Origin of the sequence: Pseudomonas sp. WS 5059 (assembly GCF_012985525.1) — a bacterium.
Lineage (GTDB): Bacteria > Pseudomonadota > Gammaproteobacteria > Pseudomonadales > Pseudomonadaceae > Aquipseudomonas.
On sequence record NZ_JAAQWO010000002.1, the window covers coordinates 793251 to 885765 of the forward strand.

The following is a 92515-nucleotide window of genomic DNA, read 5'->3' on the forward strand; positions in this document are numbered from 1 at the left end:
TCAACACAAACAGCACCAGCGGCACGACCTTGGCGACCGTGGTCACCAGGTTGATGAATGCGGCTTCCTTGATCCCGCGCAGCACCAAAAAATGCACGGCCCACAACAACACCGACGCGCCAATCACCGCTGCCGGGGTGTTGCCTTCGCCGAAGATGGGGAAGAAGTAACCGAGGGTGCTGAACAACAGCACGAAGTAGCCGACGTTGCCCAGCCAGGCACTGATCCAGTAGCCCCAGGCTGAGGAGAAACCCATGTAGTCGCCAAAACCGGCCTTGGCGTAGGCGTACACGCCGCCGTCCAGGTCAGGTTTACGGTTGGCCAGGGTCTGGAATACAAAGGCCAGGGTCAACATGCCTACGGCAGTGATAACCCAACCAATCAATACCGCACCGACATCCGCGCTGGCGGCCATGTTTTGCGGCAACGAGAAGATCCCGCCGCCAATCATTGAGCCCACAACTAGAGCAACAAGGGCGCCTAATCGAAGTTTTCCGGGGGATTCAGACATTGCGTGACTCCAATGCAGGAGAAGAGAGACCACAGAATAAAACTGTGCGCTATTCAAACAGCTGACTCAGATCACTTCATTGGCACATTCCATTGTGAATTAAAGACTTATGAATAAATGTAGCGGGCGTATAATTGCTCGGATAAGCGCGTCCCAGAGCTTTTATCCGTTCGGGTTAATGCTATATGCCTAAGGCGTGGATGTTTGAAGCTAGCCCGTTTTCGCAAATGTGCAAACTTTTTCAAGAGGCTTTGTCAGATACCCCTCATGGATAAAAGACAAGTGGTATTTAAATTCTAAATTTGCCTAAACTCGACTAACTGAAATGTCATTAAGTTATGAGGCGAGCAGTTTTATTCGCTATAGCTAATAAACGTTGCATGTTTTCGATAAATTAGCCGAGTGCACAGTTGTTAGCTCGATGACGGTTTCATCTGCAGGAGTTTCTATGTCGCAACCGGCACAAAAGCTGCGCCTCAGCGCCCTGGTGGCGTTGGTAGTGGGCTCAATGATTGGCGGCGGGATCTTCTCGTTGCCGCAAAACATGGCCGCGCGGGCCGAGGTGGGAGCGATCCTGATCGGTTGGGGCATCACCGCCATTGGCATGCTGACCCTGGCCTTTGTGTTCCAGACCCTGGCCAACCGCAAGCCCAACCTGGATTCGGGTGTGTATGCCTACGCCAAGGCCGGTTTTGGCGACTACATGGGGTTCTCGTCGGCCTGGGGCTATTGGATCAGTGCCTGGATGGGCAACGTCGGTTACTTCGTGCTGCTGTTCAGCACCCTGGGCTATTTTTTCCCGGTGTTTGGCCAGGGCAATACGCCGGTGGCGATCGGCTGCGCGTCGCTGCTGCTGTGGGCCGTGCATTTTCTGGTGATGCGCGGGATCAAGGAGGCCGCGTTTATCAACCAGGTCACCACCGTGGCCAAGATCGTGCCGCTGCTGATGTTTATCGTGATCGCCGCCGTGGCGTTCAAGGCGGATATTTTCACCCGGGATATCTGGGGCCTGGGCAACCCGCAATTTGGTGGGGTGATGGACCAGGTGCGCAACATGATGCTGGTCACCGTGTTTGTGTTTATCGGCATCGAAGGCGCCAGCGTGTACTCGGCGCGCGCGGAAAAACGCTCGGACGTGGGCCGCGCCACGGTGATCGGGTTTGTCGGGGTCTTGGCCCTGCTGGTGCTGGTCAACGTGCTGTCTTTGGGGATCATGAGCCAACCGGAGTTGGCCAACTTGCAGAACCCGTCCTTGGCGGGCGTGCTGGAACATATCGTCGGGCCCTGGGGCGCGATGTTGATCAGTATCGGCCTGGCGGTGTCGCTGCTCGGCGCGTTGCTGTCATGGGCCTTGCTGTGCGCCGAGATTCTCTACGCCACTGCCCACGACAGGACCATGCCGGCCTTCCTGAAAAAGGAAAACGCCAACCGGGTGCCGGTCAATGCGTTGTGGCTGACCAATGTGATGATCCAGCTGTTCCTGGTGATCACGCTGTTTTCGGCCAGTACCTACACCACGCTGATCTACCTGGCGTCGTCGATGATCCTCGTGCCGTATTTATGGTCGGCGGCCTATGCCGTGCTGCTGTGCGGGCGCGGGGAAACCTACGAGGGAGCCCATGGCCAGCGGCTCAAGGACCTGCTGGTGGGGGTGATTGCGCTGGGGTATGCGGTGTGGCTGCTGTATGCCGGCGGCTTGAAATACCTGCTGCTGTCGGCGCTGTTGTATGCCCCAGGGGTGATCCTGTTCGCCCAGGCTAAGCGCGAGCAGGGCCAGCCGTTGTTTACGTTGCTGGAAAAAGGAATTTTCAGTTGCGTAATCGCCGGGGCGAGCCTGGCGGCGTATGGGTTGTACAGCGGGGTGCTGACCTTGTGAAATTGTTGTGCCTGGTGGGCCTCATCGCGGGCAAGCCCGCTCCTACATTTGACCGAGTTGTTTGATCTGCACACGATCAACTGTGGGAGCGGGCTTGTCGGGTCGCCGCATCGCCGCGATGACCCTTCCAAGGTCACCACTGTGCCCGATGCGCGCCCAATTCCCCAGCCGGCAAATCCCATTGCAGCGGAGTCCCGGTAAGACTGACCGGCGCCAGCAAACGATGGGCCGGCCCCCAGGCCGTCTGCTCTACCAGCAGCCCCTGATCACCCGGTTCTTCTTCACGCAACGCTGGCTGTTTGTCTTGTCCCGCCTCGATCAACAGCTTCGCCGTACGCGCCAGCGACAGCCGTGCCGAACCCCCATGCCCACTGCTCAAGCGCTCGGCCAAGGCCTGTATCGCACTGGCCGCCATCAGGTAGCCGGTGGCATGGTCCAGTGCCTGCACCGGCAGCGGCACCGGTTTATCTGCCTGTTTGTACAGCATGCCGGCGTGGGCGATGCCGCTGCTCATCTGCACCAGGCTGTCGAAGCCCCGGCGATTGCGCCACGGGCCGCTCCAGCCGTAGGCGTTGAGGCTGACGTCGATCAGGCCGGGGCTAATCTGCTGCAAGGCGCTCGCGTTGTAACCCAGTTGCTCCAGCGCATCTGCCCGATAACCGTGGAACAGAATGTCGGCATCCTTGAGTAAGCTTTCGAACAATTGCCGGTCGCCGGGGTGTTTAAGGTCAAGGCGCGCGCAGCGCTTGCCCAGGGTCATTTCCGGCACGACCCCGGGTTCGTTCCAGTCGGGGGCGTCGATGCGCAAGACATTGGCGCCAAGGCCGGCGAGAAAACGGCTGGCCACGGGGCCGGCCAACACGCGGGTCAGGTCCAGTACCTTGACCCCCGCCAGCGGGCGCGCCACGTTGCCGAGCCAGCGGGTTTTGCCGGCCGTGTCGAAGCGTTTTCGCACCAGCAACGGTTCCTGATTGACCGCCAACCCCTGGGGATGGGCTTGCCACTCCTGCCAGGTGCGCATCTGTGCGGCGCAGCCGGCCTCGTCGACAATCGCCTGCTCAAGCTCGGCAGCGCTCCATGGGGCGACCTTGAGCGTCATCGCCGCCCGGTCCGCGACCTGTCCCAACACACGCTCGGCAGCCGCGCGGTGGTGAGGGGCGTTGGTGTGCAGGCGAATCCAGCCGTCGGCGCAGGCGTAGTCGCCGGCAATCGGGTCCCACAACGGCGGCACGCTCCAGCCCTGTGGGCGCAGGGAACTGGAGAACCAGAATGAGGCCAGGCGCCGGTCCACGCTGACCAGGGGCAGGCGCCCGGTCTGTTGTTCCAGCAACCGGGCTAGGGCCTGGGCGGCGGCACCCATGCTGGCGCAAGCCAACTCGGTGACGGCGAAAGCTGAGGGCAAGGCGCCGGCCTCGGCGGTCGCCAGCGGTGTGGGCGGCAGATCGAGTGCACGCTGGATCGAGGTGAGCAGATCAGTCATCAAAGGCCCTCCATAAGAGAAGGGCCATCATAGAAGATCTTCAGGGGTGGGCTGCAATCCCCGGTTGCAAGGGCAAGTCCAGGGTGGCGATAAAACCGCCGTCGGGATGATTGGCCAGGGTCAGGCTGCCGCCATGACGCTCGGCGGCCCGGCGGGCGATGGCCAGGCCCAGGCCATGCCCCTGGGCGGTTTGCCCGGGGGCGCGGTAAAACGGCTCGCCCAGCTTTTGCAGGTGTTCGGCATCCACGCCCGGGCCATGGTCGCGCACGCTGATCACAATGCGTTCGCCTTCACGCTGGGCGCGCATTTCAATTGGCTGGCTGGGCGGGGTGAAGCGCAGGGCGTTGCGCAATAGGTTGTCCAGTGCCCGCTCGATCATATGTGGCCAGCCCTTGAGTGTCAGCGCCGGGTCGGCGTGAAGCTGTACTTCCTGGTCCGGGGCGCCGAGTTGGGCGTCCTTTTGCAGGGTCTTGAGCAGGGTATTGAGGTCGATGTCTTCGGCGCTGGCGTTGTCGGCATCCACCCGCGCCAGGACCAGGATTTCGCTGATCAAGGCTTCCAGGCGATCACATTCCAGGGTCAGGCGTGGCCAGAGTTTTTCCCGTGCCTCGGGGGTGGCCCGTTCGGCCAGGGCCAGGGCGATCCGCAGGCGGGCCAGTGGCGAGCGCAGTTCGTGGGACACATCGCGCAGCAATTGCCGCTGGCTGCCGATCAGGCTTTGCAGGCGTGCGCCCATGCGGTTGAAGTCGGTGGCCAGCACGCCAAACTCATCGCGCCGGTCGGCCAGGCGCGCCAGGCTGTTTTGCTGGTATGTGGCCTGGCCCAGATCATGTACCGCTCCGCGCAGGCGGCTGAGGGGGCGGGTGATCGACAGGGTCACCAGCAGGCTGAACAGGGTCAGCACCACCAATGCAATCGCCAGGGCACTCAAGGGCCAGAGCAGGCTGCTGCGGTGCCAGGCATCCAGCTCCGGCAGGGCGATGCGGTAGATCAGCAGGTAGGTGTCGCCGGTTTTTTCGCTGGTGTACTCGGCTGTCAGGCGGCGCCAGGGCAGCCGGCCCTCGTGGCTCTCATGCTGTCGCGCTTCGAAGGCGGCGGCACGGCGCGGGAAGGTGCCACGCACCACCGGGTCGCCGCTCTCGTTGAGCACTTGTACATCGACGTGGTACTGGCGCTTGCGCTGTTGCAACAAGTCCTGGGCGGCGTCCTCGCCTTGGGTTTCGTAACGCTGGGTCCATTCTTCGGCCAGGTTATTGAGGCCGGGATGGCGGCTGAGAATCCAGGCGTCCTGGTTGAGCATATGCCCAAGCAGGATCGACAGCCCGGCAACCAGGGCGATGGCCAGCCAGAAACTGGCAAGGATGCGCCAGAAGAGTGAACGCACAGGAAACCCTCAAACAGGAAAAGCCCAGCGGCACGGGCCACTGGGCTGGGAGGTTGCTAACGCATTATTGCGCTTTTTGCGGTTGTTGCGCTTTCCAGGCCTGGAACTGCTGCCACTCGGCTTGGCGTTCGGCGCGTTTCTTCGCCATTTCGTCGAACTTCTTCTGCTGGTCAGGCTTGAGCAGGGCGCGGATATCCGCCTGGGTTTTCTGCTTGGCGGCGGCCATTTCGTCGTTCATGGCTTTCTGCTCAGCAGCCGGGAGTTTGTCCAGGTACTTCTTGACCAGTTGCTGGCGGCCTTCGCGTTGTTCGCCCATCAGTTTGCCGATCTGCTGGCGCTGTTCGCGGGTCAGGTCGAGCTGGCTGAAAGGGCCGCCTTTGCCGCGCATGCCGTGTTCACCGCCGTGGCCCGGGCCACCCATCATGTGGCCTGCAGGGCCGCCCATCGGGCCTTGGCCTTCTGGCATGGCCATGGCGACGGTAGGCAGGGCTGCGGCGAACATCAGAGCGATAAGGGTCTTGCGCATGGTGTTTCTCCTTGTCTCGGTTCCGGTGATTCCGGATGTGAGTAGATTACGAAGATCAAGGTCAGCGGCGGTCAGGGGAGGGTAAAGCTTGGGTAAAGACAGATTGGGCGGGCACTTACAAAACAGGTAGGAGCCGGCTTGCCGGCGATGGCGTCCGTTGGATCAGCGTATGACTCAAGGGCCTCATCGCCGGCAAGCCGGTTCCTACAGGGGATTTCAGGGGGTGTAGTAGTAGCCACGGCTGCGCAGTGCGACGATCCGCGGGCGGCCGTCGGCATGCGGGCCGATTTTCTTGCGCAGGTTGCTCACGTGCATGTCCAGGCTGCGGTCATACAGGGTCAGCTTGCGGCCCAGGGCGATCTGCGCCAGTTCCTGCTTGTCCAGGGGCTCGCCCGGCTGGCGCAGCAAGGCTTCCAGCAGGCGGCTTTCGGACAGGGTGAGGGTCAGTTCCTGACTGTCGATGATCACCACGCCACGCACCGGGCTGAAGCACAGGTCGCCCAGTTCCAGTTGGGTCGACACCGCCGTCGGGTGGCTGCGGCGCAATACGGCCCGCAGGCGGGCGGTCAGTTCGCGGGGGTCGCAGGGTTTGGCCAGGTAGTCATCGGCGCCCAGTTCCAGGCCGAGGATCCGGTCCAGGGGCTCGCCCCGGGCCGAAAGCATCAGTACCGGCAATTCAGGGTGGTCGGCGCGCAATTGCTTTAGCAACTCCAGGCCGCTGCCATCGGGCAGCATCACGTCCAGCACCACGGCCGCCGGCGCGGCGTCGGCCAGGGCTTTGCGCGCACTCACGCCGTCATGGCAAGCACGCACCTGGAAACCTTCCTGGCTCAACCAACTGGTCAGCAGCTCACAGAGCTCCTGGTCATCATCTATCAGTAACAGCTCGCTCATGACTCACTCAATTTAGCCATTGTCGACGGCGCCGATGCCCGCCACTGGCGAAGATACCGCACAGCAGGGCAACCAGCGCAACTCCTGCGCCAATCACGAACCATTGCTGCTGGTCGGTGAGCCAACGTGGCAGGGCGCCACCTTGCGCGTCCTTGAGTTGCTGGGCCAGGCGCTGATTGTCCTGGCGCAGCCGGCTCAGTTGCGCACTTTCGCGGGCGGCATCGGCAGTTTGCAATTGTTTGCTCAGTTCTTCGCGCAGGCGTTCGCTTTCTTTCAAGCGTTGCTGCAACTCGGTGATCTGGCTGCCGGCACTCAAGGACAGGGGCGTGGAACTGCCGGTGTTCGAGGTTTCTTCAGCCTGGGCCGTAGCCCCGATCGTTAACACTGCCAACAGACACAACTGACGTAAGCGCATCGGAACTCCTGATTCCACACGAATATTCAGAACGTTGTCGGCAGGTTACCGAGAATAATGAGCGATTAGACGTTTGCCGAACCCAATAGGTTCGGCGTCACCTGAATCAAGGCAGGACTTGCTTGAAGGGTTTGATCACGACATCGGCATAGGCGCCGGCTGCAACATACGGGTCGGCCTTGGCCCAGGCCTGGGCATCGGCCAGGGAGGCGAACTCGGCGATGATCAGGCTGCCGGTGAAGCCGGCATCTCCCGGATCATTGCTGTCGACGGCCGGGTGTGGGCCGGCGAGCACCAAGCGCCCTTCGGCCTGTAGCGCCTTGAGGCGTTCCACGTGGGCCGGGCGCACGGACAGGCGTTTTTCCAGGGAGTTGGCGACGTCGGTGGCAATGATGGCGTAGAGCATGTCAGTCCTCGGTTTTTGGCGTGGTAGGGGCGGTGTCATGCAGGTGGCGCGACAGGTAGATACCCTGGCCGATCAGGAACAGGACGGTCATGCCCAGGCTGCCGAACACCTTGAAGTCGACCCAATAGTTCTGGAAGGTAAAGGCCACGAACAGGTTGGCGGCGCCGCAGAACAGGAAAAATACGATCCAGGCCACGTTCAAGCGTGTCCAGACCGGCTCCGGCAGGGTCAGCGCATGGCCCATGATTCGCTTGATCAGCAGGCGATCACCGATGAAGTGGCTGCCGATAAAGACCAGGGCGAACAGCCAGTTGACCACCGGGGCTTTCCATTTAAGGAAGGTTTCGCTGTGGAAGGCCAGGGTCAGGCCGCCAAATACCAGGCAGGCGATGAGGGTCAGCCATTGGCTTTTTTCGAGTTTGCGCTGGGAGATGAAGATGGCGCCGTAGACCACCACAGAGCTGACGATCAGGACGGCAGTGGCGCTGTAGATCCCCCCGAACGACAGCTCATGACCGGCGATATCGATGACCCTGGGGTCGAGTTTGGTAACGATGAAGAACAGCAACAGCGGGATGAAGTCGATGAATTGTTTCACAGTAAGAGCCAGAAGCTGGATGTGGCGGCATAATAACAAACATCCTTGGTAGCGTAAGCGCCAGCTGACTTGAGGTTACAGACTCCCGTGAATGTTGATTTGCACTGCCACAGCACGGCCTCCGACGGCGCCCTGGCGCCCGCGGTACTGGTTGCGCGTGCGTTTGAAAAAGGCGTGCGAGTCCTGTCGTTGACCGACCACGACACCCTTGAAGGCCTGGACGAGGCGCGTATTGCCGCCACGGCGCTGGGCATGCAACTGGTCAATGGCGTCGAGCTGTCCTGCACCTGGGGCGGCGCAACCATTCATGTGTTGGGCTACGGTTTTGATGTCACGGCCCCGCCGCTGGTGGAGGCTATCGCCCGGTTGCACGATGGCCGCTGGCTGCGGTCCGAAGAAATAAGCCGCAAACTGGCGCTCAAGGGTATGCCCAATGCCCTTGAGGGCGCCCGTGCCATCCAGCAGGCGCTGGGTGACAGCGGCAACGCGCCGGCCCGCCCGCATTTTGCCGACTGGATGGTGCGCGAGGGTTACGTCAAGGATCGCGCCGAAGCGTTCCGCAAATGGCTGGGCGCCGGCAAGCTGGGGGACGTCAAGCTGCATTGGCCGACCCTCGAAGACACTGTGGCGACCCTGCGCGCCTCCGGGGCCTGGGTCAGCCTGGCGCACCCCTGGCATTACGATTTTACCCGCAGCAAGCGTCGCAAGCTGATAGGCGACTATATTCAAGCGGGTGGCCACGCCATCGAAGTGGTCAATGGGCATCAACCCGCCGAACAGGTTGGCAGCCTGGCGATTCTTGCCCGTGAATTTGGTCTGCTGGTCAGTGCCGGCAGTGATTTCCATGGCCCAGGCGGCTGGTCGGAGATCGGCGAATACCGCCCGGTCCCGGAAGACTTGCCGCTCCTGTGGGGGCGATTCAAGCATGACCCCATTACCGCCACTGTCTGAACAGGTAGAGAACGTGAGTCAATTTTTCCAGATTCATCCGGAAAATCCGCAAGCGCGGCTGATCAAACAGGCCGTGGAGATCATTCGCGCCGGTGGCGTGGTGATCTACCCCACGGACTCCTCCTACGCCATTGGTTGCCAGATCGGCGACAAGAATGCGGTGGAGCGCGTAAGACGCCTGCGCGACCTGGATAAAAACCACAACTTCGCGCTGATCTGCAGCGACCTGTCGCAGCTGGGGCTGTTCGCCAAGGTCGATACCGGCACCTTCCGCCTGCTCAAGGCCCATACGCCAGGGCCCTATACCTTTATTCTCAATGCCACCCGCGAGGTGCCGCGCCTGCTGCTGCACCCGAAGAAACGCACCATCGGCCTGCGGGTGCCGGAGCACCCCATCGCCCTGGCGCTGCTGGCCGAGCTGGGTGAGCCGCTGATGAGCGTGTCGCTGATCATGCCCGGCGAGACTGAACCGTTGGAAGACCCCTACGAAATGCGACAACTCCTGGAAAAACAGGTGGACCTGATCATCGACGGCGGCTTCGGCGGTGGCAAGGCGTCCACCGTGATCAACCTGGCCGACGGCGAGCCAGAGGTGATCCGGGTAGGCTGTGGCGACCCGGCACCGTTCATGGTCGAGGCCTGAATGTCGGCCGTGGAAACCGTCGACAGCCAGGCCGGTGCCCAGCAGGAACTGCCATTTGCCATGGTCTACGGCCAGGCCGTCATGGAAATGCCCCTGGACCTGTACATCCCGCCGGATGCCCTGGAAGTCTTCCTTGAGGCCTTCGAAGGCCCGCTTGACTTGCTGCTGTACCTGATCCGCAAACAGAACATCAATATCCTCGACATCCCGGTGGCGGAAATCACCCGCCAGTACATGGGTTATGTCGAGTTGATGCAGTCGGTGCGCCTGGAGTTGGCCGCCGAGTACCTGGTGATGGCTGCGATGCTGGCAGAGATCAAGTCGCGCATGCTGCTGCCGCGCTCCGAGACGATCGAAGCGGAAGAGGACGACCCCCGCGCCGAACTGATCCGCCGCCTGCAGGAGTACGAGCGCTTCAAGGCTGCCGCCGAAGGCATCGACGGCTTGAGCCGCGTGGGCCGTGACGTGGTGGTGCCCAAGCTCGATGCGCCGGAGGCCCGGGCGCGTAAATTGTTGCCAGATGTGAGCCTGGAAGAACTGCTGATGTCCATGGCCGAGGTGCTGCGCCGTGGCGATATGTTTGAAAGCCACCAGGTCAGCCGCGAAGCCTTGTCCACCCGCGAGCGCATGAGCGATGTGCTGGAGCGCCTGAAGGGCGGCGGGTTTGTGCCGTTTGTCGAGCTGTTTACCGCCGAAGAAGGGCGCCTGGGCGTGGTCGTGACCTTTATGGCGGTCCTCGAACTGGTCAAGGAGTCCTTGGTCGAGCTGGTGCAAAATGAGCCTTTTGCGGCTATCCACGTGCGGGCGCGAGCCGAATAACGAGCTGAATTGATGAATCTGACTGAACCTCGCGAACTGGCACCGCTGTTGGAAGCCTTCCTCCTGGCCTCGGGCAAGCCGCAATCGCTGGAGCGCCTGTTTGAACTGTTTGAAGAAGCCGAGCGCCCGGAACCGCCGGTGTTCAAGAAGGCCCTGGAAATCTTGCGCAAGTCCTGTGACGGCCGCGCTTTTGAGCTGAGGGAAGTGGCCTCGGGCTATCGCTTGCAGATCCGTGAGAAATTTTCGCCGTGGGTCGGGCGCCTGTGGGAAGAGCGCCCGCAACGTTATTCCCGGGCGATGCTGGAGACCATGGCGCTGATTGCCTATCGCCAGCCCATCACTCGTGGCGAGATCGAGGATGTGCGCGGTGTGGCGGTCAACAGCCACATCGTCAAGACGCTGCTGGAGCGCGAGTGGATCCGCATCGTCGGCTACCGCGACGTACCCGGCAAACCGGCGATGTTTGCTACCACCAAGGTGTTTCTCGACCACTTCAACCTGAAAAACCTCGACGACCTGCCGCCACTGGCCGAGCTGCGCGAGATCGAAGCCGAACCGGTGCTCGACTTCGACGATGCCCCGGTGCCGCCCGGCTTGCAGGAACTGGCCGATGCCAGCGCCGAACCGGAGGAGCCGAAGGACGAGACCAGTTTCCATACCTTGCTGCTGGAGCTGGACGATATGGAGCAGGGGATCAAGACCGACTTTGATGACTTGCTGCGTGATGGGGCGGGCGAAACGCCGATGAACGTTGAAACGGCGCCTGCGGTCGAACCTGAGCCTGAGGAAGACATCCTGGGTGTGGCGGCCGCCCGCGAAAAACTGCTGGCTGCCGTTGCCGCCCTGGAACAACCCGAATTGAGCGAAGAAGAAGCCGAAGCCCGGGCACTGGCCGAAGCCATCGAAAACGAACGCCGCGAATTCGAAGACTGACCCGGTCTGCCCCCCCACATTGATGTGTTGTGTAGCCAAACTCGTGCTGCAAACGAGATCCCCTGTAGGAGCTGGCTTGCCTGCGATGGCGCTGGGTCAGCACCGGATAGGCTGGCTGACACACCGCCATCGCAGGCAAGCCAGCTCCTACAGAAAAGCCCTGTGCCGTGAGGTAGTGATGAGCTCCACCAAAGACCCCTGTATCAGCCTCTGCAAATTCAGCGACGACATCTGCGTCGGCTGCGGGCGCAGCAAGCGTGAGATCCGGGCCTGGAAGAAGCTCGACAAGGTCGACAAGCGCGCGGTGCTGGCCGAAGCCGAGCTACGGCTGATCGCCCTGGGCGCCACCGGTCGGCGGAAAAGCAAATGAGCCGGCCCATATCGACTAGTCTCTGATGCGCAATGCGCGCCATGAGCGTATGATTCGCGACCCTTTGGCGATGCGTTCGCCCAAGACCCCAGTTTCAATACCTTCAGGCCACGCCTGAATCGACACACCGGGAGGTGCTTAAGATGAAAGACCAAGACCAGAACGACAGCCAGGAAATCGGCCCAGCCGGCGAGAAACTGCAAAAAGTCCTCGCCCGTATCGGCGTTGGCTCGCGCCGCGACGTAGAAGCCTGGATCACCCAGAAGCGCATCAAGGTCAATGGCGTTGAAGCCACCCTGGGCCAGCGTGTCGACCTGCATGACGCAATCACCATTGATGGCAAGGTCATCAAGCGTGAAGAGGCCGCCGAATCGGTGCGCCGCGTGATCATGTACAACAAGCCCGACGGCGAGATCTGCACCCGTGACGACCCGGAAGGCCGTCCAACCGTGTTCGACAAGATGCCCAAGCCCAAAGAAGGCCGTTGGATCAACATCGGTCGCCTGGACATCAACACCACTGGCCTGCTGATGTTCACCACCGACGGTGAGTTGGCCAACCGCCTGATGCACCCGTCCTACGAGATGGACCGCGAATACGCGGTGCGTGTACGGGGTGAAGTCGATGACGAGATGATCGAACGCCTCAAGGCTGGCGTGGTGCTGGAAGACGGCCCGGCCAAGTTCACCGACATCAAGCAGGCGCCAGGTGGCGAAGGTTTCAACCACTGGTACCACTGCGTGGTGATGGAAGGGCGTAACCGTGAAGTACGACGCCTGTGGGAATCCCAGGGCCTGGTGGTCAGCCGCCTGAAGCGCGTGCGTTTCGGCCCGGTGTTCCTCAATTCGGACCTGCCGATGGGGCGCTGGCGCGAAATGAGCCAGTACGAAGTCGACATCCTCAGTGCTGAAGTCGGCCTGACCCCTGTGGCCATGCCGCAGATGAACGCCAAGAGCAAAGACAAGCTGGAGCGCATGCAGCGTAAATCGTCGCGCCCTGTGGCACGTACCGAGCGCGTTGCCCGTACTTTGCGCCCGGCGCTGGATGCACCGGCCACTGGCGGTCGTATTTCCCGTCAGCCGCAGATCGAGGGCGATCGTCGTCCGTCGGCTCCGGCCCGTCAGGATGGCGAGCGTGCACCGCGTACTCCGCGTCCGGCCGGTCGTGGCGAGGCGCCAACGGGCGGTCGCAGCAACCGTGGCGATACCGGCCGTGGTGCTCCGCAGACCGATCGTCCAGCCGAAGGTGCCAAGCGCCCAGCCAAGCCCGCGCCGAAAAAGCGCCCAGGGCTCAAACTGGTAGCTGATGAGCCGTCGGGCAAGCGCCGCGGTGCGCCGGCAGGCTCCGGCCAGCGCCCGGGTTTTGGGCGTAAGAAGCCCTAAGAGCAGCAGCAAGTTTTAAGCTTTAAGCTGTAAGAAAAAGCGCCAACCTGCGGGTTGGCGTTTTTTTTTGCACGCGGTGTGGCGAGCGGGCTTGCCCTAATGCCAGTCAGTTAAGCGCAGCCCCCCTGTAGGAGCGGGCTTGCCCGCGAAAGCAATGGGTCAGTCAACATCATTGTTTGCTGGGCCGACGTCTTCGCGAGCAAGCCCGCTCCCACACGTGATCTGTGGTGGTGCCAACATTCTCTGCCCCAGTGAGATCCCCTGTGGGAGCGGGCTTGCCCGCGAAAGCAGTGGGTCAGTCAACATCAGTGTTTGCTGGGCCGACGTCTTCGCGGCGATGCGGCGATCCGACAAGCCCGCTCCCACACGTGATCTGTGGTGGTGCCAACATTCTCTGCCCCAGTGAGATCCCCTGTGGGAGCGGGCTTGCTCGCGAAAGCAGTGGGTCAGTCAACATCAATGTTTGCTGGGCCGATGTCTTCGCGGCGATGCGGCGATCCGACAAGCCCGCTCGCCACGGGGGAATCGGTGGAGCGTCAGAAATAGCTTCCGGTATGTAACGATTGTTTTACGGGATGGATGGGCCTAGGCGGGGCGTGCCCTCGATGGGCTTTTTCTGTAAAGAAAATCTTACGGCTGGCCAACAATCTCCCCCACAACCCTCCCTAACGGATCGAGCGGTGTACAATGCGCCGCGTTTTACTGTGACCCCCCTTGCGTATCCACGCAAAAGGCCTTCAAGGCTAGCTGCCTTGTTAACTCCGCCTGGCCATAAGCCGGACGGGTTCGATTTCGTCACAGATAAAAACAAACAGGTGACGCATGACCGTTAGAAAGACGCTGAACTCCTGGTGCCTGCGCTGGGGTTTGATCGGCGCTGCTTGAGTCGGTTTCAAAGCAGCATCGTGTATTGAACATCATCAAACCTTGCGTGAGACCCTTTTCATGAGTGGACCCAACTCGCATTCAGGCGAACTGAAGCGCGGCCTGAAAAATCGTCATATTCAATTGATCGCCCTCGGTGGCGCGATCGGTACCGGCCTGTTCCTGGGCTCGGCGGGGGTGCTGAAGTCAGCCGGTCCGTCGATGATCCTTGGTTATGCCATCTGCGGTTTCATTGCCTTTATGATCATGCGCCAGCTGGGCGAAATGATCGTCGAAGAGCCAGTGGCCGGCTCCTTCAGCCATTTTGCCCACAAGTATTGGGGCGGTTTCGCAGGCTTTCTGTCGGGCTGGAACTGCTGGATCCTCTACATTCTGGTGGGCATGTCCGAGTTGACCGCCGTCGGCAAGTACGTGCACTACTGGTGGCCGGAGATTCCGACCTGGGTCTCGGCGGCGGCGTTTTTCGTGCTGATCAATGTGATCAACCTGGCCAACGTCAAGGTGTTTGGCGAGGCCGAGTTCTGGTTTGCGATTATCAAGGTAGTGGCGATTGTCGGCATGATCGCCCTGGGCAGCTACCTGCTGGTCAGCGGTACCGGCGGGCCCCAGGCGTCGGTGAGCAACCTGTGGGAGCACGGCGGATTCTTCCCCCATGGCGTTGGCGGCCTGGTGATGGCCATGGCGATCATCATGTTCTCGTTTGGCGGCCTGGAGATGCTCGGCTTTACCGCCGCGGAAGCGGACCAGCCACGCACCGTGATCCCCAAGGCGATCAATCAGGTGATCTACCGCATCCTGATCTTCTACATCGGCGCCCTGGTGGTGCTGTTGTCGCTGACGCCGTGGGACAGCCTGCTGGTGACCTTGAACGCTTCCGGCGATGCCTACAGCGGCAGCCCGTTCGTGCAGGTGTTCTCGATGCTGGGCAGCAATACTGCCGCGCATATCCTCAACTTTGTGGTACTGACGGCGGCGCTGTCGGTGTACAACAGCGGCACTTACTGCAACAGCCGCATGCTGCTGGGCATGGCCGAGCAGGGCGACGCCCCGGCGGCGCTGGCGAAGATCGACAAGCGCGGCGTGCCGGTGCGTTCGATCCTGGCCTCGGCGGCTGTCACCCTGGTGGCGGTGTTGATGAACTACTGGATCCCGCAGCACGCCCTGGAACTGCTGATGTCCCTGGTGGTGGCCACGTTGGTGATCAACTGGGCGATGATCAGCTTCTCGCACTTCAAGTTCCGCCAGCACATGGACCGCACCGCTCAGGTGCCTTTGTTCAAGGCGCTGTGGTACCCCTACGGTAACTATGTGTGCCTGGCGTTCGTGGTGTTTATCCTGGGAGTCATGCTGCTGATTCCGGGGATCCAGGTCTCGGTGTACGCGATTCCGGTCTGGGTGGCCTTTATGTGGGTGTGCTACGTGCTCAAGAACAAGCGCAAGGCGCTGGCCGACTTGAGTGCTGTATCCTCGCTGAACAACTAGCCCACCCTGTAGGAGCCGGCAAGCCGGCTCCTACAGGTGTCAACGGACCCGCTTTCCATGTTGGTGATCTCCAGTAACGTGCACCTGCCCGATGCCGAAATCGAGTTGACGGCCATCCGCGCCCAGGGCGCAGGCGGGCAGAACGTCAATAAGGTCTCCAGCGCCGTGCACTTGCGTTTTGATATCGGCGCGTCGTCGTTGCCGCCGTTCTACAAGGAACGCTTGCTGGCACTGCGTGACAGTCGGATTACCAGCGACGGCGTGCTGATCCTCAAGGCCCAGCAGTACCGGACCCAGGAACAGAACCGCGCCGACGCCCTGGAACGCCTGGTGGAGTTGATCCTCAGCGCGACCAAGGTCGAAAAAAAACGCCGCCCGACCAAGCCCACCCTGGGCTCGAAAAAACGGCGCCTGGAATCCAAGACCAAGCGCGGCAGCATCAAGGCCGGGCGCGGCAAGGTAGATTTCTAGCCGGCGTTACGTTCGTCGCGGTATTTGGGGGCCTGGCGATACAGGTACAGGCTCAGCAGCAGCCCGGCGCAGGCCGCCAGCGCGGCAAACAAGAAGATCGAGGCAAAGCCGAAACCCGCCGCAATTGCCCCGGCCAGCGGCCCGGTGATCCCCAGTGACAAATCGATAAACAACGAATAGGCACCCACCGCCGCGCCACGGCTGGAAGCGGGCACCAGGTTGACTGCTTCAACTCCCAGCGCCGGAAACACCAGGGAAAACCCGAAGCCGCTCAAGGCCGCGCCCGCCAGGGCCAGTTCGGCATTCGGCGCCAGCCACAACAGCAACAGGCCAAGGGTTTCCACCGACAGGCAGGCAATCGCCACGCGAAACCCGCCGATCCGGTTGATCAAGTTACCGAACAGCAAGCGCGCGCCGATAAAACTGGCGCCGAACAGGCTCAGGCACAGCACCGCGTTATCCCAGTTCTGGGTCGCGTAATACAGGGTGATAAACGTGGCGATGGTGCCAAAGCCGATGGAGCCCAGGGCCAGCCCGCAGCCGTGGGGCAGCACGCGGCCGAGCACATGCATGAACGGCAGGCGTTCGCCCACCACGATGGGCGCCGCGACTTTGGGCCAGGCCAGCAACAGGCCCAGTACTGCCAGGGCAATGATGCTTGCGCCCATGCTCCACAGCCCGAACTGGCGGACCAGCAGCACCCCCAAAGGTGCGCCAATCGCCAGGGCGCCGTAGCTGGCGATACCGTTCCAGGAGATGACCTTGGCGGTATTCGTCGCGCCAACCCGGCCGATGCCCCAGCCAATGGAGCCCGATCCCACCAGGCTTTCGGCACTGCCCAGCACCAGCCGGCCAATCAGCAGGCTGGCCAGGCTCAGGGCCGGCAGATGGGTCAGGGCGGCGGATGCCAGCATGAACACCCCACTCAAGCCGCAGCCGGCCAGGCCGTACATCACCGCGCGCTTGCTGCCGCGATTGTCGATGATACGCCCGGCGTAGGGCCGGCTCAGCAGGGTGGCCAGGTACTGCACGCTGATCACCAGGCCCGCGATCACGGCACCAAAGCCCAGGTCGCTATGGACATAGCCCGGTAATACGGCCAGGGGAATGCCGATGTTCAGGTAGCCGATAAAGGTGAACAGCACGATGGAAACGACTTGCAGCGTGACCGCCATGGGGCGCTGGGTATCTGGCATGGGAAGGGTCCACTGTCGCGGCAGGAAAAGATAGGCTGCTTATGATACCGATGCTTTGCGCTGCACAGGGCATAAAACCTTCGGCGGCTGCATGACTGCGATCGCCGGCAAGCGGCTCCTACAGGGGGGCGGGGTTGAGCATGCGCGTGGTGACCAGCGCGGCCAGGGCGTTTTCCTGGGTGCCGAAGCGCTTGAGCAGCAGCGCCTGTTTTTCCGGGCTGAGGCGGCTCCACACATCGACCATTTGCAGGGCGGCGCCGAGTATCGCTTCATCGGGGGAATGCTTGGGAGTGTCGGGCATGTGGCGTGTCTCTTGATTCAGGCGGTGTGGAAAGCGCGCAGTGTCACGCTTTCCACACGGTCTGGGTACTGCGGTCAGTCGTCGCTATCGCTGTCGACCGGTGTTGCCTGTGCCGGTACTGGCTTGTCGCTGCCGGCCTGTTGCGGGGTTGGCTGCTCGGTCTCGTGCAGGCTTGGGAAGGGGAGATTGGGAATCTCGTGCATCGTCGTCGCTCCTCGCAAGGTCTGTTGTGGAATTGCAGATGTGCCGCGCTTTTCACAAAGCCTGGGCAGGATACAGCACTGCAAATGACAAAAAGACTTTTATCTCGGCAAATCCACGAACCATTTGCGCCAACACGCAAGTGACAAGAGGTCACACGCTGGCCTGGCGCTCCATGGCGGCCTTGTAGATCGAAGTCTTGGGCTGGGCGAAGACCCGCGCCAGCATTGGTTCGAAAAAGCTCAGGGGCAGGGTGGCATAGGCCGGGTCGAACGCGGCCGCGTCATAGCGGGCACAGAACTCAATGGTTTGCTCGTACTGCGGGTGTTCGCCAAATTGCTCGCGCAGGTGGCGATCCATGCCCAGGTGATGAAAAAAGTAGTAGCCCTGGAAAATCCCGTGCTTTTCCACCATCCACAGGTTCTGTGGGCTGACGAACGGTTTGAGGATAGCGGCGGCAATGTCCGGGTGATTGTAGGAGCCCAGGGTATCGCCGATGTCGTGGAGCAGCGCGCAGACCACATATTCTTCGTCGCGGCCATCGACCCAGGCGCGGCTGGCGGTTTGCAGGGAATGGGTCAGGCGGTCCACCGGGAAGCCACCGAAGTCACCTTCCAGCAGCCGCAGGTGCGCGAGGATGCGCCCCGGCAATTGGCGGGCGTAGGCACTGAAGTCGGCGGCGATGATCGCCCAGTCTTCCTGGGTGCCGTCCTGCATATGGGTAAAGCGGGCCTGCTGGCTCATCGGCGGGTCTCTTATTGTTTGGGTAGGTTAGAACGGCACCTTGCCCAGGATCATGTCGCGATACATCACGAAATCTCCCAGCAGGCTGTAGAACGGATGCTGGAAAGTGGCCGGGCGGTTCTTTTCAAAGAAGAAGTGCCCGACCCAGGCAAAGCTGTAGCCGGCCACCGGCAGTACCCACAGCAGCCACCAGGCGCCTTTGCCGATGGCGAGCGCGAGAATAAAAATCACCAGGCTGGTACCGATAAAATGCAGGCGCCGGCAGGTGCTGTTGCCGTGTTCGCTCAGGTAATACGGATAGAACTCGGCGAAGCTATTGAATTGTCTGACATTTTCCACGTTGGCCGGCCCTCTGGTTTTTGTTGTGCCCGACGGATGTTCGGCGGGGAGTTTATTTGAGTCTAGAGTCATCACAGGCAAGGGCCAGTGACAATAGACGCCACTTTAGTATCCTTGGGTTCCTGGCTGCGGTTTCAGCCGTCCCTTCATAGAAAGCGCGCAAGAAAACGCCATGAACGAACGAACGACTTCTGCAAGTTGGGCGATGGGGATTGTCAAGGCGCTGGAGCTCGAGGGCCTGGATTGCCGCGCCCTGTTCAAACAGCTGGGCCTGGATTACCGCGCCCTGGACGACCCCGACGCGCGGTTCCCCCAGGACTCCATGACCCGGCTCTGGCAGCGGGCGGTGGAGGTGTCGGGCAATCCGGCCATCGGCCTGAACATGGGCAAGGTGGTGCGCCCGGCGTCGTTCCATGTGGCCGGTTACGCCTTGATGTCCAGCAGCACCCTGGCTGAAGGCTTTACCCGGCTGGTGCGCTACCAGCGGATCATTGCCGAAAGCGCCGACCTGAGTTTCCGTCTGTTGCCCGAAGGCTATGCCTTGATCCTCACGGTGCACGGCGACCACCTGCCGCCCACCCGGCAAAGCGCCGAGGCCTCGCTGGCCTGCGCGCTGGCGTTATGTGGCTGGCTGACCGGGCGCACGTTGCAGCCGCGCAAAGTGCTGGTGCAAGGCGCTCAGCCTGCCGACCTGGAACCCTATAGACAGGCCTTTCATGCACCGCTGGTGTTCAACGCACCGTATGACGCGCTGATCTTCGAGCGGGCGGACATGGAAGCGCCGCTGCCCACTGCCAATGAAGCGATGGCGCTGTTGCACGATCGGTTTGCCGGGGAATACCTGGCCAGGTTTTCCGAGAGCCGCGTGACCCACAAGGCCCGCCAGGTGCTATGCCGGCTGCTGCCCCAGGGCGAACCCAAGCGTGAGGTGGTGGCGCAGACCTTGCACCTGTCCCAGCGCACTTTGCAGCGGCGTTTGCAGGAGGAGGGCACCAGCTTCCAGACCCTGCTCGACGACACCCGCCGCGAGTTGGCCGAGCAGTACCTGGCGCAGCCGAGCATGACCCTGCTGGAAATCGCTTACCTGCTGGGGTTTGCCGACCCGAGTAACTTCTTCCGCGCGTTTCGCCGCTGGTTCGATGCCACGCCCGGCGAATACCGGGCGCGGCTACTGGAAACTTCAGCGAATGTCAGTGCCGCCAGAACGCTGGCATACACAGCACAAACACCGTAATGATTTCCAGCCGGCCGAGCAGCATGCCCAGGGACAGGATCCACTTGGCGGCGTCCGGCAGGGTCGCGAAGTTGCCGGCCGGGCCGATGGTCTCGCCCAGCCCCGGGCCCACGCCGGAGACGGTACTGGCGGCGCCGGTCAAGGCAGTCATCCAGTCCACGCCCAGCAGCGACAGGGCCAGGGCGATCATGCAGATGGTGATGGCAAAGAAGAACGAGAAGGTCAGGATCGACCGCACGATTTCTTCGTCCAGGCGGTGGCCGTTGTATTTCTGCTTGATCACCGCCCTTGGGTGAATCAGTTGGTTCAAGTTGGCCTTGAGCAGGATATAGGCGACCTGGAAGCGGAAAATCTTGATCCCGCCGGCGGTGGAGCCCGAGCAACCGCCGACAAAGCCCAGATAGAAGAACAGCATCAGTGAGAAATTGCCCCACAGGCTGTAGTCGCCGAGGGCAAAGCCGGTGGTGGTCACCACGGACGTGACGTTCAGCGCCACATGGCGCAGCGCATCCAGCCAGTGTAGGTCGGTGGTCCACCAGTACCAGGTGCCGAGCACGACCCAGGTCACCAGCAGCATCCCGAGCAGGCCCTGTACCTGCTGGTCCTTGATCAGCGCCTTGCGGTTGCCGCGCAAGGTGGCGACATACAAGGCAAACGGCAGGCTGCCCATGATCATCACGACGACCGCCACCCAATGCACGGCAGGTTGTTTCCAGTGCGCCAACGACTCGTCGGACGTCGAGAAACCGCCCGTGGAAATGGCTGACATCGCATGGTTGATCGCGTCGAACAGGCCCATGCCGGCCCACCAGAAGCCCAGGCTGCCGAGGATGGTGATACCGACATAGGCCGCCACGATCAGCCGCGCCACCATATGCGAGCGCGGCATGACCTTCTCGGAGCGGTCCGAGGATTCAGTCTGGAACAGGCGCATGCCACCGATGCGCAGCAGCGGCAGGATCGCCACCGCCATGCCGATAAAGCCGATGCCGCCAAGCCAGTGCAGCATCGAGCGCCACATCAGAATGCCCGGCGACATGGTGTCCAGGCCACTGAGTACGGTGGCGCCAGTGGCGGTGATGCCGGACATGCTTTCAAAGAACGAGTCGGTGTAGCTGATGTGCTGGGTCAGTAAAAACGGCAGTGCGGCAAAGATACACACCACCACCCAACTGCTGACGGTCAGCAGGTACATGTCCCGGGGGCGCAGTTGCACCTGTTCCGGGCGCCCGGGGATCACCAGCGCCAGGCCGGCGATAAAGGTGATCATGCTTGCCCAGAGAAAGGACGGCAGGTCGCTGGTGCGGTCGAAAAACACCAGGGTCGCCATGGGCACGACCATGGCGACCGCGAGGGTAATCAGGAAGATGCCGATGATGAAACCAATGATCCGCAGGGTCGGCATTGCCATGAATTGCGCTCGGGTGACGGTTGGAGGCGCCATTCTACCTGCGGTGCAGGGCTTGTAAACCGGGGGCTGCAAAGGGCGGCGGATCTGATGTAGGACTTGGCTTAACAGGGGCGCTGGCTTGTGTGGGAGCTGGCTTGCCTGCGATAGCGGTGGGTCAGCCACCGCCATCGCAGGCAAGCCAGCTCCTACAGGGGAGAGGGCGACTGCAAACGATGAATACAAAAAAGGCGACCCGAAGGCCGCCTCATTCAAACCGCGCGGATCAGAACTCGTGATCAGCGTTGTCCGGGTTCAGGTCGCCGATGCCCAGTTTGCCAGCAGCTTGCTCGATAGAGCCGGTCTGCTTGACCAGGGCCGCGATGGCGTCGCGCACGATCTGGTTGCCCGCGGTGTTGCCGGCGGCGATCAACTGGTCGTAGTGCTCACCCTTGTTGGCGTGGTCGACAATGACCTGGATCTTCGCTTCGGTAGCCGCCAGGTCAGCCTTGAGGGCTTCATCGGCAGCCGGGTCGACCTTGGCCACCAGGGACGACAGGCTGGCGCCGGTCAGCTTGGTGCCGTCGGTGCGGGTGTACTCGCCCAGGTAGACGTTGCGGATGCCCTTGGCGTCGTAGAAGTGCGAGTAGTGCGTGTTGTCGCTGAAGCAGTCGTGCTCGTCTTCCGGCGAGTTGGCTTCCAGGGACACTTTCATGCGCTCGCCCGCCAGTTCACCCAGGGACAGGCTGCCCATGCCGAACAGCATCTTGCGCAGGCCGTCGGTGCCAGGCTCTGCTTCCAGGGTGGCGCGGTAGTTGTCTTCGACGTTGGGTTTCCAGTTGCCGACCATTTCTTCAAGGTCGCTGACCAGCAGTTGAGTCACGGCGCGCAGGTAAGTGCGGCGACGCTCGTTATGCCCACCGGTGGCGCCGTCGCCTTGCAGGTAGTCCGACGCTGGACGGTTGCCGGCGCCAGGGCCGGTGCCGTTCAGGTCCTGGCCCCAGAGCAGGAATTCGATGGCGTGGTAGCCAGTGGCGACGTTGGCTTCGGAACCGCCCAGCTCATTGAGGCTGGCAAGTTTCTCCGCAGTGATTTCCTTGACGTCGATCTTGTCTTCGCCGACCTGGATCTCGGTGTTGGCGATGATGTTGGCGGTGGCGCCTGGGTTGCCGAGAGCGTGTTCGTAGGATTTGTCGACATAGTCGATCAGGCCTTCGTCCAGCGGCCAGGCGTTCACCTGGCCTTCCCAATCGTCAATGATGGTGTTGCCGAAGCGGAACACTTCGCTCTGCAGGTACGGTACGCGCGCGGCGATCCAGGCGGTACGGGCGGCCTTCAGGGTTTCGTCGTTGGGGTTGGCAAGGAAGGTGTCGATGGCGGTCTGCAGGGTTTTAGCAGTGGACTCGGAGTCGCTGTATACCGCGAATACGATGTCTGCGTAGTGCGCGACGACCGCCTTGGCGGCAGCCTCGTCAACCTGGCCGGCGGTAGCGGCAGCCGTTGGAGCGGGAGTGCTGGCAGCTGGCGTTGGCGCCTGGGGAGCGGCGGCCTTGTCTTTACCCTCGCCGCAGCCGGCGAGAGAAATGGCGATGGCCAGCAGACTGGCGGTGGCCAGGGGCATACGAATCATGGCGAACATCCTGCTTCGGTAGTTGATCGGGGCGCAGTGCGGCGCGCAAAACTGCGACATAATGCGAAAGATTTGCATTTTCTGTAAAGAGTTAACGCAGTAAAAATTTAACATTCCAGCGCCAGCCGCCCAAGGCCGTGCCTTGGGTGGCCATCATGGCTTTACAGGATGGCAGCGTTATTGCGCTCGGCCTGTTTGAGATAGGCCGCCAACTCACGGGCGGGCAGGGGCTTGCTGTAGTGATAGCCCTGACCTTCGTGGCAGCCTTCGCTGATGATGTAGGCTTCCTGCTCGGGCGTCTCCACGCCTTCGGCGATGACTTGCATGCCCAGGCTTTTGCCCAGTTGGATGATTGCCCGCACGATGGTGGCATCGTCGTCGTCATCCAGCAGGTCCTGGACAAAGCTCTTGTCGATTTTGATTTTGTCCAGCGGCAGGCTTTTCAGGTAGCTCAGTGACGAGTAGCCGGTGCCGAAGTCGTCGATGGCAATCAGCGCGCCGGAGCGGCGCAGGCTCAGCAAGTGCTGGGCGGCGGTGCTGATGTCTTCCATCAGGCCGGTCTCGGTCACTTCCAGCTCCAGGCTGCGCGGCGGCAGGCGGTAGATCTGCAACAGGTTGTTGACCACCCGTGGCAGTTCGGCGTGGTGCAGTTGCACCGTGGACAGGTTGACCGCCATGCGCAGCTCGCTGAAGCCCAGGTCATGCCACTCGCGCAATTGCCGGCAGGCCTGGTCCAGCACCCATTCGCCAATGGGGATGATGGTGCCGTTCTGTTCCGCCAGCGGGATAAACAGGTCCGGTGGCACCAGCCCGTGTTCCGGGTGTTGCCAACGAATCAGCGCCTCGACCCCGACCACACGATGGTCGACATAGCTGATCTGCGGTTGGTACACCAGGTGAAACTGGTCGCGGCCCAGGGCTTCACGCAGGTCTTTTTCCAGTTCGCGGCGGCGGCGCATCTCGCTGTCGACACTGGCGATATAGAACTGGTAGCGGTTGCGCGAGCGGCTCTTGGCCAGGGTCATGGTCTGCTCGGCTTTTTGCAGCAGCTTCTCGGTGCTGTCGCCGTCTTCGGGAAACAAGGTGATACCGATGGTGGCGCGCAGGCGGATCTGTTCGTGGTCGAGGGCGAACTCGGCTTCCAGGTCATCGAGAATGCTTTGTGCCAGCTCGGCGGCTTCGTAGGGTTGCTCGATATCGGCCTGGACCAGGGCGAACTGGTCGCCACCCAGGCGGGCGAGGGCGCCGAGGCGACCACTGTGGGCGCGCAGGCGGTCGGCCAGGGCCAGCAGCAATTGGTCGCCGGCCTGGTAGGTGTACTGCTCATTGACACTTTTGAAGTCATCCAGCCCCACGCACAATACCGCGACCCGGCGTTGCCGGCGTCCGGCGTCGATCAGGATCTTGTCCAGTTGCTCCTGCAGCTTCTGGCGGTTGGGCAAGCCCGTGAGGAAGTCGTACTGGGCCATGCGCAGCAGGCTGTTTTCTGCTTCGTGGCGCAGGTGGGTGTTGCGTTCGATGGACGCCAGCAACTGGTTGGCGGTATTGATCCACAGCCCCAGTTCGTTTTTTTCGTGGCCCTTGAGCTGGGGGATCTTGTGCTCGCTGGGGCGGTCGGGGTTGATCGAACTGAGGTGGCTGATGATCCGCGACAGGGGCTTGGTCAGCAGCCAGTGATAGACCAGATACAACACCAGGCCCATGGCCAGGGCGCGCAGCACCCCGGAGATAAAAATGATCACCGAATTGACGATGAAGCCCTGGCCATAGGTGGCCGTGTCGAGGGTGATGCTCAGGTCGCCGTAATATTCGCTATAGGGCCCGCGCCCCACCAATGGGGTGGTGAAGGTGCGCTCCTGGCCAAGAATCACATCCGTCAGCCAGCGGCTGGGGGAGTGCTGCAAATCCCGGCTCTTTTCGGCGAGCATGGGCTCGTTGGGATGGCCAATGGAGGCCATGCGCACTGCATCATCCTGAAACAGGCCTTCGATGACCTGCATGCCCATCTCACGATCTAGGCTGTAGACGGCCTGGGTCGAGGGGTCGCGAAACATGTCGAGGATGCGCTGGGCATCGCCGGCCACGGCCTGGCGCGTCTTGTAGGCATCAAAGACGATCTGCGCCACGCTCAGTGCTACGCCCACAATCAGTGCCGACAAGAGCACCACCCGGAGCAACTTCACCGACAAGCTGTTTTTGAGTTCCAGCTTCAAAGGGTCATTCCTTGTTCCATGCGGGTAGCCTCAATATGCCATGAGTATTGGCAATCCCGAGATGGCAGTCAAAGGGACAATGCGCTGGGTAGCGTCTGGAGCCTAGTCGATGAAGGGCAGGAAGGCGGCGGGCGGATCTTGTCCGCCGCCCTTTTGCACTGCTGGTGGGAGCGCAGGCGTGTGCTTTTTTACCTGCACCGAGAGCTGCTCGGTAGCTTTACCGTTTAGTAAGTAATGCTCACATTGGTTTTTACATGGACATCTTCGGCGACTTTTCCGGAATCCTTCTCCTCGTTTTCACCTGATCCGCCCTTCAACATTTTCGCCGCTGTTTCCGCCATCGCTCCCACGAGTTGCCCAATCCCCGGCAAGGCTGCCGAGGCTGCGCCCATCATCCCGCTTATTAATCCACCCATAGCTGACACTCCTTAGATAGATGAGGAAGTTATTTCTCCCACGGGCTCTGTGGTCGATTCCTGTCGTTGGGTTCCGCTGCTGGAGTGCCATGATTTTCAACCGGGCACAAAAAAGCCCGGCAATCGCCGGGCTCTTTTTTACTGCAAGGATTGCTTAGGCAGTGAAGGTCTTGCCTTCGAACTGCTCAGCCACGAACTTCCAGTTGACCAGGTTCCAGAACGCTTCCACATACTTTGGACGCACGTTGCGGTAGTCGATGTAGTAGGCGTGTTCCCAGACGTCGCAGGTCAGCAGCGGGGTGTCGCCGCTGGTCAGCGGGTTGCCGGCGCCGATGGTGCTGGCCAGGGCCAGGGAACAATCAGCCTTTTTCACCAGCCAGCCCCAACCGGAACCGAAGGTGCCGACGGAAGTCTTGGTGAACTCTTCCTTGAACTTGTCGAACGAACCGAAAGCGGCGTTGATCGCTTCAGCCAATGCGCCAGTCGGTTGACCGCCGGCGTTTGGCGCCAGGCAGTTCCAGTAGAAGGTGTGGTTCCAGACTTGGGCTGCGTTGTTGAAGATGCCACCCGAAGAGGACTTGACGATCTCTTCCAGGGTCTTGCCTTCGAACTCGGTGCCAGGCACCAGGTTGTTCAGGTTCACGACATAGGTGTTGTGGTGCTTGTCGTGGTGAAACTCCAGGGTTTCCTTGGAGATGTGCGGCTGCAGGGCATCGTGTGCGTACGGCAGCGGCGGCAATTCGAAAGCCATGATAATTCTCCTAATCAGGTCAGTTGCGGTGAGCGCAAGGCCGATCACGGGCGGCCAAACAAGCGCCGGGGAGTTTGTACTCTTTGCGGCGCAGGGTCTGGATCATAGCACCGGGGGTGCGGCAAAACCACGCAACAACTGTGTGGAATAGAGGTTCCAGAGCGTTTTGGAATATTCCTCAGGCACTGATCAATTGATAGGCCACGCTGAACATCATCACCGCTACCAACAGATCCAGCAGGCGCCAGGTCGCCGGGCGCGCCAGCCACGGGGCCAGCCATGCGGCGCCGAGGGCCAGGGCGGAAAACCACAGCAACGAAGCGCTGGCGGCGCCTGCGACATAAGCGCCCGGCTCGGTTTGCTGGGCGCCGAGGGAGCCGATCAGCAAGACGGTGTCCAGGTACACATGGGGGTTGAGCAGGGTCACGGCCAGGGCGCTGAGCATCACCGCGCGCAATGAGCGCACCTTCTGCCCTTCGCCTTGGCCCAGGCTCTGCCGCGAACAGGCGCGGCGCAAGGCCAGGGCGCCGTACCACAGCAGGAACGCCGCGCCGCCCCAACGGGCAATCGCCAGCAGCACAGGGTTATGTGCCAGCACCGTCGCCAGGCCAAATACCCCGGCGGCCACCAGCAGCGCATCACACACCACGCACAAGGCCGCAACCGGCAGGTGGTGTTCGCGACGCAGGCTCTGGGCCAGCACAAATGCGTTTTGCGTACCGATCGCCATGATCAGCCCGAGGGCTACCAGCAGGCCGTTAACATAACTCTGCCACATAGGATTTACTCCGCGCCCGCCGCCAGTTGTTGCAACACATCCATTGCCTGCTGCGCATCGCTGCGCCCGACAAACAGGTGATCGTGGTAATAGCCGGCGACCACATTGCAACTGATCCCGGCACGTCCCAGGGCGCTGGCGAAGGCGGCGGTCAGGCCCACGGCTTCCAGGGCCGAATGCACGTTCAAGGTGATCCACGCCGCCACATACTCAAAGGCCAGGCCGGCCTGTTCGGCCTGTTGGCGCTCGACAATCACCGTCAAGCCTTCCTGTTCGCGAAAGCTGCCGATCACTTCGCAGGCGGGCAGGCGGTTATCGGCCAGGGTGCAGAACACGTAGTCGCCGGCATTGAGCTGTGGGCTCATGCTGCGCAGCAGGGTTGCCAGGGCGGTTTCGCCAGCCATTGGGAGATCCTTGAAAGAAAGTAAACACGCGATGCTGGTCATTCTCCGGTGTGGCGCTGTATAAGAAAAACAAATATTGCTCATCGCTCATTAGGAAAACTGATGTTCGACTACAAATTGCTGTCGGCCCTCGCGGCCGTGGTGGAACAGGCCGGTTTCGAGCGCGGTGCCCAGGTACTCGGGGTGTCGCAATCGGCCATCTCCCAGCGCATCAAATTGCTCGAAGCGCGCATCGGCCAGCCGGTACTGGTGCGCGCGACGCCGCCAACCCCCACGGAAATCGGCCGGCGCCTGCTCAACCATGTGCAGCAGGTGCGCCTGCTGGAGCGCGACCTGCAAAGCCAGGTGCCAGCCCTGGATGAAGAGGGCATGCCTGAACGCCTGCGGATTGCCATCAACGCCGACAGCCTGGCGACGTGGTGGGCGCAGGCGGTGGGCGACTTTTGCGCCGAGCAACATTTGTTGCTGGACCTGGTGGTTGAAGACCAGACCGTCGGCCTCAAGCGCATGCGCGCCGGCGAAGTGGCGGCCTGCGTCTGCGCCAGCGAGCGTCCGGTGGCCGGGGCCCGCAGCCTGTTGCTGGGGGCCATGCGCTATCGGGCGTTGGCCAGTCCGGCGTTTATCTCCCGGCACTTTCCAGGCGGCGTGCGCGCCGATCAGTTGGCGCGTACGCCGGCGCTGGTGTTTGGCCCAGATGATTTCCTACAACATCGCTACCTCGCATCCCTAGGTGTGGATGGAGGTTTCGAACACCATTTATGCCCGTCGTCCGAAGGTTTTATCCGCCTGACCGAAGCCGGCCTGGGCTGGGGGCTGGTGCCGGAATTGCAGGTACGCGAGCAATTGCAAAGGGGCGTACTGGTGGAGTTATTGCCAGATAAACCCATCGATGTGCCGTTGTACTGGCATCATTGGCGCAGTGGTGGGCAATTGCTCGGCTTGTTGACCGAGCATCTGGCACGGGCAACTGGCCAATTGCTGGTGCCGTTGGAGTGACTGTCGGCGTCAACGCAACTGCGATGAAAAATGAAAGAACACGGGGTAACACATGAAAATTCTGGTCACCGGCGCAAGCGGCTTCATTGGCGGGCGCTTTGCGCGTTTTGCCCTGGAGCAGGGCCTGGACGTGCGGGTCAACGGGCGGCGGGCCGAGGGTGTCGAGCACCTGGTACGGCGCGGCGCCGAGTTTATCCAGGGTGATCTGAATGATCCGGACCTGGTACGCAACCTGTGCCGCGACGTCGAGGCCGTGGTGCATTGCGCCGGCGCCGTGGGGTTGTGGGGGCGTTACCAGGATTTCCATCAGGGCAATGTGCAGGTCACCGAAAACGTGGTCGAGGCCTGCCTCAAGCAACGGGTCGGGCGCCTGGTGCACCTGTCGTCGCCGTCGATCTATTTCGATGGCCGCGATCACCTGGGCCTGACCGAGGAGCAAGTGCCCAAGCGCTTCAAGCACCCGTATGCGGCTACCAAGTACCTGGCCGAGCAGAAAGTCTTCGGCGCCCAGGAGTTCGGCCTGGAAGTGCTGGCCCTGCGCCCGCGCTTTGTGACCGGTGCTGGTGATATGAGCATCTTCCCGCGCCTGTTGAAAATGCAGCGCAAGAACCGCCTGGCCATCGTCGGCGACGGCCTGAACAAGGTCGACTTCACCAGCGTGCACAACCTCAACGAGGCGCTGCTCAGCAGCCTGCTGGCCACCGGATCGGCGCTGGGCAAGGCCTATAACATCAGCAATGGTACGCCGGTGCCGGTGTGGGACGTGGTCAATTACGTGATGCGCCAGATGGAAATGCCCCAGGTCACACGTTACCGTTCCTACGGTTTGTCCTACAGCATTGCGGCGCTCAATGAAGCCTGCTGCGCGATGTGGCCGGGGCGCCCGGAACCGTCGCTGTCACGCCTGGGGATGCAGGTGATGAACAAGGATTTCACCCTCGATATCAGCCGCGCACAGCACTATCTCGACTATCAGCCCAAGGTCAGCCTGTGGACGGCCCTCGATGAGTTTTGCCATTGGTGGAAGGTCCAGGATCCGGGCACCAAGTAGCCTGGGCAACACCGCGAAGCGTTTTTTCGCTGGCCGTTCGACCAAGGCGATGGGCCTGGGGTTTATACTCCCGCCGTTTTTATGTAGTTATTTCAAGGTTGATTCATGCGTAACGATACTAAAGACGACTTTGACAACGTGCCGAGCCTGCGGGCCGACGTTGGCGACGACGATGATTTTGTGCCCACAGCGGCCACCGCCATCCGCTCGCGCCCGGCGCCGGTGGTCAAGGTCAAGAGCGCCAGCACCGGGCCGTTGTGGGCCCTGGTCGGCGCGCTGCTGTTCGCCTTTGCCGGCCTGGCCTGGTGGAGTTTCCAGCAGATTTCCCTGATGGGGCAGCAACTGGTAGCGACCCAGGAAAGCTTCGCGCGCATCAGTGAAGAAGCTGCCGGCCGCTTGCAGGACATTTCCGGCAAGGTGGTGGCCAGCGAGGCCAACGTCAATACCGGCAGTGAAGCACTCAAGCTGCAGATCAAGCAGTTGGAAAGCCAATTGCTGGAACAGGGCAAGCAACAGTTGGGCGTGGCGGGCCAGGCCACCGACCTGGACAAGCGCCTGGCGCAGATGAGTGCCAGCACCACCGAACTGACCACCGCCAATACCCAGTTGCAGGCCCAGGTCCTGGGTCTGATCACTGAGTTGACCACCCTCAAGGCCGCCCAGGCCGAAACCGCCAAGTTGAATGCCGAAGTCAAGGAACTGGGCACGGAGGTGGCAGCCTTGAAGAAGCAGGGCAATCCGGCCACGGCCATTGCGCGCCTGGAGCAGGACCTGCTGGTGATCAAGAGCGAGCTGGACAACCGCGCCGCCACCGAAGGGCCGTCGAACAAAGAGTTCGACGTGTTCCGTATCCAGACCACCCGCAACATCACGACCTTGCAGACCCAGATGCAGAACCTGCAGCGTGAAGTGAGCGCGCCGGCCAAGGTCACGCCCCTGGGCCAGTGACACCATTGTTATTGTTGGAGCCGGCTTGCCGGCTCCTGCCAATGTCACCATTCGGTGACATTTTCTCGCCCTTTCGTTACCTGCCCCTTCCTGACCCTTGTTTAGACTGCGGTTATCCCACAAAAACAAAAAGGGCCACCCATGACCATGCAACCACTGCCTGCCAGCAGTTGGCTGAACGCACCTGCCCATCACACCTGGCTTGCCGCCGAAGGCCAGCGTCTGCTGGGCTTTGCCAAGGCCTCGCGGCTGCCTGAAGGCTTCGGCAACCTCGACGACCACGGTCGCCTGCCCGCCGATGCCTGCGCCGAAACCATGAACACCGCCCGCATGACCCACAGCTTCGCCATGGCCCACGCCCAAGGGCTGCCGGGCTATGCCGAGCTGGTGGCGCACGGTGTGGCCAGTCTCGGCGGCGCGTTGCGGGATGCCGAGCATGGCGGCTGGTTTGCTGTTGCCGGCGCGCGTGACGGCAATACGGGCAAGGCCGCCTACCTGCATGCCTTTGTCGCCCTGGCCGCCAGTTCCGCAGTGGTCGCGGGTGCCCCTGGGGCGCAAGCCTTGCTGACGGATGCTATCCAGATCATCGACCAGCATTTCTGGAGTGACGAGGAGGGCGCAATGCTCGAGTCCTTCGCCCAGGACTGGAGCGGCGAAGAAGCCTATCGTGGCGCCAACAGTAATATGCACGCCACCGAAGCCTTTCTTGCCCTGGCCGATGTCACCGGCGATACGTGCTGGCTGGGGCGGGCGCTGCGCATCGTCGAACGAGTGATCCGTCAGCACGCCGGCGCCAATGAGTTTATGGTGATCGAGCACTTCGACCGCCATTGGCAACCTCTGCACAGCTACAACCAAGACAACCCGGCCGATGGCTTTCGCCCCTACGGCATCACCCCCGGCCATGGCTTTGAATGGGCGCGCCTGGTGTTGCACCTGGAGGCCGCCCGCCAGCAGGCGGGGCTGGTCACGCCCGAGTGGTTGCTGGAAGCTGCCAGGGGCTTGTTCGCCAGCGCCTGTGAATACGGCTGGGCGGTAGATGGGGCCCCGGGCCTGGTCTACACCCTGGACTGGCACTACCGCCCGGTGGTGCGTGAGCGCCTGCATTGGACCCACGCCGAAGCCAGCGCGGCGGCCCAGGCCCTGCTCAAGCGCACCGGCGAGTGGCATTACGAGGTCTGGTACCGGCGGTTCTGGGAGTTCTGTGAAACCCACCTGATCGACCGGGTCCAGGGCAGTTGGCACCACGAACTCGACCCGCAAAACCTGCCCGCCAGCAAGATCTGGGGCGGCAAGCCGGACCTGTACCATGCCTGGCAGGCTGTATTGCTGCCGGGCCTGGCGTTATCGCCAAGCATGGCCAGTGCGCTGGGGGCCGGTTGCTATGTCACCAAGTGGTGACATTTGCCCGTCCCTTTGTTACGTGCCTGGCAAAAATCCCTGTTTAGAATCCTATGCAGCGCAAGCTCCAGACTTGCATGCATAACAACAAGAAAAAGGTACTCAGATGAACGCGATTAATCGCCTCGCCGTTGCTATTTCCATTGCCTCGTTGTTTCCCCTCAGTGCATTTGCCGCCGACTCGAAAGGGACGGTTGAAGTTGTGCATTGGTGGACCTCGGGCGGTGAGAAGGCGGCGGTGGATGTCCTGAAGGCCCAAGTTGAGAAAGACGGTTTTACCTGGAAAGACGGGGCCGTTGCAGGCGGCGGTGGCGCCACTGCCATGACCGTGCTGAAAAGCCGCGCGGTCGCCGGCAACCCGCCAGGCGTAGCCCAGATCAAAGGCCCCGACATCCAGGAATGGGCGTCCACCGGGCTGCTCGACACCGATGTCTTGAAGGACGTGGCCAAGGCCGAGAAGTGGGACGATCTGCTCGACAAGAAAGTCTCCGACACGGTGAAGTACGAAGGTGATTACGTCGCCGTGCCGGTGAATATCCACCGCGTCAACTGGCTGTGGATCAACCCGGAAGTCTTCAAGAAAGCCGGCATCAGCAAAAACCCTACGACCCTCGAAGAATTCTACGCCGCCGGCGACAAGCTCAAGGCCGCAGGCTTCATCCCGCTCGCCCATGGTGGCCAGCCTTGGCAGGACAGCACGGTATTTGAAGCCGTAGTGCTCTCGGTCATGGGCGTGGATGGCTACAAGAAAGCCCTGGTCGACCTCGACAACGCGACCCTGACCGGCCCCGACATGGTCAAGGCGCTGACCGAGCTGAAAAAAGTCGCCACCTATATGGATGCCGACGGCAAGGGCCAGGACTGGAACCTGGAAGCCGCCAAAGTCATCAACGGCAAGGCCGGCATGCAGATCATGGGTGACTGGGCCAAGAGCGAATGGACCGCTGCCAAGAAAGTCGCCGGCAAGGACTACGAGTGCGTAGCCTTCCCGGGCACCGACAAGGCCTTCACCTACAACATCGACTCCCTGGCGGTGTTCAAGCAGAAAGATGCCGGCACCTCGGCCGGTCAGCAGGACATCGCCAAGGTGGTGCTGGGCGAGAACTTCCAGAAGGTCTTCAGCATCAACAAAGGCTCGATCCCGGTGCGCAACGACATGCTCGGCGATATGGCCAAGTACGGCTTCGACAGCTGCGCCCAGACGGCGGCCAAGGACTTCCTGGTGGATGCCAAGTCCGGTGGCTTGCAGCCGAGCATGGCGCACAACATGGCGACCACGCTGGCGGTACAGGGTGCGTTCTTTGATGTGGTGACCAACTTCATCAACGACCCGAAAGCCGACCCGGCCGACACCGCCAAGAAACTTGGCGCAGCGGTCAAGTCTGCCAAGTAACCCCTGAGGGGGAATCGGTTTCAGTGTGGGAGCGGGCTTGCCCGCGATGCAGGCGCCTCGGTGTAGCAGTGACACCCAGGTGATGCCATCGCAGGCAAGCCAGCGCCCACATGAAGCCGGCCCCCACAAGGTTATCCGTTAGCCCCTTACTCCCTGCCCTGGATTTCCCCATGAGTTCTGTTGCTGTGTTCAGCAAGGCCTCGCCGTTCGATGCATTGCAGCGCTGGCTCCCCAAACTGGTGCTGGCCCCGAGCATGTTCATCGTCCTGGTGGGCTTCTATGGCTACATCCTGTGGACGTTCGTACTGTCGTTCACCAACTCCACCTTCCTGCCCACCTATAAATGGGTGGGCCTTGCGCAATACGCGCGGTTGTTCGACAACGACCGCTGGTGGGTGGCGAGCAAAAACCTGGCGCTGTTCGGCGGCATGTTTATCGGCATCACCCTGGTGATCGGCGTGTTGCTGGCGGTATTTCTCGACCAGCGCATCCGTCGCGAAGGTTTTATTCGCACCATCTACCTGTATCCGATGGCGCTCTCGATGATCGTCACCGGTACCGCCTGGAAATGGCTGCTCAACCCCGGCATGGGCCTGGACAAACTGCTGCGCGACTGGGGCTGGGAAGGCTTTCGCCTGGACTGGCTGATCGATCCGGATCGTGTGGTGTATTGCCTGGTGATTGCGGCGGTATGGCAAGCCTCGGGTTTTATCATGGCGATGTTCCTCGCCGGCCTGCGTGGGGTTGATCAGTCGATCATCCGTGCCGCGCAGATCGATGGCGCCAGCCTGCCGCGCATCTACTGGAGCGTGGTGCTGCCCAGCCTGCGCCCGGTGTTCTTCAGCGCGGTAATGATCCTCGCGCACATTGCCATCAAGAGCTTCGACCTGGTGGCCGCGATGACGGCCGGTGGTCCTGGCTACTCGTCCGACCTGCCGGCGATGTTCATGTACTCCTTCACCTTCAGCCGCGGCCAGATGGGCATGGGCTCGGCCAGTGCGATCCTGATGCTCGGCGCGATCCTTGCGATCATCGTGCCTTACCTGTACTCCGAGCTGAGGACCAAGCGCCATGACTAGTCTCGCCAAACCTTCCATCAGCTTCAGCCGCCTGGCGATCCATGGGGTGCTGATCCTGGCCGTGGTGCTGTACCTGGTGCCGCTGGTGGTCATGCTGCTGACCAGCTTCAAGACCCCGGAAGACATCAGCACCGGCAACCTGCTGAGCTGGCCGACGGTGATTACCGGGATTGGCTGGGTCAAGGCCTGGGCCACGGTGAACGGGTACTTCTGGAACTCGTTCATGATCACCATCCCCGCGGTGCTGATCTCCACCACCATCGGCGCATTGAACGGCTACGTGCTGTCGATGTGGCGTTTTCGCGGTTCGCAGTTGTTCTTCGGGCTGTTGTTGTTCGGCTGCTTCCTGCCGTTCCAGACCGTCTTGCTGCCGGCCTCGTTCACCCTCGGCAAGATGGGCCTGGCCAGCACCACCACGGGCCTGGTGTTTGTGCACGTGGTCTACGGCCTGGCGTTTACCACGCTGTTCTTCCGTAACTACTACGTGAGCATTCCGGATGCGCTGGTCAAGGCTGCGCGCCTGGATGGCGCGGGATTTTTCACCATCTTCCGTCGGATCATCCTGCCGATGTCGACGCCGATCATCATGGTCTGCCTGATCTGGCAGTTCACCCAGATCTGGAACGACTTCCTGTTTGGCGTGGTGTTCTCCAGCGGTGATTCGCAGCCCATCACGGTGGCGCTGAACAACCTGGTCAATACCAGCACCGGGGCCAAGGAATATAACGTTGATATGGCGGCGGCGATGATCGCCGGGCTGCCGACCCTGCTGGTCTATGTGGTCGCAGGCAAGTATTTCGTGCGCGGCCTCACGGCTGGCGCGGTCAAGGGGTAATCATGGCTACGCTCGAACTTCGCAACGTAAACAAGACCTATGGTGCCGGCCTGCCGGATACCTTGAAGAACATCGAACTGTCGATCAAGGACGGTGAGTTCCTGATCCTCGTCGGGCCTTCGGGCTGCGGCAAGTCCACCTTGATGAACTGCATCGCCGGCCTGGAAAACATCAGCGGCGGCGCGATCATGATCGGTGACCAGGACGTCAGCGGCATGAGCCCCAAGGACCGGGACATCGCCATGGTGTTCCAGTCCTACGCGCTGTACCCGACCATGAGCGTGCGCGAGAACATCGAATTCGGCCTGAAGATCCGCAAGATGAGCCAGGCGGCCATCGACGAGGAAGTGGCGCGGGTGGCCAAGTTGCTGCAGATCGAACACCTGCTCAATCGCAAGCCGGGCCAGCTCTCCGGTGGCCAGCAACAGCGCGTGGCCATGGGCCGGGCGCTGGCGCGGCGGCCGAAGATCTATCTGTTCGACGAGCCGCTGTCCAACCTCGACGCCAAGCTGCGGGTCGAGATGCGCACCGAAATGAAACTGATGCACCAACGCCTGAAAACCACCACGGTCTATGTGACCCACGACCAGATCGAAGCCATGACCCTGGGCGACAAAGTGGCGGTGATGAAGGACGGCATCATCCAGCAGTTCGGCACGCCCAAAGACATCTACAACGATCCGGCCAACCTGTTTGTGGCGAGCTTTATCGGCTCGCCGCCGATGAACTTCATCCCCCTGCGCCTGCAACGCAAGGAAGGCCGCCTGCTGGCCCTGCTCGACAGCGGCCAGGCGCGTTGCGAGTTGCCATTGGGCATGAACGACGCGGGTCTTGAAGACCGCGACGTGATCCTTGGCCTGCGCCCGGAGCAAATTGTCCTGGCCAGCGGCGAGGGCAATGGCCTGCCGAGCATTCGCGCTGAAGTCCAGGTGACCGAGCCGACCGGCCCGGACACCCTGGTGTTCGTGCAGCTCAATGACACCAAGGTCTGCTGCCGCCTGGCGCCGGACGTAGCGCCGCAAGTGGGCGAGAGCCTGACCTTGCAGTTCGATCCGGCCAAGGTGCTGCTGTTCGACGCCAAGACCGGCGAACGCCTGGGCACCGCAGCTATGCAGCCGGCACAGCAGCATGCCGACAACGTGACCCAATTCAAGGGCCGCTGAAAATCAAAATGTGGGAGCAGGCTTGCCCGCGATACAGGCGACTCGGACTTGCAGATACACCGCGGTGATGCCATCGCGAGCAAGCCCGCTCCCACACATTCGATGTGGATGTTTCGGAAATAGCTGTAAACCGCGTTAGATAAAAACAGTTAATAACAATAAAGACGAGGATGTAGGGATGAAAAAGCAACATAACAACACTCGCTTGATCTGCCAGTTGTCAGCAGTGGCAGCGCTGGTTTTGTCTGCCAATGCGATGGCAGACGAAGCGTTCAGTGCCGATTCCAAGTGGATGACCGGCGATTGGGGCGGCGAGCGGACCAAGCTGATCGAGCAGGGTATCGACATCAAGGCCGACTACGTTGGGGAAGCGGGCTACAACGCCCACGGCGGCTACAACGATGACAAGACCGGTCGTTATGCTGACCAGTTCGGCCTCGGCGTAGCGCTGGACCTGCAAAAGCTCTGGGGCTGGGACAACACCCAGGCCAAGATCCAGATGACCAGCCGTAACGGCCGCAACATCTCCAATGACCGTATTGGCGACCCACGTGCAAGCACCCTGAGTTCGTCTCAAGAAGTGTACGGCCGTGGCCATATGGTGCGCCTGACCCAGTTCTGGATTCAGCACCAGATGTTCGACAACAAGCTGGATGTGAAACTCGGTTATTTCGGTGAGGGCGAAGACTTCAATACCTTCCCGTGCGACTTCCAGAACCTGTCGTTCTGTGGTTCCCAAGTGGGTAACTACGTCAACACCTGGTACAACTGGCCGGTCAGCCAGGCCGCGATCCGCGTGAAGTACAACATCACGCCAGAGCTGTATGCGCAGATCGGTGCGTACAACCAGAACCCCTCGCAGCTGGAACACGGCAACGGCTTCAAGCTCAGCGGCAGTGGCACCAAAGGTACAGTGATCCCGGTGGAGTTGGTCTGGTCGCCGAAGGTCAACAACCTGCCGGGCGAATACCGTGTGGGTTACTACAAGAGCGCCGCCGATGCTCCCGATGTACGTGAAGACGTCAACGGCGACAATGCGGCCACCACTGGCGCAGACTACCGTACCCGCAGCAGCAAAAAGGGCTACTGGTTCGTTGCGCAACAGCAACTCACCACCCATAACGGCGACGCATCCCGCGGCCTGAACATTGCGGCCAACGCCACCTTCCACGACAAGGAAACCAACACGGTCGACAACTATCAGTCGATCATGCTGGTGTACAAGGGCCCATTCGATGCGCGTCCAAAAGATGACGTGGGCATTGGCGCTGCGCGCCTGCATGTCAACGATGACGTGCGCAAGAACGCCGAGCTGTTGAACGAAGCTGGCGGGTTCACCGATTACAGCCAGGTAGGTTATGCGCCACTGCGCAGCACCGAGTACAACTACGAAATCAACTACGGCTTCCACGTGACCAACTGGTTGACCGTGCGTCCCAACCTGCAATACGTCACCCACCCAGGTGGCGTGGATAAAGTCGACAATGCCTTGGTCGCCGGTCTGAAAATTCAGTCGGTGTTCTAACACGGTTGCGATAAGCTCCTTCTCTCTGTGCGCATTTGCGGGTAGCCATGGCTATCCGCTTTTTTTTGGGTTGGTGCGCATAACTCATGTGGGAGCCGGCCAGCCAGCTTCCACAGGTTCACCCAAGAGGTGAGCGATAGTGATCTACAGGACCGTGGCACATGCATGAGCATCCGCTGCAACGCTTTTTCAAATCCCTGCGCGAGCAGCCGGTATTCGCCTGGGAGCGCTTCCAGATGCGCGACGTGCTGGTGATCGATCATCCGCGGTGCCAGGCGGTGTTCAGCCGTCAGGGTGCGCAGTTGCTGCACTTCCAACCCGCAGGCCAGAAGCCATGGCTGTGGTGCGCGGCAAAGTGGCCGCAAGTCGGGGCGATCCGTGGCGGTGTGCCGGTGTGCTGGCCTTGGTATGGCCGCCATCCCAGCGAAAACGCCTGGCCGTCCCATGGTTGGGCACGCTTGATTGACTGGAAACTGCTGGACAGCAGCACCGACGACGACGGCGTGCGCCTGCACTGGCAATTGCAACTGTGCGATTGGCAGGTGGACCTGCATGCGCACCTGGGCGAAAGCCTGGAGCTGCGCCTGAGCACCGAGCACCAGGACGAGCTGCCGTGCCAATTGAGCCATGCGTTGCATGCTTATTGGCGGATCGGCAACGTTGGCGAGGTAGCGCTGTCTGGACTCGACGGGGCACAGGGTTACGACCAGTTGAGTCGCCAGGTTTGCCAGCAGGAAGGTGAGCTGCGCGTCGATGGCGGCTGCCAGCGGGTGTTCCAGCATGAGGGCGAATTGCAGCTCAAGGACCACGCCTGGCAGCGCGAACTGTGCATCGACACTGGCGACAGTGCCGACACGGTGGTCTGGCATCCGGGCAGCCGGCCGTTGCTGGGGGTGAGCTTTAACGAGGCGGCGGGGTTTGTGTGTGTCGAGTCGGCCATGGCCGGGGCCAGCCTGGCGCCGGGGGAGAGGGCGCATTTGAGTTTGCAGGCCCGGGCGGGGGTTTAGCGGCGTTGCCCAGGGCCTCATCGCGGGCAAGCCCGCTCCCACAAGGTAGAACTCGGTCAGCCTGTGGGGGCGGGCATGCCCGCGATGAGGCCGTGACTGCCGGTAGAAACTTCAGCTTTAGTTGAATTCATCGCCAACCGGATACCGGCTGTCATTCAAGCTTTCCTTGATCTTGCGCAGATGGGGCTGGAAATCCACGCCACGGCGCAAGGTCATGCCGGTGGCCAGCACATCCAGCACCGTCAACTGAATGATCCGCGAGGTCATCGGCATATAGATGTCGGTGTCTTCCGGCAACGGGATGTTCAGGCTCACCGTACTGGCCTTGGCCAGTGGCGAGTTCTCGGCAGTCACGCCGAGCACCGAGGCGCCGTTTTCCCGGGCGATGCGCGCCACTTCCACCAGCTCGCGGGTGCGGCCGGTGTAGGAAATGATCACGAACAGTTCGCCGGTATGCGCCACCGAGGCAATCATCCGTTGCATCAGCACGTCCGCATGGGCCGTCACCGACAGGTTGAAACGGAAGAACTTGTGCAGGGCATCCATGGCCACCGGTGCCGAGGCGCCGAGGCCGAAGAAGTGGATCTGCCGCGCCTGGATCAGCAGGTCCACGGCCTTGCTGATCAGGTTCGGGTCCAGGGCCTGGCAGGCGCTGTCCAATGAGGCAATGGCGCTGCCAAAAATCTTCTGCGTGTAGGCCTCGGGGTTATCATCAGCCTCCACTGCACGGCTGACATAGGCGGCGCCACTGGCCAGGCTTTGCGCCAGCTGCAGTTTCAGTTCAGGGTAGCCGCTGACGCCGAACGAACGGCAGAAACGGTTGACCGTCGGTTCACTGACCGAGGCGGCTTGGGCGAGGGCGGCGATCGAGAAGCGGGTCGCCTGCTGTGGGTTGAGCAGGATGACCTCGGCGACTTTTTTCTCGGCCTTGTTCAATTCTTCGAGGCGGTTCCGGATCTGTTCCAGAAGATTTCGCACGCGGTCCATTCAGTCTTTCCTTCGGGCGACGATGCAAGTAAGGGCCAGTAAAAGGTCGACGAGCGGCCCTTGGCGGTGGCCTATCCTACTGAGGGTAGTTGAACACCACCACTCGCAATGCGTATTTTGGGAAAATGTTGTGGTTATTACTACATTTTTCCTTGAGTGATGCCTTGAAAAAAGGTATTTGTAGCTTAACTTGATAAAAGAACAAACATCATGCCTTCGATAACCGTGGAACCCTGCACCTTTGCCCTGTTTGGCGCCTTGGGTGATCTGGCGCTGCGCAAGTTATTTCCTGCCCTCTACCAACTCGATGGCGCCGGCCTCTTGCACGCCGACACCCGCATCCTGGCCCTGGCCCGCGAAGCCGGTTCCGAGCAGCAGCACCTGGACCACATCGAGCACGAACTGCGCAAATACGTCGGCCAAGAGCTGGATGAAGCGGTGGCCACGCGCTTCCTGGCGCGCCTGGCGTATGTGCACGTCGATTTCATGAATGCCGATGACTACGTGGCCCTGGCCGCCAAGGCCGGCACCGAACAACGCCTGATCGCCTACTTCGCCACCCCGGCGGCGGTGTATGGCGCGATCTGCGAGAACCTGTCCAAGGTCGGCCTGGCGGAAAATACCCGCGTGGTCCTGGAAAAGCCCATCGGCTCGGACCTGGAATCCTCGCGCAAGGTCAACGACGCCGTGGCGCAGTTTTTCCCGGAAAACCGCACCTACCGCATCGACCACTACCTGGGCAAAGAGACGGTTCAAAACCTGATCGCCCTGCGTTTTGCCAACAGCCTGTTTGAAACCCAGTGGAACCAGCACTACATCTCCCACGTGGAAATCACTGTGGCCGAGCAAGTGGGGATCGAAGGCCGCTGGGGTTATTTCGACAAGGCCGGGCAACTGCGGGACATGATCCAGAATCATTTGTTGCAACTGCTCTGCCTGATCGCCATGGACCCGCCGGCCGACTTGTCCGCCGACAGCATCCGTGACGAGAAGGTCAAGGTGCTCAAGGCACTGGCGCCGATCAGCCCGGAAGGCCTGACCACCCAGGTGGTACGCGGCCAGTACATCGCTGGGTACAGCGCCGGCAAGCCGGTGCCGGGTTACCTGGAAGAAGAAAACTCCAACACCCAGAGCGACACCGAGACCTTCGTTGCCCTGCGTGCCGATATCCGCAACTGGCGTTGGGCCGGGGTGCCGTTCTACCTGCGTACCGGCAAGCGCATGCCGCAAAAACTGTCGCAGATCGTCATCCACTTCAAGGAACCGTCCCACTATATCTTCGCCCCCGAGCAGCGCCTGCAGATCAGCAACAAGCTGATCATCCGCCTGCAACCGGACGAAGGGATTTCCTTGCGCGTGATGACCAAGGAGCAGGGCCTGGACAAGGGCATGCAACTGCGCAGTGGGCCACTGCAACTGAATTTTTCCGACACCTACCGTAGCACGCGGATTCCCGATGCCTACGAGCGGTTGTTGCTGGAAGTGATGCGCGGCAATCAGAACCTGTTTGTGCGTAAAGATGAAATCGAAGCCGCGTGGAAGTGGTGTGACCAGTTGATCGCCGGGTGGAAAAAGTCCGGTGATGCACCCAAGCCGTACGCGGCGGGTTCCTGGGGGCCGATGAGCTCCATTGCACTGATCACGCGGGATGGGAGGTCGTGGTATGGCGATATCTGATTTGCAACTGCCCCAGGGCGTAACACCTCATGAGTTCCGCACGCCAGTGCTGCTGGCCGAAGGCTTGGCCAATGACGTGGCCGAACAACTGCGCGCGGCCATCAGCGCCCGTGGCGCAGCCATCCTGGTGGTGTCCGGTGGCCGCAGCCCGGTGGCGTTTTTCCAGAATCTGGCCAAGCAGGGCCTGGACTGGTCCAAGGTGACTATCACCCTGGCCGACGAGCGCTGGGTGCCGGTGGAACATGCCGACAGCAACGCCGGCCTGCTGAAGAAACATCTGCTGCAAGGCCCGGCGGCCAAGGCCAGATTTTTGAGCCTCTACAGTGCCGCGGCGAACCTGGACGGCGCCGCCGAACAAGCCGATCGCCTGCTGGCCGAACTGCCGGCGATCGATGTGCTGGTGCTGGGCATGGGCGATGACGGGCACACCGCGTCGTTGTTCCCCAACAGCCCGAACCTGGCCCAAGCGCTGCAGCCCGATGGCACGCGCCGGTGCTGGCCGATGCTGGCGCCGAGCGTGCCCCATCAGCGCCTGACCATGAGTCGTGCGCTGTTGGCCAGTGCCCGTTACACCGTGTTGTCGATTGCCGGCGACTCGAAACTCCACACCCTGAGCGAAGCGCTGGCCGGCGACGATGTTGCCGGCATGCCGATTCGCGCGTTTTTGCAACCTACTCTAGAGATTTACTGGTGCCCATGAGCCAAGGATCAGCCGCTATGAAAAGCCCTCACCCGACCGTGTCCATGGCGGATAAAGTTGCCCTGATCGACAGCCTCTGCGCCAAGGCGCGGATCCTGCCGGTGATCACCATTGCCCGCGAACAGGACATTCTGCCCCTGGCCGATGCCCTGGCGGCGGGTGGCTTGACCGCGCTGGAAGTGACCCTGCGTTCGCAGTTCGGGCTCAAGGCCATCCAGGTCCTGCGCGAGCAGCGTCCGGAGTTGGTGACGGGCGCGGGCACGGTGCTCGATCGCACCATGCTGGCGGCGGCCGAGGCGGCGGGTTCGCAGTTTATCGTCACCCCCGGCATTACCCGCGACCTGCTTGAAGCCAGTGTCGACAGCCCGATCCCGCTGCTGCCCGGCATCAGCAATGCCTCCGGCATCATGGAAGGCTATGGCCTGGGTTATCGCCGCTTCAAGCTGTTCCCGGCGGAAGTCAGCGGCGGCGTAGCGGCCATCAAGGCCCTGGGCGGCCCGTTTGGCGAAGTGAAATTCTGCCCCACTGGCGGCGTTGGCCCGGCCAACATCAAACACTACATGGCGTTGAAAAACGTGATGTGTGTGGGCGGTAGCTGGATGCTTGATCCGGAGTGGATCAAGAACGGCGACTGGGCGCGCATCCAGGAAGTCACCGCCCAGGCGCTGGCGCTGCTGGATTGATCTGATTTACTGAATCGTTGTTGCTGTGCTTCACGGCATGTTTGCGGCGCACTTGGTCGGTGCGCCGCTTTTTTTTGCCTATAGAAAAGCGAAATATCACCGTAACCCAAATGGGGGTGGCTTGTGTGGGAGCTGGCTTGCCTGCGATGGCCATAGGTATCTACACAACTCTCTTCTCGGTCTGTGTACATATCCATTGCTGCGGTAACGGCCACTTAGGGTTCCGCCCTTACGGCGGCTCACTTTGGAGAAGCGCCAAAGTCCACTGCCTGCGGCCATCGTGGTTTGACGGGGCGCCTAAGATCAAAAACCAGATCAAAAACAGAGCAACAGCAACAGCAGAACCAGAGCGCGGAGCTGCATTCCCCTGTAGGAGCTGGCTTGCCTGCGATGACGGCAGGTCAGCCAACAGATTCATCGACTGATACACCGCCATCGCAGGCAAGCCAGCTCCCACATTTTAATCAGTGTTCAGCTCGGTAATCGCATTGACCAGCACGCCGATGTCCGCCGCCGACGTCACCAACCCCGGCGTCACCCGTATGCAGGTACCAAACGCCGCGCCACTGCGCAGGGTGGTAAACAGGTTGTGCTCAGCTAGCAATCGATCCGCCATCACTTGCTGATCGCGCCCGCTGAATTTGAACGCGGTAATCGCGCAATACAACCGTGGATCATCCGGGGTCACTACCTCGATCCCCGGCAATGGCCGCACCTGGCTCACCCACAGGTCACGCAGGTAACTCAACCGCGCGCCCTTGGCCTGCGCACCGCCCAGGGCCCGATGCTCTTCGAACACCAGCGGCAAGGTCATCAGCGCCGGAAAGTTCGGTGTGCTGTAGGGCGTACGGGCGCGCACATCGGTTGCCGGGTAATGGAACTCGCCCATGTCCGGATCAATTTCCGCCAGACGCCCAGGGGCTATATACACAAAACCCAGGGTCAGCGGCGCACCGATCCACTTGTGCAGGTTGAAGCCGGCGAACGAGATGCCCAGCCGGTCCAGGTCGAAGTCGATCAGGCCCAACGCGTGGGCGCCATCGAGGATGATCTCGACGCCATACTCCCGTGCCGCGTGGGCGATGGCCTCGACCGGCATCACCAGGCCGGTACGGTGGGTGACATAGGTCAGGGCCATCAGTTTCAGGCGTGGGTAACGGCTGAAAGTGTCGCGATAGGTATGCACCAGGCTGTCGAAACTGGCCGGGTGGGCGTGGGACACTTCGATCACCTCCACCCCACGGTAGCCGGCGAGCCAGCGCATGGCGCCCTTGACCGTGTCGTATTCCAGGTCGCTGATCAGCACCTGGTCACCCGGTTGCAGGCGGTTGTAGTTGCGGATCAGCGACTGCAGGGCTTCGGTGGCATTGCGGGTGAAGGCGACGGCTTCTGGATCGACATTGATCAACTCGGCCAACTGCCGGCGAATCTCGACATCTTGCCCTTGCTCGAAGCGCTGGCGCACATGCACCGAGTTGCTGCGATTGATAAATGCCACGTGCTCCTGATACTGGGCCAGCACCGCGCGGCTCATGCGGGCGAAGTAGCCGTTTTCCAGATTGATGGGGCCGGGCTCCAGCTCATAGCGCTGGGCAATGGCCTGCCAATAGGCCTCGTCGCGGGTGTGGGGCATGGTCAGGCTCGATTAGTGGCGGGGGGCGGGTTTGCCATGTTTGGCGCGCAACGGTTCCAGCAGTTCGGCCAGGCCGTTGTGGTCGATTTCCTGCATCAACGCCAGCAGGCCGCCCAACTCGCCGTGGGGGAATCCTTCGCGGGCAAACCAGTTCAGGTAAGGGCCGGGCAGGTCAGCAATGATCTTGCCCTTATACTTGCCGAACGGCATTTGGCGGGTGATCAGCAGTTCGAGTTTTTCGGGGTTCATACGGGCTTCAGGCAATCAGGAGGGTGCCTTGGAAAATACAGGCATTCTGCATGAAGGCCAAATGACAGATCATGCAAATAAAGCGGATACAGATTTGCTTGGTATTTATAAGTTATTGAAAATAAAAGATTAAATATTAATTCAAGACCTGGCACGGGCGCTGCAACTACCCCAATACGTTTCTAAACCCGCGAAGGAATTGAAAAATGACTGACATCAACAAAGAATCGATCTCCGTACTCAATGACCTGATCGAAACCAGTAAAGACGGCCAGGAAGGCTTCAAGACCTGCGCAGAAGACATCAAGCATCCAGAGCTCAAGGCGCTGTTCACCAAGCGTTCAGCAGACTGCGCGACGGCGGCTGCCGAACTGCAAACGGCCGTGCGGGCCTTGGGTGGTGACCCGGAAGATTCCGGCAGCGTTGCCGGTGCACTGCACCGTGGTTGGGTGGACGTGAAGTCGCTGGTGACAGGCAAGGACGAAGAGGCCGTGCTCAACGAAGCCGAGCGCGGTGAAGACCACGCATTGAAGGCTTATAAAGAAGCCATCGAGAAAATCAACAAGCACAACCTGGTGGGTATTCGTGACCTGGTTGAGCGTCAGTACCACGGTGCACAGCGCAATCACGACCAGGTCAAAGCCCTGCGTAACCAGGCTCGCGCCCAGTCCTGAACCGCGGTGCAGTAACAAATGTGGGAGCGGGCAAGCCTGCTCTCACAGGTAGTTGCGCCGTACCGGTTTTTTGAGTACACCCCGATACAAATGTGGGAGCTGGCTTGCCTGCGATAGCGGTTGATCAGTCGATGTATGTATCGACTGAAATGACGCCATCGCGGGCAAGCCCGCTCCCACATTTTTTATTTCACATGCCTGGTCAGCCGATGCTGATCGCCGGCAACTCGGTCAAGGTCACAACCTGCTGTTTGCGTGGCGCGAGGATCTCGGCTTCGCCATCCACCACCAACTCATCACGCTGGTTGAACACCTGAGTGGCAATCCGCACGCGGAACTTGGGCAGCTTCTCGAGGATTTCCAGACGTACGGTCAGGGTGTCGCCGATTTTCACTGGCTTCTGGAAGCTCATCTGCTGGCCGATATAGATAGTGCCCGGCCCAGGCAACTCACAGGCGACTGCCGCGCTGATCAAGGCGCCGCTGAACATGCCGTGGGCGATACGCTCCTTGAACATGGTCGCCTTGGCGAATTCGGCATCCAGGTGTACCGGGTTATGGTCGCCGGACATTGCCGCGAACAGCTGGATATCGCGCTCTTCCACGGTTTTGCTGTAGGTGGCTTTCTGGCCAACTTCGAGGGCGTCGTACGGAGTGTTGGTAACCTGGGTCATCTAATCGTGCATCCTGTGGCTAATCGATAATCTTAATTCGTTGATTTTAAACGAAAATATTTGTGCGTTCACTCGCAGCGCGCAGGCCTTCGATGGTCCACGGCCTGTGCCATCCATGCCAGCACATCGGCGGTGACCGCATCACGGGTGGTTTCATTGAAGAGTTCGTGGCGTGCTTGCGGGTAAATGTTCACTTGCAGGTTCTGGCAGCCTGCCTGCCGCAGCGCGTTAGCCAGACGGGTGAGACGCTTGCCCTCACTGACCGGATCACATTCGCCGCCCATCACCAGAATCGGCAGGCCCGGATCAATCTGTTTGAGATTGGACGCTTTGCTGATTTGCTGCAAGCCGCCGAGCAGGTCGATCCACAGCTGGTTGGTGCAGCGAAAGCCGCACAGGGGGTCGTTGACGTACTTGTCCACCTCGTCCGGGTCGCGGCTCAGCCAGTCGAATGCCGTGCGGTTAGGCTTGAAGGCCTTGTTGAATGAGCCAAACGATAGAAACTCGATCAACGCGCTACGGCCCCGCAGGCCCTGGCGCAGGCGTTCGGCGCGGGCGATCAGTTGGGCGGCGCGGTACAGGGCCACCGGCTGGAAATTCGAACCACTGAGAATCGCCCCATGCAGGCTGGCGCTGTGATGCAGCAAATAGGCCTGGGCGATGTAGCTGCCCATGCTGTGGCCCAGCAGGATGATCGGCACACCGGGGGCCTGCTGGCCGATGTGCTGGTTGAGCGCGGCCAGGTCACCTACCACTTTGTTCCAGCCATCGCTTTCGGCGAACAGGCCCAGGGTGCCTTCATCGGCCGTACGGCCGTGGCCGCGCTGGTCTGGGGCATACACACCGTAGCCTGCGTCACACAGGGCCTGGGCCAGGCGCCCATAGCGGCCGCTGTGCTCGGCCATGCCATGGGCCAACATCACCAGTGCCGTGGGCGGCCCGTCCGGTAGCCATTGGTTGACGTACAGGCGGCTGCGGTCGTTCGCGGTCAGCCAGAAAGTGGTGTGGTTCATGGCGCTTCCTTTGCTCAGGGTCGTTGCAGTGTATAGCTCATCCGGGGGCGGGCGTCTGATCACCCTTGGCCTCAGGGGCAAGATTCATACAATCAATGACACGTTTTAGTGTATTTGCCTGTTTGGTCATAGCTGCTAACGTCCCCGAAGCTCCGCTTCCCATAAACAGCCGGAAGCGGTCGGGCACACTCGGGTAAGAGGACAAGAATAATGCAACCTGATTTCTGGAATGACAAACGCGCGGCCGGTGTGCCCAACGAGCTTGACCTGTCGGCGTACAAGTCAGTAATCGAAGTCTTCGAGCGTTCCTGCAAGGCCTTTGCCGACCGTCCGGCATTCAGCAACATGGGGATCACCCTGACCTACGCCGACCTGGAGCGCCAGAGCGCGGCGTTCGCCGGCTACCTGCAGCACCACACCGATCTCAAGCCGGGCGACCGTATCGCGGTGCAGATGCCCAACGTCCTGCATTACCCGATTGCCGTGTTCGGCGCCTTGCGCGCCGGGCTGGTGGTGGTCAACACCAACCCGCTGTACACCCCGCGGGAAATGCGCCATCAGTTCAAGGACGCGGGCATTCGTGGGCTGGTCTACCTCAACCTGTTCGGCTCCAGGGTCCAGGAAGTGGCGGCCGACACCGAGATCGAATACCTGATCGAAGCAAAAATGGGCGACTTCATGCCTGCCGCCAAGGGTTGGCTGATCAACACCGTGGTCGACAAGGTGAAGAAAATGGTCCCGGCCTACAGCCTGCCTCGGGCGGTGTCGTTCAAGCGCGCCTTGCGCATGGGCGCGGGCCTGGCCGTGACCCGTCATCCGATGACTCTCGATGACATCGCCGTGCTGCAATACACCGGCGGCACCACGGGCCTGGCCAAGGGCGCGATGCTCACCCACGGCAACCTGGTGGCGAATATGCAGCAGGTGCGGGCGTGCATGTCCCAGTTGCGTGAAGACGGGCATCCGCTGGTCAAGGAAGGGCAGGAGGTGATGATTGCGCCGCTGCCGCTGTACCACATCTATGCCTTCACCGCGAACTGCATGTGCATGATGGTCACCGGCAACCACAACGTGCTGATCACCAATCCACGGGACATCGGCGGCTTTATCAAGGAACTGAAGAAGTGGCGGTTCACTGGGCTGCTGGGGCTCAACACGCTGTTTGTCGCGCTGATGGAACACCCGGACTTCAAGACCCTGGACTTCTCCCACCTGAAGATCACCAACTCCGGCGGCACCGCCCTGGTCAAGGCCACGGCCGAGCGCTGGAAGCAGATCACCGGTTGTTCCATCGGCGAAGGCTACGGCCTGACCGAAACGTCGCCGGTGGCCAGCACCAACCCCTACGGTGATCAATCGCGCCTGGGCACCGTGGGTATTCCGGTGCCGGGCACGGCGATGAAGGTCATCGATGACGCCAGCGAGGAGTTGCCGCTGGGTGAGCGGGGCGAGCTGTGCATCAAGGGCCCGCAGGTCATGAAGGGCTACTGGCAGCAACCGGCGGCCACCGCCGAGACCCTGGACGCCGAAGGCTGGCTCAAGACTGGCGATATTGCGGTGATCGACCCGGACGGGTTTGTGCGCATTGTCGATCGCAAGAAGGACCTGATCATTGTCTCGGGCTTCAATGTGTACCCCAACGAGATCGAGGATGTGGTGATGGCCCACCCCAACGTCGCCAACTGCGCAGTGATCGGCGTGCCGGACGAGCGTACCGGCGAGGCGGTGAAACTGTTCGTGGTGGCGCGGGCCCAGGGCGTCAGCCTTGAGGAGCTGAAGACCTACTGCAAGGCCAACTTCACCGGCTACAAAGTGCCCAAGCACATTGTGTTGCGGGACTCGCTGCCGATGACACCGGTGGGAAAAATCCTACGGCGCGAGCTTCGCGACATCGCCTGATCTCAATTGAAATACGATTCAAATGTGGGAGCTGGCTTGCCTACGATGGCGGTGTATCAGTCGAAGGATGCGTCGACTGGCCCGCCGCCATCGCAGGCAAGCCAGCTCCCACATTTACTGCGTACGCCCTTAAAGTAGAGCTGTTTTGCAGCTTATAGAATTTTTGCTCTAAAAGTGACTGCTGGATATTCTTGAGTCATGTTTATGACTGTAGGACCTTCTTTTGGCTCTAGGCGGCCCTTTGCAAAGCTGCTACTCTCGGCGCGCTTTGTGACCTCTCGGCCTGCTTGAAACAGCCAGAATCACCTAAAAACACACACAAATAATAATCGCATCAAATGCGGTGAATGAATTCGCGTCGCTGAGGAGTGGGCTTCCATGATCGAAGACTTTTGGAAGGATAAGTACCCCGCCGGGATTGCTGCAGACATCAATCCAGACGAGTATCAAAATATTCAGGCGGTACTGAAACAGTCCTGCCAGCGCTTCGCCAACAAACCGGCTTTCAGCAACCTGGGCAAGACAATCACCTACGGTGAGCTGTACGAATTGTCCGGTGCCTTTGCCGCGTACCTGCAACAGCATACCGACTTGCAGCCCGGTGATCGAATCGCCGTGCAACTGCCCAACCTCTTGCAATACCCGGTCGCCGTGTTCGGTGCCATCCGTGCCGGCCTGATCGTGGTCAACACCAACCCGCTGTACACCGCGCGGGAAATGGAACACCAGTTCAACGACTCCGGGGCCAAGGCCCTGATCTGCCTGGCCAACATGGCGCACCTGGCAGAAAAGGTCGTGCCCAAGACTGGCGTCAAGCACGTGATCGTCACCGAAGTGGCTGACCTGTTGCCGCCGCTCAAGCGGCTGCTGATCAACAGCGTCATCAAGTACGTGAAGAAAATGGTCCCGGCCTATCACTTGCCCCAGGCGATCAAGTTCAACGACGTCCTGGCCAAGGGCCATGGTCAACCTGTCACCGACGCCAGCCCTGCCAGCGAAGACGTGGCCGTGCTGCAATACACCGGTGGCACCACCGGCGTAGCCAAGGGCGCGATGCTGACCCATCGCAACCTGGTAGCCAACATGCTGCAATGCAAGGCGCTGATGGGCTCCAACCTCAATGAAGGTTGCGAAATCCTGATCACGCCGCTGCCGCTTTACCATATCTATGCCTTCACCTTTCATTGCATGGCGATGATGCTGATCGGCAACCACAACATCCTGATCAGCAACCCGCGCGACCTGCCGGCGATGGTCAAGGAGTTGTCGAAGTGGAAGTTCAGCGGTTTTGTCGGCCTGAACACCTTGTTCGTGGCCCTGTGCAACAACGAAGGCTTTCGCAAGCTGGATTTCTCTGCGCTCAAGGTCACCCTGTCGGGCGGCATGGCCCTGCAACTGGCGGCCGCCGAGCGTTGGAAAGCCGTGACCGGCTGCAATATCTGCGAAGGCTACGGCATGACCGAAACCAGCCCGGTGGCCACGGTCAACCCAATCCAGAATATCCAGATCGGCACCATCGGCATCCCGGTGCCTTCGACCCTGTGCAAAGTCATCTCGGATGAGGGCGTCGAGTTGCCCCTGGGTGAAATCGGCGAACTGTGCGTCAAGGGCCCGCAAGTGATGAAGGGCTATTGGCAGCGTGAAGACGCCACCGCCGAAGTGCTCGACAGCGAAGGCTGGTTGAAGACCGGTGATATCGCGATCATCCAGCCAGACGGCTACATGCGCATCGTCGACCGCAAGAAAGACATGATTCTGGTCTCCGGCTTCAACGTCTACCCCAACGAGCTGGAGGACGTGCTGGCAAGCCTGCCAGGCGTACTGCAATGCGCGGCCATTGGTGTACCGGACGAAAAGTCGGGCGAGCACATTAAGCTGTTCATCGTGGTCAAGCCGGGCGCGACCCTGACCAAGGAGCAGGTGATGGAGCACATGCGCGCCAACGTCACCGGCTACAAAGTGCCCAAGGCTGTCGAGTTCCGCGAGGCACTGCCGACCACCAACGTGGGCAAGATCCTGCGTCGCGAGTTGCGTGATGAAGAGCTGAAGAAGCTTGGCCTGAAGAAGTAAACAAAAAGCCCCGCGCATGCGGGGCTTTTTATTGGGCGCTGAGTCTCGACTGACCCACCGCTATCGCCGCGATGCGGCGACCCGACAAGCCATTTTTCCTGGGCCACACTCAAAACTCCTGTACAGCACAACCCCCTGTGGGAGCGGGCTTGCCCGCGATGGCGTCATGTCAGCCCGCACATTTGTGATCGGGTATTTACAGGGCGAACTGCGCGAAGCTCACGCCAACGCCTGCCGGGCGTACATCTTTCAGGAACGAATCCTTGTCCGCGCTCAGCTCCAGGGTAATCTCCGGCTTGCGCTTGCCCGCGTTGCGCACCACCAACCCTTCAAGTTTTTCACGCAGGTACACGGTCGGTACTTTCAGGTGCAGCAACTGGTCGGTCTCGGCGTTGTGCATCAACAAATGAATCCACTCGTACTGGCCAATGGCGATGCGTGCCACTGGCAGGTCGAACCACCAGATGTTGCGCTTGCGGTCCAGGTCGGTGAAGTGGCAGTTGTTGACGCCGAGCACGGCACCGCCCAGTTCCAGGTTTCTGCGGGCGATGGCCTGTGATTTATTGAGTTTCATAACCTTCCTACGGGATCTGTTATTCAGCGGTTGAGCCTGAATCTGCCGGGCATTCTCGGGGGTTGGCCGCAAAACATAAAGCCAAACCTGTGCTGGGTGATGAAATGCCTTACGCAAATAATTGAAACTCTGCGCAGAGGCCCAGGGTCAACCCTTACGTAATGACCAAAACCCTTGATTGTTCTTACGGAGAAATACCATGGGCAGCACTGCGGATAAGGCAAAAGGTTTAGCAAACGAAGCCATCGGCAACATCAAGCAAGGTGTCGGCAAAGCCACTGACAACACCAAGCTTGAGGCCGAAGGCAAGATCCAAGAGAAGAAGGGCGAAGCCCAGCAAGCGGTCGGCAAGGTCAAGGACGCGGTAAAGAATACCGTCGACAAAGCCTGATTCCAGCGTTTGCACCATGCAGCATAACGGCCATCCACGGATGGCCGTTTTTGTGTCACACCCGATGTTTAAAGTTTCGAAATTGTTTCAAGGTCGCCAAATAGGCTACCTTGATGTAGAAAACGGCCCCTGAGTCGCCCACGAACTCAACCTTTTGCGGCGAAAGGAGACGCTATGATTTTTCCGGTATTAAAAGATCTGCCGCTGCACCGCGTATTGATGCGCACCGTCACAGAGTTCATCGACGACGAGATGCCTACCTACGCCTCGGCACTGGCCTACCAGATGCTGTTTTCGCTGTTCCCCTTCCTGCTGTTCCTGATTGCCCTGATCGGTTTCCTGCATCTGCCGGACTTCTTCAGCTGGTTGCGCCTGCAGTCGGAACTGGTGTTGCCGCCCCAGGCCCTGGAGCAGGTCAACCCGGTGATCGACCAGTTGCAGCAATCCAAGGGTGGGCTGCTGTCGGTGGGTATCGTCATTGCGCTGTGGACCGCCTCAGCGGGCGTGCGCCTGATGATGAGTGCGATGAACGCCGCCTACGACGTGGTGGAAGGCCGGCCGATCTGGAAACGTTTCCCGCTGTCGATTCTCTACACCGTGGGCATCGCTGGCATGTTGCTGGCCGCCGCCGCGTTGATGGTCCTGGGGCCACAAGTGATGGAATGGCTGGCCGGGCAGATCGGCATGCAGGAATTCGTCGTGACCCTGTGGACCATCTTGCGCTGGCCGTTGATCGTGATCCTGCTGATGTTCGCCGTGGCCTTGATGTACTACGTGATGCCGGACGTGAAGCAGAAATTTCGCTTTATCACGCCAGGCTCGGTGCTGGCGGTGGTGGTCTGGATCGTGGCTTCACTGGGCTTTGGCTATTACGTCAAGACCTTCGCCGACTACAACGCCATGTACGGCAGCATCGGCGCGATCATCGTCCTACTGTTGTACTTCTATATTTCCGCCGCCGTGTTGCTGCTGGGCGCGGAGATGAACGCAGTGATCGAGCATATGTCTGCCGAAGGCAAGGACCCCGGTGAGAAGGATTTTGGCGAGCATCACCCCGATGAAAAACAGCATGTCTCGGGCCTTGGCCGGGACCATTCGATTCCCAAGCCCACCACTGATGAAACCTGACCGATGATTCGTGAAATCCTGAAAATGGGCGATGAGCGCCTGCTGCGTATCGCGCCACCGGTGCCACCGGAAATGTTCGACAGCCCCGAGCTGTGGCAGTTGATCGATGACATGTTCCAGACCATGGAGCACGTGGGCGGCGTCGGCCTGGCCGCGCCGCAGATCGGTGTCGACCTGCAACTGGTGATTTTCGGCTTCGAGAGCAGCGAGCGCTACCCGGATGCGCCGGCGGTGCCCCAGACCATCCTGATCAACCCGCTGATTACCCCGCTGAGCCCGGTGCTGGAGGAGGGCTATGAAGGCTGCCTGTCAGTACCTGGGTTGCGCGGTGCGGTGGATCGCTACCAGCAGATTCGCTACGAGGGGTTTGATCCCAAGGGCGAGCCGATTGTGCGGATTGCCGACGGTTTCCACGCACGGGTGGTGCAGCATGAGTGCGACCACCTGATTGGCCGCCTGTACCCCTCGCGGATTACAGACTTCAGCAAATTCGGGTTTATCGAGGTGATGTTCCCGGAGCTGGATCCCGCCGCCGACGCTTAACCCTGGCGGCACAGGCCCATGGCAATCATCGGCTTGTTGCGTTTATAGCGCACCAGGCGCTCGGCCAACGACTGTGGCAACACGGTCTGCTGGCTGAAGCCCTGGGCGGCATAAAATTCTTCCAGGTCGGGGTGGCACAGTAACCACACGGTGCCTTCAACAGGCGCGATGGCTTTGGCGATCAGCCGCGCTGCCAGCCCTTGCCCGCGCAATGTCGGATCGACAAACAGCCCGGTCAGCCACTGGCCGCCGACCACAGGGCTCAGGCACAGCCCGGCGACAATCTCGCTATTGCGCGCCACCCACAACTGGCCGCCCTTGAGGGCTTTCATCGAGGAATTGTGGCTGCGGTAGAACTTGTTCAGCAGCGGCCACAGGGGCTCTGCCAGTAGATCAATGTGCAACTCGGGCATGGTAGTTCGACAGGCGTGATCAAGGGCCGGGGATTATAAGTCGGGCAAAGCGCCTTCTGTTGGGCAATAGGTGTTATACCCCTTGTTACTTCCTCTGTTAGTGGAGCATGCATCATGGCCAAAGGTATGGATTCAAAGAAAGCCGCGAAGAAGAAACCGGCAAAGACCGCCGATGAAAAACGCGCGGACAAAAAAGCCAAGAAAACCGAGACAGGCCTGTTCGGTCACTGAGTGCCTGACTATAGGAGCGAGCGTGCTCGCTCCTATACGGTATCGATACACACTGACATCCCCCCGCACGTCCCCCTCCAATACCTGTTCATCAATACTGGCTGATTACTGGCCTTGCATAGCGCCAAGCCCTGTCTATGCTCACCCATAACCACTTATGTCGCTTGCCATATGAAGCGTTTTGGGTGGCCGATTGCATAGTGATTGATGAGCACTATACAAACCGTGAATAGATGAGTGCGTATGTCAAAGCGCCGGGAAAAAAGGAGCATCAGGTTAAATGGATTTACGTGTGTCGGTTAAAGCGGACCCCTGAGGGGGTCATCAAGAAAAGGATGCCTTGAAACGAGCGTTGCCCCATGGACTCTCCGATTGGCCATCATTTATCTATCGCCTGACACTTGTCCTGTCTCTGGACGGATGCGTTTGCCTGTTTTGTGGAAAGTTGTACTGGGTCAAATCCAAGAACTAACCGTCATTCAAAGACAGCGCTGAAGGTGATCCGATCATGTTTAACCTCCACCACAAATCCGACCTGCTGGAAATCGAGCGTTTTTCCTGTGCGCTGACCCAGGCCCAAGCCAAGCTCGCGGCCATCAGTCGTTCGATGGCGATGATCGAGTTCGATCGCGACGGCGTGGTACTGGATGCCAACGAAAACTTCTGTAGGACCATGGGCTACAGCGCCGAGGAAGTACGCGGCAAACACCATCGAATCTTCTGTGAAGAGTCCTACTACCGCAGCGACGCCTACGCCAAGTTGTGGCGCGACCTGGCCCAGGGCGAGCCCATCAGCGGCACGTTCATGCGCTTGACCAAGAGCGGTCAGGAAGTGTGGCTGGAGGCCAGCTACATGCCAGTGTTCGGCCCGGATAAACAGGTGCAGAGCGTGATCAAGGTGGCGTCGGATATTTCCGAGCGGATCCACCGTGAACATGAAAACCAAAGCCTGATCGACGCCATCGGCCGTTCCATGGCCGTCATTGAGTTCACGCCCCAGGGGCAGATCCTCAATGCCAACCAGAATTTCCTGAAGACGGTGCAGTATTCCCTCGGCGAAATCGTTGGCCAGCACCACAGCATGTTTTGCCATCGCGCGGAGGTGGAGTCGCCGGCTTACAAAGCATTCTGGGCCTCCCTCAACCGCGGCGAATTCCACTCCCACCGTTTTGAACGGCGCAACAAGCAGGGTCAGACACTTTTTCTGGAAGCCTCCTACAACCCAATCTTCGATACCAACGGCCGCCTGTACAAAGTGGTGAAGTTCGCCAGTGACATCACCGAACAGGTCACCACCTTGCGTAACGCTGCCGATTCGGCCCACGCCACTTCGGTACAGAACGACGCCTGCGCCCGCAAGGGTTCGCAAGTGGTGCAGCAGACGGTGCAGATCATCGAAGAAATCTCCCGTGACCTGAATGAAGCGGCGTTGAGCATCGATGCGGTGAGCAAGCAGTCGGACATTATCGGCACCATCGTGCAGACCATTCGCGGGATTGCCGATCAAACCAACCTGTTGGCACTCAACGCGGCAATTGAAGCCGCCCGCGCGGGTGAGCACGGCCGTGGTTTTGCAGTGGTGGCGGACGAGGTGCGCAGCCTGGCGGCGCGTACCAGCCAGGCGACGATCGAGATTGTCGACGTGGTGCGCAAAAACCACGATTTGTCCCTGAGCGCGGTATCGAGCATGCAGTCGAGCCTGAGCCGCACCGGGCTGGGGGTGGAGTTGGCCAATGAAGCGGGGCAGGTGATCCTGGAGATCCAGGAAGGCTCGCGGCATGTGGTGGATGCCATCGGTCAGTTCAACTCCACCCTGCAACTGCAATAGCCCCCCAACGGAGCCGGCTTGCCGGCTCCTACACGGGTCAGATCGCCGCCAGGGTATCTTTCACGGCCTTGATCTGCGGGTCGGCAGTCTTCTCGGCAAACTGCTGCGCCGCCTGCATTTTCAGGCGCTCAGTCACTTCCAGGGCAATGGCATTCTGCTGTTCGATAGGCATCGCTTTCACTTCTTCTTCGGTCAGGCCCTTTTCCTTGAGGATCTGATCGCGAATGCGCTCGGCCGGCGTCTTGGTCATGTACTCATTGAATTCTGTGCGAGCCTGGGTATTGGCTGAGGTGGCCGGCGTGGCGCTGGTCGGCGGCGTTGCTTGCAGTTGCAGGCGGGTCTTGGCAAACGCAGCATCCACATTGCTGGCCGTGGTGTCGGTAGCCTTTTGCGTGGCTTGCACCTGGGTTGCGGCAACGGCGTTCTGCACGTTCTGCATCACGCCGCTGTACAGCGCGCTGGCGGCGGCGTTGGCCGGGTCCAGGTCGGGGCGTTTGGACTGTTGGATCACGGACGAGACTTGGGTATTGACCAACATGATCGGGCACCTGTGGTTTTGAACGGTCCATAGGGTTTAGCAATTAGCGTGCCGGGACCTAAACCCCGTGTTCATTGGCTGTGAGGGCAGTCTTTAGGCAGCAAGCGGGTTGCCGACGGCCAATGTTTGCCGTCGGCGGCCATTGCCTTCAGTAGGTGATGGGAATCTCGAAGACCTGGAAGGCATCGTCCTGCGGCTGATATCCCAGAACCCGTGTGGTCTCGCTCAAGTCCAGGCGCTTGAAGCGGTTATTGGAAATGCCATGGGCGATCAAGTGCTTGACCCCCTCGATCTCCACCGAGCGCTGCAACAATTGCACGGCATCCCGAGGGCTGAGCCAGGCGCTGAGGTCGCGGGCGTTGTTCAGGTCGTGGGTTTCGGCAAATTCAAACGCGCCAATGCGTAATGCGATGGTGGAGAGTGGGGTTTTGGCTGCGTAATAGCCGCACAGCGCTTCGCCGTAGCATTTGCTCACGCCATACAGGTTGGCGGGCAGCACCGGCATGCCTGGGGTGATTTGCCGATCCACCGGGTAGCCTTCGATGGTCTGGGCGCTGCTGGCGAAGACCAGGCGCTTGACGTTGGCGGCCACAGCCGCTTCGAACAGATAGGTGGTGGCGAGGATATTGTTGGGTAGCAGTTCGTCGAAGGTGGCGCTGGCGTGGGGAATGCCCGACAGGTGCACAATCACGTCGATGCCGTCGAGCAGCGCGGTGAGGGCCGCTTTGTCACTCAAGTCGGCCTGCACGAAGCGATGGCCGTCGAGGGCGAAGCCCGGTGCGACGCGGTCGGTGAGGGTAAAGCGGTAGCGATCTTTCGACGCTTCGAAAAATGTCTTGCCGATCCTGCCGCAGGCGCCGGTGAGCAGTACGTTGAGTCCTTTCATCGTGTAATCCTTAGTTGTGCCCGTCGAGGGCAAAGGCTTGGAAACCTGGGCGTTGGCTGAGCAGGGCGTAGTACGCATCGACAGCCGGGTAGGACGGGTGCTCCATGGGTGTCATCCGCCAGCGGTGCACCGACAGGCCGATCAGGATATCGGCGAGGCTGAAGCTGTCACCGGCCACATAGGCGCCGGTTTTGCTCAGTTGCTGCTCCAGCAACCCCATCTTGTCGTTCCAACCGCGCACGCCGGCAGCAATGCGCTGCGGGTCCTGGAAGTCCGGGTTCTGGCGCACCAGGGCGTGGAAGGCATAGCCCCAGGAGGGGTTGAGTTCGGTGGCTTGCCAGTCCATCCATTGCTCGACCCTGGCCCGTGGCGCGGGGGCGGTGGGCAGCAGGTCTTGACGCTGGTGCAGGCCCACCAGGTAGCGGCAGATGGTATTGGACTCCCACAGCACGCCGTTGTCGTCGATGATCACCGGGATCTGGGCGTTGGGGTTCAGGGCGAGGAAGGCGGGTGATTGGGTGGGGGTGAAGCCGATGCCCCAGTCTTCGCGCTCGTAGGGGATGTTCAGTTCCTGGCAGGTCCACAGGACTTTTCGTACGTTGATGGACGAAGTGCGACCCAAGATTTTCAGCGCATGTCCCATGGTGCTTCCCTGGCAGGTGTGAGTTGGCGTTGGCCAATTTAGCAGGGGCCAAGTGGGCACGGTAAAAAAATGTGGGAGCTGGCTTGCCTGCGATGGCGGTGTGCCAGTCATTATCTTGGGTGGCTGACACACCGCCATCGCAGGCAAGCCCGCTCCCACCTTTTTGATCGCGTCTGGGCTTTTAGTTGTGCGGTGTTTGCTGGTCCATCAGTGTGCTCATCAGCAACACGCCCAACTCGCTCAACTGATGAATCGCCAGGGTCCTGTCACGGTCTTTGCCGGTCAGGTCTTCGGACAGGTCCAGCAGCAACGTGGTAACGGAGGAAAAGGTTTCATAGCTGTTGGCAATCAGGCTTTCGCTGCTGGCGCCGGAAGTGACGGTGAACAGGGTGGAAGGTTCGGGCGCCGGGGCGGTCGGGGGATTGAGGTAGTGATCAATAGCGCGGTGGGCGGCCTGGTTGAGTTTTGCGTCGTGAAGCGGGGGGTTGGGAGTAACTTTGAACATGGTTATGACCTTTGGCTGGGCCACCACCGGGTCGCTACTAAACGAAAGGGTGGCGGCTGTACGCAGGTTAGTAGACCGGTAAAGTCATACAAAAAACCGGCGCGCCACGAGGGCGCCCTGCGCACAGCCACCATCAAGCACAGGCGGTAAGCCTGATAGATGAAGCTCATGCTCATTTGTATGACTGCTCAGGCTACTAAACCCGATCACCGAGAAGTTCAGCGACCGGGCCACCTTAGAGAGCCCCACCCAGGCGCACAAGCCGGCGGATTCTGACGCAACCGTAGGTAACGGAGCAAGGCGCTGCCAAAGAGTCAGTCTATTCCTACAGCTGGCGCCTAGGTGCTCTCGCGCACCTTCAACTCAAACCCCATATCCACCACCGGCCGGGCGATCTTGTTGCCGGCCATCACCGTCAGCAAATGCTCTGCCGCGCGTCGGCCAATGGCTTCGCGTGGGGTGCTGATGCTGCTCAGGCGCGGCACCATGAAGCTGGAGGCGGGCAGGTCGTTGAAGCCCAGCACCGCCACCTGCTGTGGCACTTTGATCCCGTGGCGCAGGGCTTCGAGCAGGGCGCCCTGGGCCAGGTCGTCGTTGCCGAAGAAGATCGCGTCCACGTCCGGGTGGCTGGCCAACAGTTGCAGGAACAACTCGCCACCCAGGCCCACCGACGAGGGGCGCGGGGTCAGCAGTTCGAGGGCCGGGTCATACAGGCCGGCCTGTTGCAGGCCACGACGGAAACCCTCACCGCGCAGCAGTGTGCGCTGGTCCAGTTGCGCGCCGACATAGGCCAGGCGTTTGCGGCCCCGGGAGATCAGGTGCGCCGCAGCGGTTTCACCGGCACTGATCTGCGAGAAACCGACGCAGTTGAGGCCGGCCGTCGGGTCCAGGTCCATCATGTACACGCAGGGCACATTGCTCGACTCCACCATGCGCCGGGCGCTTTCGGTGCGGTCAAAGCCGGTCAGCAGCAGGCCCCGAGGCTGGTAGGCCATGTAGTTGCGCAACAGGTTTTCTTCTTCGTCCCGGGAATAGTGGGTGTTGCCGATCAGCACTTCGAAGCCCTTGGGCCGCAGCACCTGGTGGATGGCTTCCAGGGTTTCGATAAACAGCAGGTTGGACAGCGAGGGCACCAGCACCACCACCGACTGGCTGCGGGCCGACGCCAGTGCGCGGGCGGCGGGGTTGACCACGTAGTTCAGCTCGGCGGCGGCTTTCTGTACTTTTTCCACCAGTTCGGTGGCCACCGTACTGATCCCGCGCAGGGCCCGGGAGGCGGTAATCGGGCTGACCCCCGCCAGGCGGGCAACTTCGTTAAGGGTAGGGCGACCCGTCGTGCGGGTATTTTTATCGTTCTTGGAGGTCATCAGGCGGCTTGCCAAACAAAAATCGAGGCACTAAGGTAGCGCTGTCTCCAAAGGCCTGCAAATACTTGCGCAAAGGGTTGCCTGATCCTTGCGCAAACAGTTGGAGAGGATGCACGCGTCACTCCATAAAAATGACAATTAGGCGCGGGAAAAGCCTGTTTTTGCACTAGCCTTAGGGCGTGCAAAGGTAGCGCTATCTGCGTCCTGAGGTGTTTCATGAGTCAACCTGTTACCGCCCTGGTCATCATGGGTGTTTCCGGCTGTGGCAAGTCCAGTGTCAGCGAGGCCCTGTGCCTGTTGAACGGCGCCACCGCCATTGAAGGCGACAGCTTTCACCCGGCTGCCAACATCGAAAAGATGAGCGCAGGCCATCCTCTCAACGACGACGACCGTGCCGGCTGGCTCGATATCCTCTGCGATGAGCTGCGCCGTGCGCTCAAGGCCGGCGAGCATCCGGTGCTGACCTGTTCGGCGCTGAAGAAAAAATACCGCGATCACCTGCGCGAAGCCGCGCCGGGCCTGGGCTTTGTCTTCCTCGAACTGACCCGCGAGGTGGCCGCCGACCGTGTGTCCCATCGCCCCGGCCATTTCATGCCGGCCAGCCTGATCGACAGCCAGTTCGCCACCCTCGAATCGCCCATTGGCGAGCCGCTGACCCTGGCCCTCAATGCCAGTGAAGACAGCATCGACGCGTTGGCCGCGCAGACCCACGCGTGGTGGCTGACCCACGGCTTTGAACCTTCCCGATGATTTTTTGGCTGAAAGATAGCGCTATCCGACGGCACGAAACTCAACACCCGCTTTAATAACAACAACAAACAGGAGACGACCCCCATGTTTGGCATGTCCCACGAGTCTTACCTGCTGCTCGATGCAGTGGTCACCATCATCGGGTTGATCGTGTTGATCACCCGGTTCAAGGTTCACCCCTTTATCGCCCTGATCATCGCCTCAGGTTTTCTGGGCCTGACCTCGGGCATGCCCGTGGACAAGATCATCAAGGCCTTCCAGGACGGTTTCGGCGGCGTGCTCGGGTTTGTCGGGATAATCCTGGCGCTGGGTACGATGCTCGGCAAGATGATGGCCGAATCCGGCGGTGCCGATCAGATCGCCCAAACCCTGATCCGCGCCTTCGGCAAGGACAAGGTGCAGTGGGCAATGATGTTCGCCGCCTTCCTGGTGGGCATCCCGCTGTTCTTCGAGATCGGCTTTGTGCTGCTGATCCCGCTGGTGTTTATCGTTGCGCGGCGCACCGGTGTGTCGCTGATCAAGATCGGCATCCCTTTGCTCGCCGGCCTCTCGGCGGTGCATGGCCTGGTGCCGCCGCACCCGGGGCCGTTGCTGGCCATCGGCGTGTTTGGCGCGGATATCGGCAAGACCATCCTTTACGGCCTGATCGTCGCCTTGCCCACCGCCATCATCGCCGGGCCGATCTTCGGTACGTTCATTGCCAAGTACATCCCCGGCAACCCGTCCCAGGAACTGGTGGACCAACTGGCCCGCGAGTCTGACGGGAAAAACCTGCCGAGCTTCAGCATCACCCTGATCACCGTGCTGCTGCCGGTCTTCCTGATGCTGCTCAAAACCTTCGCCGACATCGCCCTGCCAGACGGGCACATCGTGCGTAACTGGATGGACATGATCGGCCACCCGATCAGCGCCTTGCTCCTGGCGTTGCTGCTGTCGCTGTACACCTTTGGCCATCGCCAGGGCATCCATTCCAAACAGATCCTCAAGCTGCTGGATGCCAGCCTTGCGCCGACCGCCGCGATCATCCTGATCATCGGTGCCGGTGGCGGTTTCAAGCAGATGCTGGTGACCAGCGGCGTGGGTGATGTGATCGGCCATATGGCGGTGACAGCGCAGATCAACCCGATCCTGCTGGCCTGGCTGGTGGCGGCGGTGATTCGGATTGCCACGGGCTCGGCGACCGTTGCCACCATTACTGGCGCAGGCATTGTGGTGCCGGTGGTGGGGATGGTGCCGGGGGTCAACCTGGAGTTGCTGGTGCTGGCGACGGGGGCGGGGTCGTTGATTCTGTCGCACGTCAACGATGCAGGGTTCTGGCTGGTCAAGCAGTACTTCAACATGACCGTGGCCGAGACGTTCAAGACCTGGACGGCCATGGAGACCATCCTGTCCATCGTGGCGCTGGGCTTCATCATGTTGCTGTCGTTGGTGGTTTAAACCTTCACTGACATCACTGTAGGAGCCGGCTTGCCGGCGATAGCATCACCTCGGTATGCCTGGCACCCCGAGGTGTGTGCATCGCCGGCAAGCCAGCTCCTACATTGACCGTTGGATCGGGTTAGGCATCAGGCCTTGGTGACCAGGCCGTCGGCCCGGAACATGGCGCGGATCCCGCGCACCGCCTGGCGAATGCGGTCCTGGTTCTCGATCAGCGCAAAGCGCACATGGTCATCGCCATACTCGCCAAAGCCGATCCCCGGCGACACACACACCTTGGCTTCGAGTAGCAACTTCTTGGCAAATTCCAGCGAACCCATGGCGGCATACGCCTCGGGGATTTTCGCCCAGACGTACATCGACGCCTTCGGGTTCTCCACCATCCAGCCCAGCTCATGCAGGCCCTTGACCAGCACGTTGCGGCGCTGGCGGTACTGCTCGGCAATATCCTTCACACATTGCTGGTCGCCTTCCAGCGCGGCAATCGCCGCCACTTGCAGCGGGGTGAAGGTGCCGTAGTCGTGGTAACTCTTGATGCGCGCCAGGGCGTTGACCAGTTCTGCGTTGCCCACCATAAAGCCAATGCGCCAGCCGGCCATGTTGTAGCTCTTGGACAGGGTGAAAAACTCCACAGCAATGTCCTTGGCGCCCGGCACCTGCATGATCGACGGGGCTTTCCAGCCGTCGTAGACGATATCGGCGTAGGCCAGGTCGTGGATCACCAGCACGTCGTACTGCTTGGCCAGGGCGATCACCCGCTCGAAGAAATCCAGCTCCACGCACTGCGCGGTCGGGTTGGACGGAAAACCCAGGATCATCATTTTCGGCTTGGGGATCGAACCGCGAATCGCCCGTTCCAGCTCGGCAAAGAAGTCCACGCCGGGAATCAGCGGCACCGAACGCACCTGGGCGCCGGCGATCACCGCACCGTAGATATGAATCGGGTAGCTGGGGTTGGGCACCAGCACGGTATCGCCCTGGTCCAGGGTGGCCAGCATCAGGTGCGCCAGGCCTTCCTTGGAGCCGATGGTCACGATGGCCTCGGTTTCCGGGTCGATATCCACCTCATAGCGGTCCTTGTACCAGCGCGAAATAGCGCGGCGCAGGCGCGGGATGCCTTTGGAGGTGGAGTAGCCGTGGGTGTCTTCACGCTGGGCGACGGTCACCAGTTTTTCCACGATATGCGGTGGGGTCGGGCCGTCGGGGTTACCCATGCTCAAGTCGATGATGTCTTCGCCGCGCCGACGCGCAGCCATCTTCAGCTCGGCAGTGATATTGAAAACATAAGGGGGGAGTCGATCTATGCGCGCAAAGCGGCGCGGCGAACCTTGGTCTGCCATTGTTGCCTCGGAATACGTAAGCGCCCGGAACCGTCCGAGCGACGTCGGCCACTGCGGTGGCCTGCAGGGCAGACAATACGGGCGATGACAGCCGTTTGTCCAGATGGCGTAGGAAATTTTTCGGTCTGGAGTATGAAGCGAGTATGCCCCTATACTCGGTATGGTTTTGGTCACTCACCCATGGAGATTGTGCAGATGAACCAACAGGCAACGCTACCCCTGGAACCCCGCATGGAAGAGGGCAAGGCCATGGTGATCGCCGGGGTCGGCGGCCATTACGGCAAGGCTACCCTGGGGGACATTCCGAAGTTGTGGGAGCTGTTCGACACGTGCATCAAGGACATCAAGAAGCGCATTGGCGGCGTGACCTACGGCGTTTGCTACAACGCCACGCAAGAAGAATTCGATTACATCGCCGGCGTCGAAGTACCGGCCAAGCATGATGTGCCGGGCAACTTTGTATCCATTGAAGTGCCGGCCAATCGTTATGCCGTCTTCGCGCACTACGGGCCGGTGTATGCGCTGTCGCAGACCTATGAGCGGATCATGTTCGAGTGGTTGCCGACGTCGGGCTACAAGGTCGCCGGGCCGGATTTTGAGCGTTACAGCGCCGATTTCGATGTGGTTAAGGGCACCGGTACTGTGGAAATCTGGCTGCCTGTCGAAAAGTCCGCATAACCTGTACATCGCCTGATCCACCGCCATCGCAGGCAAGCCAGCTCCCACATTTGTATCGGGGTGTACTCAAAACCTGGTACCGCGCAATTACCTGTGGGAGCGGGCTTGCCCGCGATGGCGATCTCAGGGGCGCCCGAGCCGGCCAGGGCCTCAATACAACGTGGCCTTGACCCGCTCCGGCATCTCCCGATCATAGGCCTCGGCATCAAACTGCCCATCATTCAGACGCTTGTGGATGGCCCCCGCTGACGGCAGCGTTGAACGCTCTACATGCTTGTCCGGGTTCCAGCAATCGGAGCGCACAAAGGCTTTCGAGCAGTGGAAATACGCCGCCTCTACCTGCACCACAATCACCGAGCGTGCCGGCTTGCCATTGACCGCAAAGCTTTGCAGCAACTCAGGCTCGATGGAAATCTGCGCCCGCCCGTTGACCCGCAGGGTCTCGCCGATCCCCGGAATGATAAACAGCAGGGCAATCCGTGGATCCACAATCAGGTTACGCAGGGTATCGAGGCGGTTGTTGCCCGGCCGATCCGGGATCGCCAGCGTGCGTTCATCGATGATCCGCACAAACCCCGGCACATCGCCCCGAGGCGAGCCGTCGAGGCCATCGGCGCCTGAAGAGCTGACAATCACCAGCGGCGAGGCGTTGACCATCGCCTGGTAATCCTCATTGAGAAACGCGATTTCCTTGCGCAGGGCACGCTCGTGGGGCAGGCCGTAGAGGGTTTCGAGTTGGTCCAGGGTGGTTAGCATGGGAGTCTCCTTGCCGGTAATCAAAACAGTAGCGCCAACCGCCGCTCATAACCCACCCGCCCTTTATACGCTTCGCCCCGGTCTACCCAGCCCTGCTGCAAATACAAGCCCAGCGCCGCCACATTGTCGCTGTCCACCGACAACTCCAAGGCGCTGATCTGCGGCCAGGCCAGGCGGGCGGCGGCGGGTAGGGCTTGTAGGCAGGCCTTGCCAAAGCCTCGGCCCTGTTGGTGGCGATCGACTTGCAAGGCATGCAGTGTGGCGCTGTGTGCGTCGGCCCAATGGGGCAGGCAGGGCGGGCGCTTGAGCAGCAGGAAGGCCACGGGAACGTCGTCGGCCAGCAGGGCGAAGCCCTTGATGCCGGGGCTTGGGTTGACCTGCAGGCTGTTCAGCGCGCAGTAGATATCACCGCTATAGGCCAGTTGCTCGGGGTGGACTTCGAGGGTGGCGAGTTGCTGTTGCTGGGTAGCAGTCAGCGTCTCATAGGGCGCGAGGCGGGTTTCCATCGAGCAGATATCCGAAGTCCTACAAGGAAGTCGCAAATTCTAGCGGCTTTATCCTTGGCGAAATTATTTTTTGTAGGCTTGTCGATTGGCAGGCGGCCCATTCGACTAAGGGTGTCTTCCGTGATTTTCCACCCCGAGGAGTATCGCCATGAGCAACCCAATCAACACCCTGATCGAGCAATGGAAACAAGCGGTAGTCGCCAAGGATGTCGAGCAGATTGTCAGCTTTTACGCCGACGATATCGTCGCGTTCGACGCCGTCAAGGCCCTGCAGTTCAAAGGCAAGGCGGCCTACCGCGCCCATTGGCAGGCCTGCATGGAGTTTTGCCCAGGCCCAGGGGTTTTTGATTTCCATGAGCTGCATATCGTCGCCGCCGATAACAGCGCCTTCGCCCACTGGCTTGCGCACTGTGGTGGCTCTGGGCCAGATGGCGTGCTGAAAACCTGCTGGATGCGCGTCACCGCCGGTTATCAACGTATCGACGGCCAATGGAAGGTGGTGCATGAGCACTGGTCCGCGCCTTTCGATATGGAAACCGGCGCCGGGCTGTTCGACCTGAAACCTTGAGCGCTGCCAACTATAGTCAGTAGTCCGAAAACGGAGAACGCCATGAAATACCTGTGCCTGGTCTACAGCGCCGAAGCCTTGCTGCACAGCCTGCCCGACAGCCCCAAGGACCCGGAATGCCACGCCTATGCCGAGGCGGTCCACGGTAGTGGCCGCATGCTCGCGGCCGAGGCCCTGGAGCCGGTGAGCACGGCCACCACCGTGCGCATGCGCAACGGCAAGTTATCGATCACCGATGGGCCGTTTGCCGAAACCAAGGAGCAGCTTGCCGGCTTCTATCTGATTGAAGCCCGGGACTTGAATGAGGCGCTGCAGGTGGCCGGCGGCATTCCGGCGGCACGGGTCGGCAGTGTGGAAGTACGTCCCGTGCGTGATTTGAATCTCTGAACCCAACAATCACAAGACTCAGGAGGTTTATCCATGAACACTCAACCCGCTGCATTCGAACTGTCCATCAGCCGCATGATCGACGCCCCGCCGAGCCGGGTGTTCCGTGCCTGGACCGAGCCTGCGTTGTTGCAGCAATGGTGGGGCCCACACGGCATGACCACGCCGGAGTGCGAAATGAACCTGTGGGTCGGTGGTCTGTTTCGCACCCTGATGCGCGCGCCGGACGGCAGCGAGTATCCGACCCAGGGCGTGTTCCTGGAGATCGACGCGCCGCGCCGCCTGGTGTTTACCGATGCGTTCCTGCCCGGCTGGATCCCATCGGGCAAGCCGTTCATGAGCGCCGAAGTGACCTTCGAGGACGTTGCCGGCAAGACCCGCTACACCGCGCGCGCCATGCATTGGACTGAAGCCGACAAACAGGCCCACGAAGCCATGGGCTTTCACCAGGGGTGGGGCGAGAGCCTGGACCGGCTGGTGGCGCTGGTGACCCAGGGCATGCCCGATTGACCGTCAAGGCCCGGGTCGAGGCGGTCTACCGCAGTGACTCGCGGCGCGTCCTGGCGACCTTGATTCGCCTGCTGGGGGATTTCGATCTCGCCGAAGAAGCCTTGCACGAGGCGTTCTTCGTCGCGGTCGAGCGCTGGCAGCAGGATGGCGTGCCCGACAACCCTGGGGCGTGGCTGGTGTCGACCGGGCGCTTCAAGGCCATCGACCGCTTGCGCCGCCAGGCCCGTTTCACCCCGTTGCTGCAGGAGCAGGCCGATGCGCTGGAAGCGGCTGACTGGAGTACCGAAGACGTGGAAGACGACCGCCTGCGCCTGATCTTCACCTGCTGCCATCCGGCGCTGGCAGCCGATGCGCAAGTGCCGCTTACCCTGCGTGAGATTTGTGACCTCAGCACCGAGGAAATTGCCCGAGCCTTCCTGGTCACGCCGGCCACCATTGCCCAACGCATCGTGCGCGCCAAGGGCAAGATCCGCGAGGCGAAAATCCCCTACCAAGTTCCAGGGCTGGCGGAGTTGCCTGAGCGCCTGGACAGCGTACTGCGCGTGATTTACCTGGTATTCAATGAGGGTTATTCGGCGTCCATGGGCGCCGACCTGACCCGTGACGACTTGACCCGCGAGGCCATACGCCTGGGCCACCTGCTCCTGGAGTTGCTGCCGGAGCCGGAAGTCATGGGCCTGCTGGCGTTGATGCTGCTCCATGAGTCCCGGCGCCCGGCCCGGTTATCGCCCGCTGCTGAGTTGGTGCTGCTGGATGAACAGGACCGGACGTTGTGGGATGCCGCGTTGATTGCCCAGGGCTGCGCGTTGGTGGAGCAGGCCCTGGCCACCCGGCGTTTTGGCCCTTACGGCCTGCAAGCGGCAATTGCCGCGGTGCACGCCGAGGCGCCGAGTGCGGCGCAGACCGATTGGCCACAGATTATTGGCCTGTATGACGTGCTGCTGAGGATGCTGCCGTCCCCGGTGATCGAGCTCAACCGCGCCGCCGCCGTGGCCATGCGCGATGGGCCATTGGCGGGGTTGCAACAGGTCGAGGGGATCCTGGCGCGCGGCGAGTTGCTGGATTACCACCTGGCGCATTCAGCGCGTGGCGAGTTCTGCCGGCAATTGGGGCGGATGAAAGAGGCGCGCCAGGCGTATGAAAAAGCCCTGTGCCTGACCCAGCAAATGCCAGAAAAGCGCTTCATCGAACGACGCCTGGCAACCTGCACCGATAGGCCTGTGTAGGCGCCGGCGGAGGTTATTCGAGCATCTTTTCCAGCAACCAACTCCCCGCCGGGCCCGGCGGGTGTTGCCGCGACCACAACGCATCCACCGCCACCGAGCGCGGCCAGCCGCGAGCCTTGAGCTCCACCAGTTGGCCATTGGCAAAGCGCTCCACCAGCCAGCTCGGCAAGGGGGCCCAGCCAAAACCGAGGATGGCCATCTCCATCAGCATCAAAAAGCTGGGGGCGGACCAGACTCGGCCGGTCAGCCGGTTTTCATTGGGGTTGATGATGCTTGCCAGGCGCAGCTCCCGGTACTGTTGCAGGGTTTGCTGGTCGATACCATCGAGGCTGGCCAGTGCGTGCCGCGGGGACACAAACAGCGCAAGTTGTGCGCGCTCCTCGATGGTGGCATGGGTCAGGTCTGGCGGGTAGACCTCCTGCGCCTCGATAAACGCCAACTGCGCGCGCCCGCTTTGCACCAGGGCGATGAGGTCTTCGCATTCGGCAATCAACCACTCCAGCTCCAGGTCCGGATAGCGCTGCTCCAGGGCACCGAGCAGCGTTTCAAAGCGCCCCGACTGATAGGTATCAGACATGGCAATACTGAGCTTGGGCTCCAGCCCCTGGGATAACTGGCTGGCGGCAAGCTCCAGGCGACTGCTGGCCTCCAGCACCTGCTCGGCCCGTTGCAGCAGAACGTGCCCGGCCGGGGTCAGGCTGGGCTTGCGGCTGCTGCGGTCGAATAGCACCACGTCCAGATCAATTTCCAGGCTGGCCACTGCGGCGCTGACTGTCGACTGGCTCTTGCCCAGCTTGCGCGCCGCCGCCGAAAACGAGCCTTGGGTCGCCGCCTGCACAAACGCTTGCAACACTTCATGAGAAGCCATGATCTATCGCCTTGATCGATGGTTATTGATTATGAAGTATCGTTTCAGGGCGCGATGATGGCAACCCAAGACATTCACAGAGCAACACCTATGAACACCACCAAGTCCATCACCGAACGTGTTTTCCAGGCCCTTGGCTTCGAAGGCCTGGCCTTGCTGATCTGTACCCCGTTGCTGGTCTGGATCACCGGTCGCCCAGCCCTGGAAATGGGCGCGGTGACCCTGGCCATCAGCCTGTTGGCGTTGACGTGGAACATGATCTTCAACAGCGTGTTCGATCGCCTCAAGGTGCGCCTGCAACTGGCCAATAGCGTCAAGACCCGGATCATGCACGCCCTGCTGTTCGAGGGTGGGCTGATTCTGTTTGCCGTACCGCTGATTGCCGCGTGGCTCAATATCAGCCTGATGCAGGCGTTTATCCTGGATATCGGCGTGTTGCTGTTCTTCCTGCCGTACACCTATGTGTACCACTGGGGCTACGACGTGCTGCGGGAAAAGTTCCTGCAGCAACGTGCGCCAGAGCAAGTGTGAGGGTCAGACGAACATCCCGCCCGACGCCTCGATACGCTGCCCATTGATCCATTTGCTGCCATCGGCCAGCAAGGTGGAGATCGCCCCGCCAATGTCGTCCGGCAAGCCGACCCGACCCAGGGCCGTGTTGCTGGCGACAAAGGCATTGATGCCGGCGTTGTCGCGTACCGCGCCGCCACCGAAGTCGGTCTCGATGGCACCGGGGGCGAGGGTGTTGACGCTGATCCCCCGTGCGCCCAATTCCTTGGCCTGGTAACGGGTCAGCACTTCCACCGCGCCTTTCATTGAGGCGTAGGCGGCATAACCGGGCAGGCTGAAGCGGGCCAGGCCGCTGGAGATATTGATGATGCGCCCGCCATCGACGAGCAGCGCCAGGAGCTTCTGGGTCAGGAAGAACGGGCCCTTGAGGTGGATCGCGACCATTTGATCGAACTGCGCTTCGGTGGTCTCGACAAAGCTGGCATGGGTGCCGATCCCGGCGTTGTTGATCAGGAAATCGAAATGCGCCTGGGCGAAATGCGCTTGCAGGACCTCGCCGAGCTGGCTGACAAACCCGTCGAACGTGGCGCTCTGGCTTACATCCAGTTGCAACATGGCGGCGCGGCCGCCGAGCTGTTCAATCTCTGCCACCACCGCCTGGGCCTCAGCGGCCTTGCTGTAGTAGGTGCCGACAATATCGATGCCTTGCGCGGCCAGATGCAGGGCGGTGCTTTTGCCCAAGCCACGGCTGGCGCCGGTGATCAATGCGATTTTACGGGTCATGGTGCAGTCCTCGGAGCGGGTGGGTAATGGTGGAATGAGTGTATTTGTCCGGGTATTGCGTGATAAACAGAGTTAATCCGGAATCACTGGTCGGATCAGTCGAACAATCACGGGGCGCCACCATGAACAAGCTGGACCTGTTGCGCACCTTTGTGCGGGTCACCGAACTGTCGAGTTTCACCCAGGCCGGCGACAGCCTGGGGCTGCCGCGCTCGACGGTGTCCGAGCAGGTGCGCGCCCTCGAAGACCTGTTGGGCACGCGCCTGTTGCAGCGCACCACGCGCAAGGTGCAGGCGACCCAGGACGGGCGCGTGCTGTATGAGCGCAGCAAGGACCTGCTGGCCCATATGGAAGAGCTGGAGGGGTTGTTTCGCCAGGACGAGGCGCAATTGACCGGGCGGATCCGTATCGACATGCCCAATGTGATGGCACGTAAGGTGATCCTGCCGCACCTGCCGGAGTTTATGGACCGGCACCCCTTGATCGAGCTGCAAATCAGCAGCTCCGACCGCCAGGTCGACCTGCTGGCCGAAGGTTTTGATTGTGTGTTGCGCGTGGGCGTACAACCAGACCAGTCCGTGGTGGCGCGCCTGTTGTGCAGCATGCCGATGATCAACTGCGTAAGCCCCGGTTACCTGCAACGCTATGGCGAACCCAAGACCCTGGCCGATCTGGCCGCCCATCAACTGGTGCATTACGTGCGGCCGCTGGGTGCGCGCTCCGCGGGTTTTGAATATGTGCAGGGCAACAAGGTGCAACGTATTGCCATGGCCGGGCGGGTCACGGTCAGCAGCACGGATGCGTACCAGTCGGCATGCCTCGCCGGTTTCGGGATCATTCAGGTACCGGGGCTGGGCATCCGCGAATTGCTCGAAAAGGGCGAATTGGTGGCGGTGCTCCCCGACTATCCCGCGCCTGCGCTGGATGTATCGATGCTGTATGCCGGCCAGCGCCACTTGCCGCTACGGGTACGGGTGCTGATGGACTGGTTATCGGCCACCTTGAAGGCCCAGCTTTAACGGCGTGTCGATAGTTGCTGGGGGGCGAGGAAGGCATCGTGGAAGTAGTCGCGGAACGCCTGCATCGCCGGGGTAAAGGTGCGCTCACGGTGCCAGGCCAGGCCGACACTCATGGGCGCGACCTTGTCAGTCACGCTCAAGGTCTCGATGCGTTTGCCTTCCAGGGACCAGGGGCGGTGGACCAGGTCGGACAGAATCGCCACGCCACTGCCATTGGCCACCATACTGCGCACCGCCTCTACCGAACTGGTGCGCAGCCGCACCTTGGGCGTCTGCCCGGCCTGCTCCCAATAACGCATGGCACTTTGCTCGGCCTCGTCCACAGTCAGCAGGATATAGGGTTCCTGCGCCACATCCGCCAGGCTCACCGCACGCCGTTCACACAGCGGGTGGTGGCTGGGCAGCCACAGGCGGCGTTCGGAATTGAACAGGATTTGCGAGACGATATCCGGGTGGGTGAGATTGGCGGTGAGCACCACGGCCATCTCGAACTGGCCATCCAGCAGCCCTTGTTCGATGGCCTGGCGCTCCTGCTCGAAGACTTCGATGGTCACGTCCGGGTGCCAATGCTCCAGGCGTTGCAAGTGGTGCGGCAGGAAGTAACCCAACACCGTGTAACTGGCCGCGACCCGCAGCACGCCGCTGGCGCGCAAGTCTGGCAGCGGGCTGCTGAGGGCATCGTCGACACTGCGCACAATCACGTAGGCACGGTTGAGAAAATGCCGGCCGGCGTCGGTCAGGTTCATGCCCTGGGCCGAGCGTACAAACAGCTGGGCGCCGAGCATGGCTTCCAGCTCCTTGATCGCGGTGGTCACTGCCGACTGGGAGATATTCAGGTGAATCGCCGCCTGGGAAATCTGGCCGATTTCGGCGGTGGCGACAAAGTAGCGAACCTGGCGCAGCGTAAGCGACATGGGGATTTCTCTTGGGGGTATCTGATTTTCCGAAGATACCCTATCTGATAATAGATCTTCCCAAGGGGTTAAGGGCCAGCCTATTTTCCTTGGCACGAACCCTTGCGGAGCAGCCCCGATGCAGACAGTGGATTTCAACTCGGACATGGGCGAAAGCTTTGGCCCCTGGACCATTGGCGACGGTGTGGACAATGAGCTGATGGCGTTTATCAGCTCCGCCAACGTCGCCACCGGCTTTCATGCCGGCGACCCCGGCACCATGCGCCGCACCATCGAGCGCGCCAAGCAGTTGGGCGTGGCTATTGGCGCGCACCCGGGCTTTCGCGACCTGGTGGGGTTCGGCCGCCGTCACATCAACGCCCCGGCCCAGGAACTGGTGGACGACATGCTCTACCAATTGGGCGCCCTGCGCGAATTGGCGCGGGTGCAGGGCGTGACCTTGCAGCACATCAAGCCCCATGGCGCGCTGTACATGCACCTGGCCCGGGACGAAGAAGCGGCCCGCCTGCTGGTGGAAAACCTGCAACGCCTGGAGCCTGAACTGCTGCTGTATTGCATGCCCGGCTCGGTGATCTGGCGCATTGCCAAGGAACTGGGGCAGCCGGTAGTACGCGAGTTTTATGCCGACCGTGAGTACGATCTGTCCGGCTCCATCGTGTTTACCCGCAACGTGCGCGCCCTGGACCCGGCGACAGTGGCGGCCCGTGTGCTGCGGGCCTGCCAGACGGGGCTGGTGCGCACCGTCGAGGGCGAAGACCTGTTTATCGAATTCGATTCCATCTGCCTGCACAGCGATACGCCGGGCGCCCTGGACCTGGTGGAGGCGACCCGCAGGGCCCTGGACCAGGCGGGGATCGTGGTGCGCACACCCGTCTGAACCGCAGCCCCTGCATGATTTTTGCCTGCCTTTCTACAATGATTCCAAGAGGAACAGACATGGCTGAAACATCCCCGATTCGCTACAGCTTTGGCGCCGATGAGCATTTGTTCGCCGAGGTCAGCGAAAGCATGTCCCTGGAGGCGTTCTTCAAGGGCATGGCCGTCACCCGTGCGGTGCAGCGCCTGGAGCTGCCCGGCGTGCTGGATATCTGCCTGGCCAACGCCTCGTTCCAGATCCGCTTCGACCCGGACCTGATCGCCCCCCAGGTGCTGCTCGACGCGGTGCAAAGCGCCGAGGCCCAGGCCGTGGCCGAGCGCACCTTGCACACGCGGATCATCGAGATTCCGGTGCTGTACAACGACCCCTGGACCCATGAAACCCTGATGCGTTTTCGTGACCGACACCAGGACCCGACGGGCACTGACCTTGAGTACGCTGCGCGGATCAATGGCCTGGCGGATGTCGAGGCGTTTATCGCAGCCCACAGTGGCGCGCCGTGGTTTGTGTCGATGGTCGGCTTTGTGGCGGGCCTGCCGTTCATGTTCCAGATGGTCGAGCGCGAACGCCAGTTGCAGGTGCCCAAATACCTGCGCCCACGCACCGACACGCCGAAGCTGACCCTGGGCCATGGCGGCTGTTTCGGCTGTATCTACTCAGTGCGCGGCGCGGGGGGTTACCAGATGTTTGGCGTGACCCCGGCGCCGATCTACGACCCGGCCCAGCAGTTGGCCTATCTCAAGGAACACATGGTGTTCTTCCGCCCCGGCGATATCGTGCAATTCAAGCCCATCGACCGGGATGCCTACGACCTGGCGGTGGCCGAGGTGGAGGCCGGGCGTTTCGATTTGCGCATTCGCCCGGTGGAATTTTCCCTGGACGCTTTTTTTGCCGACCCGGTCGGCTACCCGAAAACCCTGCAGGAGGCGCTCGTATGATCAAGGTGCTCAAGCCCGGCCTGGCTACCTCCGTGCAGGACCTGGGGCGTGAAGGGTATTACCACTTGGGGATCCCGCCGTCCGGCGCCCTGGATCAGTACGCCTTGAGTGCGGCCAACCATCTGGTGGGCAATCCGGCGGGGGCGGCGGGGTTGGAATGCACACTGATTGGCCCGCAGCTGGAGTTCCAACAGGACGCCCTGGTGGCACTCAGTGGCGCGCTGATGTCTGCGCGCCTGGACGGTGAAGTGGTGCACCAGGACACGGCGTTCCAGGTGCGCGCCGGGCAGGTGCTGCGCTTTGAGTTTCCCGTGGCCGGGGCGCGCACCTACCTGGCGGTGGCCGGGGGGATCGACGTGCCGCTGGTGTTGGGCAGCCGCTCCACTTACACCCTCGGTGCGCTGGGCGGTTTCCACGGGCGGCGCTTGCAGGAGGGCGATCTGTTGCCTATCGGCCAGACCTGCGGCCAAGGCCGTGCCGGCAATAGCTTGCCGATGGCCTTGCGCCGCTCGGTGGGCGGCGATGTGACATTACGCGTGGTGCCGGGCTTGTACTACGAGCGCCTGACGCCCGCAGCCAAAAGCAGCTTTTTCGCCGAGCCCTGGACCGTGGGTTCCGAGGCCGACCGGATCGGCTACCGCTTCAAGGGCGGCAGTGCCTTGAGCTTCCAGCCACGGGAGCAGCCATTTGGCGCGGGCTCCGATCCGTCGAACATCGTCGACAGTTGCTACCCCATCGGCTCGATCCAGGTCCCGGCTGGCCTGGAGCCGATCGTGCTGCACCGCGACGCGGTATCAGGCGGCGGCTACGCGATGATCGGCACGGTGATCAGCGCCGACCTGGACCTGATCGGGCAGATGCAGCCCAACCAGCGAGCGGGGTTTGTCGCGGTGACGCTGGAGGAGGCGCTGGAGGCGCGGCGGGTGTACAAGAAGCGGCTCAAGGCGATGGCCGGCTTATTCGCAGGCTAAGCCATCACACAAAAAAATGTGGGAGCGGGCTTGCCCGCGATAGCGGTGTGTCAGTCAAGTATTTCTAACCTGATCCACTGCCATCGCGGGCAAGCCCGCTCCCACATTTTGCTGTGTGGTGATTCAGAAGGCACGGTGATCAGCGCCGACCTGGACCTGATCGGGCAGATGCAGCCCAACCAGCGAGCGGGGTTTGTCGCGGTGACGCTGGAGGAGGCGCTGGAGGCGCGGCGGGTGTACAAGAAGCGGCTCAAAGCGATGGCTGGCTTATTCGCGGGCTAAGCCATCACACAAAAAAATGTGGGAGCGGGCTTGCCCGCGATAGCGGTGTATCAGTCAAGTATTTCTAACCTGATCCACTGCCATCGCGGGCAAGCCCGCTCCCACATTTTGCTGTGTGGTGATTCAGAAGATTTGGGTAAACAGCCAATACAGACTGCCCGACAGTACAATCGCCGCCGGCAACGTCAGCACCCAGGCCATCAGCAAATTGCGGATGGTCTTCATCTGCAAGCCGCCGCCATTGGCCACCATGGTCCCGGCCACACCCGAGGACAGCACATGGGTGGTGGATACCGGCAAGCCAAACATATCGGCAGCGCCAATCGTCAGCATGGCCACGGTTTCGGCCGAGGCGCCCTGGGCGTAAGTCAGGTGGGTCTTGCCGATTTTCTCGCCGACGGTCACCACGATGCGCTTCCAGCCGACCATGGTGCCCAGGCCCAGGGCGATGGCCACGGCGATCTTCACCCACAGCGGGATAAAGCGTGTGGCGTTGTCGATCTGTTGCTTGAACAGTTGCAGCTTGCCCTGGGTGTCGGCATCGAAATGACCGACCTTGCCCTTGTCCATCAGGCGAATGGTTTCGCTGGTCAGGTACATGTCGTTACGCACGTTGCCCATCGCCTCGGCCGGTACCTTGGCCAGGGAGCCGTAGCCTTTGACTTGCTCACCGATATGCCCGGTCAGGGCGGCGAGGGCGGGGATCAGCTCGGGCGTGACGTCCTTGGTGCGCACATAGGTCGACAGAATCGGCCGTGGATCGGCTGGCGCCGCTTGTGGTGCGCTCTTGACCAGCGCTTGCTGGGTGACTTCTGCCACAGCGGCAAATTGCAGGGATTGATCGGCCGGCATGGTGCGGTTCAAGGCGTAGGCCATGGGCAACGTGCCCACCAGGATCAGCATGATCAGGCCCATGCCTTTTTGGCCATCGTTGGAACCGTGGGCGAAGGACACGCCGGTGCAGGTCACGATGAGCATGCCGCGAATCCACCACGGCGGCGGGGTGTTGCCCTTGGGCGCCTTGTACAGCGCGCGGTTTTTCACAAAGGCCCTCAGTGCCAGCAACAGCAGGGCGGCAAAGCCGAAGCCGATCAGCGGTGACAGCAGCAGCGCATAGCCGATCTTGATCGCCTGGGCCCAATCCACGCCGCTGGTGCCGTCGCGGCCATGCATCAGGGCATTGGCCACGCCCACGCCGATGATCGACCCGATCAGCGTATGGGAAGACGACGCCGGCAGGCCCAGCCACCAGGTGCCGAGGTTCCACAGGATCGCGGCGATCAGCAGGGCAAAGATCATCGCAAAACCGGCGGAAGAACCGACCTGCAAAATCAACTCCACCGGCAGCAGGGCAATGATGGCAAAGGCCACCGCGCCACTGGATAGCAGCACCCCGAGGAAATTGAAGAATCCCGACCAGACCACGGCGAATTGCGGCGGCAGCGAGTTGGTGTAGATCACGGTCGCCACGGCGTTGGCGGTGTCATGGAAACCGTTGACGAATTCGAACCCCAGGGCAATCAACAAGGCCACGCCCAGCAGCAGGAATGGGGTCCAGGTGGTGACCACCGTGCCCAGTTCGTGCATGTCGTGCATCAGGCTGTAGGCGGTGAACAACAGGCCCATGGCGAGCACGGCGAAGAACATGATCACCGTGAACAGGCCGGGTTTCTTGTCCAATTGCGGTTTTGCGTCAGTGGCGCCAGCCTGGGGCGAGGAAGTCAGGGAAGGGGTGGCCATGCCGGAGCATCCAGTGTGGGGAGGATGTTTCCCATGATCGTTGCAGAATGTTACAGAGATGCTGCGTCAAGTCAGTGTTTGGTGGATTGAGATAACCGCCGGTCCACAAATTCTGGGTAGGCGCCGGTTCAGTAATCCTGGCGCTTGCGAAATGCCCATCTGCCGGCAATCAAGGTGAACGTCGCCACCAACGCCACCAGGATCCAGAACCCCTCGGGGTCCTGGGATAGCGGCACACCCCCGACGTTCATGCCAAAAAAACCGGCAATGATATTGATCGGCAGCGCCAGTACCGTCACCACCGTCAAGGTGAACAGCGTGCGGTTGCTTTGTTCGTTGAGGTTGGCGGCGATTTCTTCTTGCAACAACTTGATCCGTTCGCCCAGGGCCGTGAGGTCGTTGATGATCAGGGCGAACTCTTCGGTGGATTTGCGCAGCTCCTTCACGTCCTCCTTTTGCAGCCACTGCGGCGGGCGGTTGAGCAGGCGCAGCAGCGAGCCCGGCTCCAGGGCCAGCAGGCGTTGCAGGCGCACCAGCACCCGGCGCATGGCCCCCAGTTCGGCGCGGTTGGTGGACAGGCGCGAGGACAGCAATTGGTCTTCGATCTGGTCGACGCTGAGGCTGGTCTTGCGCACGATCTGCGTCAGCACCTCGCCTTGGTCACGCAGCAGATGCACCAGCAACTCCAGGGGCGAGCGGAAGTGTTCACCGGCCTTTACCGATGAGCGCAGCTTGTCCACCGAGTGCAGCGGTTGCAGGCGCGCACTGATCAGCAGGCGGCTGCGAGCGCAGACCCACAAGGTGGAAATGTCCGATGACATCATGCTGCTGAAGTTGAACACCACGTCGTTGACCACCGCCAGCAAGGCCGAGTCCACATGTTCGATACGGGTGGAGCGCGAGCCCTCGTGCAAGGCCTCGAAGAACTCCGGCGGCAACTCCAGGTGCGCCTGCATCCAGCGCTGGCAGGCGGCGTGGGCCAGGTTCAGGTGCAGCCACAGGAATTCATCGGGGTCGGCCGGGGCGTGCAAGGCCTTGAGCACGGTTGCCGAGTCGATCTGCTCGGCTTTCTCGCCGGGCCGAAAGCGGAAACCGTAAAGCAGGCCAAACAGGTCGGAGTCCTGGTGGCCGTGGTCGATGCTGTGGTTCATGGGGGCTCGCAGAGGCAGGCGATGGGCGCGCGTTGCGCAATCATTGCAAGGGGATTTGACAGTTTTGTGTCAGCTACGGGGCACTCCCGCCCGACCGCTCATCCACTGCGCTCAAGAAGCGTCTGGCCCGGCCGATTCAAGGCGCAAGCATGCCATTGGATTGGCTGTGCGTTGGTTGACAGGGATGTTGCGGTGCAGGTCCCCATTTCCCTGTTTCGAGGCTTTTCCCCGATGAGTTTTTTGCGAAAGTCCTTGAGAGCACAGATCCTGTCGTTGCTCGGTGGCAGCTTGTTGGCAATGCTGTTGATTGCCTTGGCGTGTTTTCATTTTCTCTCCAGCGGTGTGCAGAGTTATCGCAGTTTGCTGGAGGGGCCGTTGCAGACCTCACAGCTGATCGATGAGGCCAACGTGCAATTCAAGGTCCAGGTCCAGGAATGGAAAAACGTCCTGCTGCGTGGCAAACAGCCCCAGGACATGGACAAGTACTGGGGGCAATTCCAGGATCGGCAACGGGAAGTGCAGGGCATCCTCGCGCGCCTGGTGGCCAACACCGAGGGCGATCCAGGCTTGAGCCGTCGCCTGGACACCTTGCGCCAGGAGCACCAGTTGCTGGGCGTGGCTTACCAGAAGGGGCGTGATGCGTACGTGGCCGCCGGTGCCGATGCGGCGGCCGGGGACAACGCGGTCAAGGGCGTGGACCGCGCGGTGAGCGAACAGATGAGCGCGCTGGTCACGCAACTGCATGAGCAGGGCAAGTTGCAGTCGGTGGCAATCAGCGCCTATGCCGAACGTACCGTGATGCTGGGCTTGGCGGTGATGGTGCTGTCTGGGGTGCTGATCGGTCTGTTCAGCCTGTGGTTGATCAACCGCAACCTGATTTTGCCGATCCGGGGCCTGATCGACTATGTGGCCCAATTGAGCCATGGCCGGTTTGCCGAGCGCGTTGCCAGCCAGCGCCAGGATGAGCTGGGCCATTTGGCCCAGGCCGCCAACACGTTGCGCGATTTTCTCGCCGAAACCTTCGGCAGCCTGCAGCGCAGTGCCAAGGACCTGGTGAGCGCCAGTGGCGAGCTGAATTCGATTGCCGGGCAGATGGCGACGGGCACCCAGGACCAGTTCAGCCGGACCGACCAGGTGGCGACGGCGATGACCGAAATGTCCGCCACCGCCCAGGAAGTCGCGCGCCACGCTGCCAGTGCCTCGCGAGCGGCGGACGAGGCCGATCACTCGGCCCGTGAAGGCGGCCAGGTGATGCAAGTGACCATTGCCACCATCGGCCAGATGCGCAACGAGATCCTCAACACCGGTGGCATCATCCGCCGCCTGGAAGCCGACAGCGTGCGCATCGGCACGGTGCTGGAAGTGATTCGCGGCATCGCCGAACAAACCAACCTGCTGGCCCTCAATGCGGCAATCGAGGCGGCACGAGCGGGCGAAGCCGGGCGTGGCTTTGCGGTGGTGGCCGATGAAGTGCGTAGCCTGGCGCAACGCACGGCGGCGTCGATCATCGAGATCAACCAGATTATCCAGGCGGTGCAGACGGGGGCGGTGGACGCCGCCGAGGCGATCATCAGTGGCCAGTCATGCAGTGACGAGAGTGTCGAAAAGGTCACCCAGGCCGGGGCGATGCTCAGTCATATCACCCAGGCGGTGGAGGCGATCCGCGACATGAACCGGCAGATCGCCACGGCGGCCGAGGAGCAAACCTCGGTGGCCGAGGATATCTCGCGCAACATCACGCAAATCACCACGGTGGCCACCGCCAACCTGGACAACGTGCAGCGCACCGAAGCGGCCAGTCATAACCTGCGGGGCTTGTCGGCCGAGCTCAATGAAGTGACCGCGCGCCTGAGTGCCTGACCAGACACAACTGCGCCGCCCGAAGGCGGCGCGTTGTGTGGCTGGGGCAACTTAAGTGTCTTGTTTGTTTTCCAGCACTTCGCCGGTCTTGGCGTCGAGCTTCACATCCCACTTCTTGCCAGTGGTGTCGGTCAGGTCAACTTCGTAGACCAGGCGCCCGGCTTCGTTATCCAGCTCAGTGTCGTTGATGGTGGCGCCGGCATGTTTGGCCAGGGCGGCGGCATTCAGCTGTTCAAATGGCTTCACGGCGCCCGATTGCAGCAGGCTTGGAATCTGGTCCGGGCGAACATCGGCCTGGGCCAGGCCGGCGGTCAGGGTCAGGGCGGCAGCGGCGAACAGAGCGGTCAGGTTTTTCATGATGGAGTCCTTTGGGGTGAGCTGTTTAAGTGGGATCAGATTACCTCGCGCAACTTAATTCACCCTTAATTGTGTAGGACGTTTGCGTTGTTTGTTCAATCGCCCCGTGCCGGGAGATTTCATGCTGGTGTCTCACCCACGGGAGACACTTATGAAACAGATATTGGCTTGGCTATACGCCCCCTTGTTCTGGGCAGGGTTTATTGGCGCGGGGCTCTGGTTGGTCACCCTAGGCGCCTCGCAGTGGCTGCTGGCGGTGTTTGCGCTGGCCATCGGCGTGTCGTTTATCGCCGAACTGTGCTTGCCCTACGAGCCCCAGTGGAACCGCAGCCTGGGCGACCGACGCCGGGATGTCCTCCACGCGCTGGTCAATGAAAGCCTGAACGCCCTGGGCTTGCTGGCATTGCCGCTGCTCACGGCATGGCTGGTCATCGAGGGCGCCTGGCCGCGCGCCTGGCCGCTGTGGGCGCAATTGCTGTTGGCGATCATCATTGCCGACGCGGGCATCACCCTGATGCATTACGCCAGCCACCGCATCGCCGCACTCTGGCGTTTGCATGCGGTGCATCACAGCGTGCAGCGGCTCTATGGGTTCAATGGCTTGATGAAGCATCCCTTGCACCAGATGCTCGAGGCCGCGGCGGGTTTGCTGCCGCTGATCCTGCTGGGCATTCCAGTGGAGGTGGCGATGCTGCTGGCGTTGGCCATTGCGATCCAGTTGCTGCTACAGCATTCCAATGTCGATATGCGCCTGGGGCCGCTGCGCTGGGTGTTTGCCTGGGCGCCGGTGCATCGCTTTCACCATATGAAATACGGGCGCGCGGGGGATGTGAATTTCGGTTTGTTTTTCAACCTGTGGGACTGGCTGCTGGGGACTGCGTTTTACACCGAGGATTATCGAATGGGCGAGGGCGACCTGGGGATTGGCAGCCGGCCGGACTATCCGCTGGATTACGTCGAGCAGTTGCGTGAGCCCTTCAGCCCCGCGCGATTGAGCAAGGAACCCCCGGTACCCACCGCACTACGGTAGGAGGTGTACTTGAAGATGGCGCAATGAGGCCCCGGCGGTCACGCCAAACAGCTGCTTCATGGTCCGCGAGAAGTGCGCCGAGTCGGCAAACCCAGCGCCGTGGGCCGCTTGGGTCAGGGTGTCGCCGTTCAGGGCCAGGTCCAGTGCCAGGCGCAGGCGGCGCCACATCACCAGGCGCCGTACCGGCACGCCGAGCTGGCTGACGAACAGGCGCTCCAACTGGCTCAACGACAGGTGCGCCGCCTGTGCCAATGATTGCGCCGAGACCTTGCCGCTCAACTGTTGATCGAGGGTGTGCAGGGCGCGTTGCACGCGCTCATCGTCTGCCTGGCGACGTGGCAGCTGGCGCAATGTCTGCGCAAGGCGCTCATGGGAAAAATCGGCGGTATCCAGGGCGTGTTGCAACGACTCGCGATCAAATGCACCGGGCTCCACATAGGCCATCAACACCGTGCCAGGGGCATGGACGATGGCATGGGGCTGGCGAGAGGGGATGAACAGGCGATACGCCGTTTGCAGCTGCCCATCAAGGCTGACCGTGATGGGGCTATGCGCGCACAGGATAAATTGATGGGCATAATGGGCGTGGGGCGCCGTGCGCCCCGTCTCACCGAGGATCAGGCCGTAATCCGGCCCCAGCCACAGTTGGCCTGACCACTCGCTCACTCAGTAACCGTTGTCCTGCAGCAGGTCCTGCACGCTCGACGACGGCCAGCGCTTGTAGAACTTCAGCAGTTCGGCGGCGCGGTTGGTGAAGATGCCATCGACCCCGGCGCTCATGACCTTCTCGAAATCCACCGGCTCGTCGACGGTATAGACGTGCACCAGCAGGCCCTTGTCGTGGGTCAGTTGGTTCATCTCGGGCTTGACCAGGTCCGAATAGCTCTGGTCGCCCAGGGCCGTCAGTTGTGCAGACGGGCCAGTGCCAATCGCACCGAGGCTCTTGGCTTCATCGACCCACTTCTCGAACTCGGCAGCGTCCTTGGGTTCCTGCTTGGCATAGTAGGCCGCCTTGGTTGGCTCGCCGGACTCGGCGAAGGTCACTTTGGACTTGGGCTCGATGCTGCCTTCACCCACCCACAGCAGCAGGATTTTCGGGGTGTTGGGCATTTCTTTCTGCAGTTCCTTGAGGCTGGCCGTCTCGAAGGTTTGCAGCACTACGCGGCCCTTGCCCTGGCCGACGCCGGTGTTGCTCTTGCCCAGCTTGGAACCCACGGAGCTCAGCCAGCCCTTATCCAACAGTTTGTCCTTCAGATCGGCTTCGATCCCCGGAAACTGCTTGGGCTCCTTGGTTTCGATGTACAGGCCGGGTTTGTGCTGGGGGTTGCCTTCGGCGATCTTGATGATTTCGTCCAGGCTGAGGATTTTCAACCCGACGAAGCCCGGGCGCGCACGCTCCGGGTAGGCGGCGTTGAACCAACTGCCGGCATCCAGGGTTTGCAGCTCTTTCCAGGTGAATTCGTTGGCCGGGCTGTCCTTGCGCTCCGGGAACTTGGTGGCCACGTCGGTGGTGCGTTGCAGGTTGTTGTCGTGCAGGGCAAACAGCACGCCATCCTTGCTGCGTTGCAGATCCAGTTCCAGGTAGTCGGCACCCAGGTCGCGCGCGACCTTGTAGGCGGCAGCGGTAGACTCCGGCGCATCGAAGGACGCGCCCCGGTGGGCGATCACGGCTGGGTGGGGGATGCCGTCCTTGGTCGCCAGTTCAACCGGGCTGATGGGGCTTGCAGCCTGTGCGTGGCCAAGGCCCATCATCAGAGCGAGCAGCAGGGCACTCTTGGTAAACGTAGCAGGCATGTGCGAGGTCCTTTCGTGGAGGTAGCTTCAAGAAGGGTTCCTTTTTAACAATTGCATGCAAATCGCGCTATCACCAAACCGACATTAACGTGCGCATGCGCTATTTTTTCTGCGCTTTTGTGCCGTGCTATGCAGTATTCTTAGCCCGAGTTTCCCCGCCAGAGGGAACCCCATTGCCTTATTTCGCCGCCTCGCGTGTAAACCATCGTTCACTTCCCCTGTGGGATTTTTCAGTGAGGTTTAGCATGCGCATCACATCGGAACTCATCTGCCAGGCCGCCGACCAACTCAACGGCTTTGTCGGCCTGAACCGCAAGACCGGCCAGTACATCGTACGTTTCAGCGAAGACTCGTTCGGCATGGACGTCGCCGACGACGGCATCATCCCCACCAGCGAGTTCGTCTGGCAGCCGGCGGCCGACCAGGCCATGACCCTGTCCCGCGAGCACATCCAACTGCTGCTGGACCAGAACATCGATGATCGCATCAACATCACCGAGCCGTTGCGCGTGTATATGCGCCGGGTCGAGATCCCGCAGATCAGCGCGGTGCGCAGCCTGGTGGGTTGATCACCATCACGCAAATCCCGTAGGCGTTGGGGCCGGCGCTCACGGGTTACGACACCGCCTTGTGGTTGCTGACGCGCCCGGACTGTCGGGCGCTGCGTTCAGTGGTGACGTTGTTCGACGAGCTGGGCCGGCACCTGAGCCACCCCTGGTAAGCGCCTACAACCCCACCCGCTCATTGGCAAACATACTCACCGCCCGCACGGCATCGCTGGCGCCTTCGCGAATCTGCAGGATCACTGTGCCGGCCTGGTTGGCCAGGCCCACGCCCTGGGCTGCGCGGTCGCGGGTGTTGTCCATGCTGTCGATGGCCTGGCGGGTCTCGCTCTGGATCATCTCGATCATGCTCGAGATCTCCGCCGTGGAGCCGCTGGTGCGTGCGGCCAATTGCCGGACTTCGTCGGCGACCACCGCAAATCCGCGGCCCTGGTCACCCGCGCGGGCGGCCTCAATGGCTGCATTCAAGGCCAGTAAGTTGGTCTGGTCGGCAATCGCGCGAATGGTGTTGACGATGGCGGTGATCTGCTGCGAGCGCTCGCCCAACTTGGCGATCAGTCTGGATGAGCTTTCAATGTCGGCGGCAATGTCATGGATGCCGCTGGCGGTCTGCTGAATCACCTCGGCGCCTTTTTCGGCGATGTCCCGGGTCTGTAGGGAGATGTGATAGGCCTGGGTTGCGCTCTGGGCATCTGCGGCGTGTTTTTCCACCATCGCGGTGACGTCGGAGGCGAACTTCACAATCTTGCACAGGCGCCCGCTGGCGTCGTACACCGGGTTGTAGTTGGCTTCCAGCCACAGCGTCTGGCCGGAGCGGGTGATGCGCTCGAACTGGCCGCTGAACAACTCACCCTGGTTCAGCCGGCGCCAGAAGTCCGTGTATTCCTGGCTGTTGGCCAGCTCCGGCTTGCAGAACAGGCGATGATGCTTGCCCTGGATTTCTGCCAGGTTGTAGCCCAGGCGCTGGAGGAAGTTCTGGTTGGCGGTAAGGATGGTGCCGTCGAGGTTGAACTCGATCACGGCCATGGCCCGGTCAATCGCCTCGAGCTTGGCATTGGCTTCGCTTTCGGCCTGCATCCTGGCGCTTACGTCCAAGGCATATTTGATGATTTTCACCACTCGGCCGGCCTGGTCGCGTACCGGGTTGTAGCTGGCCTCCAGCCACACCGAATGACCGTCGGCGGCGACGCGCTCGAAGGTGCCCGATTGGAACTGGCCATTGCGCAGTTGCGTCCACAACTGGCTGTAGTCGGCGCTGCGGGCAAACGTCGGGGTGCAGAACAGGCGGTGGGACTGGCCGACGACTTGATCCTCGCGGTAGCCCATGGTCTTGAGGAAGTTGTCATTGGCGCGCAACACACTGCCTTGTAGATCGAACTCGATCACGGCCATGGAGCGTTCGATGGCATCGAGCAGGCCAGCTTGTTGGCTGACAGTTTCTTGTAGGGTGGTGATGGTTTTTTTGTGGGCGGTAAATAGCATGGTTGCGTGCTCAGTGATGCAACGTGCGTGGATGTATCCATGGGTGCGCTTTCGCGCCGTGTAGCCCCAGGCCCACGGCAGACGTGCTTATTGCCGGCTTCCGTTATACCGGCAGACAGTACAGCTGGGAGCTCTGAGTCATGGGCACCAAAGGAAGTTCTATTCAGGCAGAGCGGGCGACCAGTGATTCGGCAACCGTCACCCGGTTGCGCCCGGTGCCTTTGGCGGCGTACAGCGCCTGGTCTGCGGCATTGAGCCACATATGCGCCTGGGTGAATTGCACCTGGTAGGCCGCCAGGCCAATGCTCAGGCTGACCCGCAGTTCCGGAACCTGCGGGTCGCGGTAGCGGCTGAACATTTCCCGCAGGCGCTCCATCACATAACTGGCCTGCTCCAGCGGCACGTCCGGGAGAATCACGCAGAACTCGTCGCCACCGTAGCGGCCCGCCAGGTCATTTTCCCGCACGTTGCGCTGCAATTCCTTACTCAGTTGTCGCAGCACGCGGTCACCGACGATATGGCCATAGGCGTCATTGATCTGCTTGAAGTGGTCGATATCGATCAACGCAATGGTGGCCTGGGACTGTTGCTGCTGGCACTTGTGGAACTTCAGTTGCAGCAGGTCTTTCCAGGAACCGTGATTGAGCAGGCCGGTGAGGCTGTCGGTACGACTCAGGGCGCTCAGGGCACGTTTGTGTTCCGAGAGCTTGATGGCCAGGCGATAGCTGGCCATGCCGATGGCGACGGGGTAAAGGATCAACATCGGTAGGCACGAATACACCTGGATCAGGCCGACATTGGGGTTGAACGAGGGGCCGAATACCAGCCAGGCCAGCGCGACGCCCACCAGTTGTGCGAGCATGCCCTGGATCATCAACTGTTTGCCGCCCGCCGCGACGTTATGCATGGTCATCATCGCGAGGATGGTCACTGCGGTCAGCGGTGTGAATTGCGTGGCTGCGGCCCAGAACCCACCGGACAGTGAGTCATAGAGCAGGTTGCGGCGCTCAGCCTGGTAGGGAAATGCCGAATGGCTCGACAGTTGGTACGCCAGGTGCGGCCAGATAAATGCGTTGAACAGCCACAGCGCCCAGATCCATCCGGGCATGGCCAGCGGGTACAGGGCGGCCAGCACGCAAATGCTGCCAACGCCCAGCCCGATAATGCGCGGCCGATAAATGCGCCGGGCAAATGACAGCCCTTTGCCTCGAAGGTTTTCCATAGATCCCTGCGTCAGATTTTTCTTTTTTTAAGTGGCGAAGGCGTAGGTTATTCAAAGGCCATTTACGCCAGATGACAGGCGATTATTGTCAGTTATTTACGTGGGAATAATCAGTGTCCTTCCGGGCCATTTGCGTGGAGATCCAGAGGGATTACGGTAAAAACGACTTCTGAGCGTCGTATTGGCGACACAAGGGCTTATCGGGGAAGGGGAGCAATCTCGTAGCCGGCCAGGAACAGGTCCATTGCCGACTCGATCACGTTGGCCTGGGTGGCCAAGTCCAGGGTGGGCTGGCCGAGGGTGATTTGCGGCCAAAAGGCGAACGCCTTGAGCAGGCTTTGCACCTGATGGGCGGCAAAGCACGGGTCAACGGGTTTGAGACGCCCGTCTTCCTGGGCGGCACGCACCCACAAAGTAAACCCTTCTTCGCGCTCGCTCAGGCGATTGACGATGTCCTGGGCGCGTTCAGGAGAGTGGATGGTCGCAGCAATCGCTACCCGGGCCAGGTCGAGGAAGTTGGCGTCCGACATCATTTTCATCTTCGCTTCCAACAACACTCGCAACTGGTCGCGCAGGGGTTGTTGGCTGCTGTAGCTGACATCCAGTTGCGCAACGCTGCTGGCCCACAGTTTGTGCAGGATTTCGGTAAACAACTCCTCCTTGCTGGGGAAGTGGTTGTACACCGTGCGCTTGGAGACGCGGGCCGTGGCCGCAATCTTGTCCATGCTGGTGACCTCGAAACCGTTGTCGCGAAACTCGGCAATGGCTGCCGCCACAATGGCTTCGCGTTTACGGTCGGTGAGGCGTTGGGGTGCAGTCATGGGGCTATTCGGCTCTGGGAAGAAAATTACACTCGGTAGTTTACTTGGTACGGGTTTTGTTGCAATCTTGAAACTACACTGTGCAGTGTAGTTGTTGATCTGCATCAGCAGAACGTACCGGAGTCACTTTGTAATGGCCACGATCTCTAACCGTCTCGACACCCCCTCTGCCGCGCTCAAGCCATCCGAGCAGCAGCAAGGCCACTTCAACAATCATGCGCCGGTCAACCGTGCGGGCTTTGGCAAAACCCTGCAGATTTTCTGGAAGATGCTCTTTCACAAGCCCCGCAGTACGCGGCCCGTGGGGGAGATTCCGGTGCAGCGCCTGACGCGTGAACAATTGCAGAGTGCCCCGGACCACAGTGTCTACCGCCTGGGACATTCCACCGTCCTGCTGAAAATGCGTGGCAAGTTCTGGCTGACCGATCCGGTGTTCGCCCAGCGTGCCTCGCCTTTCAGTTGGGCCGGCCCCAAGCGCTTTCATCAGCCACCCATCAGCCTTGAAGAACTGCCGCCGATTGAGGCGGTGATCCTGTCGCACAACCATTACGACCACCTGGACCGCCAGGCGGTGGTGCAGTTGGCGGCCAAGACCCGCTATTTTCTAGCGCCGCTGGGCGTCGGCGACACCTTGATCAAATGGGGTGTAGCGCCCGACAAGGTGCGGCAACTGGATTGGTGGCAGGGCACCGAGGTGGACGGTATCCGTTTTGTCGCAACCCCGGCCCAGCACTTTTCCGGGCGTGGGCTGTTTGATGGCAACCAGACGCTGTGGGCCTCGTGGGTGATGATTGATGGCGCCCGGCGTATCTTTTTCAGTGGCGACACCGGCTACTTCGATGGCTTCAAGCGCATTGGCGAGCAATACGGGCCATTTGACCTGACGCTGATGGAAACGGGAGCTTACAACGTCGATTGGCCCCATGTGCACATGCAGCCCGAACAAACCTTGCAGGCCCATATCGACCTGAAGGGGCGCTGGTTGCTGCCGATCCACAATGGCACTTTTGATCTGGCATTCCATGCCTGGCATGAGCCGTTCGACCGCATCATGGCCCTGGCCTGGGAGCGCAATGTGTCGATTACCACGCCCGCCATGGGTCAGGCTTTCACGCTGGCGGCACCTGAGCGCGGGCATGCCTGGTGGCTGGACGTCGAGGCCCAGGTGACACAACCGCTGGCGAGTTGAAGGTGTTTGCAACGTTCTGTCTGTAAAAGGGCTTTTCAACGTATTTCTGCCATGAGAACCGACCGGAAAAGGATGGGATGATCTCGGGGAATTCATTTCCTGGGAGTGGGCCTTGATGGAGGACAAATGTAGGAAAATCCTGGCGCCAGGTGCTGCCTGTTCAGGGGGGCTACCTTTGCTGCTCAACATCCTTAACGCAGTGCCTTGTGCGCCGATAGCCCCCGCTGGGTCGACGGACAATGGGGCAACACCTCGGGGTGGCATTGAGTTCCAGCCTGCCGCAGCACCTGTTGTCCAGGGCCCCAGGTTCGATGTCCCGGGGCCGATGATGAAGACTGTGCGTGATCCGTCGTTATCGCTCATAGCCCTGAGCGGCGTCGACCCTGCGGGCCCGGTCATGGTGGCAGTCCCGCCAGTCATGGAAAACAATGCAGCGAAATCTGCTCCTGTCCTGGCCGATTGGCGTATCGGTTTTGCCGACCAATATCTGCGCAACGGTGTTCGTGAAACGGTGGAGCACTCCAGCGGATTTCTCCAAGCCTTGGAGGTGTTAAAGGATGCCGGTGCCGAAGTGGTGCCAGTGCAGGCGCAGTTACCGGATGCCGCTGCGTATTTCTCCCTGGCGTCCAGCAACCAGATCGATGAGCGGGTGAGCGAACATCGCCTCGACGCGCTGGTGTCCGATGGCCAAAGCCCAGCTTTTCACGGCTTCTGCAAAACCGGATACCCAGGCGTATGCCAACTATTCAACGACGATCTCAACGGCACCAAGGTCGTGCTCTGGTTCTATGGTGCCCGCTGGGCGCGGGACTCGCTGTCGGCCTTGGTACGGATCTATCAACAGGCGATGCAGGCACGCGCCGGCATGTACGCGAGGTGAACCCGCTGCGCGGTCAGCGGGCCTATGCGCCGTTGGGATGAGGCGTATTCGACGATGTCGAGCCCAGCAGCCGTGCGATAAGGCTACGGCGACCAGGTTCGGCATCAGCCTGTGGTGTTGGGGAGCGACGCCCGCTCATGCCCCACCCCGGCGCAAACCCCGGGAAAAACACCAGGCCTTCGTGCTCAAGGCGAAATGCCAGGGCGATGCGGATGGCGTCATCCACCTCTTGATGGCTTTCAAAGCGCTGGACAGCGTCCACCCCAACCCCGGCGTGCCGGGCCAGGTCTTCCCGGCTCCAGCCCAGCAGCGCGCGGGCCTGCACGCTGTGCCGTGGGGTGAACTGATGAAGGACGATTTGCTGATCTACGGTGGTGCTCACTGCCAGAGAGGACATGGGGGTTCTCCAGGAATCCAACGGGGGAGAACAAACTATACTGTGTTTTTGTACAGTTGTTTTGACCGTTCATCAACTCGATCATTTCCTGGATAGCTGGCCCGCGATTGGTGGACGCCTCAATTCATTTCTCCACCAGCCCCGGCGCCTCGCGGATCAGCAGGTGGTCAAGGTTCTGGATATCGGCGCTGAACACCCCGAATGTCTGCTCGGGGGTTTTCTTGCTCGGTACCTGTTTCAACTCCGGCGTCACCCCATAGAAGAAGCAATACAGCGGGCGTTCACTGTCTACAGCTGCCTTGATCTGCTCCAGGAACGCCTTGCGCTTGCGGTAGTTCTCGATCAGCTTTTTGTTCAGGTACACGTTGACGGAGTAGGGCTTCTTGTCGAGCCACACCTTTTTTTCGAAGTCGATGCGAAAGCTGCTGGTGTAGTCCTTGATCGCCTTGATCCGGCCCCAATAGATCAAGCCCTTGTTGTCTTGCAGGTATTCGATTTTCTTGAAAAACGCCCAATAGCTCGCGGTCTGCTCGCCGATCTTCAGCGGCATGCCCTTGAGCTTTTCCTTGTCGTCGATGTTGGACACGTAGCATTCGACCGGGTGGGCAAAGACGCTGGTCTTGTCTGGTGTGGTTTCGCTGGCACTGTGGGAAGTATTGGAGATTTCCGAAGGTGCTTTCGCCAGATCCTGTGGGAGAGTGTCTGTGGCGCCGCGGATGGCTGCCTTGCGTTCATACTGACGCCGAGTCAGCACAAATTCCGACGGAAAGTTCTCCTCGCGCCCATCCTCGGCTTCTCCTGGCACGGCTTTGTGACTGGCATAGCGGCAGCCGTCGATATGCCGGGTGCTGGGCAGGTTCTTGAAATGCGGGGTGCGCAGGTAATTGACGTTCTTTGCATTGAACGTACCCAGCACATTGCCCGTTGCAAACGCCGCACGGCAATCATCGTTGGGGCACAGGAAACTGTCCTTGTCGGAATCGAAGGCGGCGGTTTCGTCGAAGTTCAGGTCGCGCACGTCATAGATCGACAGCTTTTCGTCCAGGCTCAGGCAATAGGCTGTGTCGAATTTCATCGGGGCGGGTCCGTGGGAAGATTCGCTATTAATAGCGGGGTTGTGCGGGTAGCACAAATGTCCGCTATCAGGGCGCAGCCCTTTCAACGCTTCTGAAAGGGCAGGTTCCAAGCGGCTTACGGCTTCGACTTGCCTCGACGCTTGGCCGAGTGAAAATGCCGCCAATGCGCATCCTGCGCCGCCGCCAGCAACTCGCGATCCCCGCGCGTGTCGCCCCAGGCCCTGAGCCGATACTCACCCAGGTCGCCATACACAGCTTCAAGCCGCAGCACCTTGTTCTCACAACGGCAGTTGTTACCTGTGAGGCGCCCACTCAACACCCCATCGACCACCTCAAGCTCGGTCCCGATCAGCTTGATCCCCAGGCGATCGGCAAAAGGTTGCAACACGATTGCAGGCGAAGCCGAACACAATGTCACTTCGGCGCCGGAGCCGATCTCATCGGCCACCGACTGCAAACCGGCAGGGCGCATTAGCTTGTTCCAGTAGGTCTTGCAGTATTCCTCGGCTTTCTGTTGCACCCAGGCTTTCTCAACGCCGGTCATAAAGGTGCGAATCAACTGCGCCTTGAGCTCATCCCGGCTCATTCGGCGCAGCAGAAAGCGCAAGCCCGGCAGCGCCAGCTTGAGCATCCGGCGATTGAATTCCTGCTTGCCGAAAGCAAACTTGAGAAACGGTACAAAACTGTCGTGGCGGGTCAGGGTGCCGTCGAAGTCGAACACTGAAAGTACCTTGGCGCCCACTGGGCCGGCTTCTAGCATGTCTGGGTTCACGGGGTGGCCTCGGTCCTATCTACTATTTTTTTGGAATGCATAAGCTGTGACCGCAGGAGTCTACTCCGGTATCAATCTGCTGATTCTCGAGTAAAACCCCGCAGTGAAATCATCCCGGTCACTCGACCGGTGACAACGCTGATGGCAATTGGGGCATAAGGCTACAGCATTGGAGATGCGATCCGAACCCTTACGGGCCAGGTGCTTGAGGTGATGTACTTCAAGAAATGGCAAGCCGGCTCCCATAAAAAAAGCCCTGGGTACGACCCCAGGGCTTTTTTCACGTCGCAACTATGAGCCGATCAATCCCAGCTCAACGCCCCACCGGTCTGATACTCGATCACCCGGGTCTCAAAGAAGTTCTTCTCTTTCTTCAAGTCCATGATCTCGCTCATCCACGGGAATGGGTTGGTGGTGCCTGGGTATTCTTCCTTCAAGCCGATCTGCGACAGACGACGGTTGGCGATGAACTTGAGGTAGTCCTCCATCATCGCCGCGTTCATGCCCAACACGCCGCGCGGCATGGTGTCGCGCGCGT

General features: G+C 61.0%; 96 protein-coding genes and 7 pseudogenes (1 of these 103 running past the window's edge). 51 read left to right on the forward strand and 52 right to left on the reverse strand.

Annotated elements, in window-relative coordinates; translation table 11 throughout:
- Positions 1-511: the beginning of an arginine-ornithine antiporter gene (gene arcD / locus HBO12_RS08345; RefSeq protein WP_169954688.1), read on the reverse strand. The gene continues 917 nt to the left of window position 1, outside the view; only the first 511 of its 1428 coding nucleotides appear in the window; the start codon lies at positions 509-511; the stop codon falls past the left edge of the window.
- 448 nt (positions 512-959) lie between these two features.
- On the opposite strand from arcD (HBO12_RS08345), the gene arcD (HBO12_RS08350) reads away from it, so the two are divergent.
- Positions 960-2387, forward strand: a complete 1428-nt coding sequence (gene arcD / locus HBO12_RS08350) for an arginine-ornithine antiporter (RefSeq protein WP_170041909.1) — start codon at positions 960-962, stop codon at positions 2385-2387.
- Between the two features lie 133 nt (positions 2388-2520).
- Here the strand turns inward: arcD (HBO12_RS08350) and HBO12_RS08355 are convergent, their stop codons facing one another.
- The 7 genes from HBO12_RS08355 to HBO12_RS08385 all read right to left on the reverse strand — a co-directional run bounded on the left by HBO12_RS08355 (position 2521) and on the right by HBO12_RS08385 (position 8090).
- The gene (locus tag HBO12_RS08355) at positions 2521-3867 is read right to left on the reverse strand and encodes a CoA transferase (RefSeq protein WP_170041910.1); all 1347 of its coding nucleotides are present in this window, start codon (positions 3865-3867) and stop codon (positions 2521-2523) included.
- Between the two features lie 40 nt (positions 3868-3907).
- Positions 3908-5251, reverse strand: a complete 1344-nt coding sequence (locus tag HBO12_RS08360; protein ID WP_169954691.1) for an ATP-binding protein — start codon at positions 5249-5251, stop codon at positions 3908-3910.
- A gap of 64 nt (positions 5252-5315) precedes the next feature.
- On the reverse strand, positions 5316-5777 hold the full coding sequence (locus HBO12_RS08365) for an LTXXQ domain protein (protein WP_169954692.1): 462 nt from the start codon (positions 5775-5777) through the stop codon (positions 5316-5318).
- Between the two features lie 216 nt (positions 5778-5993).
- The gene (locus HBO12_RS08370) at positions 5994-6671 is read right to left on the reverse strand and encodes a response regulator transcription factor (protein WP_169954693.1); all 678 of its coding nucleotides are present in this window, start codon (positions 6669-6671) and stop codon (positions 5994-5996) included.
- A gap of 7 nt (positions 6672-6678) precedes the next feature.
- Positions 6679-7086, reverse strand: a complete 408-nt coding sequence (locus HBO12_RS08375) for an SH3 domain-containing protein (RefSeq protein ID WP_169954694.1) — start codon at positions 7084-7086, stop codon at positions 6679-6681.
- 106 nt (positions 7087-7192) lie between these two features.
- Positions 7193-7492, reverse strand: a complete 300-nt coding sequence (locus tag HBO12_RS08380) for a YciI family protein (RefSeq protein ID WP_169954695.1) — start codon at positions 7490-7492, stop codon at positions 7193-7195.
- 1 nt (position 7493) lies between these two features.
- Positions 7494-8090 (reverse strand): septation protein A, encoded by a 597-nt coding sequence (locus HBO12_RS08385; RefSeq protein WP_169954696.1) that lies wholly within the window; start codon positions 8088-8090, stop codon positions 7494-7496.
- An 87-nt stretch (positions 8091-8177) separates the two neighbouring features.
- On the opposite strand from HBO12_RS08385, the gene HBO12_RS08390 reads away from it, so the two are divergent.
- The 8 genes from HBO12_RS08390 to arfB all read left to right on the forward strand — a co-directional run bounded on the left by HBO12_RS08390 (position 8178) and on the right by arfB (position 16026).
- Positions 8178-9041 carry a PHP domain-containing protein gene (locus tag HBO12_RS08390; RefSeq protein WP_169954697.1) on the forward strand — a complete coding sequence of 288 codons (864 nt, stop codon included), beginning with the start codon at positions 8178-8180 and terminating at the stop codon, positions 9039-9041.
- A gap of 13 nt (positions 9042-9054) precedes the next feature.
- The gene (locus HBO12_RS08395) at positions 9055-9684 is read left to right on the forward strand and encodes an L-threonylcarbamoyladenylate synthase (protein WP_169954698.1); all 630 of its coding nucleotides are present in this window, start codon (positions 9055-9057) and stop codon (positions 9682-9684) included.
- 120 nt (positions 9685-9804) lie between these two features.
- Positions 9805-10503 carry a segregation and condensation protein A gene (locus HBO12_RS08400; protein ID WP_170041961.1) on the forward strand — a complete coding sequence of 233 codons (699 nt, stop codon included), beginning with the start codon at positions 9805-9807 and terminating at the stop codon, positions 10501-10503.
- 12 nt (positions 10504-10515) lie between these two features.
- Positions 10516-11436, forward strand: coding sequence for an SMC-Scp complex subunit ScpB (gene scpB, locus HBO12_RS08405; protein WP_169954699.1), 921 nt, complete (start codon positions 10516-10518; stop codon positions 11434-11436).
- 178 nt (positions 11437-11614) lie between these two features.
- Entirely contained in the window at positions 11615-11806 is a 192-nt protein-coding gene (locus HBO12_RS08410; protein WP_057439987.1) for a DUF1289 domain-containing protein, read from the forward strand.
- 143 nt (positions 11807-11949) lie between these two features.
- Positions 11950-13188, forward strand: a complete 1239-nt coding sequence (gene rluB, locus HBO12_RS08415) for a 23S rRNA pseudouridine(2605) synthase RluB (RefSeq protein ID WP_057960500.1) — start codon at positions 11950-11952, stop codon at positions 13186-13188.
- A 945-nt stretch (positions 13189-14133) separates the two neighbouring features.
- Entirely contained in the window at positions 14134-15555 is a 1422-nt protein-coding gene (locus HBO12_RS08420; protein WP_170041911.1) for an amino acid permease, read from the forward strand.
- Between the two features lie 57 nt (positions 15556-15612).
- On the forward strand, positions 15613-16026 hold the full coding sequence (gene arfB, locus HBO12_RS08425; RefSeq protein WP_057439984.1) for an alternative ribosome rescue aminoacyl-tRNA hydrolase ArfB: 414 nt from the start codon (positions 15613-15615) through the stop codon (positions 16024-16026).
- Here the strand turns inward: arfB and HBO12_RS08430 are convergent.
- From HBO12_RS08430 to HBO12_RS08445, 5 genes are all read right to left on the reverse strand, one after another.
- Positions 16023-17222 carry an MFS transporter gene (locus tag HBO12_RS08430; protein WP_169955368.1) on the reverse strand — a complete coding sequence of 400 codons (1200 nt, stop codon included), beginning with the start codon at positions 17220-17222 and terminating at the stop codon, positions 16023-16025. The genes arfB and HBO12_RS08430 overlap by 4 nt on opposite strands.
- A gap of 118 nt (positions 17223-17340) precedes the next feature.
- On the reverse strand, positions 17341-17523 hold the full coding sequence (locus HBO12_RS08435; RefSeq protein WP_169955367.1) for a hypothetical protein: 183 nt from the start codon (positions 17521-17523) through the stop codon (positions 17341-17343).
- A gap of 74 nt (positions 17524-17597) precedes the next feature.
- Positions 17598-17726, reverse strand: coding sequence for a hypothetical protein (locus HBO12_RS28335; RefSeq protein WP_262376940.1), 129 nt, complete (start codon positions 17724-17726; stop codon positions 17598-17600).
- 151 nt (positions 17727-17877) lie between these two features.
- Positions 17878-18468 carry an HD domain-containing protein gene (locus HBO12_RS08440; protein ID WP_170041912.1) on the reverse strand — a complete coding sequence of 197 codons (591 nt, stop codon included), beginning with the start codon at positions 18466-18468 and terminating at the stop codon, positions 17878-17880.
- Positions 18469-18495: 27 nt separating this feature from the next.
- Complete coding sequence (locus HBO12_RS08445) at positions 18496-18807, reverse strand: Mpo1-like protein (RefSeq protein WP_170041913.1); 312 nt, start codon at positions 18805-18807, stop codon at positions 18496-18498.
- Positions 18808-18979: 172 nt separating this feature from the next.
- Between HBO12_RS08445 and HBO12_RS08450 the strand changes: the two genes are divergently transcribed.
- Entirely contained in the window at positions 18980-20041 is a 1062-nt protein-coding gene (locus HBO12_RS08450; protein ID WP_169955364.1) for an AraC family transcriptional regulator, read from the forward strand.
- Here the strand turns inward: HBO12_RS08450 and HBO12_RS08455 are convergent.
- From HBO12_RS08455 to HBO12_RS08485, 7 genes are all read right to left on the reverse strand, one after another.
- Positions 19998-21452, reverse strand: a complete 1455-nt coding sequence (locus HBO12_RS08455; RefSeq protein WP_169955363.1) for a TrkH family potassium uptake protein — start codon at positions 21450-21452, stop codon at positions 19998-20000. The two genes, HBO12_RS08450 and HBO12_RS08455, sit on opposite strands and share 44 nt — an antisense overlap.
- A 262-nt stretch (positions 21453-21714) precedes the next feature.
- Positions 21715-23058 (reverse strand): imelysin family protein, encoded by a 1344-nt coding sequence (locus HBO12_RS08460; protein WP_169955362.1) that lies wholly within the window; start codon positions 23056-23058, stop codon positions 21715-21717.
- A gap of 161 nt (positions 23059-23219) precedes the next feature.
- Positions 23220-25271: a putative bifunctional diguanylate cyclase/phosphodiesterase gene (locus HBO12_RS08465; RefSeq protein ID WP_169955361.1), complete on the reverse strand. Its 2052-nt coding sequence runs from the start codon at positions 25269-25271 to the stop codon at positions 23220-23222.
- Between the two features lie 224 nt (positions 25272-25495).
- Entirely contained in the window at positions 25496-25687 is a 192-nt protein-coding gene (locus HBO12_RS08470; RefSeq protein ID WP_169955360.1) for a hypothetical protein, read from the reverse strand.
- Between the two features lie 154 nt (positions 25688-25841).
- Positions 25842-26438 carry a superoxide dismutase gene (locus HBO12_RS08475; protein ID WP_170041914.1) on the reverse strand — a complete coding sequence of 199 codons (597 nt, stop codon included), beginning with the start codon at positions 26436-26438 and terminating at the stop codon, positions 25842-25844.
- Between the two features lie 178 nt (positions 26439-26616).
- The gene (locus HBO12_RS08480; RefSeq protein ID WP_169955359.1) at positions 26617-27216 is read right to left on the reverse strand and encodes a LysE/ArgO family amino acid transporter; all 600 of its coding nucleotides are present in this window, start codon (positions 27214-27216) and stop codon (positions 26617-26619) included.
- 5 nt (positions 27217-27221) lie between these two features.
- On the reverse strand, positions 27222-27620 hold the full coding sequence (locus HBO12_RS08485) for an ACT domain-containing protein (RefSeq protein WP_169955358.1): 399 nt from the start codon (positions 27618-27620) through the stop codon (positions 27222-27224).
- A gap of 102 nt (positions 27621-27722) precedes the next feature.
- Here HBO12_RS08485 and HBO12_RS08490 point away from each other — a divergent pair, with 102 nt between their 5' ends.
- The 10 genes from HBO12_RS08490 to HBO12_RS08535 all read left to right on the forward strand — a co-directional run bounded on the left by HBO12_RS08490 (position 27723) and on the right by HBO12_RS08535 (position 39018).
- Positions 27723-28616, forward strand: a complete 894-nt coding sequence (locus HBO12_RS08490) for a LysR family transcriptional regulator ArgP (RefSeq protein ID WP_170041915.1) — start codon at positions 27723-27725, stop codon at positions 28614-28616.
- 52 nt (positions 28617-28668) lie between these two features.
- Positions 28669-29667, forward strand: a complete 999-nt coding sequence (locus HBO12_RS08495) for an NAD-dependent epimerase/dehydratase family protein (RefSeq protein WP_169955356.1) — start codon at positions 28669-28671, stop codon at positions 29665-29667.
- 105 nt (positions 29668-29772) lie between these two features.
- Positions 29773-30615, forward strand: coding sequence for an ATPase (locus HBO12_RS08500; protein WP_170041916.1), 843 nt, complete (start codon positions 29773-29775; stop codon positions 30613-30615).
- 141 nt (positions 30616-30756) lie between these two features.
- Entirely contained in the window at positions 30757-32016 is a 1260-nt protein-coding gene (locus HBO12_RS08505; RefSeq protein ID WP_170041917.1) for a D-mannose isomerase, read from the forward strand.
- Between the two features lie 106 nt (positions 32017-32122).
- Positions 32123-33409, forward strand: a complete 1287-nt coding sequence (locus HBO12_RS08510; protein ID WP_169955353.1) for an ABC transporter substrate-binding protein — start codon at positions 32123-32125, stop codon at positions 33407-33409.
- Between the two features lie 170 nt (positions 33410-33579).
- Positions 33580-34488 (forward strand): carbohydrate ABC transporter permease, encoded by a 909-nt coding sequence (locus HBO12_RS08515; RefSeq protein WP_029296391.1) that lies wholly within the window; start codon positions 33580-33582, stop codon positions 34486-34488.
- On the forward strand, positions 34481-35323 hold the full coding sequence (locus HBO12_RS08520) for a carbohydrate ABC transporter permease (RefSeq protein WP_169955352.1): 843 nt from the start codon (positions 34481-34483) through the stop codon (positions 35321-35323). The genes HBO12_RS08515 and HBO12_RS08520 overlap by 8 nt, the downstream gene beginning before the upstream one ends.
- A 2-nt stretch (positions 35324-35325) precedes the next feature.
- On the forward strand, positions 35326-36486 hold the full coding sequence (locus tag HBO12_RS08525; RefSeq protein WP_169955351.1) for an ABC transporter ATP-binding protein: 1161 nt from the start codon (positions 35326-35328) through the stop codon (positions 36484-36486).
- 178 nt (positions 36487-36664) lie between these two features.
- Positions 36665-38011, forward strand: coding sequence for a carbohydrate porin (locus tag HBO12_RS08530; protein WP_170041918.1), 1347 nt, complete (start codon positions 36665-36667; stop codon positions 38009-38011).
- Positions 38012-38172: 161 nt separating this feature from the next.
- Positions 38173-39018 (forward strand): D-hexose-6-phosphate mutarotase, encoded by an 846-nt coding sequence (locus tag HBO12_RS08535; protein WP_170041919.1) that lies wholly within the window; start codon positions 38173-38175, stop codon positions 39016-39018.
- A gap of 117 nt (positions 39019-39135) precedes the next feature.
- Here the strand turns inward: HBO12_RS08535 and HBO12_RS08540 are convergent, their stop codons facing one another.
- Positions 39136-39996, reverse strand: a complete 861-nt coding sequence (locus HBO12_RS08540) for a MurR/RpiR family transcriptional regulator (protein WP_169851198.1) — start codon at positions 39994-39996, stop codon at positions 39136-39138.
- 219 nt (positions 39997-40215) lie between these two features.
- Here HBO12_RS08540 and zwf point away from each other — a divergent pair, with 219 nt between their 5' ends.
- From zwf to HBO12_RS08555, 3 genes are read left to right on the forward strand one after another with little or no spacing between them, the layout of a single operon-like run.
- Positions 40216-41682: a glucose-6-phosphate dehydrogenase gene (gene zwf, locus HBO12_RS08545; protein ID WP_170041920.1), complete on the forward strand. Its 1467-nt coding sequence runs from the start codon at positions 40216-40218 to the stop codon at positions 41680-41682.
- Positions 41669-42382 carry a 6-phosphogluconolactonase gene (gene pgl / locus HBO12_RS08550; RefSeq protein ID WP_170041921.1) on the forward strand — a complete coding sequence of 238 codons (714 nt, stop codon included), beginning with the start codon at positions 41669-41671 and terminating at the stop codon, positions 42380-42382. Before zwf ends, pgl begins: the two co-directional genes overlap by 14 nt.
- A gap of 17 nt (positions 42383-42399) precedes the next feature.
- Positions 42400-43065 (forward strand): bifunctional 4-hydroxy-2-oxoglutarate aldolase/2-dehydro-3-deoxy-phosphogluconate aldolase, encoded by a 666-nt coding sequence (locus HBO12_RS08555; RefSeq protein WP_169955346.1) that lies wholly within the window; start codon positions 42400-42402, stop codon positions 43063-43065.
- 460 nt (positions 43066-43525) lie between these two features.
- Here the strand turns inward: HBO12_RS08555 and HBO12_RS08560 are convergent, their stop codons facing one another.
- On the reverse strand, positions 43526-44698 hold the full coding sequence (locus tag HBO12_RS08560) for an aminotransferase class V-fold PLP-dependent enzyme (RefSeq protein ID WP_170041922.1): 1173 nt from the start codon (positions 44696-44698) through the stop codon (positions 43526-43528).
- A 12-nt stretch (positions 44699-44710) separates the two neighbouring features.
- Positions 44711-44947 carry a DUF3820 family protein gene (locus HBO12_RS08565; RefSeq protein WP_170041923.1) on the reverse strand — a complete coding sequence of 79 codons (237 nt, stop codon included), beginning with the start codon at positions 44945-44947 and terminating at the stop codon, positions 44711-44713.
- Positions 44948-45153: 206 nt separating this feature from the next.
- Here HBO12_RS08565 and HBO12_RS08570 point away from each other — a divergent pair, with 206 nt between their 5' ends.
- Positions 45154-45621, forward strand: coding sequence for a ferritin-like domain-containing protein (locus HBO12_RS08570; protein ID WP_029296433.1), 468 nt, complete (start codon positions 45154-45156; stop codon positions 45619-45621).
- A gap of 202 nt (positions 45622-45823) precedes the next feature.
- Here HBO12_RS08570 and HBO12_RS08575 read toward each other — a convergent pair whose 3' ends face one another.
- Both HBO12_RS08575 and HBO12_RS08580 read right to left on the reverse strand, forming a co-directional pair.
- On the reverse strand, positions 45824-46294 hold the full coding sequence (locus tag HBO12_RS08575) for a MaoC family dehydratase (protein WP_169955344.1): 471 nt from the start codon (positions 46292-46294) through the stop codon (positions 45824-45826).
- A gap of 68 nt (positions 46295-46362) precedes the next feature.
- Positions 46363-47307 (reverse strand): alpha/beta hydrolase, encoded by a 945-nt coding sequence (locus tag HBO12_RS08580; RefSeq protein ID WP_170041924.1) that lies wholly within the window; start codon positions 47305-47307, stop codon positions 46363-46365.
- Between the two features lie 210 nt (positions 47308-47517).
- Here HBO12_RS08580 and fadD2 point away from each other — a divergent pair, with 210 nt between their 5' ends.
- On the forward strand, positions 47518-49206 hold the full coding sequence (fadD2, locus tag HBO12_RS08585) for a long-chain-fatty-acid--CoA ligase FadD2 (RefSeq protein WP_170041925.1): 1689 nt from the start codon (positions 47518-47520) through the stop codon (positions 49204-49206).
- 378 nt (positions 49207-49584) lie between these two features.
- A complete protein-coding gene (gene fadD1, locus HBO12_RS08590; RefSeq protein ID WP_170041926.1) occupies positions 49585-51276 on the forward strand; it encodes a long-chain-fatty-acid--CoA ligase FadD1 in 1692 nt (563 codons plus the stop codon).
- Between the two features lie 196 nt (positions 51277-51472).
- On the opposite strand, the gene HBO12_RS08595 is transcribed toward fadD1, so the two are convergent.
- Positions 51473-51850, reverse strand: coding sequence for a hypothetical protein (locus HBO12_RS08595; protein ID WP_169955340.1), 378 nt, complete (start codon positions 51848-51850; stop codon positions 51473-51475).
- A 199-nt stretch (positions 51851-52049) separates the two neighbouring features.
- On the opposite strand from HBO12_RS08595, the gene HBO12_RS08600 reads away from it, so the two are divergent.
- From HBO12_RS08600 to def, 3 genes are all read left to right on the forward strand, one after another.
- Positions 52050-52241, forward strand: a complete 192-nt coding sequence (locus tag HBO12_RS08600; RefSeq protein ID WP_170041927.1) for a CsbD family protein — start codon at positions 52050-52052, stop codon at positions 52239-52241.
- A 174-nt stretch (positions 52242-52415) separates the two neighbouring features.
- On the forward strand, positions 52416-53369 hold the full coding sequence (locus tag HBO12_RS08605) for a YihY/virulence factor BrkB family protein (protein WP_029296445.1): 954 nt from the start codon (positions 52416-52418) through the stop codon (positions 53367-53369).
- Positions 53370-53372: 3 nt separating this feature from the next.
- Positions 53373-53912: a peptide deformylase gene (gene def / locus HBO12_RS08610; protein WP_029296447.1), complete on the forward strand. Its 540-nt coding sequence runs from the start codon at positions 53373-53375 to the stop codon at positions 53910-53912.
- Here the strand turns inward: def and HBO12_RS08615 are convergent.
- Positions 53909-54325: a GNAT family N-acetyltransferase gene (locus tag HBO12_RS08615; RefSeq protein ID WP_169955339.1), complete on the reverse strand. Its 417-nt coding sequence runs from the start codon at positions 54323-54325 to the stop codon at positions 53909-53911. The genes def and HBO12_RS08615 overlap by 4 nt on opposite strands.
- A gap of 739 nt (positions 54326-55064) precedes the next feature.
- Here HBO12_RS08615 and HBO12_RS28720 point away from each other — a divergent pair.
- Both HBO12_RS28720 and HBO12_RS28725 read left to right on the forward strand, forming a co-directional pair.
- Positions 55065-55841: pseudogene (locus HBO12_RS28720) on the forward strand (PAS domain-containing protein); the annotation flags it as partial.
- 114 nt (positions 55842-55955) lie between these two features.
- Positions 55956-56384, forward strand: a pseudogene (locus HBO12_RS28725) (methyl-accepting chemotaxis protein); the annotation flags it as partial.
- Positions 56385-56421: 37 nt separating this feature from the next.
- Here the strand turns inward: HBO12_RS28725 and HBO12_RS08625 are convergent.
- The 5 genes from HBO12_RS08625 to gntR all read right to left on the reverse strand — a co-directional run bounded on the left by HBO12_RS08625 (position 56422) and on the right by gntR (position 60326).
- Positions 56422-56922 carry a hypothetical protein gene (locus HBO12_RS08625; protein WP_169955337.1) on the reverse strand — a complete coding sequence of 167 codons (501 nt, stop codon included), beginning with the start codon at positions 56920-56922 and terminating at the stop codon, positions 56422-56424.
- 148 nt (positions 56923-57070) lie between these two features.
- Positions 57071-57808 (reverse strand): NAD-dependent epimerase/dehydratase family protein, encoded by a 738-nt coding sequence (locus HBO12_RS08630; RefSeq protein ID WP_170041928.1) that lies wholly within the window; start codon positions 57806-57808, stop codon positions 57071-57073.
- 10 nt (positions 57809-57818) lie between these two features.
- Positions 57819-58451 carry a glutathione S-transferase family protein gene (locus HBO12_RS08635; protein ID WP_170041929.1) on the reverse strand — a complete coding sequence of 211 codons (633 nt, stop codon included), beginning with the start codon at positions 58449-58451 and terminating at the stop codon, positions 57819-57821.
- Positions 58452-58632: 181 nt separating this feature from the next.
- A complete protein-coding gene (locus HBO12_RS08640; protein ID WP_170041930.1) occupies positions 58633-58956 on the reverse strand; it encodes a DUF6124 family protein in 324 nt (107 codons plus the stop codon).
- Between the two features lie 338 nt (positions 58957-59294).
- Positions 59295-60326 carry an HTH-type transcriptional regulator GntR gene (gntR, locus tag HBO12_RS08645; protein ID WP_169955372.1) on the reverse strand — a complete coding sequence of 344 codons (1032 nt, stop codon included), beginning with the start codon at positions 60324-60326 and terminating at the stop codon, positions 59295-59297.
- Positions 60327-60539: 213 nt separating this feature from the next.
- On the opposite strand from gntR, the gene HBO12_RS08650 reads away from it, so the two are divergent.
- A complete protein-coding gene (locus HBO12_RS08650) occupies positions 60540-61073 on the forward strand; it encodes a gluconokinase (protein ID WP_170041931.1) in 534 nt (177 codons plus the stop codon).
- An 84-nt stretch (positions 61074-61157) separates the two neighbouring features.
- Positions 61158-62510 (forward strand): GntP family permease, encoded by a 1353-nt coding sequence (locus HBO12_RS08655; protein WP_169955332.1) that lies wholly within the window; start codon positions 61158-61160, stop codon positions 62508-62510.
- Between the two features lie 128 nt (positions 62511-62638).
- Here HBO12_RS08655 and alaC read toward each other — a convergent pair whose 3' ends face one another.
- On the reverse strand, positions 62639-63850 hold the full coding sequence (alaC, locus tag HBO12_RS08660; RefSeq protein ID WP_029296464.1) for an alanine transaminase: 1212 nt from the start codon (positions 63848-63850) through the stop codon (positions 62639-62641).
- Positions 63851-64045: 195 nt separating this feature from the next.
- On the opposite strand from alaC, the gene HBO12_RS08665 reads away from it, so the two are divergent.
- Positions 64046-64528: a GyrI-like domain-containing protein gene (locus tag HBO12_RS08665; protein WP_170041932.1), complete on the forward strand. Its 483-nt coding sequence runs from the start codon at positions 64046-64048 to the stop codon at positions 64526-64528.
- Between the two features lie 150 nt (positions 64529-64678).
- On the opposite strand, the gene HBO12_RS08670 is transcribed toward HBO12_RS08665, so the two are convergent.
- Together HBO12_RS08670 and HBO12_RS08675 are read right to left on the reverse strand one after the other, a co-directional pair.
- Entirely contained in the window at positions 64679-65284 is a 606-nt protein-coding gene (locus HBO12_RS08670; RefSeq protein WP_170041933.1) for a pyridoxamine 5'-phosphate oxidase family protein, read from the reverse strand.
- Positions 65285-65304: 20 nt separating this feature from the next.
- Positions 65305-65790: a GNAT family N-acetyltransferase gene (locus tag HBO12_RS08675; RefSeq protein WP_169955328.1), complete on the reverse strand. Its 486-nt coding sequence runs from the start codon at positions 65788-65790 to the stop codon at positions 65305-65307.
- Between the two features lie 148 nt (positions 65791-65938).
- On the opposite strand from HBO12_RS08675, the gene HBO12_RS08680 reads away from it, so the two are divergent.
- Genes HBO12_RS08680 through HBO12_RS08695 form a run of 4 tightly spaced genes read left to right on the forward strand, consistent with a single transcriptional unit; the run spans position 65939 to position 68481 of the window.
- Entirely contained in the window at positions 65939-66358 is a 420-nt protein-coding gene (locus HBO12_RS08680) for a YybH family protein (RefSeq protein WP_170041934.1), read from the forward strand.
- Between the two features lie 42 nt (positions 66359-66400).
- Positions 66401-66745, forward strand: coding sequence for a YciI family protein (locus tag HBO12_RS08685; RefSeq protein WP_169955326.1), 345 nt, complete (start codon positions 66401-66403; stop codon positions 66743-66745).
- Positions 66746-66778: 33 nt separating this feature from the next.
- Entirely contained in the window at positions 66779-67255 is a 477-nt protein-coding gene (locus tag HBO12_RS08690; protein WP_169955325.1) for an SRPBCC family protein, read from the forward strand.
- A complete protein-coding gene (locus HBO12_RS08695; RefSeq protein ID WP_169955324.1) occupies positions 67252-68481 on the forward strand; it encodes an RNA polymerase sigma factor in 1230 nt (409 codons plus the stop codon). The genes HBO12_RS08690 and HBO12_RS08695 overlap by 4 nt, the downstream gene beginning before the upstream one ends.
- A gap of 13 nt (positions 68482-68494) precedes the next feature.
- On the opposite strand, the gene HBO12_RS08700 is transcribed toward HBO12_RS08695, so the two are convergent.
- Positions 68495-69349, reverse strand: a complete 855-nt coding sequence (locus HBO12_RS08700) for a LysR family transcriptional regulator (protein ID WP_170041935.1) — start codon at positions 69347-69349, stop codon at positions 68495-68497.
- Positions 69350-69439: 90 nt separating this feature from the next.
- On the opposite strand from HBO12_RS08700, the gene HBO12_RS08705 reads away from it, so the two are divergent.
- Positions 69440-69880 (forward strand): multidrug/biocide efflux PACE transporter, encoded by a 441-nt coding sequence (locus HBO12_RS08705; protein ID WP_169955322.1) that lies wholly within the window; start codon positions 69440-69442, stop codon positions 69878-69880.
- Positions 69881-69883: 3 nt separating this feature from the next.
- On the opposite strand, the gene HBO12_RS08710 is transcribed toward HBO12_RS08705, so the two are convergent.
- Positions 69884-70642, reverse strand: coding sequence for an SDR family NAD(P)-dependent oxidoreductase (locus tag HBO12_RS08710; protein ID WP_170041936.1), 759 nt, complete (start codon positions 70640-70642; stop codon positions 69884-69886).
- Between the two features lie 122 nt (positions 70643-70764).
- On the opposite strand from HBO12_RS08710, the gene HBO12_RS08715 reads away from it, so the two are divergent.
- Positions 70765-71661 (forward strand): LysR family transcriptional regulator, encoded by an 897-nt coding sequence (locus tag HBO12_RS08715; RefSeq protein ID WP_169955320.1) that lies wholly within the window; start codon positions 70765-70767, stop codon positions 71659-71661.
- Here the strand turns inward: HBO12_RS08715 and HBO12_RS08720 are convergent.
- Positions 71658-72575, reverse strand: coding sequence for a LysR family transcriptional regulator (locus HBO12_RS08720; RefSeq protein WP_170041937.1), 918 nt, complete (start codon positions 72573-72575; stop codon positions 71658-71660). The genes HBO12_RS08715 and HBO12_RS08720 overlap by 4 nt on opposite strands.
- A 118-nt stretch (positions 72576-72693) precedes the next feature.
- On the opposite strand from HBO12_RS08720, the gene HBO12_RS08725 reads away from it, so the two are divergent.
- The 4 genes and pseudogenes from HBO12_RS08725 to HBO12_RS08740 form a co-directional block, all read left to right on the forward strand.
- Positions 72694-73452 (forward strand): 5-oxoprolinase subunit PxpA, encoded by a 759-nt coding sequence (locus HBO12_RS08725; protein WP_169955318.1) that lies wholly within the window; start codon positions 72694-72696, stop codon positions 73450-73452.
- A 59-nt stretch (positions 73453-73511) separates the two neighbouring features.
- Positions 73512-74390: a 5-oxoprolinase subunit B family protein gene (locus tag HBO12_RS08730; RefSeq protein WP_169955317.1), complete on the forward strand. Its 879-nt coding sequence runs from the start codon at positions 73512-73514 to the stop codon at positions 74388-74390.
- Positions 74387-75361 carry a 5-oxoprolinase subunit C family protein gene (locus tag HBO12_RS08735; protein ID WP_170041938.1) on the forward strand — a complete coding sequence of 325 codons (975 nt, stop codon included), beginning with the start codon at positions 74387-74389 and terminating at the stop codon, positions 75359-75361. The genes HBO12_RS08730 and HBO12_RS08735 overlap by 4 nt, the downstream gene beginning before the upstream one ends.
- A gap of 129 nt (positions 75362-75490) precedes the next feature.
- Positions 75491-75643, forward strand: a pseudogene (locus HBO12_RS08740) (allophanate hydrolase); the annotation flags it as partial.
- Between the two features lie 123 nt (positions 75644-75766).
- On the opposite strand, the gene HBO12_RS08745 reads toward HBO12_RS08740, so the two are convergent.
- Together HBO12_RS08745 and HBO12_RS08750 are read right to left on the reverse strand one after the other, a co-directional pair.
- On the reverse strand, positions 75767-77383 hold the full coding sequence (locus HBO12_RS08745) for an inorganic phosphate transporter (protein ID WP_170041939.1): 1617 nt from the start codon (positions 77381-77383) through the stop codon (positions 75767-75769).
- Positions 77384-77511: 128 nt separating this feature from the next.
- Positions 77512-78534 carry a transporter gene (locus HBO12_RS08750; protein WP_169955314.1) on the reverse strand — a complete coding sequence of 341 codons (1023 nt, stop codon included), beginning with the start codon at positions 78532-78534 and terminating at the stop codon, positions 77512-77514.
- A gap of 816 nt (positions 78535-79350) precedes the next feature.
- Between HBO12_RS08750 and HBO12_RS28730 the strand changes: the two are divergent.
- A pseudogene (locus HBO12_RS28730) lies at positions 79351-79461 on the forward strand (hypothetical protein); the annotation flags it as partial.
- 228 nt (positions 79462-79689) lie between these two features.
- A complete protein-coding gene (locus tag HBO12_RS28735; RefSeq protein WP_463671608.1) occupies positions 79690-80394 on the forward strand; it encodes a methyl-accepting chemotaxis protein in 705 nt (234 codons plus the stop codon).
- Positions 80395-80445: 51 nt separating this feature from the next.
- On the opposite strand, the gene HBO12_RS08760 is transcribed toward HBO12_RS28735, so the two are convergent.
- Positions 80446-80751, reverse strand: coding sequence for a PepSY domain-containing protein (locus HBO12_RS08760; RefSeq protein WP_038442689.1), 306 nt, complete (start codon positions 80749-80751; stop codon positions 80446-80448).
- A gap of 151 nt (positions 80752-80902) precedes the next feature.
- On the opposite strand from HBO12_RS08760, the gene HBO12_RS08765 reads away from it, so the two are divergent.
- Positions 80903-81781 carry a sterol desaturase family protein gene (locus HBO12_RS08765; RefSeq protein ID WP_170041941.1) on the forward strand — a complete coding sequence of 293 codons (879 nt, stop codon included), beginning with the start codon at positions 80903-80905 and terminating at the stop codon, positions 81779-81781.
- Here HBO12_RS08765 and HBO12_RS08770 read toward each other — a convergent pair.
- Positions 81773-82447, reverse strand: a complete 675-nt coding sequence (locus tag HBO12_RS08770) for a helix-turn-helix domain-containing protein (protein WP_170041942.1) — start codon at positions 82445-82447, stop codon at positions 81773-81775. The two genes, HBO12_RS08765 and HBO12_RS08770, sit on opposite strands and share 9 nt — an antisense overlap.
- Positions 82448-83575, reverse strand: coding sequence for a glycerophosphodiester phosphodiesterase (locus HBO12_RS08775; protein WP_169955310.1), 1128 nt, complete (start codon positions 83573-83575; stop codon positions 82448-82450).
- A 245-nt stretch (positions 83576-83820) separates the two neighbouring features.
- Between HBO12_RS08775 and HBO12_RS08780 the strand changes: the two genes are divergently transcribed.
- Entirely contained in the window at positions 83821-84144 is a 324-nt protein-coding gene (locus HBO12_RS08780; RefSeq protein ID WP_076962912.1) for a DUF2025 family protein, read from the forward strand.
- A 38-nt stretch (positions 84145-84182) separates the two neighbouring features.
- A pseudogene (locus HBO12_RS08785) lies at positions 84183-84296 on the forward strand (LysR family transcriptional regulator); the annotation flags it as partial.
- A gap of 4 nt (positions 84297-84300) precedes the next feature.
- On the opposite strand, the gene HBO12_RS28740 reads toward HBO12_RS08785, so the two are convergent.
- The 4 genes and pseudogenes from HBO12_RS28740 to HBO12_RS08800 form a co-directional block, all read right to left on the reverse strand.
- Positions 84301-84852, reverse strand: a complete 552-nt coding sequence (locus HBO12_RS28740; protein ID WP_262376952.1) for a methyl-accepting chemotaxis protein — start codon at positions 84850-84852, stop codon at positions 84301-84303.
- A gap of 3 nt (positions 84853-84855) precedes the next feature.
- Positions 84856-85620, reverse strand: a pseudogene (locus HBO12_RS28745) (PAS domain-containing protein); the annotation flags it as partial.
- A 163-nt stretch (positions 85621-85783) separates the two neighbouring features.
- The gene (locus HBO12_RS08795) at positions 85784-86842 is read right to left on the reverse strand and encodes a diguanylate cyclase (RefSeq protein ID WP_169955308.1); all 1059 of its coding nucleotides are present in this window, start codon (positions 86840-86842) and stop codon (positions 85784-85786) included.
- Positions 86843-87039: 197 nt separating this feature from the next.
- Complete coding sequence (locus HBO12_RS08800; protein ID WP_169955307.1) at positions 87040-87663, reverse strand: TetR/AcrR family transcriptional regulator; 624 nt, start codon at positions 87661-87663, stop codon at positions 87040-87042.
- A 133-nt stretch (positions 87664-87796) separates the two neighbouring features.
- On the opposite strand from HBO12_RS08800, the gene HBO12_RS08805 reads away from it, so the two are divergent.
- Positions 87797-88852 (forward strand): MBL fold metallo-hydrolase, encoded by a 1056-nt coding sequence (locus HBO12_RS08805; protein WP_170041944.1) that lies wholly within the window; start codon positions 87797-87799, stop codon positions 88850-88852.
- Between the two features lie 328 nt (positions 88853-89180).
- Complete coding sequence (locus HBO12_RS08810) at positions 89181-89732, forward strand: hypothetical protein (protein WP_463671604.1); 552 nt, start codon at positions 89181-89183, stop codon at positions 89730-89732.
- A gap of 22 nt (positions 89733-89754) precedes the next feature.
- On the opposite strand, the gene HBO12_RS08815 is transcribed toward HBO12_RS08810, so the two are convergent.
- From HBO12_RS08815 to HBO12_RS08835, 5 genes and pseudogenes are all read right to left on the reverse strand, one after another.
- Positions 89755-90129, reverse strand: a complete 375-nt coding sequence (locus tag HBO12_RS08815; RefSeq protein WP_170041945.1) for a helix-turn-helix domain-containing protein — start codon at positions 90127-90129, stop codon at positions 89755-89757.
- Positions 90130-90253: 124 nt separating this feature from the next.
- Positions 90254-91204 carry a hypothetical protein gene (locus HBO12_RS08820; RefSeq protein ID WP_170041946.1) on the reverse strand — a complete coding sequence of 317 codons (951 nt, stop codon included), beginning with the start codon at positions 91202-91204 and terminating at the stop codon, positions 90254-90256.
- Positions 91205-91320: 116 nt separating this feature from the next.
- Positions 91321-91965: an HAD-IB family hydrolase gene (locus HBO12_RS08825; protein WP_169955303.1), complete on the reverse strand. Its 645-nt coding sequence runs from the start codon at positions 91963-91965 to the stop codon at positions 91321-91323.
- Positions 91966-92037: 72 nt separating this feature from the next.
- Positions 92038-92214, reverse strand: a pseudogene (locus HBO12_RS08830) (HNH endonuclease); the annotation flags it as partial.
- A 65-nt stretch (positions 92215-92279) separates the two neighbouring features.
- Positions 92280-92515, reverse strand: a 236-nt coding sequence (locus tag HBO12_RS08835; RefSeq protein ID WP_010208297.1) for a ribonucleotide-diphosphate reductase subunit beta, incomplete at its 5' end; no start/stop codon positions are given.

Coding starts and splice junctions, on each gene's coding strand:
- HBO12_RS08720 (WP_170041937.1), bottom strand. CDS start 72,575: ATGTCGCTTACGCTGCGCCAGGTTCGCTACTTTGTCGCCACCGCCGAA.
- HBO12_RS08475 (WP_170041914.1), bottom strand. CDS start 26,438: ATGGCTTTCGAATTGCCGCCGCTGCCGTACGCACACGATGCCCTGCAG.
- scpB (WP_169954699.1), top strand. CDS start 10,516: ATGAATCTGACTGAACCTCGCGAACTGGCACCGCTGTTGGAAGCCTTC.
- HBO12_RS08595 (WP_169955340.1), bottom strand. CDS start 51,850: ATGAAACTCAATAAATCACAGGCCATCGCCCGCAGAAACCTGGAACTG.
- HBO12_RS08370 (WP_169954693.1), bottom strand. CDS start 6,671: ATGAGCGAGCTGTTACTGATAGATGATGACCAGGAGCTCTGTGAGCTG.
- HBO12_RS28335 (WP_262376940.1), bottom strand. CDS start 17,726: ATGCACGAGATTCCCAATCTCCCCTTCCCAAGCCTGCACGAGACCGAG.
- HBO12_RS08600 (WP_170041927.1), top strand. CDS start 52,050: ATGGGCAGCACTGCGGATAAGGCAAAAGGTTTAGCAAACGAAGCCATC.
- HBO12_RS08505 (WP_170041917.1), top strand. CDS start 30,757: ATGACCATGCAACCACTGCCTGCCAGCAGTTGGCTGAACGCACCTGCC.
- HBO12_RS08455 (WP_169955363.1), bottom strand. CDS start 21,452: ATGGCAATGCCGACCCTGCGGATCATTGGTTTCATCATCGGCATCTTC.
- HBO12_RS08495 (WP_169955356.1), top strand. CDS start 28,669: ATGAAAATTCTGGTCACCGGCGCAAGCGGCTTCATTGGCGGGCGCTTT.
- HBO12_RS08765 (WP_170041941.1), top strand. CDS start 80,903: ATGAAACAGATATTGGCTTGGCTATACGCCCCCTTGTTCTGGGCAGGG.
- def (WP_029296447.1), top strand. CDS start 53,373: ATGATTCGTGAAATCCTGAAAATGGGCGATGAGCGCCTGCTGCGTATC.
- HBO12_RS08530 (WP_170041918.1), top strand. CDS start 36,665: ATGAAAAAGCAACATAACAACACTCGCTTGATCTGCCAGTTGTCAGCA.
- HBO12_RS08640 (WP_170041930.1), bottom strand. CDS start 58,956: ATGTTCAAAGTTACTCCCAACCCCCCGCTTCACGACGCAAAACTCAAC.
- HBO12_RS08805 (WP_170041944.1), top strand. CDS start 87,797: ATGGCCACGATCTCTAACCGTCTCGACACCCCCTCTGCCGCGCTCAAG.
- HBO12_RS08580 (WP_170041924.1), bottom strand. CDS start 47,307: ATGAACCACACCACTTTCTGGCTGACCGCGAACGACCGCAGCCGCCTG.
- HBO12_RS08480 (WP_169955359.1), bottom strand. CDS start 27,216: ATGTGGCAGAGTTATGTTAACGGCCTGCTGGTAGCCCTCGGGCTGATC.
- HBO12_RS08565 (WP_170041923.1), bottom strand. CDS start 44,947: ATGAACCCCGAAAAACTCGAACTGCTGATCACCCGCCAAATGCCGTTC.
- HBO12_RS08470 (WP_169955360.1), bottom strand. CDS start 25,687: ATGGGTGGATTAATAAGCGGGATGATGGGCGCAGCCTCGGCAGCCTTG.
- fadD2 (WP_170041925.1), top strand. CDS start 47,518: ATGCAACCTGATTTCTGGAATGACAAACGCGCGGCCGGTGTGCCCAAC.
- HBO12_RS08535 (WP_170041919.1), top strand. CDS start 38,173: ATGCATGAGCATCCGCTGCAACGCTTTTTCAAATCCCTGCGCGAGCAG.
- HBO12_RS08750 (WP_169955314.1), bottom strand. CDS start 78,534: ATGAACCACAGCATCGACCACGGCCACCAGGACTCCGACCTGTTTGGC.
- HBO12_RS08520 (WP_169955352.1), top strand. CDS start 34,481: ATGACTAGTCTCGCCAAACCTTCCATCAGCTTCAGCCGCCTGGCGATC.
- HBO12_RS08795 (WP_169955308.1), bottom strand. CDS start 86,842: ATGGAAAACCTTCGAGGCAAAGGGCTGTCATTTGCCCGGCGCATTTAT.
- rluB (WP_057960500.1), top strand. CDS start 11,950: ATGAAAGACCAAGACCAGAACGACAGCCAGGAAATCGGCCCAGCCGGC.
- HBO12_RS08655 (WP_169955332.1), top strand. CDS start 61,158: ATGTTTGGCATGTCCCACGAGTCTTACCTGCTGCTCGATGCAGTGGTC.
- HBO12_RS08730 (WP_169955317.1), top strand. CDS start 73,512: ATGGCTGAAACATCCCCGATTCGCTACAGCTTTGGCGCCGATGAGCAT.
- HBO12_RS08485 (WP_169955358.1), bottom strand. CDS start 27,620: ATGGCTGGCGAAACCGCCCTGGCAACCCTGCTGCGCAGCATGAGCCCA.
- HBO12_RS08630 (WP_170041928.1), bottom strand. CDS start 57,808: ATGAAAGGACTCAACGTACTGCTCACCGGCGCCTGCGGCAGGATCGGC.
- HBO12_RS08650 (WP_170041931.1), top strand. CDS start 60,540: ATGAGTCAACCTGTTACCGCCCTGGTCATCATGGGTGTTTCCGGCTGT.
- HBO12_RS08515 (WP_029296391.1), top strand. CDS start 33,580: ATGAGTTCTGTTGCTGTGTTCAGCAAGGCCTCGCCGTTCGATGCATTG.
- HBO12_RS08680 (WP_170041934.1), top strand. CDS start 65,939: ATGAGCAACCCAATCAACACCCTGATCGAGCAATGGAAACAAGCGGTA.
- HBO12_RS08490 (WP_170041915.1), top strand. CDS start 27,723: ATGTTCGACTACAAATTGCTGTCGGCCCTCGCGGCCGTGGTGGAACAG.
- HBO12_RS08615 (WP_169955339.1), bottom strand. CDS start 54,325: ATGCCCGAGTTGCACATTGATCTACTGGCAGAGCCCCTGTGGCCGCTG.
- HBO12_RS08745 (WP_170041939.1), bottom strand. CDS start 77,383: ATGGCCACCCCTTCCCTGACTTCCTCGCCCCAGGCTGGCGCCACTGAC.
- HBO12_RS08355 (WP_170041910.1), bottom strand. CDS start 3,867: ATGACTGATCTGCTCACCTCGATCCAGCGTGCACTCGATCTGCCGCCC.
- HBO12_RS08410 (WP_057439987.1), top strand. CDS start 11,615: ATGAGCTCCACCAAAGACCCCTGTATCAGCCTCTGCAAATTCAGCGAC.
- HBO12_RS08500 (WP_170041916.1), top strand. CDS start 29,773: ATGCGTAACGATACTAAAGACGACTTTGACAACGTGCCGAGCCTGCGG.
- HBO12_RS08815 (WP_170041945.1), bottom strand. CDS start 90,129: ATGTCCTCTCTGGCAGTGAGCACCACCGTAGATCAGCAAATCGTCCTT.
- HBO12_RS08440 (WP_170041912.1), bottom strand. CDS start 18,468: ATGAGCCAGCAGGCCCGCTTTACCCATATGCAGGACGGCACCCAGGAA.
- HBO12_RS08525 (WP_169955351.1), top strand. CDS start 35,326: ATGGCTACGCTCGAACTTCGCAACGTAAACAAGACCTATGGTGCCGGC.
- HBO12_RS08780 (WP_076962912.1), top strand. CDS start 83,821: ATGCGCATCACATCGGAACTCATCTGCCAGGCCGCCGACCAACTCAAC.
- HBO12_RS08675 (WP_169955328.1), bottom strand. CDS start 65,790: ATGGAAACCCGCCTCGCGCCCTATGAGACGCTGACTGCTACCCAGCAA.
- zwf (WP_170041920.1), top strand. CDS start 40,216: ATGCCTTCGATAACCGTGGAACCCTGCACCTTTGCCCTGTTTGGCGCC.
- HBO12_RS08725 (WP_169955318.1), top strand. CDS start 72,694: ATGCAGACAGTGGATTTCAACTCGGACATGGGCGAAAGCTTTGGCCCC.
- HBO12_RS08825 (WP_169955303.1), bottom strand. CDS start 91,965: ATGCTAGAAGCCGGCCCAGTGGGCGCCAAGGTACTTTCAGTGTTCGAC.
- HBO12_RS28740 (WP_262376952.1), bottom strand. CDS start 84,852: ATGGTGGAAAAACACGCCGCAGATGCCCAGAGCGCAACCCAGGCCTAT.
- HBO12_RS08715 (WP_169955320.1), top strand. CDS start 70,765: ATGAACAAGCTGGACCTGTTGCGCACCTTTGTGCGGGTCACCGAACTG.
- HBO12_RS08690 (WP_169955325.1), top strand. CDS start 66,779: ATGAACACTCAACCCGCTGCATTCGAACTGTCCATCAGCCGCATGATC.
- HBO12_RS08365 (WP_169954692.1), bottom strand. CDS start 5,777: ATGCGCAAGACCCTTATCGCTCTGATGTTCGCCGCAGCCCTGCCTACC.
- HBO12_RS08810 (WP_463671604.1), top strand. CDS start 89,181: ATGAAGACTGTGCGTGATCCGTCGTTATCGCTCATAGCCCTGAGCGGC.
- HBO12_RS28735 (WP_463671608.1), top strand. CDS start 79,690: ATGTCCGCCACCGCCCAGGAAGTCGCGCGCCACGCTGCCAGTGCCTCG.
- pgl (WP_170041921.1), top strand. CDS start 41,669: ATGGCGATATCTGATTTGCAACTGCCCCAGGGCGTAACACCTCATGAG.
- HBO12_RS08635 (WP_170041929.1), bottom strand. CDS start 58,451: ATGGGACATGCGCTGAAAATCTTGGGTCGCACTTCGTCCATCAACGTA.
- HBO12_RS08800 (WP_169955307.1), bottom strand. CDS start 87,663: ATGACTGCACCCCAACGCCTCACCGACCGTAAACGCGAAGCCATTGTG.
- HBO12_RS08420 (WP_170041911.1), top strand. CDS start 14,134: ATGAGTGGACCCAACTCGCATTCAGGCGAACTGAAGCGCGGCCTGAAA.
- HBO12_RS08570 (WP_029296433.1), top strand. CDS start 45,154: ATGACTGACATCAACAAAGAATCGATCTCCGTACTCAATGACCTGATC.
- HBO12_RS08665 (WP_170041932.1), top strand. CDS start 64,046: ATGAACCAACAGGCAACGCTACCCCTGGAACCCCGCATGGAAGAGGGC.
- HBO12_RS08380 (WP_169954695.1), bottom strand. CDS start 7,492: ATGCTCTACGCCATCATTGCCACCGACGTCGCCAACTCCCTGGAAAAA.
- HBO12_RS08775 (WP_169955310.1), bottom strand. CDS start 83,575: ATGCCTGCTACGTTTACCAAGAGTGCCCTGCTGCTCGCTCTGATGATG.
- HBO12_RS08685 (WP_169955326.1), top strand. CDS start 66,401: ATGAAATACCTGTGCCTGGTCTACAGCGCCGAAGCCTTGCTGCACAGC.
- HBO12_RS08510 (WP_169955353.1), top strand. CDS start 32,123: ATGAACGCGATTAATCGCCTCGCCGTTGCTATTTCCATTGCCTCGTTG.
- HBO12_RS08700 (WP_170041935.1), bottom strand. CDS start 69,349: ATGGCTTCTCATGAAGTGTTGCAAGCGTTTGTGCAGGCGGCGACCCAA.
- HBO12_RS08735 (WP_170041938.1), top strand. CDS start 74,387: ATGATCAAGGTGCTCAAGCCCGGCCTGGCTACCTCCGTGCAGGACCTG.
- HBO12_RS08460 (WP_169955362.1), bottom strand. CDS start 23,058: ATGATTCGTATGCCCCTGGCCACCGCCAGTCTGCTGGCCATCGCCATT.
- HBO12_RS08555 (WP_169955346.1), top strand. CDS start 42,400: ATGAAAAGCCCTCACCCGACCGTGTCCATGGCGGATAAAGTTGCCCTG.
- HBO12_RS08705 (WP_169955322.1), top strand. CDS start 69,440: ATGAACACCACCAAGTCCATCACCGAACGTGTTTTCCAGGCCCTTGGC.
- HBO12_RS08760 (WP_038442689.1), bottom strand. CDS start 80,751: ATGAAAAACCTGACCGCTCTGTTCGCCGCTGCCGCCCTGACCCTGACC.
- HBO12_RS08560 (WP_170041922.1), bottom strand. CDS start 44,698: ATGCCCCACACCCGCGACGAGGCCTATTGGCAGGCCATTGCCCAGCGC.
- alaC (WP_029296464.1), bottom strand. CDS start 63,850: ATGGCAGACCAAGGTTCGCCGCGCCGCTTTGCGCGCATAGATCGACTC.
- arfB (WP_057439984.1), top strand. CDS start 15,613: ATGTTGGTGATCTCCAGTAACGTGCACCTGCCCGATGCCGAAATCGAG.
- arcD (WP_170041909.1), top strand. CDS start 960: ATGTCGCAACCGGCACAAAAGCTGCGCCTCAGCGCCCTGGTGGCGTTG.
- HBO12_RS08575 (WP_169955344.1), bottom strand. CDS start 46,294: ATGACCCAGGTTACCAACACTCCGTACGACGCCCTCGAAGTTGGCCAG.
- HBO12_RS08710 (WP_170041936.1), bottom strand. CDS start 70,642: ATGACCCGTAAAATCGCATTGATCACCGGCGCCAGCCGTGGCTTGGGC.
- HBO12_RS08820 (WP_170041946.1), bottom strand. CDS start 91,204: ATGAAATTCGACACAGCCTATTGCCTGAGCCTGGACGAAAAGCTGTCG.
- HBO12_RS08435 (WP_169955367.1), bottom strand. CDS start 17,523: ATGCCCGACACTCCCAAGCATTCCCCCGATGAAGCGATACTCGGCGCC.
- HBO12_RS08605 (WP_029296445.1), top strand. CDS start 52,416: ATGATTTTTCCGGTATTAAAAGATCTGCCGCTGCACCGCGTATTGATG.
- HBO12_RS08375 (WP_169954694.1), bottom strand. CDS start 7,086: ATGCGCTTACGTCAGTTGTGTCTGTTGGCAGTGTTAACGATCGGGGCT.
- HBO12_RS08450 (WP_169955364.1), top strand. CDS start 18,980: ATGAACGAACGAACGACTTCTGCAAGTTGGGCGATGGGGATTGTCAAG.
- HBO12_RS08625 (WP_169955337.1), bottom strand. CDS start 56,922: ATGTTGGTCAATACCCAAGTCTCGTCCGTGATCCAACAGTCCAAACGC.
- fadD1 (WP_170041926.1), top strand. CDS start 49,585: ATGATCGAAGACTTTTGGAAGGATAAGTACCCCGCCGGGATTGCTGCA.
- HBO12_RS08430 (WP_169955368.1), bottom strand. CDS start 17,222: ATGCCAGATACCCAGCGCCCCATGGCGGTCACGCTGCAAGTCGTTTCC.
- HBO12_RS08670 (WP_170041933.1), bottom strand. CDS start 65,284: ATGCTAACCACCCTGGACCAACTCGAAACCCTCTACGGCCTGCCCCAC.